Here is a 115,343-nt window from a genome sequence, read left to right as displayed (position 1 = left end):
CGTGCACTTTAGCATCTGCCCATGGAACCAGTTCGCCATTAAACCAAATATAATCAGATTTTGCTGTAGTACTCATTTTCTGTTTTCCTCTTAAATTTTACTTTTGTATAGCATGTATCTTGCTTTATGCTTTTATCAATTAAACATCAAACATTATACAATACTTTCTTGTTTGTTTAATATCTAAAATATTGATATATTTTAGTTTAAATTTTTGTTCTGCCGATAAATCATTGATTAAAATTTTTATTCAATTGAAATAACATCTTCTAATTTAGCTACTTGATTTTGTAACATTGAAAGATCTCTTTTAATAGTTAATTTGAGTGTCAAAATCAGTAAATTATTTTCAATGGTTTGCATTTGCATGGATTCAATGTGCCCACCTCGATGACGTACAACACGTAAAATACGTTCTAATGTACCTAACGTGTCATAAGCCTTTATGGTCAATTGATGTTGTGTTTGTTGATTCATCACTTACTCCTTGCGGCCTTTATCAAGCATGTTTTCGTTGGCTGCACCTGGTGGCACAAGTGGCCATACGTTTTCTAATTCATCGATGCGAACATGTAATAAATATGCACCAGATGAATTAAACATATTATCAAGAGCAGAATTGATTTCAGATTTTTTGGTGATAGTTTCACCTGGGATTTCAAATGCTTTTGCTAACATTAAAAAGTCAGGATTATCCGACAAGTTGGTTTCACTATATCTTTCGTTAAAAAAGAGCTCTTGCCATTGACGAACCATGCCCAAACGTTGATTATCAATTAATACTATTTTTATCGGTAATTTTTTACGTTTAATAGTGGTTAACTCCTGTACGTTCATCATAAATGAGCCATCACCAGATACACATATTACACAATCATTGGGACGAGCCATTTGTGCACCAATCGCTGCTGGTAAACCAAATCCCATAGTACCCAGTCCACTTGAGGTAATGAAGTTTTGTGGATGATTAAAGCGCATATGTTGGGCAGTCCACATTTGATGTTGACCTACATCGGTGGTGATTACAGTTTTGGCTGACTTACGTTCAGAAATGGTTTTTAATAATGCTGGTGCGTAAATGGCTTCACCAGGATGATCATAACGTGTTGGATGTTGTGCTTTTAATTCACCCACTTTTTTATGCCATTCTCCGATAGATATAGTTTTATTAAGCAGCGGTAAAACCTGCTTGATGTCACCTTGTAATCCTAAGTGTGTTTGGCGTAACTTGTTGATTTCGGCTTGATCAATATCAACATGGAGCACTTTTGCATGGCGGGCAAATTCATTAAGATTGCCTGTAACTCTGTCATCAAACCGTACGCCTAAGGCAATAAGTAAATCGCACTCTTGTACGGCTAAGTTGGCGGCTTTAGCGCCATGCATACCAATTAAACCTAAATAATAAGGATTATTAACATCTGCAACCCCTAATCCTTTTAATGTTGAAACACTTGGAATTTGAGTCAATGTCATAAAATCTTTTAATTCTGATATAGCGCCTGAAAGCCCAACGCCACCACCAATATAAAGCATCGGTTTTTGGGCTTGAGCGATCATTTGTTTGGCGAGATTTATTGCTTCAGGTGAGATGGTAAGTGGTTGTTTTTTATAAAGAGTGTTTTTTATTGAAGATGGCGTTAAATATTGTTGGTAATCTAAATTGGCAAGTTGTATATCTTTTGGAACATCGATTAGAATTGGTCCTGGTCTGCCTGAGTTAGCTAAATTAAATGCCTCTTCTAATGTATTGGGCAATTTTTTAGCATCATTTATTAAATAACTATGTTTGGTGCAAGCTAAGGATAATCCTAAAACATCAACTTCTTGAAAAGCGTCTGTGCCAATTAGATTAGTTGGAACTTGACCAGTTATGGCAATAATAGGTACAGAATCAATTAGTGCATCAGCAAGTCCTGTAATGATATTGGTTGCGCCTGGACCTGAAGTAGCAATGCAAACTCCCGTTTTACCTGTTGAGCGAGCATAGCCAATTGCCGCCATTGCTGCACCTTGTTCATGGCGACATAAAACATGTTCAATACCGCCATCATATAAGGCATCATAAAGAGGCATAATTTGACCACCAGGATATCCAAAAACGGTGGTAATGCCTTTTTCTTTTAAGGTTTTAACTATCCACTGTGTTCCTAACATTTATTCCTCACTTGTTCTTTTTTGCCCAATCATTGTTCATAAAAAAACCCCGCTATTTGGAGCGGGGTTTTTGAGTTTATGTATAAACATATTTTTTATTCAAAAACGCCCCCGCGTAGGAATAATGACCACGCTGACAATAATGTTGATAAGGACGTTTTTGAGTGAAAATTTCATAATCTGTGTTGATTAACTTTTTTGTCATTTTAAAAAATATTCTAAACAAAATACTCGTTTTAAAAAAAAGTGCAACTATTTTTTTGTTTTTATATAGTATTAAAAAGAGATTGTGAAAAAGTTTCAGATTAACTATACGTTTCAGTATAAAATGTTTCAATATAAAAGTAATTTTGATAAGTTAGTTGGGCATATTTAATGTGCATTAATATCTTATCAGTTTTAATTGTCATAATTAGAGATCAATATGATTGAGTAAAGAAAAACAAATATTAAATGTATTTTAAACGCTATAAGAATACTTATTCTTTTTAATATAAATTTATCAATAAATCGAATCATAAAGGTAAAATTTGTAATAACTAGCTTAGTTAAAATTAATTTGATAAACTGGAATAGGTGCAAGATTATGCAACATTCATGGTTTTGGTAATACTACTTTTAGTGACCCCGCCAAGCCAATCAAGGAACGCCACCTTTAATAATACTCTACCTCTTTTTTATTCATTTGTTTAAATAGATAGAGGTTGACATCAAGTAACACGATTTAACTTTAAGAAACAAATATTCAAATTTTATAATTATTAAATATAATTTATTGAATTAATTGGTTATTTTAAAGATATAAAATACGCTTAACAATAGGATTTTGTGATTACTGATTGATTTTATTTAAGTTATATTGAATTTGTGTACAAATACATAGTTAACTTAGGAGAATATAATGAGTAAACAAATTTGTAATCCACTTACTAAATACCATCATGGTAAATTTCCAAAACAAAAACAAGCAGCACCAGCTCTTCAGTGTGAAATGGATCCGATTCCTGATTGCGGAGAAAAAACCTATCAAGGTCATGGTCGTTTAGAAGGTCGCAAAATGTTAGTTACTGGTGGTGATTCTGGTATTGGACGAGCTGCAGCGATTGCTTATGCGAAAGAAGGCGCTGATGTGGCAATAAATTATCTTCCTTATGAACAGAAAGATGCTGAAGATGTCGCCAAAGTAATAGAAGCTGTTGGTCGTAAAGCAGTATTAATTCCTGGTGATTTAAGTGATGAGGCATTTTGTAAAAAACTAGTTGAACAAGCACATCAAAAATTGGGTGGATTAGATAATTTAACGTTAGTTGCTGGTAAGCAAACTGCTGTGGAAGATATAATGGAACTGACCACAGAACAAATTAAGAAAACATTCGAAATAAACGTATTTTCACTTTTCTGGGTCACTAAAGCTGCTTTAGGTTATTTAAAACCGGGTTCAACTATTATTACTACTTCCTCAGTTCAAGCTTATCAACCAAGTGGCAATTTATTAGATTACGCAGCAACTAAAACTGCAATTATTGCCTTCACTCGTGGCTTAGCTAACCAGTTAAGTAGCAAAGGCATCCGTGTCAACTGTGTGGCACCAGGACCTGTCTGGACTCCATTACAAATCTGTGGTGGTCAACCGAGTGAAGTTATTCCTGAATTTGGTAAACAAACACCATTACAACGTGCGGGACAACCCGTTGAACTAGCTGGAGTATATGTACATTTAGCTTCCGAAGAGTCAAGTTATACCACGGCAGAAACATATGGGGTAACTGGTGGTATGCATATTAATTAATCTTTCTTACAGTAAAAGGGCTTGTAAAAGCCTTTTTACTGCGTGTTTAAGTAATTAAATTCATTTTAAATTAAACGCTATTATACAAAATCATAATAGTTACTGTACGAAACTTATAACCAATAAGGGCAGAACAATGAGAACTTTTAAAGTAATTACTTTGGCAATGATGGGACTTTTTTTAGTAAATTGTGATAATTCAAAACCAACTGTCAATAATATCAAAGAACAAGTTCAACAAACGAGTTCAATGGTTAGTGATAAAGTGGCAGAATTATATGAACAAACTAAATCTGCCACTCAAGATGCACTCAATAATTTAAAAGATGGTAATTATAGTCTTGCTCAAGATGCAATAATCAAAGGTTTAAATTTAAGATTACCTTTGGATGTTGACCAAAATTTAACATTAGTTGATGTAACAAAAGGAAACGATATAATTAGTTATAAATATGATCTAAAAGGTATAACTAAAGAAGGGTTCCAAGTTGAAAGTAATCAAAAAAATATTTTAAATGGTTTACGTGCGCTTTATTGTAGTAAAGATGCTACAACTAATGCTATTAAATTAGTCTTTCCAAACGGTGCAAGTCATAATTATTATCTAAATGGAGAAAAAGTTTTAACGCTTGATTTAAAACCTGGTGATTGTGATTCTAAATAATTTTATAATTATTAGATTTTAATTTCTGTTAATAAAAGGGCTTTTAAAGCCCTTTTATTTTAGTTGGAAACAAAAAAATTACATCATATTATTTAAAACAGAATGATTAATTAGGCGAGTAATTTTGTGTTTGGTCAATGTGCTATACACCTAAGTTAGTTTAAATTTGAATTTAAAAAAAGTAGACAAGATTTTTTATTTTAAGTATATAGCTAATGATTATTGAGTTTTAGCTACTATTTTGTACAATAAGTCACACTTTTTTAAAAGTTAGGATGCTTTTTAATTGTAATACTTTTAATATAAAATATTTTTGGCTGTTTATGGTTTATTTATTAACGTTAACCTGTTTTACAATATGTTGTTATTAGATTGTAATTTTAAGTGAGATTAACAGAAAGTTATATTTTACATACATAAAAATGCTAAAAAAAGTGTCTGATAATATAAAAAATATGAATAATTGAGGAATAAATATGAAAGTTATAAAAATAACAGCATTAGTTTTAATAAGCCTAGGGTTGTTTGGTTGTGATAACGCTGAAAAAGCAAAGAAAGATGAAGCAGAAAAGCTTACTAAAATTCAAGATATAATTATTAGTGATGCGAAAAAAAATCTTCCTATTAAAGTTGATTCAGTAACAAGTTTAGTAGATATCTTTAAAGATGATAACTCTATTAATTATCGATATGTTATTAACGCATCTAAAGATGAATTAAATATTTCGGAAACAGAAAAAATGACATCCGAAAATTTGAAAGGAGTTTATTGTACCGATAATCAGCAAGTTAAAGAGTTTCGAGATTCTTTTCCAAATGGTGCTGTCCACAACTATTATATAGGTGACGAAAAATTATTTGGCGTAAAATTGACACCTGCTTCTTGTAATGCTAACTAAAGTTGTAATTTATAAATTTCAAATAATTTTCAATATTGTATTATATTAACAGGGCAATAGCCCTGTTTAGTTTTAAAGTTTTATTCTAAAGCTTTACCTTTGGTTTCTGGTATGAGAAATACAAAAGCTGCGGCAGATAATAGATACGTAGCGGATAATAGAGCTAATGCGTAACTAATTGAATACATCGTTGCAAAATAAGCAATAAGGACTTGTGATATACCTGCAATTCCTCGTCCTACATTAAAAATAATATTTTCAGCGCTAGAACGGGCATCGGTAGGATAATGTTCGGCAAGCAGAGCGCCGTATCCTCCCATCATTCCATTAACAAAAAAGCCTATTGCTGAACCAAATATAATTAATATTATCATATCAGTTTGTTGGAAATAGAACCAAATAGATACTGCTGAAATTAACAGAAATATAATATAAGAAGGGCGACGACCAAATTTATCGCAAAGCCAACCAAAAATTAAAATACCTAATGACATACCTATTGTGGTTGAGATTGTCCAATACAGAGTATCTTTAAATGGTAATTTTAGTTCAGAAGCAATCATACTTGGCATCCACACCATCAAACCATAAAACCCAAAATTTTGCACAGCACACGCAATCGTTAAACCAATAGTGGTTGCAGTGGTTTTTGGTGTTTTAAACAATTTACCAACCGCAATTTCATTTTTGTTTTGGTCTTTTAAATTTTGCCAAATTTCTGGCTCATCTAGACCTTTTCGAGTCCAAGCAACAAACAGTGCTGGTAATACTCCGACGGCAAAAGCCCATCGCCAACCATAAGATTGACCAACGAAATTGACTGTCAAAGTGGAAAGGATAATACCTGCTTGAAAACCTAACGCAACAATAGACGTTGCTCGTGAGCGTTTGTTCTTTGGCCAACTTTCTGATACGAGTGTCATACCAATGCCAAATTCACCACCAAGGCCTAAACCACTTAAAAAACGGAAAATTAAAAAGCTTTCATAATTGGGAGATATTGCACACAAACCAGTAAATAAAGAAAAAATTAATATAGTCCATGAAAACACGCGTACTCGACCATATTTATCTGCTAAAACACCAAATAAAATGCCACCTAATACTGCACCAAGTAAGGTTACAGAAGTTAAAGTCCCCAGATCGGTTTTGGATAAATTAAAAGAAACCGAAATCAGGCTAAAACAGACACCTAAAATCATCATATCCATGCCATCTAATGCATAACCGACAGTCGATGCAAAAAGCGTTTTTTTTTGGTATGGTGTTGTTTGTTCACTTTCAACTTGCTTGACTGAGTTTGATTCAGTTTTCATGTATACCTCTAGTAATTGAAAATAGATTTTTCTAAAAGTTAGTACTTTGTGATGTTTAATTTGCCATTAAACGGAGGGTAATCTAAAGCGCGGCAAGTATATACTTAAAACTTATAAAAAGCCAAGTCTAAAGCTTAAAAAGGTTATTTTATCCATCGATTTCTTATCGATGGATAAATAATATTATTGTTCATCAATAAAATACCAATAACCTTTATTAACAAAACTAAGCAATGCTTGTCGTGCTTCTTCATTTTGTAAATGTTCATAACTAAGTATTTCGTTTTGACAAAGTATGTCAATTACAGACATAGGTAAATCTATTTTTTCACCATGAATATAACCAAAATCACCAACTTTAAAAATTCGGATACTTGGCACCCGGAATAATTCTGCGCCTGTTTGTAAGATTGAGTTAAATTCATCATATTCGTATGGTGGTTCAACAGGTACAATATTAAGTTCGTGCATCGGTAAAGTAATATGTTTACCAAACCAATCATAAAATAGATCGGGAGTTTTGATTAAATCAACGATTTGATCTTGTAATTTGGTTAATTCATAATGTTGTATACGGTAAGGGTCTTGAGGTAATTTTAAATTTGGATCTTGGTAAAAAATACCATCAGGTAAATTATCAATAATATAATCAGCGAATCCACTTAGCATTTCTTGTGATGTTTGCGTTCTAAAACCAACTGAATAACTTAATGATTCACCTTTTGATACTCCATTATGCGGAAAACCAATTGGAATATATAAAATATCGCCTGAAGTAATCTCTTCATCAATAATCGCTTGATAGTCTTCAACATGTAATAATGCTTTATGAGCACTGAATTGTTTATAATTAGGATTACGATCACCAACTTGCCAACGTCGCACCCCCATACCTTGTATAATAAAAACATCGTAATTATCGATATGTGGACCTACGCCTGCGCCTTGTGTAGCATAAGAAATCATTAGATCTTCATATTGCCATTGTGGTATGCATTTGAACGGTTCAACTAACGTTGCAGCTTGTTCATGCCAATGATCAACTGCTTGAACTAATAAACTCCAGTGCTCTTCGCCTAAGTTACTAAAGTCATCAAAAGGACCAAATTTAGCATCCCAATTGCCGTTTTTGTTTGTAACAATACGGCTTTCAATTTCTTCTTCCATTGCCAATCCAGCAAGCTCATCTGGGGTGATTGGATCAATAAAATGACTGAAAGCCTTTCGTAATATCACGGGCTTTTTTTGCCAATAGTTTGTTAAAAAGTCGTCCCAATCTATATTTAATTTATTATTCATTTAACACCCCTTGTAGTTTGAATAATTGACAAAAGTTGTCGGTTGTTTGTTTCGCTATTACTTCTAAAGTAACTCCTTTTAACACCGATAGATAAGAGGCGACTTTTCGCACGTATGCGGGTTGGTTTTCTTTTCCTCGATATGGGACTGGAGCAAGATAAGGAGAATCCGTTTCGACTAAAATACGATCGAGCGGTACATATTTGGCTACTTCCCGTAACGCTTCGGCATTTTTAAAGGTAATGATACCCGAAAAAGATATGTAAAAACCTATATCCAACAGCTGTTTAGCCGTAGCAATATCTTCTGTGAAACAGTGTAATACACCAGAATGGGTATGTTCATCTTTTAATATTCTTAAAGTGTCTTCTTTTGCATTACGAGTATGAACGATCACAGGTTTACTTAGTTTACGGCCTAACCGAATATGTTCTTTAAAGTTTTCTTGTTGTTGTTCTAAATTATCTTGCTGATAATAGTAATCAAGACCTGTTTCACCTAAAGCGACAACATTATCTTCTTGAGCTAAACGTTGAAAGCGATTTGCATCATATTTTTCATCATCCAAATTAAGAGGATGAATTCCACATGAAAAGGAACATAGATTTTTAAAAGGCATAAGTAAATGTTTCATCGCTTCATAACCACCTAATGTTGTTGCTACGCTCAAGCAATGTTTAACATCATTATTTATAGCTTGTTGTAAAACATCTGCGATAGTTTTATTTTTTAAATCTAAACTATCTAAATGACAGTGAGAATCAATTAAAAACATAATAATCTCTTTTTATTTTCTAATGTTGTTCAAAATCTCGGACTGGTTTTATAGTTGACCAGGAACGGCAAGCAGGGCATAGCCAATAAATAGTATTAACAGTAAAACCACATTTTTGACATCGATAATTCGGGACAATCTTTATTTGTTCACCAACCATATTACGTAATAATAAAAGGCTTTCTTTGGCTTTCCCTTGCTCGGCATCGGCTACATGATAATCCATTAATCGGTAAAATCCTTTTAAATTAGGATGCTTTAACAATTCTCGGTACATATAGTTTTGGGCTGAATCAAGTCCATTTTGTTTTTCAATAAGGTCAGCTAACATCAATTCAGCAACATTACCCGTGTCTTTATCGACACATAATTGTAAAAATTGTTGAAATTCGTCTTGTTTATCTAATTTGTTATAGCATTCATTTAATATAGGTAAGGCCTCACCAATAAATGCTTTATCTTGCTGTAATATTTGTTTAAGTGATTCAATGGCTTCTTCTGTTCTGTTTTGCACTATCAATATTCGACCTAACATTAATGATGTGCGGGCGCAATTAGGATCTGCTGCTGAAGATTTTTGTAATAAATTATATGCTTTATCAAGATCATCATTGGCAATTGCAAGGGATGCTAACTCACAATAAAATTGAGCAATGTATATTTTGTATTTTTCGTTACCAAGTTTTACAAGTTTGGTTGCAATATTAATTGCGTTTATCCATTCACTTGTGGATTGATAAATAATGATAAGTTGCTGTAGGGCAGATTGTTGAAAGTCTTCTTCATCGATGAGTTGCAAAAACATTTCTTCAGCACGGTCATAGAGTCCGGCTCCCATATAATCACGACCTAATTGTTGGATGGCTAAAAGTCGTTGTTCAAATGTCAACGAGGAACTTTCCAATAATGCTTGGTGAATTCGTATAGCTCTATCTATTTCACCTCGAGAGCGAAATAAATTACCTAAAGTTAAATGAGCTTCAAGCGTACCTTCGTCTTCTTTTAGCATATCCAAGAAAAGATCAACGGCTTTGTCTTTTTGATTAGACAAAAGAAAATTAAGACCATCAACATATTCACGTGACAATCGATTAGATTGATCGATATATTTTTGTTTTGCATTTCTGTCGCCCATATACCAGCCATAGGCGGCAGCAATAGGTAACAACAGAAATAACAGTTCAAACATGATATTTATTCTTGATTATTTTTAGTTAAACTTAATTTTTGATGATCAGTTAGGTTGTCATCATACTTTTTTTGTAATTTATTCAATTTGCGCTTAGTAGATGAATGTTGTAACTTAGAAATTATGACTAGAATTCCTGTTAATATTGTTCCTACAATAAAGCCAGATCCAAAAAATATTGCTAAAAGAACCGACAATCGGAGTTCGGTTTTGGCAAACAAATAATTGAATGACACAACTTCACCATTAAATGCACCTAATGCGATAGCGATAGTGAAAATAACAGTTATCAATATGATTGAGATAACAAATTTCATAATAATGACCTTTATCTTTTTTTAATTTTACTTAAACGTCTATATAATCTTAAACATTTTTTACAAAATGTCAGTTGAAAAATTATTAATCTACTATATGCCATTTTTGTGAATAAAAATAGCATATTAAAGAAATGACCCAAGCGAGTAAGATGCCAAATAATAAATCAATCGGACTATGCATACCTAATGCTAATCGACTAATTTCAATTAACAATGCCCAAATAATAATTGCGTTAACAATAATATAGTGACGTCTAAATCCCAATAATGTTATTGCAAGAAATGCCCAAGTTGCCGAAAATAAAGTATGTCCAGAAGGTAGTGAATATCCTGTTTCACTTTGCCAATGCTTCCCTAACCATTTTGGAATGGTATCTGAGTTATTTAACTTTTCAGAAATAAATTGTTGTTTTTCTGATTTAGGTAACAAATAAAATTGTTTGTCATCAAGGTGAAATTCTTTTGACATCCATAACACGTAAGGCCTTGATTCTGCTGTTAGGGATTTTATAATGGTTTTGACTATTTGCCCACCTAAAATTGCACAAATAAGACAAAACCATAATGCAATAATTTTTGTTTTTGTTTTATTGGGCATTAAATAGCAAAATAATATAAAAAAAACGGTTGATGTAATAATTGCCCAAGGAAAACTTGCTGTTTCTGTTATAAAGAAAAAATATTTTGATGTATTATTTAATGATTCTGGTTGCCAATGCCAATTTATGGCTATAATAGCTAACGGTACTACTAACATAATGGCTAACGGTGCCATTGTTTTTTTTATTACAAACCCCATTTATAGACTCAATTTAACACTAATTGCTAAATAGTTTAGCATGGAAGATAGCTTTTTTTAAAAGTCTATTTATTTTTTATTTAAACGGAGATGATAATGCAATTAAAACATGTTGCACAAGCGAATTTACCAACAGCATGGGGATGTTTTACTATCGTTGGATTTGAAGAAATTGCAACAGGGAAAGATCATGCAGCTTTAGTATTTGGCGATATATCTGGCGATGCTCCAGTTCTCACTAGAATTCATTCAGAGTGCTTAACTGGGGATGCTTTGTTCAGTTTGCGTTGTGACTGTGGCTTTCAGTTAGAAGCAGCTTTAAAACAAATAGCTAAGGAAGGTCGAGGAATTTTAATTTATCATCGTCAAGAAGGTCGTAATATTGGTCTACTAAATAAAATTAGAGCTTATGCACTGCAAGATAAAGGATTTGATACTGTTGAAGCCAATGAACAATTGGGTTTCGCCGCTGATGAACGTGATTTTACTCTGTGTGCAGATATATTAACTTTACTTGGCGTATCGCAAATTCGTTTATTGACTAATAACCCTGAGAAAATAAAAGTGCTTGAACAGTCAGGTATTAAAATTTTACAAAGAGTGCCATTAGAAGTTGGAGAAAATCCAAATAATGAACACTATTTAGAAACAAAAGTGAATAAAATGGGACATTTATTGCATTTACATCATGGTAATTGCAATTGTAATCATTAGCCAATAACACTGAAAAGAATCGATTTAACTAAACCTCAAAAAATATTATTTTTCGAGGTTTTTTTACATCTTAGAAATAAAGATCTATTTTTATCTTTATGATTAGTCTTTATCACAGCGAAGTACGCCACCATTGGCGATCTGATCTTTTGATATTTCGTGCATAATGATTTGTACCGCCTCTGGTTTACAGTTAAGTGTTTCAGCGATTGCTGCTGTTACACGTTTTGCCATTTCCCTTTTTTGTTCTACTGTACGACCTTCTAAAAAGTCAATAACAACATTTGGCATAAAAATCTCCTAGTGATTAATTTTAGCAAGCTGCTCATCAGTTAATGCGATTTCTTGGTTATGGCAGATACCAATACCAGATTGTATAATTTCTTCTGCAATAGCTTTGGCTTCATCTAATGAATGCATTTTATAGGTACCACATTGGTACTCATTAAGCTCAGGAATTTGGTTTTGCGATTTAACCTTTAAAACATCTTGCATGGATTTTAACCAAGCATCGACAACTAATGATTCATCTGGTTTACCTATAAGACTCATGTAAAAACCAGTACGACATCCCATTGGCGAAATATCAATAATTTCAACTTGTTCACTATTGAGGTGATCACGCATAAATCCAGCAAATAAATGCTCTAAGGTATGAATTCCTTTTTCAGGTAATAGTTTTTTATTGGGAATGGTAAAACGCAGATCAAACACTGTTATTTTATCGCCTTTTGGTGTTTTCATAGTTTTAGCTACTCGAACAAAAGGGGCTTTCATTTTAGTGTGATCAACTTTAAAACTATCTAGTAATGGCATAACTTTCTCCTTAATCGGTTTTCGTAATTTTAATCAATTCAATCTCGATAACCAATATTTTTTGTGTTTACTCGGCAAGTAAATTTAACATCTCTTGCTCATCAATGACTTTAATTCCGAGTTCTTGGGCTTTATCTAACTTAGAACCTGCGGCTTCTCCAGCTATGACAAGATCGGTATTTTTAGATACACTGCCTGTCACTTTAGCACCAAGTTGTTTTAATTTATTTTTTGCTTCATCCCTTGTTAAAAGCGATAGTGTACCAGTTAATACTACTGTTTTACCTGAAAATGGGGAATCAACAATCGTTGTTTGTGTTTGAGGCGTAACATCTTGCCAATGAATATTTATTTCTTCACTGGTTAATTGCTCAATCACATTTCGGTTATGAGGTTCTTGAAAGAAATCTATGATGCTTTCTGCAATAACTACACCAATATCATTTACCGTTTGCAGTTGTTCAAGAGAGGCGTTTTCGATTGCCGATAAATTGCCAAGTTGGTTAACTAAGTTTTCCGCAGTGACTTCACCAACATTAGGAATACCAAGCGCAAATATAAATCGGCTTAATGTGGTATTTTTAGAAGCATTTAATGCATTTAATAAGTTATTGGCAGATTTTTCGCCAATTTTATCTAATGAACATAGGGTAGGCAGATTAAGTTTATATAGATCTGCTGGAGTTTTAACGTAATCTTTATCGACTAATTGTTCAATAATTTTATCACCCATCCCATCTACATTCATTGCCCGTCGAGAAACAAAATGTTTCAAAGCTTCTTTGCGTTGTGCTGGGCAAATTAATCCTCCTGCACAGCGTGATATTGCTTGTCCTTCGTCTCGAACAATTAGTGAACCACAAATAGGGCAATGAGTTGGAAAAACAATCTCTTTTGTATCTGCAGGTCTTCGATCTAATATGACAGCAACAATTTTAGGGATGACATCACCTGCTCGGCGTACGGTCACATAGTCACCTTCGCGTATACCTAATCGAGCTATTTCATCACTATTATGTAGTGTTGCATTACTGACAATAACCCCAGCAACAGAAACAGGTTCAAGTCTTGCGACAGGCGTAATTGCTCCTGTCCGTCCTACTTGAAAGTCTACCTTGTTTAATTGTGTTACTTCTTCCTGAGCTGGAAATTTAAATGCTGTAGCCCAGCGCGGAGCTCGTGCAACAAAGCCAAGTTCATTTTGTAATGCAATACTATTAACTTTAATGACTACACCATCAATATCAAAGTCTAAAGACATGCGCTGTTCACCAATTTTTTTAAAATAATCTAAAGCGGCTTGTGCTCCTTGTCGTTTTTCTACTTTATCACTAACAGGTAATCCCCATGCTTTGAATTGCATTAAACGATCATAATGAGTATTAGGTAGAGAACTACCTTCAATAATACCAACCCCATAGCAGTAAAATGATAACGGCCTTCTTGCAGTAATTTTAGGATCTAATTGTCTTAATGAACCTGCAGCTGCATTACGTGGATTGGCAAATACTTTTTCGTTTCGTTTTTCAGCATCAGCATTAAGTTTGGCAAAACCTTTATGAGTCATAAATACTTCACCTCGTACTTCTAAGCGCGCGGGAATATTTTCACCAATTAATACTAAAGGGATGGTTTTAATTGTCCGTACATTTGCGGTGATGTCTTCTCCAGTTGTGCCGTCGCCACGAGTAGCTGCTTTTGTGAACTTCCCGTTTTCATACAATATACTCACCGCCAAACCATCAAGTTTTAGTTCACAGCAATATTCAACTTGCTCGTTTTCATTATAATGAAGACGATCTTTAACTCTTTTATTAAAGGCTATAAAACTCGACTCATCAAAAACATTATCAAGTGAAAGCATCGGTATTTCATGTTTGATTGAGGCGAATTGAGCTAAAGGTGTACCACCAACTCGTTGAGTTGGTGAATCAATTGTTATCAGATTTGGATACTGTTGCTCTATTTTTTGAAGTTGTTTTATTAATTTATCATATTCAGAGTCAGGGATTTCTGGAGCATCAAGTACGTAATAGCAATACTCATGATGTCTAATTAAATTTCGCAGTGAAGTCAATTGTTCTGAGACAGCTTCAATCGAATCTGATTGAATAGCTGGATGTTCTGTTTTAGTTGATAATGGCATGATAATGGGCTCTTAAATTAAAACGTAGCTTTTTAGGAAAATCATCAAAATTGCTAATTAATAAAGCATACAGTTAATAAGTGAATTAATAACTGCATTATATAAATTTCTGTTTCTAGCCACCAAGTTGAATTGGTGGCATTTTATTAAAAAATTGTTGAAACTTTTTGCGATTAAATTTCGTTACAGGCTTTTTTAATACGATTTTTATAATTATCAATTTTTTGTGGTGTTAGCATGCGATGTTCATCATCTAGAACCACTCCATTAACATCATCGGCTATACGTTGGGCTGTTTGTAGCATTAATTTGAAATTTTGTTGGTTGTTGCCTTCGGTTGGTGCTACCATAAAAATAGATACACCAGGGGTTGTAAATTCATGCATTGTTTCAGGATCTAAGTATCCAGGTGTGACCATATTAGCTAAACTGAACAGCACAGGACCATTACCTGCTGGATCAACATGACGATGAAATATTCTCATATCACCAAATTGGAAGCCTGATTGCATAATACTAGCTAGAAGTACATCACCTTGTAATAAGTTACCATTAATTCCTTTTATATTTAATATAATAATTTCTGTATTGTCTTCGTCGAGTTTGTTTAAACTACTTTTCTGAGTTTTATTGTTTTTTGATGGTATCTGCTGATTATTATCGATTTTATCTTCGTTATTTTGGGTCGTTTGCTGTGGTTGTTTTTTAATTTGTATTTTTTTATCGTCGAAAGAATCGTTTTTTATTTTAAGAACTGGTTTTGTTTCACCGAAAGTTTCATTGATAGTTTGTTCTTCATCATTATTATTTACAAATAACTCTTCTTGCTGAGGAGGAACTTCATCAGTTAGTTCTTTGGGTGTATCATCTAGGGATTGATTATTTTTTTTATTTTTAGTGATTAAAATCACGTCATCTTCGATTACATCAATGAAATTATTTTCATGTTGTTCATCATTTGTCTGATTTTTCTTCTGTTTTTCAGAACCAAAAGAATAAAGTTCTCTTTTATTGATCCAAAACCCATGAATCAATAGAGCTATAATGACTAAGGACGCAACAACAATTAGAACAATACGTAAATTATCCATAATAACCATCTCAGAATTAAATTGAATATAGAGTCAAATTATTCAACATTAGAAAAATTGAATAAAATGATAACGGAGTACAACAAATGTAAATTGAAACCACTTGAACAATACTTCCTAAACATGATATTAGTATAGCATTTTATTTTAGCTTTTTTATAGCACAAAGAATCAATTAGTCTATAATATTTTATTTCAGAAAACGATCATATTTAACATTATAATTTATTTCTTATCATATCCCAGTTTTGTTGTTTTTAGAACTCTGTGCTATTAACCTGTAAAGATACTTACATTTTGTGTATTTTTTTTGTAAAATCGCTCGTTACTTTTGAATGTGATTAATTCATTGTTATCTAAATAATTATTAAGTTACCGAGGTCTATCTTATATGAGATTTAATAAGCTGTTACTTACTCTGCCAATGGCATTAACTAGTCTATTGTTATTAACAAGTTGTGATAATGATCAGTCACAAAATGGTAATGGCCAATTACCCAAGGTAACTGTGTTTAAAGTAGAACCTTTAAATTACACCATGAAAATAAATTTACCTGGGCGGGTTGTTGCATCACAAATAGCAGAAATAAGACCACAAGTTAGTGGGATTGTTTTGAATCGAGAATTTGAAGAAAGTTCAAATGTTAAAGCAGGGCAATCATTATATCAAATCGATCCAGCGATTTATCAAGCTAATTATGATAGTGCTGTTGCTAGTGTAGCAAGTGCAAAAGCTAATGCTAATATCGCACAACTTACTTTAAAACGCTATGCTGGTCTATTAAAGACAAAATCTATAAGCCAACAAGAGTATGATAAAGCTGCCGCGGATGCAAAACAAGCCGATGCCAGTGTATTGGTAGCTCAAGCGGCGGAACATGCTGCTAAAGTTAACTTAGATTATACCAAAGTCTACTCGCCAATTGATGGTTATATTGGTAAATCAAGTGTGACTGAAGGGGCCTTAGTGTCTGCTGGACAACCAACACCGCTTGCATTAGTGCAACAACTTGATCCTATTTATGTTGATATGACAGAAGCAGCGACACGCTATAATAAATATCTTCAAGATGAAAACATTATTTATGAACCGGCCAAAGGAAATAATGTGGAACTATTTTTTAATGATGGTTCAAAATATGCGCTTCCAGGAAATGTTAAATTTTCAGATATGACTGTTAATGAGACAACCGGAACAGTAACCCTACGATCTCAATTTTCAAACAGTGAAAGTAAAATTTTACCTGGTATGTTTGTTAAACCTCAATTGACATTAGGAACTATAAAAAATGCTGTATTGGTACCTCAGCAAGGTGTTACGAGTAATCAAAAAGGTCAATATACAGCTAAAATTTTAAAACCAGATAATACAGTTGAGTATCGTCAAGATATTAAAGTTTATACAGGAATCAGTGGTTATTGGGTAGTAACTAGTGGTATAGATATTGGTGAACAAATTATTATTACAGGTCTACTTAATTTAACTGCCGTTGAATCAGGTGCGGCTATGAAAGCACAAGTTGTTGGTGAGCCTACTACTCTTTCTCAAGAACAGTTAGATAATATCATCAAAAACAATGTGAAATAAAACAGGGGTAGATTTAATTATGGCTAAGTTTTTTATTGATAGACCTGTTTTTGCATGGGTAATCGCTATCATGATGATGCTAGGTGGTGCTTTATGTATTAAGCTACTAGCTGTTGAACAGTATCCTGATATAGCTCCTCCTTCTGTTACTGTTTCTGCTGTTTATCCAGGGGCTGATGCGCAAACTATTGAAAACACTGTTACACAATTAATTGAACAAAACTTAACTGGTTTAGATAATCTTATTTATATGAAATCAACCAGTAGTGCTCAAGGTGTAGTTCAAACTACTTTAACTTTTGCGCCTGGAACAAGTCCTGATTTTGCACAGGTACAGGTTTTAAATAAAGTAGAAAGTATTAAATCACGTTTACCAGAAAGCGTTCAAAAAAATGGAGTTTCGGTTGCTAAAAATAATACTAACTTTTTAAAAGTTATTGGTTTCTATTCTACCAATCCTCAAAAAACGCAAGCAGATATTGCTGACTTTATCTATTCTACAGTGCAAGATCCTATTCGCCGTGTGCAAGGGGTAGGGGATACTCAGTTATTTGGTTCTGAATATGCAATGCGTGTTTGGTTAGATCCAAACAAATTGAATTATTTTAACTTATCTATTGAAGAAATAATTGCTGCTATCCAAGCGCAAAATGCACAGGTTACAGCCGGGCAACTTGGTGCTTTACCAGTAACGGAAGGGCAAGAACTCAATGCGACAATTACTGCTCAATCACGTTTAAAAACACCTGAGCAATTCCAAAATATTTTAGTACGTGTTAATACTGATGGCTCAAATGTTTTATTAAAAGATGTGGCGAACGTTGAGATTGGTGCAGCTGACTACAACTTCCTTTCTCGTTATGACGGTAAACCTTCCGCTGGTTTAGGTATTTATTTGGCAACTGGTGCTAACCAATTAGATACATCAGCACAAGTTGATCAAAAGATTCAGGAATTATCTCAAATTTTTCCTGAAGACATTAAATTTGCGTATCCTTATGATACAACCCCTTTTGTTAAATTATCCATTAATAACGTAATTCATACATTGATCGAAGCAATCATATTGGTTGTTATTGTAATGTATGTATTCTTACAAAATCTTCGTTCTACACTTATACCAACTATTACAGTACCAGTCGTATTACTTGGTACTTTTGCAGTTTTATATATCTGCGGATTTACTATCAATACGTTATCTATGTTTGCTATGGTTCTTGCCATCGGTCTTCTGGTCGATGATGCCATCGTTGTTATTGAAAACGTTGAGCGTATTATGCATGATGAAGGTCTATCCCCTTATGATGCAACCGTTAAATCAATGGAACAAATTACTTCTGCATTAGTTGGGATAGCGGTGGTATTATCAGCTGTATTTGTACCAATGGCATTTTATGGTGGTGCTGCAGGGGGAATTTATCGTCAATTCTCAATTACAATTGTAACTTCAATGTCCTTATCAGTGTTGATGGCAATTGTATTAACTCCTGCACTTTGTGCACAAATTTTAAAAGCGCCATCAAAAAGTAAAGTTAAGAAAACAACTTTGGGTGAAAAACTAGTAACCATAGCTCCATTTTGTTGGTGCTCTGCTGGAACTAAATGGTTTTTTGATAAATTTAATAATTTGTATAACAAAAGTTTGCATCTCTATGAAAAAGGTGTAATTAAGTTTATTCGTTACCCAGTTATTTCATTTATTTGCTATGTCTTGATTGTTGTGGGCTTAGTATTTGGATTTAATCGTTTACCAACAGGCTTTTTACCAAATGAAGATCAGGGTGTATTGATTGTTATGGTTGAATTACCGCCAGGATCGACATTAGATCAAACGATGGGCGTGCTTAATAAAACTTCTAACTTCTATATGACGCAAAAAGCCGATTCAGTGAAAGAAATATTCACCGTTGCAGGTTTTAGTATGGTTGGTCGAGGACAGAACATGGGGCTTGGCTTTATCCGACTAAAAGATTGGGATGAGCGTAAACGCCCTGATCAAAAAGTGGATGCCTTAGTTGGTAGTGGTTGGGGATTTGCTTCAACGATTACAGAAGGTCGTGTAATTATCACCAATGTCCCAGCTGTGCCATCACTTGGTATGGCAAATGGTTTTTCTTATATGTTAAAAGATTCGGCTGGTCTTGGGCATAATGCTTTAATGGGGGCTTTTTTCCAACTATTGGGCCAAGCTGCGCGCGAACCTCAATTACAGCAAGTTCGTCCGGGAAGTATGTTAGATGTTCCACAATATAAAATTAATGTGGATTTTGAGACTGCTCAAGCTCTTGGTGTAGCTGTTAGTAGCGTTAATACCGTTCTTTCAACTGCATTAGGTTCTGCTTATATTGATGATTTTGTCTATAATAACCGTGTTAAAAAAGTTTATTTACAATCTGATGCGGCTTATCGAATGCTACCTGATGATTTCAGTTTTTGGCATGTAAAAAACCAAAAAGGTGAAATGGTACCTTATGATGCTTTTGCAACTACAACAAAAAGTTATGGTTCTCCATCGCTTGTTCGTTATGATGGTGTAGCTGCAATGGGGATCAGTGGTTCAGCAGCGCCAGGCATGAGTTCTGGTCAAGCTATGGCAATAATGGAAGAATTATCTAAACAGTTACCTAAAGGTTTCTCGTTTGATTGGACAGATATTTCATATCAAGAACGTCAAACAGGTTCTCAAACTACAACACTTTATATTATTTCACTTATTGTTGTATTCTTGTCATTAGCAGCTTTATATGAAAGTTGGACAGTACCAATTTCAATACTATTCGTTATTCCATTAGGTATTATTGGTACCGTATATGCCACTATGTTTAGAGGTCTTGATAATGATATTTACTTTATTGTTGGTCTATTAACTACGATGGGATTATCTGCCAAGAATGCTATTTTGATTGTAGAATTTGCAAAAGATGCACTCGAAAAAGAAGGTAAATCATTAATTGATGCAACATTAGAAGCTTGTCGTTTACGTTTACGTCCAATTTTAATGACATCATTTGCATTTATTTTAGGTGTTTTACCATTAGCATTAAATAGTGGTGCTGGATCTGCTAGCCAAAATGCGGTAGGTACAGGAGTTATCGGTGGTATGATAACGGCAACATTTTTAGCAATATTCTATGTTCCATTATTCTTCTTGTTTGTAACTAAACTGTTTACTAAACATAAGAATAAAGTTGTTTTACCATCTAACTATAATGGTAAAATCGAGAATAATTAATAAAAGTTAACTGATTATCAATATATTTTAAAAGCACCAATAGTTTTGGTGCTTTTTTTATGTAAACTAGAATTAATTATTCTACTGATTATTTAGTTTAATATTTTTAGTAGAAACTAAGCTTGATAATAGCTCTTTATTACTAGGACGAGAGTGATTTGTGTTGAAAGGATATAAGAACAGATTTATTTATATGATTTAATTAATTGTTGATTCATATGGGCATGCGTAATGGCTATAGCTAATGCGTCTGCTGCATCGGCTTGAGGGCTTATGGGCAATTTTAATAATAATTTAACCATATGTTGTACTTGTGTTTTTTCAGCAGCGCCAGTCCCAACTACACTTTGTTTGACTAAGCGTGCTGCATATTCAAAAACAGGTAGGTTATTATTTACTGCTGCGACAATTGCTGAACCTCTTGCTTGACCTAATTTTAATGCAGAATCGGCATTACGTGCCATAAATACTTGTTCAATAGCAAACATATCTGGTTGAAATTGTAAAATAATTTCACTCACACCTGCATATATGCGTTTTAAACGGGTAGGTAGATCATCAACTGCAGTACGAATACATCCGCTGCCAAGGTAAGTAAGTTGTCGTCCCGTTTGACGAATTACTCCGTAACCTGTCAAACGAGAGCCTGGATCGATGCCAAGAATAATGGCCATTAGAGCGTTGCTGCAACCTCGTCAGAAACTTCACCATTATGATAAACTTCTTGAACATCATCACAATCTTCAAGCATATCAATAAGACGAAGTAATTTAGGTGCAGATTCAATATCAAGATCAACTTTAGTTGCTGGGATCATCGATACTTCTGCTGCTTCTGACACTAAACCAGCTGCATCAAGAGCATCTTTAACTTCACCAAATGATTCTGGTGTAGTAAATACATCAATTGCACCATCGTCATAAGTTACGACATCATCAGCACCAGCTTCAAGCGCTGCATCCATTACTTGATCTTCATCAGTACCTGCTGGGTATGAGATAACACCTTTTTTCGTGAATAAATATGAGACTGAACCATCAGTACCTAAATTACCGCCAGTTTTTGTAAAAGCATGACGAACTTCAGAAACAGTACGATTACGATTGTCACTTAAGCATTCAACCATCACCGCAGTACCTGCTGGTCCATAACCTTCATAGATGATAGTTTCCATGTTTGTATCATCTTCACCACCAACACCACGAGCAATTGCTCTATTCATGGTATCTCGAGTCATGTTGTTCGATAATGCTTTGTCCATAGCAGCACGTAGACGAGGGTTAGACGCTGGATCGCCACCACCAAGTTTAGCTGCAGTTACAAGTTCGCGAATAATTTTGGTAAAGATTTTACCGCGTTTTGCATCTTGTGCTGCTTTGCGGTGTTTGGTATTGGCCCATTTACTATGACCTGCCATAAAATTCTCCAGATAAATAATTTAAAATCGGTGTATTTTAGCAAACTTTAACTGAAAATTCATTATCAATATGTTTATAAGTTATACTACTAACCGAGTCAAAATTTTGTAAAAAATTACAATACATTGTTTCATTAAGTTTGTCCTATAAAAATAATTTTATTTATCCAAAAATCAGATAATTAACTTAAACTATTCAATTTTTATTTAATTAAGTGAATTGTATATTGAGTATAAATATTGATCGAGATCACAAGTTTAAATTTTAAGCATTGAAATAAACTCTTTTTAGTTAGAAAATTACCTATCGAAACGTTTCGATGCTTCTGGTTTACTCTATTTTATAAGGATTTTGTTATGCGCAAAGGCCAACTATTTAATTCTGATATTTGCCAGATACTATCTAAAATGGGTCATACCGATCAAATCGCAATTGGAGATGCAGGCTTACCTATTCCTGATACAACATCACGAATTGATTTGGCATTAACTTATGGTATTCCATCATTTATGCAAGTTTTCGAATTAATTTCACACGATATGCAAATTGAAAGAATAATACTTGCGACAGAAATCAAAGAAAAAAATCCTCAAATTCTGGGGAGAATTTTAGAACGAATTAGTCAACTTGAACAAATTCAGAACAATGAAATTGAAATTACTTTCTTTCCTCATGAAATGCTAAAAAAACAAACATATAATTGCAAAGCAGTTATACGAACGGGAGAGTGTACGCCATTTGCAAATATTATTTTGCAATCAGGAGTCATTTTTTAAATATCGTTACATAAAAAGTTTGTATTGTTTTAATTAAGCGATGAGGAATTTATGCACGATAATTTATTACAACTTATTAATATTCATAAATCATTCCCCGGCGTAAAAGCATTAACAGGTGCAAATCTAAATGTCCGAGCAGGTCGAGTAATGGCTTTGATCGGTGAAAATGGTGCCGGAAAATCAACCCTAATGAAAGTGTTAACTGGAATATACTCAAAGGATGATGGTGAAATTATTTACTTAGGTAACAAAGTAAACTTTAAAGGACCAAAATCATCACAAGAAGCAGGTATCGGTATCATTCATCAAGAGTTAAATTTAATACCACAACTTACTATTGCCGAAAATATATTTTTAGGTCGAGAGTTTACTAATAAATTTGGCTGTATAGATTGGAAAAAAACCTATGACCAAGCTGACAAATTATTAGCCGAACTACATTTAACTTATGATAGTCGTAAGCTTATCAGTGAATTGTCGATAGGTGAGCAGCAGATGGTTGAAATAGCCAAAGTTCTTAGCTTTAATTCCAAAGTTATTATCATGGACGAACCTACTGATGCACTTACCGAAACTGAAACAGCATCATTATTTGAAGTTATTCGCAAATTAAAACAGCAAAATTGTGGAATTGTTTATATTTCTCATCGATTAAAAGAAATTTTTGAAATTTGTGATGATGTTACCGTTTTACGTGATGGACAATTTATTGGGGAAAAGACAGTTGCAGAACTAGATGAAAACTCTCTTATTGAAATGATGGTAGGACGAAAACTTGAAGAACAATATCCTCGCATCAGTAAAGAACGTGGAGGCATAACGCTGCAAGTTAAAAATCTTAGCGGGGCAGGTGTAAACAATATAAGTTTTAAACTTCATGAAGGCGAGATCCTTGGTGTTTCTGGTTTAATGGGTGCTGGGCGGACTGAATTAATGAAAATGATTTATGGTGCCAATCCTGCAAAATCTGGTTCTATTATACTTAAAGGTAAAACAATAAAAACGAATTCGCCATCAGATGGATTAAACCACGGCATTGTCTATATTTCTGAAGACCGAAAACGAGACGGACTTATTTTAGGGATGTCCGTTAAGGACAATATGTCACTAAATGCATTAAACTATTTTGTTAATCAGTTTGGCAAATTACAACTTAAAAATGAGCAAAAATCTGTTGACGATTTTGTTGGTCTATTTAATATCAAAACTCCCTCAATTAATCAAATTATTGGGCTCTTATCAGGTGGTAATCAACAAAAAGTTGCTATTGCTAAAGGGTTAATGATGCGACCAAGTATCTTAATATTAGATGAACCAACGCGAGGGGTCGATGTAGGCGCTAAAAAAGAGATATACCAACTAATAAATCAATTTAAACAGCAAGGTTTGAGCGTCATCTTGGTTTCATCTGATATGCCTGAAGTATTAGGTATGAGCGATAGAATTTTAGTTATTTACGAAGGCACCGTGACTGGTGAATTTTCAATTCGTGACGCAACACAAGAAAAACTTATGGCAGCAGCCGTTGGCAAAGCACAGGAGAAAGTCAATGTTGCAAAATAAAACGTTAAAGAATTTTCTAATTGAGCAAAAATCATTATTAACATTACTGGTTTTAATTGCAATTGTTTCATGCTTAAGTGATAACTTTTTTACTTTGAATAACTTTTTTAATATTTTACAGCAAACATCCATTAACGCGATCATTGCGGTAGGCATGACCTTGGTAATTTTAACATCCGGTATAGACCTAACTGTAGGCTCTACCTTCGCTTTAGCAGGTGCTATTGCGGCTTCTTTAGTTGGTTCGGATTTCTCCCCTTTTGTTGCGATAGGTATATCACTAGCACTAGGAGCTTTATTAGGTGCTTTTTCTGGTCTGATCATTGCAAAAGGTAAAATACAAGCATTTATTGCTACGCTAGTGATGATGCTCATTCTACGCGGTGTAACGCAGGTTTACACTAAAGGTAGTCCAATATCGACTGGTATGAATGATAATTCTGAACTTTTCGAGTGGTTTGCTTTCGGTCGGATTTTTGCTATTCCTGTGCCAATTATTATTATGACAATAGTATTTATTGGTGCATGGTACTTATTAAAATATACCCGTTTAGGTCGTTATATTTATGCTTTAGGAGGCAATGAAGCTGCCACAAAACTTTCAGGTATTAATGTTGATCGGGTCAAAATTACGGTTTATGCACTTAGCGGACTACTTTGTGCACTAGCTAGTACTATTGAAGTTGCAAGACTATCATCGGCACAACCTACTGCCGGTACTGGTTATGAAATGGATGCGATTGCCGCGGTTGTACTTGGTGGCACTAGCATGTCAGGTGGTAAAGGTAAAATTATAGGTACATTAATTGGTGCATTAATATTAGGTTTTTTAAATAACGGTCTCAATATGTTAGGTGTTGATGCATATTATCAAATGATCGTAAAAGGTGTGGTGATTTTATTGGCTGTGTTAGTTGATAAAAAAACCAATAAATAGGTTCTTATTTTGGGAGAGAATTATGAAATTTAAAAAATTTATTACCGCAATTTCAATGGCAACTTTAAGTTTAAGTGTTAGTTTTCAAGCTTCAGCGAAAGAAAATCTTGCCTTAGTTGTTTCAACACTTAATAATCCTTTTTTCGTAACGCTTAAAGATGGTGCGGTACAAAAGGCTAATGAACTAGGTTATGACTTAGTGGTACTTGATTCGCAAAATAACCCAGCAAAAGAGCTGGCGAATGTTGAAGATACTATCATAAAAGGAGCTAAAGTCATTTTAATTAATCCAACCGATTCAGATGCGGTAGGTAATGCAGTTTTGGCCGCTAATAAAGCCGGAATACCAGTAATTACTCTTGATAGAGCAGCAGGGAAAGGTGAGGTTATTAGCCATATTGCATCTGATAATGTTGCTGGCGGTAAAATGGCAGGAGACTTTATTTTTGAAAAGCTGGGTGCTGGTGCAAAAATAGTACAACTTCAAGGTATTGTGGGGACATCCGCATCTCGTGAACGTGGAGAAGGGTTTGTCCAATCAACGCAAACAAATAAATTAACTATTTTAACTGCTCAGCCAGCTGATTTTGATCGTGCCAAAGGTATGAATGTCATGCAGAACTTACTTACTGCTTACCCAACATTACAAGCTGTATTTGCAGAAAATGATGAAATGGCATTGGGTGCTGTACGTGCAATTCAAACCGCAGGGCGTAATGATATTTTAGTTGTTGGTTTTGATGGCACACAAGATGGAGTTAAATCTGTTGAACGAGGTAAAATGGCAGCAACTGTTGCACAACAACCAGAAAAAATAGGTTCAATGGGTATTGAAGTCGCTGATAAAGTGGTAAAAGGTGAAAAAGTTGAACAAAATATTCCTGTAGAATTAAAATTAATAACTAAATAAAAATTTTAGGACGCATTATTGCGTCCTTCCGCTGTAAGATTTGGAGTAAATTACATGAGTGGTAAAAAATTAATAGTACTGGGTAGTGTTAATGTCGATCATATATTAAATGTTAATGAATTTCCAAAACCAGGTGAAACATTAGCTGGTAAAAATTATCAAATTTCATTTGGAGGTAAAGGCGCCAACCAAGCTGTAGCTGCTGGTCGTTTAGGTGCTAGTATACAGTTCATTGCTGCAGTTGGTGATGATGAATTAGGGAAAAAAATACATCAACAATTGAAGAGAGATGGTATCGATACTCGTTCTGTTGCAACAATCAAAAATGAAAATACAGGTGTTGCACTCATTTTAGTTAATGCACAAGGCGAGAATCAAATTGCGATTTATGCTGGTGCCAATGCTATGGTTACGCCCGATTATTTACGTGAATTTGAAAATGATATTATACAGGCAGATGCAATTTTAATGCAGCTTGAAACACCTTTAGCTACCATAGAGCAATCAGCTAAAATAGCCAAACAACATAATACTCAAGTGATTTTAAATCCTGCACCTGCACAGAAGTTATCGGATGATTTGCTTAATAATATTGATATTATTACGCCAAATGAAACTGAAGCTGAACATTTGACAGGTATAAAAATTGTCACTGAACAAGATGCCCAAACTGCATCGGATATTTTACATAATAAAGGAATAAAAATCGTCATAATCACGTTAGGTAGTAAAGGTGCATGGGTAAGCGATTCAGGCAAAGGAGAGCTTATTGGAGGCTTTAAAGTAAAAGCTATTGATACTATTGGTGCTGGTGATACCTTTAATGGTATGTTAGTGACGGCATTATTAGAGGGCAAATCCTTGAGCCAAGCTATCAAGTATGCTCATGCAGCAGGGGCGCTATCGGTAACTAAAATTGGAGCACAAACATCTGTACCAACACGTACTGAAGTCGACAATTTTATTAAATTACATAATCAATAAAAAGAGAGCTTTACAATTGGCTACTATGAAAGATGTCGCAAATCTTGCGAAAGTTTCAACATCTACTGTTTCTCATGTAATTAATAATGATCGGTATGTAAGCCCTACTGTACGTGAAAAAGTTGAATTAGCGATAAATCAACTAAACTATACTCCTTGCGCAATTGCGCGTAGTTTAAAGAGTAATAAAACCTATACTATAGGCATGTTAGTTACAACCAGTAATAACCCTTTTTTTTCCGAAGTAGTTCAAGGTGTTGAACGAAGTTGTTATGAACTGGGATATAACTTGATTTTATGTAGTACCGAAGGTGATCCTAAACGCATGCTCAATAGCATTGAACATTTATTACAAAAACGCGTTGATGGTTTGTTAGTCATGTGCACTGAAAGCCATTCTAGTCTAAAACAGATATTTACACGTTATCCAAAACTGCCTATTGTTATGGTGGATTGGACACCATTAATGGATATGTGTGACATTATTCAGGATAACTCTTATTATGGTGCAATAATAGCGACTCAATATTTAATTGAAAAAAACTATAAGGATATTGCTTGTATTACTGGTCCTTTAAATAATACTCAAGCACAATTACGTCTGCAAGGTTATCGTAAAGCAATGCATGATGCTAATTTAATCATACATAATGGTTATGAAGTTCAAGGTGATTTTCAATTTGCATCAGGTATTGTTGCGATGCAATATTTATTAGCGTTGGCTAAACCTCCAAAAGCCGTATTTTGCTCTAATGATGCTATGGCGATAGGTGTTTATCAAGCTCTTTACCAACATGGGCTTGAAGCTGGAAAAGATATTGCAATTGTTGGTTATGATGATATTGAAATCGCACAATATATGACGCCACCTTTAACTACTATTCATCAACCCAAAAAAGAGCTAGGGAAATTAGCCATTGAGATGTTATTACATCGATTTCATAATCCTAAAGAGCCATTACATAAACTGTCTTTAAAACCAATATTGATTGAACGCTTATCCGCTTAGTAGAATAAAACAATATTTCGCTTAATTTTTTATTGTTTTATTATCGTTATAAAAAACGCCTAATATAGGCGTTTTCAAAATATCATAAATCGATCAAATTAATAATAATTAACTCATCCCATACTGTTTTAATTTTTTGCGAAGCGTGCCACGGTTAATGCCAAGCATGTTTGCTGCGCGAGTTTGATTACCGCGTGTATATTGCATAACCATATCAAGGAAGGGGTGTTCAACTTCAGCTAACACTAATTCATACAGATCATTAGGATCTTCACCATTTAATTGAGATAAATAGTTTTTCAAAGCTTGCTTTACTGAATCTCGCAAAGGCTTTTGTGTTATTTGGTCCTGCGAATTTACAGTTGTAAATTTAAGTGCTGCAGCTGTAACGCGTTGTTCTGACATAGTATTCTTAACTCTTTTGGTTGTTTCTAATTTGACTAAAAAATGCTATTAGTGTTTTAACTTGCTCACTTGTATTGCTAAGTACACTAAATAAGCGCCTGAATTGATCGCTATCAGCATAATCCTTGGTATACCAATTTACATGCTTTCTGGCAATCCTTAATCCTTTATATTCTCCGTAAAGTTGATAAAGCTCATCAAGGTGTGATAAAACAACTTGCTCCACTTCATCAACACTTTTACTTTTTTTTAACTGTCCATGTGATAAATAGAATGCAATTTCTTCAAATATCCAAGGCCGACCCTGTGCCGCTCGGCCGATCATTATAGCATCAGCTTGCGTATATTGAAAAACTTCTTTTGCTTGTTCAGGTGTACAAATGTCGCCATTAGCAATAACCGGAATCGTAATCTTTTCCTTTACAGCCTTTATTGACTCATATTCTGCAACGCCATTGAATAAGCAAGCACGGGTACGTCCATGAATAGTAATAGCCTTTATACCACAATCTTGAGCTATTTGTGCTATTTCAATGCAATTTCTATGATCTTTATTCCATCCAGTCCGCGTTTTTAATGTCACCGGTACGTCAACTGCACCGACAACTTTCTGCAAAATTTTTTTTATTAGTTCTGGATACTGCATTAATGCAGAACCAGCTAACTTTTTATTAATTTTCTTAGCTGGGCAACCCATATTGATATCAATCAATTGGGCGCCATGCCTGACATTAAATTCGGCAGCTTTTGCCATCTCGTCAGGATCTGACCCAACAATTTGTACTGCACGAATACCAACATCATCATTTGAGATCATTCTCAATGCAGATTTATCTGTATGCCAAACATCCGAATTTGCTAAAAACATTTCTGAAACAGTCATCCCTGCACCATATCGATAACATAATTTTCGAAATGGTTTATCGCTGATTCCAGCCATTGGTGCAGCAATCAAATTATTTTTTAATTTAATTTCACCAATTTTTAGCAAATTAAGGGCGGCTATATTACGCATTTTTTCTCAAACTTAAAAGGGGGTAATGTTAATTTTTTACTTTTTTTTACCAGTAATACGGCACCATTCTTCTTTTTCAACAACAGGATCTAAATCAAAGTGTATTCGATAAGCACTACAAACACTTGATGATTGGGTAGCCAAAATACCAGACAAACCTAGTTCACCATAGGATTTTACAAGTTTACTTATTTGTGGTTCAAGTTCTTTTAAAGGACCTGCAAGGATATTAGCAACAACTACATCTGCTTGTAAATTATCAGGAATATCTTTAGCTAAATAAAGTTCTAGTTTATCATCAACATTGTTACGTTGTGCATTGTCATGACTAGCTTGAATTGCCTGTGGATCGATATCAATACCTATAACGCGTTTTGCACCCAATTTTAAAGCTGCAATAGCTAAAATGCCAGAACCACAACCATAATCAATAACTAATTTATTTTTCAGATCTAAGCTTTCTAGCCAAGTTAAGCATAATGCAGTAGTTGGATGGGTGCCAGTACCAAACGCTAAGCCAGGGTCTAACATGACGTTAACTGCATTTGGATCAGGAACATCACGCCAACTTGGGCAAATCCAAAGTCGCTGACCAAACTGCATAGGATGAAAGTTATCCATCCATTCTCGCTCCCAATCTTTATCTTCTAATTGTTCAATTTTATAAGAATATTGATCAAGATTTAATATTGCTTTCAATTCATCCGTATTAATTTGAGCATCATAAAGACCCACAACATCCGTATTTCCCCAAAGTTTCGTTTCGCCAGGTAAGGGCTCAAAAACTGGAGTATCATAGGTATCTTGAAATGTAATTGATACTGCACCAGATTGTTCTAATTGTTCGCTAATTTCTTCTGCAAATTCGCTAGTCGTATTAATTCTGAGTTGAATCCAAGGCATAATTTTTTCCCGTGTTGCCAAACATGTTGGCAATTGTAAAAACTAATAATCCAATAATCAGTGAAGGAACAATTGGATGAAAAGAATAGATTTTAAGATTATAAGCAGCTAAAAGAATATAGCTAATAGCTCCAGCAAACATTGAACATAATGCACCAGTGGCATTGGCATTTTTCCAATATAAACCCAACACTAACGGCCATAAAAACACAGCTTCAAGCCCACCGAAAGCCAGCAAATTTAACCAGATAATCATATCAGGAGGATTCCAAGCCGCTAAAATAAGCAAACCGCCAAAAATAATTGTGATGATAACCGACACCCGGGTTAACATCTTATCACTATAATTAGTGTCAGGTTTTATACTTAAAAATAGGTCTTTTATTAATACAGATGAAACCTGTAATAATTGAGCATTAATGGTTGACATAATTGCAGCCAATGGCGCAGCTAAAAAGATACCTGCAGCTAATGGTGGCATAACATTAATAATTAAAGTTGGAACAATTTGATCTGGTATCGTTAAATCATCAATAATAGCTCGTCCTAGCGCGCCAGATAGGTGCATAGTTAACATAATAATCGTTACGACAATCGTACCGATAATGATGCCCTGGTGCACAGCTTTACTATCTTTATATGCCATACAACGCACAGCAGTATGTGGTAACCCAACTACCCCAAAACAGACTAATATCCAAAAAGAGGTCATAAAAGGAAAGTCCATAAAGTTATCTGGACCTTGTGGCGTTAACAATGCTGGATTAATTTCATTTAAACGATGGATAATTGTTGATATTCCACCACCTGCATAAATAATGGCGGTTAATAGTAAAATTGCACCAATAATCATTACTAATCCTTGGAAAGCATCGTTTAAAATACTTGCCCTAAAGCCTCCAAATGCGGTATAGATAACGGTGCCAACACCAAAAATCAGTAACCCGATGTCATATGGAATGTGAACTGACGATTCCAATAAACGAGCACCACCAACAAACTGGACTGTCATTGCGCCAACAAAGGCAACCACTAACGCGATACTAGCAAACCAAACGATGATTTTACTTTTATAGTGAGCATAAAGCATATCACTTAACGTTATCGCATTATATTTACGTGCCAAAATAGCAAATTTTTTACCCAAAATCCCCAAAGAAAGTAAGACCGTTGGTACTTGAATCATCGACAACAATACCCAACCGAGTCCATATTTATAAGCTGCGCCAGGACCACCTATAAACGAACTTGCACTAATATAAGTGGCAGCTAAGGTCATAGCGAGTAAAAAACCGCCCATAGTACGATTACCAATAAAATAATCGGTAAATTGATTAACTTTTTTACGTTTTGCATAAGCATAAATTGATAATGCAAACACAAAAATAAGATAAATAACTAGAGGTAAGATAATATCTAAATGCATTTTTTTATCACTTAGTTTGCTCTAACGGGATGTTTTTGAATTGAAATTTTACAATGATCCAACACAATAAAATAAAACCTAAAGGGACCATTATGCAAGATAACTCAAACCACAAAGGGAAGCCTAAAAGGCCAATACTATCACCGACAAAATAAGCACAAACAATCCACCCAATAAGGTAGATAAAAGTCAACAACAATGATAGTTTAGCTTCTTTATTTGCTTGCTTATAACGTGGATCCATAATGATTCATTAGTGAATTGAAAGTGGCTTAGAGTAAAAGAAAGTGTTTAACTTAGCAAGTATGTTGCAATTTATGCAATATAATATTGTAAATATATCAATTTTAGCAACAATAAAATTGTTATATAGTGCTTCATGATTCGAATATAAACAATTCAACTCATGGAGAGAATGATGTCAAATTATTTTAATACCCTAAATTTACGTGAAAAATTAGAACAATTAGGTCAATGCCGTTTTATGGCTCGTGATGAATTTGCTTCAGAAGCGAATTTTTTAAAAGGTAAAAAAATTGTGATTGTAGGTTGTGGTGCGCAAGGTCTTAATCAAGGTCTTAATATGCGTGATTCAGGATTGGATATCTCTTACGCATTACGTAAAGAAGCCATAGCTGAAAAACGTGCATCATGGAAAAAAGCCACTGAAAATGGTTTTAAAGTTGGTACGTATGAAGAACTTATTCCTACTGCGGATCTTGTCATTAACTTAACTCCAGACAAACAACACTCAGCGGTTGTTAAAGCTGTACAACCATTAATGAAACAAGGTGCGGCACTGGGTTATTCTCATGGATTTAACATTGTAGAAGTGGGCGAAAAGATCCGTTCTGATATTACTGTTGTGATGGTCGCACCTAAATGCCCAGGAACCGAAGTGCGTGAAGAATATAAACGTGGTTTTGGTGTACCGACACTTATTGCTGTTCACCCAGAAAATGATCCAAAAGGTGAAGGTCTAGCAATTGCTAAAGCATGGGCAGCTGCAACGGGTGGACATCGTGCGGGTGTTTTACAATCATCATTTGTTGCCGAAGTTAAATCCGATCTAATGGGCGAACAAACCATTCTTTGCGGTATGTTACAAACAGGTTCATTACTTTGTTTTGATAAACTTGTTGCTGATGGTGTAGATCCTGCATATGCCTGTAAATTATTACAATTTGGTTGGGAAACTATCACCGAAGCATTAAAACAAGGTGGTATAACTTTAATGATGGATCGTTTATCAAACCCAGCTAAATTACGCGCTAATGCTTTAGCGAAAGAGTTAAAAGTGATCATGACTGATCTTTATCGTAAACATATGGATGACATCATTTCAGGTGAATTTTCTTCAACGATGATGAAAGACTGGGCAAATGATGATGCTAACTTATTAAAATGGCGTAAAGAAACAGGTGAAACTGCATTTGAAAAAGCAGCAGAATATCAAGGCAAAATTGACGAACAAGCATACTTTGATCAAGGTGTGGTGATGGTAGCGATGGTTAAAGCGGGTGTTGAACTTGCTTTTGAAACCATGCTTGAATCAGGAATCTTACCTGAATCAGCTTACTATGAATCATTACATGAATTACCACTCATTGCTAATACTATTGCCCGTAAACGTTTATATGAAATGAATGTGGTAATTTCTGACACAGCTGAATATGGTAATTATCTATTTGCTAATGCAGCTGTACCATTATTAAAAGAAAAATTTATGCCAATGTTACAAGCTGGTGATCTTGGCAAAGCAATTCCTGAAGGTAGTGTTGATAATGCCCAATTACGTGATGTAAATGAAGAGATTCGTAATCATCCAATTGAAAAAGTGGGTCGTAAATTACGTAGTTACATGACAGATATGAAACGTATTAATGTAGCTAGTTAAACACTGAAATAGTTTAATTTTGATTAAAATAAAAGGTGCCAAATTGAAGTGACCCCATAAAGTTGGACACTTTTATTAAGCGGCTTGTAAGGCCTGATTTCGATATTCAACCGGAGTCAGGCCTTTTAATTTGGCTTTAATCCGTTTGGTGTTGTAGTATTCTATATATTCTTCTATTTTTTCAATCAATTCATCTGCATCTTGAAAGCATTGTCCATGATACATTTCTGATTTTAATAGACCAAAAAAGTTTTCAGCTACCGCATTATCTAAACAATTTCCTTTTCTGGACATACTTTGTTTGATGCCATTATTAGCTAGTAGCTTCTGATAATGGCAATTTCTATATTGCCAGCCTTGGTCACTATGTAGTAACGGTTTTTCATACTGTTTTAATCGTGATATCCCTTTTTGAAGCATATCTGTCACCAACGTTAAACGTGCATTTTTAGCCACTTTATAAGCGATTACTTCTTGATTATACAAATCGATAATGGGGGATAGGTAAATTTTCTGTTCATTTACCTTAAATTCTGTGACATCCGTTACCCATTTTTCATTCGGTCTCGATGATTTAAAATCTCTTTTAAGATAATTAGCTGCTGTTTTACCTGTCTCTCCACGATAAGAACGATATTTTTTAGGTCTTACTGTCGATTTGAGATTAAGCTGACCCATTAATCGTTGTACCGTTTTATGATTGAGCTTAATTCCTTCATTTATCAACGCTAAATGAATTCGCCGATAACCATAGCGCCCTTTATGTTCATGGTAAATCGATTCTATACGTTTTAACTCATTTTCATAAGCAGACGGAGTTTTCAACCTATTAACATGATAATAAAAAACACTTTTTGCCAGTTTTGTTGCTGATAGCAAATGTCTTAAGGAATACTGATATTTAAGAGCTAAAACAACTAACGTTTTTTCTTTGTTTGTTGACGTTTTGCTTGCTTCAGCTCTTCCAACTTTTTTAGAACAGCATTTTCTGCTCGTAGATAAGCAATTTCCTCTTTTAATGCTTCAATTGTTTTTTCATCATCACAGTGAGTGGGTTCAATACGGGGTTTCTTCATACATGGTCTTCCTCTGGAATGATATTCAAGCCCTCGGAAACCTTTTTTATGATATCTATCAAGCCAAACAAATAGAAGCCCGGAGGAACTTAAATTAAGCATAGCACTAGTGTGCCCGAGAGACCAATCATTTGTCCACATTAATTTTAGTGCTTGTAATCTTGCTTCGGCATGACGTAAATGAGGTGTTGGTTGAAAGGCGTTATCACCATGAATTGCAACCACTTGGGACCAATATCGAATCTGACTAGAAGATATCGCATATTTTTTTGAAAGAATTTCCGATGATTCTCCTGATAAGAATTCATTAGCTATGATAATTTTTAAATCTCGACTATATTTTGACATAAAAAGACCCCCTGTAATTGGTTGTCCAACTATTGGGGGTCACTTCAAAAATGGCACCTTTTTATATTTTAATTTTGTAAAGAAGTTTCAGATTATGCCTACGTTTCAGTAAAAAAATAGTCCTAAATTTTTGAATAGGAAATTGAAAGAAAAAAATCTGTAATAAATCTATCGAAAATTAAGTCGCAATATATATGCAGTATATAAAAGGTATGAAATGTATTAATGAAGCTAGTTAAATACTGAATGAGTTTAATTTTGTGAAAAAGTTTCAGATCCTGACTATGTTTCAGTAAAAAATAGCCATAAATTTTTGAGTAGAAAAATGTAAGAAAACAAATTTGTAACAAATCTATTAAAAAATTAAATCGCAATATATATGCAACATATAAAAGCTATGAAATGTATTAATGAAGCTAGTTAAATACTAAATGAGTTTAATTTTGTAAAGAAGTTTCAGATCCTGACTATGTTTCAGTAAAAAATAGTCCTGAATTATGAGTAGAAAAATGTAAGAAAACAGATCTGTAACAAATCTATTAAAAAATTAAATCGCAATATATAGGTAGCATATAAAAGTTATGAAATGTGTGAATGAATCTCGTTAAATACTGAATGAGTTTAATTTTGTAAAGAAGTTTCAGATCATGCCAACGTTTCAGTATAAAAATAGTGTTGAATTCAATTGGATCTAAAAATAGTAAAAGATCACAGTAAGATCATTTTAATTGATCAGATATGATCATAAAGTTTTTAAAAATTAGTTAATTAAATTTTTTTTATTTATTTAATATTCAAATTATGTTATCTTTTAACATTTACTTATATTGCGGAGGTAATATATCAATGAAGATGGCTTTTCGACCAACTGATGGTTGGCGTTGGTATTTTGATCGTGAATACGATAGTTTAATGCTGGAAGTTTCATCTGATATGTTATTCCGTTCTTGCTATCCAAGTAAAATGCTAATTCCTGATGTTTTTAGTGAGTTTTCATTTTCTGTCAGTGATGCCGCATCTTACTATCAGTTTCACAATTGTTGTCATTCATTAAATTTGACCGAATCACAGAAAATTCAATTATCAATTAACGGTATTGTCGCAGCTAATTTTTTAAAACCGCAAATGCCAAAAAGTTGGTATTTTTCTCAACAATCCACTGAATATACACCAAAAGTAGCTGATATTGTTAAAGTTTATATGCAAGAAGATGGATTGGAAGTTTGTATGATGGTTGTTGAAGTTGGTGAACATGCATCACTGTGTATTATTGCTCAACCAACTTTTTTCTCTATGAACAAAACTTTCTATTTTTCAGAGGCGATTAAGGTAATGAATGATAGACTTGCTTTAGCGCAGCAATTTGCACAACCAGATAATTCAATTGTTTTAGATGATGAAGAATTAGAATTAAAAGCAATTTCTTAATTTCTAAACTTAACGTGAGTAGTTATTCTCTACTCATTCCTATTTAATTCATTATTCTTTTGATTCAATACTGTAATTCAGATTTGATTTAATTTTGAATATTATATTCTGTATTTTTTAAGCGTATTCAGGTTATGGATTAGCGTTTCCCTAAGAAAGCAGAGTAGACGGGCTCCTCTTCTTTTTTTATAGTAGATACTATTTTATTATTCACTAAATCTTATTTGATCGGCATTTAAGCCACCTTTCATGATTGCTAACCGCATCAATGACAATCCTTTATCCATTAGTTTTCGTTTTATGAATTCATCTACTAAACCATCTTCTCGGTTTTTAAAGTTATAGGATTTGTAATTACTATATTCTTTATCTTCATCAAGATAATATGATTTTTCTAAGTAGACAATAACTCATAAATTTTATTTAATTTATTACAGTTTTTTAACTAAAGTTTTGAGCTAATTCAATATAACTCATACCTAATTTTAAAAGATAAGTAAGATTTGTAAAATTATCGTCATCTAGTTCTTTACGAATTTTTCATCTTTTGCTTTTTTATATCTTCAAATACAATTTGATAGTGATCTTAATAATAAACAGAAATAGAAAGATAACCAAGTAAAATAAATTTTTTAAATATCCAGTGTAACCTTATATTTATATTATAATTTTTTCACTTATACTTATTGTATCTTTTTAATTTATTAAAAATCTAATTGATTTTTAGATAGTTATTTCAATAATTTTATGATGATATCACTCATAGGTATGCAACTACATGCTAAAATTGAGTTATCGGGCTTAATTCCAGATTGCGTTAATGATTTAACTTGTCCTTTCTTTAATAACACGGAGCAACGACCGCATACACCAGCCCGACAAGAATAGGGAAGTGAAATATGATGCTGTTCAAGTTGCTCTAATAGTGTTTGTTGATTATTACCTTCAAATTTTGTATTTTCAAAAGAGATAATGCAAGATTGATAGTTGTTTGTTTCTTCTTTAGGAAAGTTTTTAACATAACTATTAGCGGGTTGTCGTTCAAGTATCTCAACTTTATCTCCAACCGATACAGTTCCATGATTTCGAGCAATCATATTCATGCCAAAATTGATATTTCCTTCCAAATCAGATCTAAAATAACTCAATGTTTTTAAAGGTTCATTATTAGGTAATGGTTCTGTTGTATTGACATTGAACGTTGTTAATACGCAACGAGTACAAGGTTTTACGATATCAAAAACAACTTCGCCAATTTTAATTGTTTTCCAACCATCTTCGGCAAAAGGTAATGCACCATCAACAATAATGTTACCTCGGAATTGTTGAATATCGAGCTTTGCAGGGCACTGCTGCTGCAAATAATTAAATGAAGCCTGATTTAATAACAAATAAGGGTAACCGTCAGCAAAACTCACTGGTATTTGTGGATAGCGTTTAGTTCGTCTTGTTAGATTATGACCAACCCAGCGTAACTGCACATCCTTTTGAAGAAAGTGACTAAAAAATTGATTAACTCTAATTGGTGCAATTTGCGCAGTGAAATGGTTACCCCAAACTTCAGTTGGTTCATTATTTTCTGAAAATTCATCCAAATTAAAACAAATTATTTCTGACGAAGGTAATGAAACAGAAACATCATTACCCATTATAGATGCTTGAAGCTTTAACAATTGCGGAAATTGTCTGGCGGTTATGAATGTACCATCAGGTTCACTAATCATCATGATTCGATCGTGCTTAAAACCACCATCGACGGTATTGGCTGTTTGGAGTGATATACCTGAAAGCGATTTAATTGGATATATATATAACTGATTGACAGAAATCATAATTTTAATATTACATAATAAAAATTATTTTAATTGTAACCTTTATAAGCCATAATTTATAGCTAACAACATACTTATAGTATATATTTTATTGATTATTGGATTAGGATCATTTAATTATTTCTGTAAAAAATTATCTTTACATTAGTCATTATTTCCTAGAGTTTTTAACTTTAAATCGATATTATTTAAAGGTGTTACTTTTTAAAAATAAATGATTTTTTAGTTTCTTCCTTTTTTATAATCCTATTTATTTAATATTAAGTTAATTCAGAATAACTGATCTCTAAAATATAAAAAAAGGTTTTTCCGTTTGGTGTAATGACCGATATTTCATCATCAGCTTTATGGCCAATTAATGCTCGGGCAACAGGGCTATTGATTGAGATCCAATTCTTTTTAGGATCAAATTCATCAGCACCGACGATACGATAAATATGTGATTCGCCCGTTTCATCTTCTAATTTGACCCAAGCGCCAAAAAACACTTTGCCTTCCTGTCTTGGATCAGGATCAACAATGGTTAATATCTCTAACCTTTTTGTTAAAAATCGAACACGCCTATCGATTTCTCGCAATCGGCGTTTACCATAAATGTATTCTGCATTTTCACTGCGATCACCTAGAGCTGCGGCATCTGATACTGCTTGAGTAACACGAGGTCTTTCTTCCCTCCATAAATATTTCAGTTCATGATCAAGTGCCAAATAGCCTTCTCTTGTTATATAATTAGCTTTTTGCATGATTAAATTAAATTCCGTTAATCGATAAGATATACTGAGATACCATGATAAATAATCAAATTAGCCATATTATAGCTGGTGAACTTACTGTAAAACCAGAACAAGTTTCAGCTGCCATACAATTATTAGATGAAGGCAGTACCGTTCCTTTCATTGCTCGTTATCGTAAAGAGGTAACAGGTGGGCTTGATGATACCCAGTTACGTACATTAGATAATCGTTTGAGTTATTTACGCGAGCTTGAAGATCGCAAACAGACCATTTTAAAGTCAATTGAAGAACAAGGAAAATTGACGCCAGAACTTAGCCAAAGTATTAAGCAAACCTTAAGCAAAACTGAACTTGAAGATCTCTATTTGCCTTATAAACCAAAACGACGCACTCGTGGTCAAATAGCGATCGAAGCTGGATTAGAGCCATTAGCTGATAACTTATGGCAAAATCCAATGTTAAACCCTGAGAATGAAGCTGAACAATATCTTAATGCAGATAAAGGCATTGCTGATACTAAATCCGCATTAGATGGTGCTCGATATATTTTAATGGAACGATTTGCAGAAGATGCGACTTTATTGGCTAAAGTGCGTCATTATCTTTGGAATAATGCGCACTTGGTTTCGCAAGTTGTTACTGGTAAAGAAGAAGAGGGGGCAAAATTCCGTGATTATTTTGCGCAAAGCGAACTTATTTCTAAAGTACCTTCTCACCGTGCATTAGCGATGTTTCGAGGACGCAATGAAGGTTTTTTACAATTATCTTTAAACGCAGATCCTCAATTCGAAGAAACACCAAAAGAGAGTTATTGCGAGCAGATCATAACTGAACATCTTGGTATTCGATTTAATGATCAGCCAGCTGATAAATGGCGTAAAGCCGTGATCAGTTGGACATGGCGTATTAAAATTTTGATGCACATGGAAACCGAACTTATGACTACTTTGCGCGAACGTGCAGAAGAGGAAGCAATTAATGTGTTTGCGGCAAATTTGCACGATATGTTAATGGCTGCACCTGCAGGCATGAAAGTCACTATGGGGATGGATCCTGGCTTACGAACAGGTGTAAAAATTGCCGTTGTGGATGCGACCGGTAAACTTGTTGCAACTGAAACGATTTACCCGCATACAGGACAAGCTGATAAAGCGGCAATGGTGGTGGCTGCACTTTGCATCAAATATCAAGTAGAATTAGTTGCTATTGGTAATGGAACAGCATCTCGTGAAACTGAACGTTTTTACCTGGATGTTCAGAAAAAGTATCCAGAGGTAAAAGGGCAAAAAGTCATTGTCAGCGAAGCTGGTGCATCTGTTTATTCTGCATCTGAACTTGCTGCTCAAGAGTTTCCAGACCTAGATGTATCAATTCGTGGTGCGGTATCTATTGCTCGCCGTTTACAAGATCCATTAGCTGAGCTGGTAAAAATCGATCCAAAATCAATTGGTGTAGGGCAATATCAACACGATGTGAGTCAAACTCAATTAGCTAAAAAACTGGATGCTGTTGTCGAAGATTGTGTAAATGCCGTTGGTGTTAATTTAAATACTGCATCAATGATGTTACTTGCGCGCATTGCTGGACTGAATAAAGTGATCGCCCAAAATATTGTTGATTGGCGTAATGAAAACGGTCAATTTATCGATCGCAAACAGTTATTAAAAGTTAGCCGTTTAGGTCCTAAAGCGTTCGAACAGTGTGCTGGTTTTTTACGTATTATGGATGGTAAAAATCCACTTGACGCCTCAGCGGTTCACCCTGAAGCCTATCCAGTAGTTGAGCGAATTTTGGATAAAAATCACAAAACATTAAAAGAGATTTTAGGTGATTCAAGCTATTTGAAATCACTTAAAGCTATCGATTATGTTGATGATCACTTTGGTGTTCCAACCGTGACAGACATTATCAAAGAATTGGATAAACCTGGTCGAGATCCAAGACCAGAATTCAAAACGGCGCAATTTGCCGATAATATCGAAACGATGGAAGATTTGAAAATTGGCATGATTATGGAAGGCGCGGTTACCAATGTAACCAACTTTGGCGCTTTCGTAGATATTGGAGTACACCAAGATGGTTTAGTCCATATATCGGCATTGTCGGATAAATTTGTTGAAGATCCAAGAACGGTAGTAAAAGCCGGTGATATTGTCAAAGTTAAAGTTGTTGAAGTTGATATTGCGCGTAAACGAATTGCTTTATCAATGCGACTAGATGATCCAACTACACCAAAACATGAAGGAAATAAATCAACTAATAGTAAACCTGCTAACCATTCAAAAAATAATAATAGCTCGACATTAAGCAATAGCGCTATGGGTAATGCCTTTGCCGCGGCCTTTAAAAAAGGGAAGTAGTTAACGATCTCCCATCATTAATATTATATATTTATGATGGGAACTTTATTCATATCGGATTGTTTTGTTCAAAATAAGAGCTTTAAATCAGATTAGAATGATTCTTTTAAAATGACGTAAAATCAATTATTAATTATTAATGTAATTTTTTATTGAATGATTCTATTGCTGAAATATTTGCTTTTATAAAATTAAATGATTAAAATTAGCTCTAGCAATTTTAGTTTTATTTTTCTTATTTTCACTTCTTAGTAGTTTTTTGGGTTTTAATATTTTTTTTAAAAGTTTTAATAAATATCTAATGATGAACATTGTTAGAAGCTAAAGTAAAAAGATATTCAATTCCAAAAATTTCATAGCGTATTTTTTTAAAGTTTTATTTGGTTTTATTCAGTAGGATTCTCTTGTAATGGAAATCTTAGGATAAAAAATTAAATTTAAATAAATAGTCAAAAAATTACAGTTAGTTAAAGTAACCAGTTCTATAAAATAAATTTTTATATTTTGTCACATACTCGATTTTAAAATATTAGGTATCAGCGATACATAAAGGAGCATGTTCTCCTTTTTGTCATATACCTTTTGTAAGCATGTTTGTTCGTTAACTTGATTCTATTGAAGATAATCTAATTCGGATAGGCGGAGTAGTTTATGAAAAGCGGAGTAGCAATGAATAAAAAATTTGTTTTTTATAAAAAATTTAGTTTAGCTCACTTAATACTAAATATTTTAATGTTTACCGTCTTACTCAGTTACGGGCATGCCTCTTTTGCCTATTTGACAGTTACTACTGCCAATTACATACAGGGTACTCCACCATCAATACTTGAAACAGCGGATACTAAAATTTTAAATGGTATTCAAGTGAAGTTAAATTTGAAAAATATTGATCCCATAATTATAGCACCGGATTCGAATAAAAAACTTTCGCTTGCTTTTAATACTTCACCAAGTAATTATTCATTTGATGTTGATCTATCGCAATTAACCAATGCCGATATTAGTGATCGGGATGGAGATTATCTAGAATCCTCAAATAGTTTTATTATTCAAAGTATTACTTCAGAATGGAAAGATCAGAATAATAATGTTATCGCTTCGAATTCAACCAACCCGTTAGGGGATAATTTATGTACAGGTAGTTCTTATAAAGGTGACTCGTCGGTTACTGTGACTGTTCAATTTTTTGCGAGAACTCAATACGGAATACCAACCGATTCCGAATCAAGACAAGTGTCTAAAACATTTCCGGTTACTACCAACGATGGTTTATGTTATATCCAGCCTGGTGTATTAGGACTTATTATGACAAATGGTTGGCCAGAAGGCGGTCAAAATGCTTCTTGGGGAGCTGACTGGATAAATCGACCTGATCCATATGATACAAATCAATTTGTTCCCCATAAAGGATTCAAAACGACTGCAACTAATAGCAACGGAAAATACTTCCCTACAACGGCATTTCCATCAGCTCGATTTAGAGTTGTACCTTTAAAATCGATATCACAATATACTTATAAACTTCTTAAAAATCCAAATTCATCACTAAAAAATGTACCACGCAGTTCAGTTCCAGACTCAAAAAGTGAATTTATTTTTACTAATAACGCTCCTAATAGTGGTGATGATTTTGTGATTCAAGTCACCAACACTCAAACAAATGCAATATTCTTCTATCAATTCTCGATCATTCATTGGTTTTATGTACATACTGGTAATCTTAGTTTCGTCTCTCTCTCTGATGCGCAAAGTTTATGCCGAAACAGTGGTGACCGCTTACCAACCCGAGCCGAATTGAGCAATTCTCCGCTTTCATATGATAATAATGTTAATGAAAATTGGTATTTGGCAGGAAATGGTTTTAAGCGAACTATTGGCGATAGCTTAATGGGAGAATGGGGTAAAATCTTCTATTACGCACCAATAAATGGTGACTTGCGCGATATGATGGCTGGCCTCTCCGATTACCAAAAATTATTTAATTATGATTTTTATTTCACCAAAGAGATGTCCCCTAAGGTTGATCCTAATGGATTTGTCCATGCTTACAGTGTCGGAGTGGCTGAGGGTAATGTTATTGTCGAACCAGACAGTGCCTATACTATGTGTATTAAATATTAGGAATTAATTAAAATGATGACTTGCTTGAAGCATCAATAAATATTGCAATCTTTCGGCAAGTTTATCTTGTCAATGCCAAAAAAACTGCGCGCATTCTGTATTGGGATAGAAATAAGTTTAACCTTTTGTTGGCAAAATATGACTAAAGTGACGATTGCTAATAAGCCAATTATTATAAAAACAAACTTGTATTTAAATACAGTTTCATTGGTTTGATAGGTAGGTGTGAAAATGACTTAATTGATCATTGACCTGCATGTTTTTTTAACCCAACCAAAATGTTGTTTTGGGTTGCTAACATACAGGGCATAACGACAATACCTTGTAGACAATCTGTTTTATTTTTGACGTTAGCATCAACCTAGATAACATCATAAAAACGGGTAGCATTATTTTCAGCATGATCTTAAATGAAAAAAACAACTAACATAAATGCTGAAATTTTAGTTAATAGTAAATCAGATGAAGATATTGGAAAGAAAACAATGAATATTAAAAGTAGGTTAATTTCATGAAAAATGATAATAATCATCAATTAATTAAGCAATGTTCATAAAAAATATTAAATTTAGTTATGCTTAAATTATAATAAGATTCAAGCGTTATAAATAAACACTTGGTAACATAATATCTTTCAGACCATAGTGTTTTAATTGATCTGCAAAAGTTTCCACTTGCTGTTTAGTGGCAGATTTCCAAGTTTTGGCAATACCATGAACACCATGATTATGAAAAGCATTAATTCTAACTTTGATATTGGGACTGATTTCTGTTAAAAATTGCGCAAGATGCTTGGCATTATCTTGAAGATCTGTATGTTCTGGTATAACTAAGAATCGAACTTCATATAATTTTTTAATTTTCGCAAGGTAGGTTATCGTATTTTTTACACGAATATTATCTCGACCTGTTAATTTTTTATGTACCTGATTATTCCAAGCTTTAAGGTCAATCATTGCACCATCCATCGTATCGGCTACTTTTTGCCAGCCCGTGTGCGCTAAATACCCATTACTATCGATAAAACAAGTTAGATGTTTTAGATCGTTCGTTTGTTTTATGGTTTTAAATAATTTTTCGATAAATGGTAACTGCATGGTTGCCTCGCCACCACTAACCGTTATCCCATTTAAAAAGGGAAGATATTTCCGAATCATAATTAAAATATCTTCAAGGCTATATTTATATGTCATAGGGGTAGAATGATAACCACAAGTATTAATACAAGTGTCACATTGCTGGCAAGCCGAAGTTTGCCAGATGACCTTATGATTAATAAAAGATAATGCTTGATGTGGGCAGGTATTTACACAATCACCACACTCCTTACATAATGATATGGTATAAGGATTGTGGCAATTTAAGCATTTAAAATTACAACCTTGTAAAAATATGACTAATCGGTTACCCGGTCCGTCAACACAAGAAAATGGTAACAGTTTATTAACGATTGCCCATGACTTGTTCATGACTGATGACTCGCGGGGTACGGCATAGATAACTATTATTTACGGTATCTTCGGCTGCTTCACTACCTAAGAATGTCGTGTTAATACGAGAGCCTTCTTGTTTATATTTGGCAATATCTGAAAGTCTAACCATATAACCTGTTACACGCACCAAATCATTACCACTGATGTTGGCGGTAAATTCTCTGAAACCAAATTGAAACGCAGCTTTACATATTTGCAGTAGGGCTGATGGATTACTTTTAATGGTCTCATCAATCGTTAAAATATCGCTGATACCCGATGTATAGTAATGATGATGTTTAAACAGTGCCATAATATGTGTAACGGGATCAGGTTCATGACCATACGGAATGCGTAATCCTGGTGTTGCTCCTCTATCTGTGCTGATACCTGATTGAGCATGTAACATAGCTTTGCCACGCCATGCGTATTTGATTTCATGACTATCGACAAACGCCGCAAGTTGTTGTGAAATTGTTGAAGCAAGATCATTGGCATCTTGATCCTTACCATAACGGCCAGCAAGGTTAGATTTTTCTTGCAAAATATTGACTGCTTCAGCCATTGCATAAATACCAAACATTGGAGCAAATCGACCTGCGTCTATAATACCTTCTTTGACTAAAAAACTATGAGTGAAAAAGTTAGATTTTTCGTAAAGAAATGCGGATCTAGCTTTAATCAAATTGAGTTGTAGCTGACAATAGTGAGGTAGAGTATTTTGTAGAAAATCGTCAATATTTTTACTGCGTAATGCAACCTCTTTTAAGTTAATTCGAGATAAAGTACTGCCACCACCTGCAACAGGTAATGAGTTGTAACAACTAACCACGCCATAACCTTTATCATCAAAATCTTTTTTGATCATCTCATTATTAGCGATGTGTGGCTTAGCTGTTTCACAAATATTTTCTATTGCAACTGATAGCAATGATTCTGGAGTAATTTTTTCATCATAGATAAACGTTAAGTTAGGAGCGACCTGTTTAAGTTCTCTATCGACGCGTAAAATAATACGGCAGATAACATTGTCAGTCGGACCAATATTCGCATGCATAAACGCATCAGGTAAATTGCGATCGAGCATTATCCAAAAATGTCTTAAACGTTGATAAAGATCTTCTTCGCTAAGATTACCAACATAAGGTAATAAGATTTGATCTAAACATCCTAAATAAACAGGCATACCTGTTACCGATGGAACATGGTGATAAGCAATAGTAAGCATATTTAATGCATCATCAAATGTTTTTGCTGGCTCAAGTTCTAAATACTCAGATCCTTGTTTAAGAAATTTTGCATAATCAGGTAAAACATAGCGAGGTTTGTAAGGTGCATGACCTTCATACATGTCACAAATCACACGCTCATCTAAAGCTTGCTTAGTATCACTATCCAAATCAACATAAGGTAAATTATTTTCTGCTGCTAAGGCAAGTAAATTAGATTTTTGTTTTGGTGACAAATTAGGATCGGTCACAATTTTATAACAGTTTTGTTGAAATTCGGTCATGTTCATAAATACCTCTATATTACCTATATGCTGAGAGCAAAAATTAAATCTTTATCATTAATTAATTAGTTATGAGCACTGAAAATCAATATTATCAGTGCTGTTGATTTTCTATAAATCGTGTTTAAAACTGCAAAATTATTTTTCTAAAATAAAATTCGATGGTTCAAAATCTGTCGCCTTGATTGGAGAATGTTCCTCAAAATACTGTTTTATTGCATCGGCATCTCGGTAACCCGTATCAACATAAGTTGGTAAAGTATTGGTAATTGGGTAGCCATCACCGCCTGCAGCTAAAAAGTCAAGGGTCGTAATGCGATAAGATTTTTGCAAATCAATGGGTTCATTCTTAATTTTAACATCGCTAATCGTATCGCCAGTTTTAGTTAACGTGATATTTTTTAAGTGAGTATAACCGCCTGAACCCTGTTTTTTACTTAATGCAACTTTAAGATATTCCATTAACTCACGGCCGGTTAAATCAAAATAGACAACAGTATTACCAAAAGGCTCAACTTTTAAAATATCGCGATAAGTTATATGACCTTCAATAAGTGAATCACGAATCATACCTCCAGCCATAATACCGATATCAGCATTCGTTTTTTCAATGAACGCACTGAGTAGTAGCTGTCCCATGTTACTTTGTTGATATCTCACTACACTACGATCACCTTCTAGACGGCCAATTAATTCACCCGTTTTAGTGAGTAATTGTTGTTTACCTTGCTCCTGATAAGGTCTTAAGGTTTCTAACAAATTTTGGTGTGGTTGTATCTCTTTCGTGTAATATTCAAGACGTTTAGTGCCATTACCATTATCCACTTCTTTTTTCAGATTGATTGGAATTAATTGATAATTTTGCAGCGTAATTTTACCGTTTAAAAAGACAAAATCAGCACGACCAACGTATTTACCCCATTCATGGGCTTGAACAATCCAAGTGCCATTTTGTTGATCTGGCGCACATGGTGTGCCCGGTACGTAATCGGTAATACGTTTGTTAGGGCTAGCCATACAAACAGGATTTTGTGAGTGTCCTCCCACAATCATATCTAATTCGCCATTTGGCAATCCTCGAGCTAATTCAACATCGCCTGGTGCCATCGAACCGTGCTCACCATTTTCATAATGTCCCATATGAGTGACAGCAATGATCATATCAGGGTGTTCGGTTTTTTTGATTTCAGTAATGATTTTTTGTGCTTCAGGTAAGGTTTTACGAAATTCTACACCATCGGTATTTTTAGGTGAAGCCAAAAAGATAGTATCGTCAGTAGTCAATCCAAATACCGCTACTTTAATGCCATTTAAGTTAAACATTTTATAGGCATCAAAAACCCGATTATCACTGTTTTTGAAGTAGGTATTGGCAGATAAAAATGGAAATTTAGCCCATTTTTGTTGTTCACGAATGATTCTTAGCGGATGATCAAACTCATGATTACCCACCGCCATGGCATCGTAACCAACTTCGTTCATGCCTATAAAATCGGGTTTGGCTTGCAGTACATCAGATTCAGGGACACCAGTATTAATATCACCACCCGATAACAACAATAATTTACCACCTTTTGCGGCAACTTCTTTACGGATCTCATCAACAACCGTCTTTTGGGCTGCAAGTCCATATTCGCCAATATCATTTTGCCAAAAACGGCCATGGTGATCGTTGGTATGTAAAATTGTAAATCGGTAAGATTTATCTTTTTGCCAAGTTGGATCGGTTGATTGTTTCTTAGTTACATCAGCTAAAGCATTAACCGAAAATAACCCCAAAACCGCAATGAGTGATAGTTTTTTATATAATTGTGGATGATGCATGGTGCCTCCTAAATCCTTAGGTGTAATAATTATTCCGTAATCACTTTATAAATTAATTGCGGTTCTATCGCATTATCACTAATAGTAATATTGTCGTATAGTTTTTGTTTAATCGCATCAATTTTATCAGTATTAGCATGAATAGTTAGTAAAGCTTCACCTTCGACAACTTTATCGCCTACTTTTTTGTGTAACATAATCCCAACAGATGGATCGATAACATCTTCTTTGGTTGCACGACCTGCGCCAAGTTGCATTGCTGCAATACCAATTTGGTCAGCAATAATTCTTGAAACATAACCTGATTTAAGTGCTGGTAAGGCAATTTGGTAAGGTGCGCTTGCTAATTTTTCTGGATTATCAACAACAGAACTATCTCCACCTTGAGCTTCAATTAATGTTTTGAATTTTTCTACAGCTTTGCCATTTTTGATGACTTCTTGTAGTTTTTCACGAGCTTCATCAAGTGTTTTGGCTTTATTGGCTAATACGACCATTTGGCTGCCAAGTGTTAATACCAATTCAGTTAAGTCAGCTGGACCATGACCTTTTAATGTGTCAATGGCTTCTTTAACTTCAAGCGCATTACCAATTGCAAAACCAAGTGGTTGTGACATGTCTGAAATAATAGCCATGGTTCTACGACCAATTTGATTACCAATATTCACCATTTCATGAGCTAATTTTTCTGAATCAGCCATGTTTTTCATTAGGGCGCCGTCTCCAGTTTTAACATCTAAGACAATCGCATCAGCACCTGCGGCTAATTTTTTACTCATAATTGAGCTTGCAATCAATGGGATAGAATTAACTGTAGCTGTTACATCTCGTAGGGAATACAGTTTTTTATCGGCTGGTGTTAAGTTGCCTGATTGTCCAATTACAGCAACGCCTTTTTCATTTACTTGATTGATAAAGTCTTGCTTGCCTAATTCAATTTTAAATCCAGGGATCGATTCGAATTTATCATTTGTCCCACCAGTATGTCCAAGACCGCGTCCTGACATTTTTGCAACGGGAATATCTAATGCTGCAACTAATGGTGCAAGTACTAAAGTTGTCGTATCACCTACGCCACCGGTTGAATGTTTATCAACTTTAATACCATTGATTGAGGATAGATCAACTGTATCACCAGAATACATCATAGCACTGGTTAAATCTGCACATTCTTTTGATGTCATACCTTGATAATAAATCGCCATTAATAACGCACTCACTTGATAATCAGGAATGGTGCCATTGGTGTAGTTAGTAATAAAAAATTGAATTTCCTCTGTGGTTAATGCATTACCATCACGTTTTTTTTCAATAATATCTACAAATCTCATTATATCTCTCACTTAAAACAGTTAATCAAATTAGTTTATCTATTTGATTATAAAAATTTACATAAACGCCATTTGCCGATTATGTTCGAAAATATAGTAAAAAAATTTTAACTATATTAAGGTGCTTTTTATCTATTTTTATCCATTTTACTTGCAATTGATTTTAACTAATCAAGATCACTCGGCGAAAATGACCAAGGTAGTAATTCACCTACGGTAGTTTCTTGAATTTTCCCTTGAAGATTGGTCAAAATTACTGGCATATCTTTAGCGCAAAATTCACTAATAACTTGCCTACAAGCGCCACAAGGTGAAATAGGGCCATCTGTATCACCAATTACTACTAGTTTTTTAAATTTGCGTTTGCCTTCTGATACAGCTTTAAAAATGGCCGTGCGTTCAGCACAGTTGGCTAATCCGTAAGAAGCATTTTCGACATTACAGCCTAAAATTGCTTCATCATCTTCAGTAATCAGCACTGCGCCAACTTGAAATTTAGAATAAGGCACATAGGCTCTTGAGCGAGCAGTTTTAGCAAGTTCGATTAACTTTTCAATTTTCATATCGATAATCCTTCGAGTCTTAATAGTACTATTTTTGATTTTTAGTTTTTGCGTTAATCGGTGACTGTAAATCAAGTCGATAAACACCAAAACCTAATTCATCTTTTTCAATAAAATTAATCGGATAAAGCGAATTTTTTTCTATATAAGCTTTTGCCTCATCCGTTGGTGAAGATTCAAAGCGGATATCCAGTTTTTTGTCGCTAATAATTGGTGCAATTCGCCAATTATTATCTACAGTGACATTAACCATACCTGCTTTTTTTGTGGTATTAGTGATATAAGCAGACAAAATAACCCTTAAATCATCAGGTGAATTGAATTTAACATTATTTTCACCTGTACCTGGGAATATACCTGTGTAGGCACGATAATTATTGGTGGCAATTAAAAATACTTGATTAGGATCAATTGGCTGTTGTTGATAAGTTAGATTTTTTATTCTTTCAGATGTAGGATTTATTAACTGGCAATTGCCATCATAACGTGGTGGTGCTGTCACGTCAATTTGATAACTTACGCCATCAATTGTATCAAAATTATAAGTTCTAAACTTATCCCAATTAATTAGATATTGTGGTTGAGTCGAATTAACATCGATTTGATTATATACACCAGCGGCACATTCTAGCCACTGTTTAACATCTTTACCAGTAATTTTAACCGCACTTAAAATATTTGGATAAAGGTAGATATCGGCAGCATTTCTAAATGATAAATCACCTTTTTTAACATCAACATATGCACTTGGATCGTTCTTTCGGCCACCAACTTTAAATGGTGCAATCGCTGATAAAATTGGCAATCCATCCAAATCTGGATCGCCTTGAATAAACTGTTTCACATAATCAATTTGTGCGTCACTAATAATTTGTAGTGCGGATGTATCTTCAACTAGCGCAAGATAACTGTTGATATCGCTAGAAACTTTACCAATCGGTTTGCCTACAAATTCACGCGTACCTTGATGATCTTGCTTTAAAATTTCGACAATCTGTTGATCGGCGTCCACTAATGCTTTTTTATTTTTTATATCATAAATAGGGCGGGCTTCTGATTTCCCTGATGTTACTTGCCAATTAGAGTTATCACCCTCAAGAACTAAGTCCACCACACCTAGGTGACTACCCCATTGACCTGGCATTACGGCAGGGACATGATTGATGTTACCTGTTTTGATATCGGTATTAGGTAAGGATTTAAAATCTTCACTTGGAAAAACACCATGTGAATGACCAAACATAATGGCATTAATACCCTCAACTTGACTTAAATAGTAGACTGAATTTTCCGCTAACGCTTTATATGGTTCAGAAGAAACCCCCGAGTGTGGAATGGCAATGATAAGATTAGCACCTTGTTTTTTCATTTCAGGAACTAATTTTTTTGCAGTTTCAGTAATATCTTTTACTACTACTTTTCCATTTAAATTAAGCTTATCCCATTGCATAATTTGCGGTGGCACAAATCCGATATAGCCAATTTTAATGATCTGCTGATTACCTTCTCTATCAACAACTGGGGTATCAATAATAATATATTGTTGAAAGTAGGGTTTGCCAGTTTTTGCATCATAAACGTTGGCATTAACATAAGGGAATTTCGCCCCTGAAATACTTTTTTGTAAATAATCTAAACCAAAATTAAATTCGTGATTACCAATATTACCTACAACATAATTAAGTGTGTTCATCGCTTTATAAACAGGATGAATCTCACCATCTTTTAATCCTTTATTTAAAGCATAATCTGCCATAGGGCTACCTTGAATCAAATCACCATTGTCAACAAGTACGCTATTTTTTACTTCACTTCTTGTTTGATGAATTAGATTTGCTGTTTTGACTAATCCAAAAGTATCAACAGGCTGATCTTTGAAGTAATCAAAGTTCATCATGTTGCCATGTAAGTCAGTGGTTTCAATTATTCTTAAATCAACGGTAGCGGCTTGAAGGGAGCCAGAAATGAATAGGGTTAAAAGGGATAAAGTTAATTTGTTTTTTTTCATATAAATCTCCTATACTTCTGACTTTGCTATCCACTAACTTGTTATTGGTAGTGATTTTTGGTATTTAATAAATCGTTCTGTTATTGCAGGATGATATATAGCATCATTGACTGCTTTTTGTAGTGTTTGTTTGTCATCTAAGGTAAAGAATGACAAAACATAATTTGTTAATTGTTTTTTTACTGAATCTTCAACAAAGGCGGCATCAATACCACATAATGTAATATCCAATAATTCTAATCTCGAAAAACCAAAAATTGATGAGGCTAGGTGGTACTCTTTTTCAATATCTGTACCAAAAATTCCAGCATCATCGGTATTTAAAGTGATGCGTACACCATAATCATAAAGTTGGCGTACAGGATGATTTCGAATATCACCATGAAGTTCATTAACAAGTATACGATTACTGGTCAATGCGATTTCTAAAGTAACTTTTTTATTAATCAATTCCTGAATCAGATTATTATTTTCAATGGCACGGATACCATGACCAATTCTTTGTGCACCGTGTTTAAGTGCTTGAATAATACTTTCAGCAGATTCAATTTCGCCAGCATGATAGGATTTTTTAAGTTTAAGTTGAGTTGCTAACTCATGTGCATCTTTAAAATCATCAAAATGACCAAAACGTTCGTTTCCAGCAATATTAAATCCAGTAATAAATCGATGAGGATTTTCTTTAATAAAACGTAACGTATCATAAACGATTTTAGCACCTAGATGCCTAACACCGATCACATGATACCTTACGGTAATATTATAATCTTTTTGTACATCAATAATGGCGTTATCCATTTGGTTGAGTGTTTGTTGGAATCTTTCTTTGTTCCAAATAATTTCACCATCAATTTCGGTAGTACAGATATGAAAAGGGGATAAGAAAAGCTCGCAATAGATTAATCCTTGCTTAGCGTTTCTAATAAGAAAATCGTAAGTAATTAGATAATAATCTTCGGGTGTTTTTACAAAATTGGAAACAGTGTCATAAGTTTGAATGAATTGAACAAAGTCAGTTTCATCATAACGATATCGACCATTTTTATACTCATTAGCATCGTATTGACCGGCTTTATAACATAATGATTCAGGAAAAACGATGTGATTTTTATTGGCTAACTGTTGAGCCATAAAAGGCGTAATACTACCTTCAATATGCTCATGTAAAATGACTTTTGGTAATGTATGTCTATTCATTTAATATTTAATCTAGTTTATTTTGCCAATTGAGTACAAATAATAATGATATGAAAAACACTTATTGGAGAGCTTAGTATAGTAACCTTAGCTTTACTCATCATAATCTTTACTATTTTACCTTGAACAGACATCTTATTACCATACATTTTGTGTGACTTAATCAGTTTTTATGCAGTAATATGTAATAAAAGCCATTCTAACTCATTAAATTTTTTTGAAAAAGGCAACAACCAAGGTTGCTGCCAGTATTTTGATTATGGAAAGTTTTATTTAAAACGCCATAAATGATTAACTATTATTGGCTGTAGTTGTTTTATTTAAGTCATCGTTTTTAAAAATAATCATAAACACGATAGCCAACAATAAAGAGTAACCAGCAAAAATTAGCCAAACTGTACGCCAATCTGTAAGATCACCTGTTGTGTAATGATCAACAACAAAGCCACTGATTGTCGAACCTAAATATGCCCCAAAACCATTAGTCATGATCATAAATAGACCTTGCGCACTATTACGGATGCTTGGTGAGACTGATTTTTCAACATACATTGAGCCAGAAATGTTATAAAAATCAAATGCACACCCATAAACTATCATAGATAAAAGCAGTAATATAAAGCCAGTTGGAGATGGATCACCATAAGCAAATAACCCAAAACGAGCCACCCAAGCAAGCATACTGATTAACATTACATATTTGATGCCAAGTCGTTTCATAAAAAATGGAACAAATAGAATAAATACCACTTCTGACATTTGCGAAATAGACAATAACACCGAAGGATATTGTACTACTAGGCTATCAGCATATTCTGGAATGTTTTTAAATGAAAGTAAGAACGGATTACCAAATGTATTGGTTATTTGCAAAATACCGCCAAGGAATACGGCAAAGACAAAAAAGATCGCAATTCTTGGTTCTTTAAATAATACGAATGCATCTAAACCTAAAGAGCTTGCTAAAGACTTCCTTTTTGAGCTGTCTTTAGTAATGTTAATTAATGGAAGTGTTAATGAATATAAGCTAAGTAAAACTGAACCAGCTGCCGCAATATAAAGTTGCATATTACTTAATCCAAATTTTAAGAAACTCACTAACCACATGGCAACGATAAAGCCGATAGTTCCAAAAATTCTTATTTTCGGAAATTGCGAAATAACATCAAGATTTTCTGCTTCTAAACAAGAATAGGAAATTGAGTTAGAAATTGCGATGGTTGGCATAAACGCTAGGCAATGAATCAAAATTATCACTACCATCAAAAAAGGTGATGTGACTGATGCTGCAATAAATAAAGTAATGGCGCCAATTAAATGACAAAGCATAAATAAACGATTAGCTGGAATCCATCTATCTGCGACAACTCCAAGTAAGCCAGGCATAAATAAAGATGCTATCCCCATTGTGCCATATACTGAACCTACGGTCACACCATTAAAATGTAATGTCTCCATCATGTAAGAACCTAAGGTGATCAGCCAACTCCCCCAGATGAAAAACTGTAAGAAAAATATAATTTTAAGTTTAAACTTAATATTCATTTTGATTCCTTATTAAATGACATATTTGATAATCTTCTGCCTAACAATTACTAATGAATAAATTTATATATAAACAAGCACTATTATCAATTTTATAGTGCTCAAGCTATCAATATTTAGTTAAAAAAAATGGCAGTTGATCTGCCATTTTCAATTATTGATTTAATAGTACAGATTCTAACGCAACAGTTATCATCTCTTTAAAACCAATCTGACGTTGTTCTGGTGACATAGCATCACCTTTGCGGATATGATCAGAAACCGTACAGATTGCTAATGCTTTAGCACCATATTCTGCCGCTACACCATAAATACCTGCAGCTTCCATCTCTACGCCTAGAATGTTGTATTTTTCCATGATATCGAACATTTCAGGATCGACACTATAGAAAAGATCAGCTGAAAACAGGTTACCAACTTTAACGTTTACACCTAAATTTTTAGCAGCATTAACGGCATTACAGGTTAAATCAAAATCGGCAATCGCAGCGAAATCACTATCTTTAAAACGTAAACGATTAACTTTTGAATCAGTGCAAGCCCCCATGCCCACTATCACATCACCAAGGTTTACATTAGGGCTAATGGCACCACAAGAACCAATGCGAATGATATTTTTAACACCGTAGAACTTAACCAATTCGGTTGCATAGATAGAACAAGATGGAATACCCATGCCATGCCCCATGATTGAAACTTTTTTCCCTTTGTAATAACCAGTAAATCCTAACATGGCTCTTACATTTGTTACTTCTTGTGCATCTTCTAAAAATGTTTCAGCAATAAATTTTGCGCGTAGCGGATCGCCTGGCATCAAAACTGTTTCTGCAAAAGCATTATCAACAGCGTTAATATGTGGGGTAGACATCTAATTCTCCTGATCTTTATTTCAAAAAAAGTATTACATTAACTTGATTTGTTTACTTGCTAATAAAAGATTTACCATATTCCATTGGTGATAAATCAAAATAATCAGCGACACTTTGTCCGATATCGGCAAACGTTTCACGATGACCTAATGAGCCTACTGGTACACTATCGCCATACACCAAAACAGGAATATGTTCGCGAGTATGATCAGTACCAGCCCATGTTGGATCGCAACCATGATCTGCACTGATAATTAACAGATCGCCTGGTTCAATTAGCGCTAACATTTCAGGTAAGCGACTATCGAAATATTCTAATGCAGTAGCATAACCAGTTACATCACGTCTGTGCCCATAAGAGGAATCAAAATCAACAAAATTGGTAAATACAATGGTGTTATCTTTGGCTTGTTTAATTTCTTCTAACGATGCATTAAATAGTGCTTCAATGCCAGTTGCTTTAATCTTTTTGGTGATTCCAACGTGGGCGTAAATATCGGCGATTTTACCAATCGAAACAACATTGCCTTGTTTTTCGTCAACCAGTTTTTTAATCACAGTTGGTGCAGGTGGTTCAACCGCTAGATCATGACGATTACCTGTTCGTACAAATTCACCTGCTTTTTTACCAATAAAAGGTCTGGCAATAACACGTCCAATGTTGTAATCACCTTTATTAAGTTCATCGCGTGCGATTTCGCACACTTCGTAAAGTTTGTCTAAACCAAAAGTTTCTTCATGACAAGCAATTTGGAAAACTGAATCAGCCGATGTATAGAAAATAGGTTTGCCTGTTGCCATGTGTTCAACACCAAGTTCATCAAGAATAACCGTTCCCGATGAGTGGCAATTGCCAAGGTAACCAGGAAGTTTTGCACGAGTAACAATTTTATCTAACAGATCTTGAGGAAAGCTATTAGTTGTATCGGTAAAGTAACCCCAATCAAACAGTACCGGTACACCAGCAATTTCCCAATGGCCAGATGGCGTATCTTTACCTGATGAAATTTCGCTAGCATAACCATAAGCACCAATAATCTCGCCTTCGGTTTGCATATCTTTAGGGTAGTGACCTGTTGATTCGTATGCGGCCTCAATTAATCCTAATCTACCCAAATTAGGTAATTTAAGTGTGCCACTGCGTCCTTGTTCTGCATTGCCTAATGCGCATTGTTCAGCAATATGACCTAATGTGTCGGAACCTTCATCTCCAAACTTTTCCGCATCTTTGGCACTACCAATCCCGAATGAATCTAGGATCATAATAAAAACTCTTTTCATAATTTCCTCGAACTTATCAAAAACAGATCTTGCTACAAGTTATCTTCGTACTCGCATTTTACTTTTGGTTTATATGGGTACGGTTTAAGGAAGAACAGCGTCTTGGACAATCTTTCGTACTTACTTTCATACTTAGCTGTCTATTTTATAATACTCATTTAAGTAATTACACCTTTGATATGATATCTTGATGATAACGTCTATTATTTGCACTAAATGTATCTATAAACAATAATCTGTTTAACTGTAATTTAAAAAAACATCGCTCATATATCTATAATACATGATCTAAAAAAACAAAAAAGATTTAAGCATTACTTTAACGGTTTATTTGATTAATTGATCTGCCAAATTCGATCATTATCACATTTTTAAAATTAAAATATTAATAAATGTACATATTTTGAGCGCTAAGAATCTTATAATAATTAGGGATTAAATAATTAATAATGTAAGGTTAACCAATGTGATAATATATGCTGCCGTGTGTGAAAGATATCCCTATAAAATCGAATAAAACACTAAAAGCAATTTAGAATTGGCAGTCTATTTCTATCTAGATAAGGTTGTAGTTGATGAAACAAAGAATCCCAAATACTTTTAATCTTGACGTTTATGCTCAAAAAGTTGTGACCGTAACAACGGTCGAACAATTAATGCAGGTTTGGCAAGATAATCCACAAAATCTGCCGATTATGATCCTTGGTGAGGGTAGTAATACGCTTTTTACTTGTGATTTTGAAGGAATTGTCATTTTAAATCGAATTAAAGGTATTATTATCACCGAAACCGAACAAGCATGGCATATAAAAGTGGGAGCAGGTGAAAATTGGCATCAACTTGTATCAAAAACTATTGAACACAATATCGCAGGACTTGAAAATTTAGCATTAATTCCAGGTTGTGTCGGTTCAGCGCCGATCCAAAACATTGGCGCTTATGGAGTCGAGTTTCAAAAAGTGGCGGATTATGTGGAATTATTGGAACTTGCTACTGGAAACATTATTAAGGTAACAGATGGTCAATATGGTTATCGTGAAAGTATTTTTAAAAAGCAATATGCTGATGGTTATGCGGTCATTTATGTTGGTATCAAATTACCTAAACAGTGGCAACCTGTATTAACCTATGGCGAATTGCGTAACTTTGATCCAAAAAGTATTACCCCTAAAATGATCTTCGATAAAGTTTGTGAAATTCGGCTTAGTAAGCTGCCTGATCCAAAGGTGCTTGGTAACGGTGGTAGTTTTTTTAAAAATCCAGTTGTTGATAAAAAAGTTGCCGATAAGCTACTTGAAATTTACCCAACTATGCCAATATATCCACAAGTAAATAATCAAGTCAAACTTGCTGCAGGTTGGCTTATCGATCAATGTGGTCTAAAAGGCTATCAATTGGGTGGCGCTGCAGTTCATCAAAATCAAGCACTTGTATTAATCAATAAAAATAACGCAACCGCGCAAGATGTGGTTGAATTAGCTCGATATGTTCGAAACGCAGTATTACGAAAATTTTCGGTTAATCTTTCACCTGAAATCCGTTTTATTGGCAAAATAGCTGAAATTGATGTAGACAACTTTCTATAAATAACAATAGTTATAAATTTAGGTTGTCAGTCATTTAGGTTGCAACCAACGATTTATAATCAAACAATGATATTGTAAAAGACGATGAAACATTCATATTCATTTCCTATTTTATTAACAAGCTTATTATTTGTGACAATTGCATTATCAGCACTTAATACCCAAGTACCTCTTTGGTTAGTGCGTAATGAATTTTCACTAGGGCAAATTGGTTTAGTTGGCTCAAGTTACTTCACTGGCAACTTGATTGGTACCATTTTTGCTAATTGGTTTATCAGTAAATTTAATGCTCGCTATACCTATACCTACAGTTGCATTATTTTTGCGATTGCTACTATAGGCTTAAGTTTTTCTATGGATTTTTATAGCTGGGTTATATGGCGGTTCTTTATTGGTATTGCCTGCGCTGTAACTTGGGTTGTTATTGAAAGTTGTATTTTAGTGACAGGAACAGCACGTACTCGTGGCAAAATGCTAGCGGTGTATTTAACTACTTATTATTTAGGCACGGTATTAGGGCAAGCGTTATTACAGTATTTTCCGCAAAATGTATTGTATTTTGGCTTAGTGACTGCTTTACTGATGGGGCTTGCGATATTATTTATTTTGCTAACTCATTATAAATTACCTAAACGCAAAAGAAGTAGTTTCAATATCATTCCTATGATTGTCAATAAACCGTCACGCATTGGTTTGATTGGTTGTGTGATTGCCGGTATGTTAATTGGTTCACTTTATTCGCTTTTACCTGCTTATTATTCTCATTTAGGTTATAACGACACTCAAGTTGCCAATTGGATGATTTTGCTTATATTATCTGGTGTAATAGCACAAATGCCGGCTAATTGGTGTGCTGATAAATTTGGTCGACAAGTTGTATTGTTGTTTGAATCAATATTAATGCTATTTGCTTGTGTAATGTTGATATTTAATTGGTTTGATACATTAGCAATTATCTTATTAGGTGCAACAATTTATACTATTTATCCAATCTCTATGGCATGGGCATGTTCGTGTGTTAGAAAACAAGATATTGTAGCTATGAATCAAGCCATGCTATTAACCAATACATTAGGTAGTCTTGTTGCTCCGGCAGTGATTGCTTTTGTTATGGATAAAACGAATAATACTTATTTATTTGTAAGTTTTGCTATAATCTCACTTTATTTTATTGCCTTATTAGTTAAAAAAAGAGGAATCGATGCGCAGCCACCAAAATCCACTCAAATTAATTGAAATCTTAGCGGACGGTGAATTTCATTCAGGTGAAGAACTTGCAGCGAGTTTTGGTATAACTCGTGCTGGAATCAATAAATATATGAAAGTACTGCGCGAATGGGGGCTAGATTTTACATCGGTTCAAGGTAAAGGTTATTGTTTAACTGCACCGATTGATTTAATAAAAAAGAGTAAAATTGATCACTATTATCAAGCGGATAGTCGTTGTGAAATTTTACCTATTATTGATTCAACCAACCAATACTTACTTGATAAAATCGGGCAACTCCGATCGGGTGATTGTTGTATAGCAGAATTTCAATCAAAAGCGCGCGGTCGTCGTGGACGTCGATGGTTTTCACCATTCGGCTCTAATCTCTATTTTTCTATGTATTGGCAGTTAGAGCAGGGCGTGGCTGCCGCAATGGGATTAAGCTTAGTTGTCGGAATTGTAATAGCAGATACTTTAAGGGAGTTATCGGGTCAAGATATTAAAGTAAAATGGCCCAATGATCTTTATCTTAACGATCAAAAACTAGCGGGCATATTGATTGAATTAGCGGGTAAAACGGGTGATTGTGCCCATGCAATTATTGGTATTGGTGTCAACTTAATGATGACTAATCCAGATCCTAATATTGTTAACCAAAAATGGGCAAATTTAGGTAAGGTAGATCGTAATTTGTTAGTCGCGCGTATTGTCAAAAATTTAAACATTAAATTATCTGAATTTGAAAAACAGGGCTTAGCGCCTTTTATTAGTGATTGGAATCGATTAGATAATTTTGCTAATCGTCCAGTAAAATTGCTTATTGGTGATAATATTATCCGAGGCATTGCTAAAGGCATTAATGAGCAAGGTGCTTTAATGTTAGAGCAAGACGGAAAAATCCATGCGCATATTGGCGGTGAAATATCATTACGTGGTGATGAATGACCAATAAAACTATTCCATTTTTAAATGGAATAGTTTTTAAATCAGTTGTTAAATTTTGTCTTTTTTACTTTTGAAACCAAGCACTCTTAAAGCATTGGCCGTTACGATAGCTGTTGTTCCTGAGTCAGCTAATACCGCTAACCACAATCCGGTATAACCAAATAAACTTGTTACTAAAAACACCAACTTGATCCCTAAGGCAATGGTGATATTTTGCTTAATGTTACGGTTAGCAAAGCGAGTTAAGCGAATTAAATTAGGCAAACTTAGCAAGCTATTTTTTGTTAATGCTGCATCGGCTGCCTCTAGCGCTACATCGGTACCGCTGCCCATAGCAATACCAACTGTCGCAGCTTTCATTGCTGGAGAATCGTTAATACCATCTCCAACCATTGCAATTGAAGTCGTGTTACGAATTTTTTCAATTTCGATTAGTTTATCTGCTGGTAATAACTCAGCACGATAATCAATTCCCAATTGGCTTGCAATGGCTTTTGCCGCACGTTGATTATCACCCGTAAGCATTAAGGTTTTAAGACCCAGCTCATCAAGCGCTTTTATTGCAGTAATAGAATCAGAACGTAATACATCTTGCAAAGCAATCATTCCGACTAATTTTTGTTGTGTCACTAGTACCACGACGGTTTTACCTGCGCTTTCTAGTTGATGTATTTTTTCTCTATCTTCATCATTTAAGGGTATCGATACCGTAGTAACTTTACTTGGCGCAACAATATAATAAGTTTGATTATCGATATCACCTTGAATACCCACGCCCGCATTAGCTTTACGATTACTTGCCTCGTGAACTACAATTTGCTGCTTAGTTGCATAATCAACAATTGCTTTTGCTAAAGGATGATGTGAACCGCTTTCAATAGCTGCTGCAAGAGTAAGAAGCTGTTGTTGAGTAATAGATTGAGCAATGACATCGGTAACTTGTGGTTTGCCTTCGGTTAACGTACCGGTCTTGTCAAATGCCACCATTTTAATTGAACCAATATGTTCTAAAGCCGCACCACCTTTTATTAATACACCTTGTTTAGCTGCGTTGGATAGGGCAGATGTTATGACGGCCGGTGTTGATATTACTAACGCACAAGGGCAACCAATTAATAATAAAGTTAATCCACGATAAACCCAAGTGTACCAATCTTCATTAAATAATAGCGGAGGAATAACAATAACCAATAATGCAAATAGGGCGATAACTGGAGTGTAGTAGCGACTAAATTTATCAATAAATCGCTCAATAGGTGCCTTACGTTCTTCAGCATCTTCAATTAATTGTAAAATGCGATCTACGGCATTTTGTCCTGATTGCGAGACGACTTTAAGTTGAATGGTATTATCCACAACCAAAGATCCGGCTAAAATTTTATCCCCAGATAGATAATTGACAGGAATTGATTCCCCAGTTAAAGCACTTTCATCGATGTTAGCTTGTTCACTTACCAAAATAACATCAGCAGGTAATCGCCCTCCGGATGAAATTTCGATTATATCGTCAGGTTTTAAACTATGACTGGCAACCGTTTTTCTTTTGCCGTCAATAATGATCACCGTTTCTTCAGGCATTAACTGTGCAAGAGATGAAATCCCTTTTTTAGCTTTACTGGTTGCAAATCCTTCAAGCATTTCACCAATCATAAATAAAAAGAGTACCATAGTGGCTTCTTCGGCCGCTCCGATGAATAGGGCACCTATAGCTGAGATACTCATCAATGATTCAATGGCAAATGGTGTACCACTTCGCGTTAATACTAAAGCTTCTTTTAAAATCGGTATTAATCCGACAATTGCAGTAATGATAAAAGCATATTCACCTATTGTGTGATTTATTAATAAAATAAGGTAACTTATCACAATTAATGAACCTAAAACCGCTAACGGTATGAATGCTTTTTTATCAAAACTATGTGAATGTTCGTGATGATGTGCGTGATTAGGGGTGCTTTCAAAAATCGGGGTATAGCCTAGTTCTACCACTTTGTCTTCAATCATTTTTATTACCGCATCGTCATGCTTAGGAACAAAAACGATTAATTTTTCTGTAGAAAAGATAATTTTGGTTTGATTAATATTTGGCAGTGTTTTAATACCATTTTCGATTTTGCTAGCGCAATGAGCACAATCCATTCCCTTGATTTTCCAAGTCAATTTAATGTTTTGGCTTTTCCGCTCAGGATCTTCTGGAGGATCTTCTATCTCATTTTTTTGCGTTGATCCATGATCATGACTTTCACAGCAATGGCTTGCTGATTGATTATGATTTTCATCATGGGAATGATGGTTGTCATGTGTATGATTATGAGCAATATTATGACAATCGTCATGACAATGAGTGTGATTTTCATGGGTGGATTGTGTGGATTTGTTATTATATAACATAACGTTACCTCGTTTTGTGGATGATTTTGATTGTACGCTCAAAAAAATAAAAAGATATCTTTTTTTAATTTATTTGATAATTAGATCAAAAATATTGAGAACAAGACAAGTAACAAAGCAAATATAAAAAATAACCATTTTTTATTTCTTTCTTCTACTGTATCACTTTCTTTTTTATGTTTATAATTGTATAAAATAAAATGATAGAGAAAGTTTATGTCCAAAGTTTCATCCTTTCGCCAAAAACAGAGTATTGTCTTTTTAGCTTTTCTTATTACGACCTTTATTGTCGGTATTGCAGGGGCGTTACAATCACCTACATTAAGCCGTTTCTTAACCTTTGAAGTTAATGTAAATTCCCATTTAGTCGGTCTTTTTTTCTCGATAAATGCTTTAGCCAGCATTGTGGGTAGTTTTCTATTAGCAAAATATTCAGATAAAAAAGGTGATAGACGTTATATCGTCATATTTTGCTGTTTAATGGGGGTTGCCAATAGTGTTACATTTGCGTTTACACGTCACTATTTTATATTGATTACGCTGGGTGTTTTATTTGCCGCATTATCATCAGCCGCCATGCCGCAAATCTTTGCTTTAGCGCGTGAATATGCTGTCAAATCAGGGCGTAATGTGGTTGCTTTTAACTCATTAATTCGTGCTCAGTTATCGTTGGCATGGGTATTTGGTCCTCCAATATCATTCGGTTTAGCTTTAAGCTTTGGCTTTACTGTAATGTATTTAACAGCAATGTCCATGTTTATTATAGCGATGTTTTTTGTTGCGATATTTTTACCATCTGTCGAAAAAAATCCTACTTCACAACTCAGCAGTGCAGCAGATTTACAAGCAGCTAATATTCCACTTTGGAAAAACCGGAATATCGTTTGTTTATTATTATCCACTGTATTTATGTGGACAGCTAACATGATGTATATTATCGACATGCCGCTTTACGTTGACTTGGTTTTACATCTTCCTGACTCTTTACCTGGTGTTTTGATGGGATTAGCTGCGGGTATTGAAATCCCTGTGATGCTTATTGCTGGTTTTTTAGTGCCTTCTTTGGGTAAGAGAAATCTATTTTTTATTGCCATTATTTGTGGCTTAATTTTTTATATTGGCATGATTTTCTTCACCAGCAAATTCGCTTTATTAGTACTACAGTTATTTAATGCGTTATTTATTGGGATTGTGGCTAATATTGGTATTATCTATTTTCAGGATTTATTACCAACTAGAATGGGCGTTGCATCAACACTATTTAATAACGGGATTGTTTTTAGTGTTATTCTTGCTGGTGTTTTGCAAGGGTTTGTATCTGATGCTTATGGGCATGAAGCTATCTACTGGATTGCGCTTGTGATGGTTGCCGTTTCATTGCTGTTTTGTGCATTGGTTAAAGATGGAAAAAAAGCCTCACAATAAGTGAACCATTACTTTTCATTTGTTCGTCTTCCAGACGTATTGGAAGACGAAGTCATAATCAGTGATTAACAATCAAATTCTTTTAATAACTTTTCATAAAAAGCATAGTTTGTTCTTTCATAACCAATAGGTGTAATGGCAATGAAATTACCATTAGCCGCATCCAGCTCTTTACTATCGTCACACACCTGCTGATTACGCTGGGCTCTAAACCAAAAGTAATCATGGCCTTCAGGATCTTTAATTGGGGCTACTACAAAACGACTTACATCACAATCACCTTGTTTAGTGATTTTTAATCCTTTAATCTGATGAGCATCACAAGAAGGGAAATTAACATTAAAACAGATATTTTTAGGTGCTGACAATGATAGTAGTTTTCTGATCACTGATTCAGCATGATAAGCTGAACAATCCCATATTGTTGGTTGATTATCTTCAGTAGAGCATTGGCTTAAGGCAATTGATGGTATTCCTAAAGCTGTTGCCATCATGGCTGCACCAACAGTACCAGATAAAACCGTTTCAAATCCTACATTTGAGCCATTATTAATGCCCGATAGCACTAGATCAGGCAACTTATCTGCCATTAGATGCTTTATAGCAAATAATGAGCAATCTGCGGGAGTTCCATAAACCGCGTATTCTTGCTCATTACGTTTTGCAACTCGAAAAGGTGCTTTTATACTGACCGAACATGACACACCACTTTGATCAATCGCTGGTGCTACCACCCACACTTCATGAGCAATTTTATGTGCTACATCCTTTAAAATTTTAATTCCATATGCATCAATACCATCATCATTGACTAACAATACACGATTTACTAATTTATCAAACATCATTTTATTTCCTTATTCAGTAAAAGTATTACATTGATTGATATCACCACTATCAAATCCTCGTTTAAACCAAGCATAACGTTGCTTAGAGCTACCATGTGTAAAACTATCTGGCACAACATAACCATTACTTTGACGTTGTAAGCGATCATCGCCAATAGCTTCAGCGGTCTTTAACGCTTGCTCAATATCGCCAACGTCTAAAAGATTTTTTTGTTGCATTGCATGTCCCCACATACCAGCAAAGCAGTCAGCTTGCAGCTCTAATTTAACCGATAATTGATTAACAAAAACTTCCGATTGGCCTTGTTTTAATTGTTCGATTTTATTGAACAGACCCAGCAAATTTTGCACATGATGACCAATTTCATGTGCTATGACATAACCTTGGGCAAAGTCACCGCCACCACCAAGTTGTTGTTTCATCTCTTGATAGAATGAAATATCCAAATAGACAGTTTTATCAACACTGCAATAAAATGGCCCCATAAAAGTCTGACCAACACCACATGATGTTCTTGTTGAACCTGTGTATAAGACTAATTTGGGAGGAGTATAAGTTCTACCTAAACGATTAAATTCTTGTTGCCAGTAATCTTCAGTGGTCGCTAAAATGACCGATGTAAACTTAGCAGCATCTTCATCATTAATAGAATATTGATTAGAGCTTAGTGATGAGCTATTGGTGTCAATTAGGTTAGGATTAAGTAAGCCGGTCAAATCAACACCATAATAACCAGCAACCAAAACCACGATAAATAAAACAACTCGACCTTTACCTCTTATTGGGATCCTAACTCCTGAATCGCTTCCATATTGTGAGCGGCGATCTTCAATATTATCACTCTCTCTTTGGTCTCTCCAGCGCATAGGGAATACCTCATTAGTTTTGATTGAATTATTTTAAAGGATAAAAGGGGAGGATACTAGATTAAGTTAATTTAACATCAAATAATGCATTGATTAATCTACTTTTATCTGTGTAATTATCTGTATCAAAATAATACTAAGTAGCTATATCACTTATCTTTTGAATTGTTTAAAGAAAAAACTAACTCCAGTTTATAACGGATAGATTTTTATAGTTATTACTATTACGTTCTTTTTATAGTTTGTATTTTATATTTAAAATAAGACTAAATTTTACAGAAGATGGATATTTTATAAAAATTACTTTTTATTTGAATGGCGTTTTTATATCTCAATGGAATATTACGCTAATTATAAATAAAAGAAAATTTAACCGTAGAGATTTTTAAATTCATTATACTTCAAAAACTACGAATCATTATGATATTTCAACTTTACTTTTCGATGGTGAACAGGATTTTGAACGATTGAATGTTTAATACTATCAATCTGATAATGTCTATATTTTTTAATGTGTAATGGGCGTAGTTTATTTCTTATTTTAGATATATCGGTATATTTAAAATTCTAAAGTAATTTCTTTAAAAAATATCTCACAATTTTACAAACCTGATAAATAACGATAACTGAGATTTTGGACTTGTTTATTCTTAAATATGGCATCAGGTAACGACTTCGGTAGAACTTCTATTTTTTGCATACAAAAACAACCAGTAAGAACAGTAGTCAGAAAAAATCCAATGATTAACATTAAATGATGTTGTAATTTTTTCATAAAATCTAGACCAATTCTTAAACTATTCTTCAACTTTAATGGTATAAACTTTATTATAGCGTTTTCCCGGACATGTATTTGTTCCGTAAGTAGATCCAGAAAGTTCTATTGTGATTGTTCCTGCAACTTTAGGTGTTCCCTTTACTTCAATATTATTATAGGAAACACGTTTTGTTCCTAAACCTCTAGGAGATAATTCAAGGCCTGATTTTTCTGGTTGGATATCATAGTAAAAGTAATGGCGATTAGCGTGGCCACCAAAAACTTGAATTTTAGCAAAATAGGGATTACCCAATGAGGCATTAGGTAATGTTTTTGGTCGAACTTCTGGTTTATAACACAAACAATCGGTAAGAACAGTAGTCAAAAAAAATCCAATGATTAACATTAAGTGATGTTGTAGTTTTTTCATAAAATCTAAACCAATCCTAATACTATTCTTCAACTTTAATGGTATAAACTCTATCATAGCGTTTTCCCGGACATGTATTTGTTCCGTAAGTGCCTCCAGAAAGTTCTATTGTGATTGTTCCTGCAACTTTAGGTGTTCCCTTTACTTCAAGATCATTATAGGAAACATATTCTGTTCCAAAATCAGTAGGAGATAATTCAAGACCTGATTTTTCTGGTTTAATATGATAGAAAAAGTGACGATCTATAGCCACGCCACCAAAAACTTCAATTTTAGCATAATAGGGATTACCCAATGAGGCATTAGGTAATGTTTTTGGTCGAACTTCTGGTTTATAACACAAACAACCGGTAAGAACAGTAGTCAAAAAAAATCCAATGATTAACATTAAGTGATATCGTATTTTTTTCATATAATTTATTTAGTTTAATTGAATTGGTTGTAAAAAGTGTTTTTTAAACACTTCCCTATTTGTTTCAATACCATTTACTTTTCCGTTTATGGTATTTTACTTATCACAAAAGCTGCATAAGAGTAACGCATAATATCAGCTAAAGTTGTATTTTTTAGTAAATGATCCTTTACTCTACCCCATGAAAAACACTCAAGCTCTACTAGCTCCGTGAGTAGAGTTTGTTCAGTTACCTCATGACCATTTATTTACTTTAAATTATCTGCCAAAACAATCCAATGGTTTTTAGTTTTTAAAGGCACATCTTTATTAAACATCCGTGATGTTATCAACATGACTACGTGCGTATCTTCACAAACATAAGAATTTAAGCGGCATAAATCTTTTAACGTGAATTTGGAGCCTGTCACTTGATTTATTATATTTGTATTGATTTCGTAAATAATTTCAGCGTCGGCTTTTTTAAACCACGTTTTAAGATCCCCCTGCTGTCGTAATACCAGGAATGTTATCATTAGGAGAATCATAATCAAAAAAACTATTTTCTGTATCTCTTAAACTTGCTAGAGTTATCCAATCAATAGCTGGAACTTTTGGTAAATATCCTGGTGGTTCATTTTTAAAAAAGTTTGTCGGATGACGACAATCATAACTAGGTTCTAGTTTTAATGTGCCAATTTTAGTTTTACCTGATTCCCAAAGTTCTTTCACCATCTGTTTGCCCTAGTTTAACTGAACCTTCTTCATAAAATTAAGCTGGGTTTTACCATATTCGGTCGCTAACTTGATGTGCTCTTGTCCACGTTTATCATCCATCCGTAACTTATTATTCGCCGGTGTGCAAATCACATTATGGCGTTTGTTTATGGTGGTCACATTGTCAGGGAGTTGACTATCATGCATCGCATGCGCAATATAAGGCCGGTCAGGATTACCGTTAGTAAACGCAACCGCAACTTCTGTGCCGTCAATCAGTGGAAAGTGAAAACATAGGTACTATCGGCATACGGTTTAGCCAGTCTTAACTATAAGCTCTCTTCACCGTTTCGCCACTCTTTTAAATCAAAGTTAAATTTAACCTGATAGCGCCCTTGTGTATCAATATAACCATAGATGTCATTATCTGGACTGGTTACCCAGCATAATATGATCCCATTTAAATACGACGGTACCGTCGCAATATTTAGGGCGCTGGATATAAACTTGTCTTGTTACCCGATTAAACCGTACTCGTATATACATTAACCCTTGTATCCTTTTTTAGTCGCTATTACCGTAATCAACGTATTTTCCGGTTTTTTCATCCAAAACGCACCACTCTAATCGGCTCTCTAAAATGCCTTTTTGCTCGGGAAAAAGGATAGTTATTCTTTGTGTTTATCATCAAGATTATCATCCAGTTCGGTATCAATCACCGTAATATAATCTGGTATTGGTGGCGCTTCACAGTAAAAGGTGACCCATTTAACGCCATCTGGAACTTCTTGTCGATATTCTTCGGTTGTCGTATCAACATAGAAATCCGGATCGGATTCGGATTTATTTATAAAAACTTCTAAAAATTCCTTTTCCATGTCGACCGTTTCCGGGTCGGGATACCCAAGTGTAGCAAATATTTTATCGGCCTCTTTTGAGCCACCTCCGAGTAATTTTTTATACCAAAAATAACCAATTAAAAACAATAAGATATATAATGGTGTTATAATCGAGACTCCAAAAACAAAATCATCTAAATTATTAGATGCAACAATAATTAAAACTAAATTACAAAGGTAAATTGATAATATAAAAAGTCCCACATTTTTTAATGCATCTTTATTATTAGCCTTTGAACCTTTCATTGCCCAAGGGTAAAGCCAAAGTCGATGATCAATTGGACGACGTAACGCATACGCGAAATAACCGTCTTCGTCACATGGTTCAACCACAACTTCTACCTGATCACCATTCCGAAAAAATGCTCGACAAAAAATGCCTCGAACTTCTAGGTTACCTATTTTACAAGTAAAGTACTGAACACTATTAAGAAAATCACTTTCATCTTCATAGCGGTTTGATGTTGCTACTTGACTGGCAGCGGCAAGATTATCGCCTATTAATGCTTGACTGATAGCGGGTAGACCATTTAAAGCTCCAGTACCAAAGACGGCTGAACTTGTATCAATCACTTTTAGATCTGATATTTTACCTTTGATAATTTGAAAATACTCACTCATAATTAAATCCTGTTATCTTCAAGATTATCATCCAGTTCGGTATCAATCACCGTAATATAGTCTGGTATAGGTGGCGATTCACGGTAAAAGCTGACCCATTTAACGCCATCCGGGTCTTCTCGCAGATATTCTTCGGTTGTCGTGTCAAAATAAAAATCTGGATCGGATGTGGATTTATTATTTATAAAAACTTCAAAAAATTCCTTTTCCATGTCTACCGTTTTCGGGTCGGGATACCCAAGTGTGGCAAATATTTTATCGGCCTCTTTTGAGCCACCTCCGAGTAATTTTTTATAGCAAAAATAACTGATTAAAAAGAACAAAATAAATACTGGAGTTGTAACAGAAAACCCAAAAGCAAAGTCACTTAAATCATTAGATACAATAATTAGTAAAACTAAATCGAAAAGATAAACTAATAATGTAAAAATTCCCGTATTTTTTAATGCAGCCCGACTATTAGCCTTTGAACCTTTCATTGCCCAAGGGTAAAGCCAAAGTCGATGATCAATTGGACGACGTAGCGCATACGCGAAATAACCGTCTTCGTCACATGGTTCAACCACAACTTCTACCTGATCACCATTACGAAAAAATGCTCGACAAAAAATGCCTCGAACTTCTAGGTTACCTATTTTACAAGTAAAGTACTGAACACTATTAAGAAAATCACTTTCATCTTCATAGCGGTTTGATGTTGCTACTTGACTGGCAGCGGCAAGATTATCGCCCATTACTGCGTGACTGATAGCGGGTAGACCATTTAAAGCACCACTTCCAAAGATGGCTAAACTTGTATCAATTACTTTTAGGTCAGATATTTTACCTTTGATAATTTGAAAATAGTCACTCACAATTAAATCCCGTTATCATCAAGATTATCATCCAGTTCGGTATCAATCACCGTAATATAATCTGGTATAGGTGGCGCTTCACGGTAAAAGCTGACCCATTTAACGCCATCCGGGTCTTCTCGCAGATATTCTTCGGTTGTCGTGTCAAAATAAAAATCTGGATCGGATGTGGATTTATTATTTATAAAAACTTCTAATATTTCCTTTTCCATGTCTACCGTTTTCGGGTCAGGATAGCCTAGTGTAGCAAATATTTTATCGGCCTCTTTTGAGCCTCCTCCGAGTAATTTTTTATACCAAAAATAAGTAATTAAAAAGAATAAGGTACATAATGCAGTTGAAATACAAAATCCAGTGATAAAAGTGCTTAACTGTTTAGATACAAAAATAACTTCAGCTAAAATACAAAAATAAACTGGTAGTATAAAAATTAACTCACTTTTTAATGCCACTCGACTATTAGCCTTTGAACCTTTCATCGCCCAAGGGTAAAGCCAAAGTCGATGATCAATTGGACGACGTAGCGCATACGCTAAATAACCATCTTCGTCACATGGTTCAACCACAGCTTCTACCTGATCACCATTACGAAAAAATGCTCGACAAAAAAAGCCTCGAACTTCTAGGTTACCTATTTTACAAGTAAAGTACTGAACACTATTAAGAAAATCACTTTCATCTTCATAGTGGTTTGATGTTGCTACTTGGCTAGCCGCGGCAAGATTATCGCCCATTAATGCTTGACTGATAGCGGGTAGACCATTTAAAGCTCCACTTCCAAAGACGGCTAAACTTGTATCAATCACTTTTAGATCTGATATTTTACCTTTGATAATTTGAAAATAGTCACTCACAATTAAATCCCGTTATCATCAAGATTATCATCCAGTTCGGTATCAATCACCGTAATATAATCTGGTATTGGTGGCGCTTCACAGTAAAAGGTGACCCATTTAACACCATCCGGAACTTCTTGTCGATATTCTTCGGTTGTCGTATCAACATAGAAATCCGGATCGGATTCGGATTTATTCATAAAAACTTCAAAAAATTCCTTTTCCATGTCGACCGTTTCCGGGTCGGGATACCCAAGTGTAGCAAATATTTTATCGGCCTCTTTTGAGCCACCTCCGAGTAATTTTTTATAGCAACAATAAATGATTAAAAATAATAAAGTACATATTGTAGTTGCAATACAAAACGTAGCGATAAAAGCACCTAAATCTCTAGTTAGAGCAATAATTAAAATTAAATTACAAAGATAAATGGGTAATATAAAAATTCTCGCACTTTTTAATGCATATTTACTATTAGCCTTTGAACCTTTCATTGCCCAAGGGTAAAGCCAAAGTCGATGATCAATCGGACGACGTAGCGCATATGCTAAATAACCATCTTCTTCACATGGTTCAACCACAACTTCTACCTGATCACCATTCCGAAAAAACGCTCGACAAAAAATGCCTCGAACTTCTAGGTTACCTATTTTACAAGTAAAGTACTGAACACTATTAAGAAAATCACTTTCATCTTCATAGCGGTTTGATGTTGCTACTTGACTGGCAGCGGCAAGATTATCGCCCATTAATGCTTGACTGATAGCGGGTAGACCATTTAAAGTTCCACTTCCAAAAACGGCTAAACTTGTATCAATCACTTTTAGGTCTGATATTTTACCTTTGATAATTTGAAAATACTCACTCACAATTAAATCCTGTTATCTTCAAGATTATCATCCAGTTCGGTATCAATCACCGTAATATAGTCTGGTATTGGTGGCGCTTCACAGTAAAAGGTGACCCATTTAACACCATCCGGAACTTCTTGTCGATATTCTTCGGTTGTCGTATCAACATAGAAATCCGGATCGGATTCGGGTTTATTCATAAAAACTTCTAAAAACTCCTTTTCCATGTCTACCGTTTTCGGGTCGGGATACCCAAGTGTGGCAAATATTTTATCGGCCTCTTTTGAGCCACCTCCGAGTAATTTTTTATAGCAAAAATAAATGATTAAAAATAATAAAATATATACTGTAGTTGTAATAAAAAACGCAGCGATAAAAGCACCTAAATCTCTAGTTAGAGCAATAATAAAAATTAAATTACAAAGATAAATGGATAATATAAAAAGTCCCACACTTTTTAATGCAGCCCGACTATTAGCCTTTGAACCTTTCATTGCCCTAGGGTAAAGCCAAAGTCGATGATCGATCGGGCGACGTAGCGCATACGCTAAATAACCATCTTCTTCACATGGTTCAACCACAACTTCTACCTGATCACCATTACGAAAAAACGCTCGACAAAAAATGCCTTGAACTTCTAGGTTACCTATTTTACAAGTAAAGTACTGAACACTATTAAGAAAATCACTTTCTTCTTCATAGCTGTTTGATGTTGCTACTTGGCTGGCAGCGGCAAGATTATCGCCCATTAACGCGTGACTGATAGCGGGTAGACCATTTAAAGCTCCATTACCAAAGACGGCTAAACTTGTATCAATTACTTTTAGGTCAGATATTTTACCTTTGATAATTTGAAAATACTCACTCACAATTAAATCCTGTTATCTTCAATATTATCATCCAGTTCGGTATCAATCACCTTAATATAGTCTGGTATAGGTGGTGCTTCACGGTAAAAGGTGACCCATTTAACGCCATCCGGGTCTTTTCGTAGATATTCTTCGGTTGTCGTGTCAAAATAGAAATCCGGATCGGATGTGGATTTATTATTTATAAAAACTTCTAATATTTCCTTTTCCATGTCTACCGTTTTCGGGTCGGGATAGCCTAGTGTAGCAAATATTTTATCGGCCTCTTTTGAGCCTCCTCCGAGTAATTTTTTATACCAAAAATAACCAATTAAAAACAATAAGATATATAATGGTGTTATAATCGAGACTCCAAAAACAAAATCATCTAAATTATTAGATGCAACAATAATTAAAACTAAATTACAAAGGTAAATTGATAATATAAAAAGTCCCACATTTTTTAATGCATCTTTATTATTAGCCTTTGAACCTTTCATTGCCCAAGGGTAAAGCCAAAGTCGATGATCAATTGGACGACGTAACGCATACGCGAAATAACCGTCTTCGTCACATGGTTCAACCACAACTTCTACCTGATCACCATTCCGAAAAAATGCTCGACAAAAAATGCCTCGAACTTCTAGGTTACCTATTTTACAAGTAAAGTACTGAACACTATTAAGAAAATCACTTTCATCTTCATAGCGATTTGATGTTGCGACTTGACTGGCAGCGGCAAGATTATCGCCCATTACTGCGTGACTGATAGCGGGTAGACCATTTAAAGCACCACTTCCAAAGACGGCTAAACTTGTATCAATCACTTTTAGGTCAGATATTTTACCTTTGATAATTTGAAAATACTCACTCATAATTAAATCCCGTTATCATCAAGATTATCATCCAGTTCGGTATCAATCACCGTAATATAGTCTGGTATTGGTGGCGCTTCACGGTAAAAGCTGACCCATTTAACGCCATCCGGGTCTTTTCGTAGATATTCTTCGGTTGTCGTGTCAAAATAAAAATCTGGATCGGATGTGGATTTATTATTTATAAAAACTTCAAAAAATTCCTTTTCCATGTCTACCGTTTTCGGGTCGGGATAGCCTAGTGTAGCAAATATTTTATCGGCCTCTTTTGAGCCACCTCCGAGTAATTTTTTATAGCAAAAATAAATGATTAAAAATAATAAAATATATACTGTAGTTGTAATAAAAAACGCAGCGATAAAAGCACCTAAATCTCTAGTTAGAGCAATAATAAAAATTAAATTACAAAGATAAATGGATAATATAAAAAGTCCCACACTTTTTAATGCAGCCCGACTATTAGCCTTTGAACCTTTCATTGCCCTAGGGTAAAGCCAAAGTCGATGATCAATTGGACGACGTAACGCATACGCGAAATAACCGTCTTTTTCACATGGTTCAACTACAACTTCTACCTGATCACCATTCCGAAAAAATGCTCGACAAAAAATGCCTCGAACTTCTAGGTTTCCTATTTTACAAGTAAAGTACTGAACACTATTAAGAAAATCACTTTCATCTTCATAGCGGTTTGATGTTGCTACTTGACTGGCAGCGGCAAGATTATCGCCCATTAATGCTTGACTGATAGCGGGTAGACCATTTAAAGCTCCAGTTCCAAAGACGGCTAAACTTGTATCAATCACTTTTAGATCAGATATTTTACCTTTGATAATTTGAAAATACTCACTCATAATTAAATCCCGTTATCTTCAAGATTATCATCCAGTTCGGTATCAATCACCGTAATATAATCTGGTATTGGTGGCGCTTCGCGGTAAAAGGTGACCCATTTAACGCCATCCGGGTCTTCTCGCAGAAATTCTTCGGTTGTCGTGTCAAAATAAAAATCTGGATCGGATGTGGATTTATTATTTATAAAAACTTCTAATATTTCCTTTTCCATATCTACCGTTTCCGGATCGGGATAGCCTAGTGTAGCAAATATTTTATCGGCCTCTTTTGAGCCACCTCCGAGTAATTTTTTATTCCAAAAAAAACTAATTAAAAAGCAAAAGGTACATAATGCCGTTGAAACAGTAAACGCAGCGATAAAAGCACTCAATTGTTTAGCTAGTATAGTTATTGTAACTAAAATACAAAGATAAACGGGTAATATAAAAATTCCTGCACTTTTTAATGCCGCTCGACTATTAGCCTTTGAACCTTTCATCGCCCAAGGGTAAAGCCAAAGTCGATGATCAATTGGACGACGTAGCGCATACGCTAAATAACCATCTTCGTCACATGGTTCAACCACAGCTTCTACCTGATCACCATTACGAAAAAATGCTCGACAAAAAAAGCCTCGAACTTCTAGGTTACCTATTTTACAAGTAAAGTACTGAACACTATTAAGAAAATCACTTTCATCTTCATAGTGGTTTGATGTTGCTACTTGGCTAGCCGCGGCAAGATTATCGCCCATTAATGCTTGACTGATAGCGGGTAGACCATTTAAAGCTCCACTTCCAAAGACGGCTAAACTTGTATCAATCACTTTTAGGTCAGATATTTTACCTTTGATAATTTGAAAATACTCACTCATAATTAAATCCCGTTTTAGTTCATTTTTCCAGAAAAAATATCCCCAATTGAATAACCATTCACATTGTTATATTTATATTGCTGTTTAAACAGTTCAGCTAATGCTTTTTGCTTAGCAATATCGGTTAATAACCCTTCTCGGTAGGCTTTTTGCCTTTTAAAATCGTTCTTGATGAGTAACAGTGCATCTTCTTCGGTAAATTTTTTGTTGTTTGGTTGTTCTTTTTGCTGATTATTATTTTGATTATTATTTTGATTGTTATTTTGATTATTACTTTGTAACATTGACTCAGTAATACCAAACGTGTCTTTTAATACTTTTTTAAATGCAGTTTGTTGAGCTTCAATAGTTGCATAGCTCTTTGAGTCTTGGTTTTCCGTTCCTAATGCACTATATTTCAGATACTTTTCAAGATCATTATCTGTTAAATACTCAATCAATACATCAAGTAACATAATAATGATACCTATCCATAAGGTTGTTCCAAGTAATGCTACACGCTTAGCTAAATATTGGACAGCATAAACTGAAAGAACACGATTAACGACTTCTTTAACGAACTGTTTGCGAATAGCCCTTTTCAGCAATATTCGTTCCATCCAAGGGACGTGATAAGTCACAGCAGCAATGAGTGTTAATCTGGCATTAACAAAATACAATCCACCATTCATAAAATTTAGTAATGCTATGCCATAATTTTCTTGTGACCATTCTTCTACACCTTTTGAAAATCTCGTAACACCAACAAACAATCCAGTTGTTGCCCCTAAAAATCCAGATAAAACTTTCATTCGACCAGCTATAACTGTTTCAGATCCCATAGACACTTTGGTAAATTGAAAAAGAAGCTCGCTTGCTATTGCGCTCAAGGCTAAAGTTGAACCGATCATTTCGCCATTCCAGAAATCATCATTTTTTAATTCTTGACGTTTATTAAAAAGAACGCCCCAGTTATATACTTCAAAAATGGCAATAAACAAGGCTAAACGTACGTCTTTAAATCCTTTACTTGCATTTGGTTCTTTAATATTAACAGTTTCAATGTCTTCTAAATTTGATTTTTTTAATTTTGTTAGAGTATCGGCATATTTTTCATTAAATTTAAGTTCATTAAGTCGATTATGTTCTGCACGAGCTTGTTTATATTGTTTTTTGTAATTGAGTATGTTGTCTTTTTCTTCACTAGTTAATTGTCTGACCGAGTTGCCAGGTTCACCCATTTGTAATGCTGTATTAAGTATAATATCATTCATTTTTTCAACTGATTTACAGTAGATTTTAGTTCCATACTTTGGGATTCCAAAGAGTGATCCATGGAACATAAAACACAGTGAAGCGTTAATTCTACGCGTTGCAATATTTAAGGGATGAAACATTTCATTTGCAAAACGCAATGCGAGATTATTCATTTTTAGCATTGGATTGCTGGTCATAATTTTAAGCAAGCGATCATTATTTGGTATTTTGATCCCTAATTTTTTAGCATCTTTTAAAATACTTTTATTTTTAGAAATAGCTTCTTTAGCTTTTTTTAATTCGTCTTCATATTTTTTAATAGCATTGGTAAATCCCTGTATTTTTTTATAATATGCAGCTAATTTGCCAAGTTTTGTTGTGCCATAGACTTCGTCAACCTTAACGTCTTCTTTTGTATTTTCAATTTTTTCAAGTATGGTTTGTATATCTTTTAGGATCATATCATTATTGTTCGCTAATCCTCGTAACATAATACTTTCACTAGTATCTTTCTTAGCATTGGAAGGATTAAACCACAATTTAATTTGTTTTTTACCAATTTTGGTTAGCTCCAATCCTGCGGTACATCTATCAACCACTTCTCTATAAATTACCCCATAGGGATTGACTTTGGCAGAAATTTTCTGTGCTTCTTCATCAGTGATGTCATTATCAGATTTTGCTAAATCAATTTCAGCTTGATTATCAAGCTCATCTTTAGTTTGATCATTAGTTGCAACAACTTCATACCAGATATTCCCATCTAAATCTTTCATATGCTGGTAAAAGCTACTTTGTAGAATCCATTCTATGTTTTGTATTGCTCTTTCTGTCGCTATTTCAGATATTTTATCTTGCAAAGATTTATATTGTTTATTGAAATTTTCAGGATTCAAACATTTTGAATATTTTTGATAGATACTATCTATATAGCTTTTACTTTCATTAATATAATCTTGTTTGTGAACATCGAAATCATTAAGAAGCATATCAGCGTATTGTTCAATACTAGATTGTGCTTTGTTAGTAACAAGTACTTTTTGCTCTGGTGTTAAATCAATATATTGAGGATAAATCGCATTTGCGGTTCTTCCTTCTCGATCAAAGCGGTTCTTATTCTTTCCGTATAAAAAATAATTTTTATCTAATTGATAATAACTTTTTCCATAACCAATAGGCGGTAACAAAGTATCAAACTCTTTACCAATCAACATTTGAATACGTTGCCTAAACGCATATGTTTTTCCATAAAGTTCATGATTTATTAGAATTGAAAGCTGATTATATATAGAAAAAACTGGCATTGAACTAGAATCAGGTAATTGTTTATTCTGCATAATCCATTCAAAATAAGGATTTTGGCTATAATGGTTTTCTAAATCACGCTTAATATCTTGCTGAATTAGAATTTGAGTAGCAAATTCATATGAAGAAAGAGAATCAAATTCTAATTCTCGCTCTTGTCTGTACTGAGAATCTTTAGCATATATTTCAGTAAAATAGCCATTTAACTCATATGCAATTCCTACAGGGTCATCAATGGCAATTAAGACAGGTGAATATCCTTGACAATACCTTTTCATTGTATATGCAACTGATTTTGCCTGTCCTTGCTGTTTCGTCCAAGGTATACAAGTGGTATTCTTATTTAATACAGCGTTATCAAAACCATAAGCAACAAATCCACCAACCCCCGTTTTTTGATTAATTCCTTTTTTATCATAACTGAGATTATCATTGTAAATATGCTTTTGAAGTTTTGTTTTATCACTATATTCTTTTATAGAATTTTTAACGTTGACTTTTTCATTATCATCATACGGTAATTTTGTTTGCTCAAAAGTAGGATTAAAATCTAAAATTTGCTCTATATTTTTTTGAGTTGCATTAGTAGCACTAATTGAAATTTTTTCTTGATTACCTTTCCAATCTTTAGTATCAATACTTTGCATACGTTGTTCAGGATTATTCTCACAGATTTCAATTAACTCATCTGTCCATATAAATTCACTAAATGCAATGTATATTTTTTTTTGTTCTTCAGGATTTGGTATAGTTATAAACTTATTATGTGTGGGATTATTAGCTAGATTAGGACATCTAAATCCACCTTCATTTTCAATTTCTTTTGCTGTCTTAGCCGTATTAATGGAGTGCTGTTTAAATAAATTACCATTATCATCAATAGTATAAATTTGCCATTTTTCATCACCAATTTCATTGGGAAGATATATATACAAAAAACCACTACGTAAGGATCTGACGTGATACTTATAATCAATTGCTAATCTTACTTTAGTTACTGCATCTAAATTTGCCCAAAGTGGAGTATCAACATTAAGATAATTTGGTATTACAGTATATCTTACAGGTAAGATCGCAATTCCTTGTGTCTGGCATCCACATTGTTTATCTGTCATAATAAAATTCCTTTATTTCATTATTTAGTTACTGATTCAATTTTATTTGCCAATCAGAGTTAATCATTTCGTTTAATAGATCAGTAAAATCAAAACGTGTTTTCATGTTCTGGATTTTATTTTGTACATAAGGGTGTAAGTCAAAATCTTCTCCCCACTTATATGCAAGTTTTGCCCACTCGACTAATAATGCTTTATCAGTAAAACCACGAGACATTAGGCGTAATAAACATGGTTTTATTTTATTTAACGATTCACATTCATTTATTTTTTCCAATGGGTGATTTTTTCGATATTTTTTTAAGAATTGGTTATTAATGCCAATGCAATTAAGTTCTTGTTCTAATTGTTGTTATACCCAATTGTCCTGTATATACCATACCTGGTTCATGATTATGTCGATAAAACAGATCACCATTACCATCTAGTAGCGTCCATATTTCAATATGCCCTAATAGTTTTATTTGTAATTTGGGATTTAATATGGTTAATAATTGAGGTAAAACTGCTGGATCATAAAACCGTAATAATTGCTTACTTTGATACATATTTTGCAATGACAGACATGAAAAATCTTCGGATATTTTTTCAACTTTCGTATGCGTAAATATCCAACCACTATAATGTCTTGTGCTATTTTTATATAAATTTTCTGGGTTTAACTCTGTCAATGCTTGATTAATGGTATAACGCAAAACATCTCGTTCATAATTATTCTTTAAATTTAAAGTTAAAAGTAATGGTCTTTGCCACGCTAACACGGAAGGATGTTTAATTTTTACTTGAGTAATTTTAAACTCCTTATAAAGAGATCCAATTATGTCGTCTTCCAATGCTGATATGAAAGGGTCTAAAATAACAATACAACGTGATTGATAAGGTTTAGCAAATTCACATAACTGTTCGGCTATCTCATCAATTTTTTCTATATCACCCGACAATTCGATTTTAGGTTTTGTAAGTAGCATTATTATCCATCTTAACTTAGTTTTATTAGGGCGTCTTGATTTTGCGCACCGCTTTTTGTTATCCGTTGACAATTTACTTCACCCGGTAAATCTAAAGTAAATTCCTGTTTTGCTGGCCCCATTTTCTGCAATGCATTACTTTTTATATAAACATTATCAGCCGTGCCCAGTTCAATCCCTGTACTGCTAAGTTTGATGTATGAACCACCACACATTAACGTTAGTTCTTCACTTGCGCTTACTCTTAGTTCACCATCTACACTGTCTATTTTAATATCTTGCTTAGCGGCCATATTTAGGTTGGCATTTTGTGCCTGCACCTCAACATCCCCTTGGTTAGCAAATACCTTCATTCCCGATTTATGGGCAAATAGACCGATGGATTCACCGGATGAGACGGTAATGTTTTTTAATGCATTGATGTCAGTTTGGTTTTCACTGGTGACTGAAACACTGTTTGACGTTGACAGTTGGATATTTTCAGGACTGGTTAAAGCAATGCCCTCTTGTGCATAAGCAAGAATGCCACTTTGGGCTAACTGGGTTAATGTTGTTTTAAGTTGTTCTTGACTGTCGGTATCTGCACCATGAGCTTCAGAGGCGGTTGCTGCATTTTGCAGTGCTTTGGCAATTGATAGTGCATTTTCAAGCTGGGTAATGGCAGCTTGCATATCAAGTTGTTTACCCTGTGCCTTAGGCTCGGTCTGACTGGTTAGGTATAAGCCTTTATTGGCAGCAATTGCACCCCACTCATCGGTGCGCAGTTCAAACCCTTCACCTCGCTGGGTTTTGTTTTGGTCAACTAAATGCCCAATGTTAAGCTGGGTTTTACCATATTCAGTCGCTAACTTGATGTGCTCTTGTCCGCGTTTATCATCCATCCGTAACTTATTATTCGCCGGTGTGCGAATCACATTTCTATGTTTGTTTATGGTGGTCACATGGTCAGGGTGTTGACTGTCATGCATCGCATGCGCGATATAAGGTCGGTCCGGATTACCGTTAGTAAACGCTACCGCAACTTCTGTGCCGTCAATCAGTGGAAAGTGAAAACCATAGGTACTGCCGGCATACGGTTTAGCCAGTCTTAGCCATAAACTCTCTTCACCGTTTCGCCACTCTTTTAAGTCAAAGTTAAATTTAACCCGATAGCGCCCTTGTGTATCAATATAACCATAGGTGTCATTATCCGGACTGGTTACCCGTGCCGGTAAGGTGCCATCAATGGTTGGAAAAGGGATAGGCTCTGGGCGGTAAGGTTTTAATGGCTGGTAAGGAATAGCGGTAAAACTCAGTTCATAAGCATCACTGCGGTTTCCCTGACCCTGCACCGTTAATATCATTATCCCTTCATCGATTCCGGCAATCGCACTGCCTTTGATGCGAATATGTTGACCTGGGGCTAAATTGGCCTGATTACTTTTACCGCGGATAACAATTTGACGGCTAATCGCTCGCTCATGACGAATGCGGGCATACCATTCACCACTTTCAACACCATTACCCGTATTACCAGAGTTAGTGCTAATATCATTGTTGTTATCGCGACTATTATCGTTATTATTGCCGTTACTGTCGCCGGTATCGATATCACCACTGTTTTCATCATCATCGTCATCATTATTATTGTTGGTGTCACTATCAATTCCATTATTGCTGTTACTATTACTATTTAACCCTTTATAGTGCTCATCATAACGGTAATCAGTACCATAAGTGGTGTTATCTTTCTGTTGGCTGTTAACCTCACCCAGTAAATTCGCCTGCGCATCTCGGTAGTTATAATCTTGTACTTGTACCGAAGCTTCCACCATTTGACTGTGCAAGGTCATATCCCAGACACTTTCAACGCCGTTATCCAGTGTGCCACTTGGTTGTTTGTAGACAATATCAGCCACCTGCTGGTAACCTTGTTCATAATCACTGATGACCATTACATCACAATTGTGTTCACCATGGGTTTCAAATCGGAAATAGACACCTACATCAGCAAGCAGTCTTTGAATAAACTCAAGGTCACTCTCTTGCCACTGGGTGATAAATTCACGCTCTGGGTATTGCTCTTTAAGTGCTAAACGATAATCAATCCCTGTATAACCATGACCGCGCAAGACCTCTTCAACCACACTGATAACGCTTTGATTTTGAAAAATAGCACAGTTATGACTTAATGACAGTTTGGCTAATTGCGATGACAAAACCACCTGATAACGGGCTTCGTCATTACTTACTGATAATTGACTGAACTGAGTAACCACACCATAAAGGGCGCGAGAGCCACCTTGAGATAATAATGAGTTTAAGGAATTAAGTGGATTGAGTTGCGTTAAAGAGTTAAGTGAATCAAGTGGATTGGATTGTGTAAACTTATCTAACTGTTTTAATGGCTCGGACTGTTTTAATGCTTGTAAAGGATTGGCAGAGGTTAAAGAATTGAGCGCATCAAGTCCTTTATTTGCAATATCACTTAAATTGTTAGAATTTGCCGGGTTAAAACTCAAACGGGCATTTTGATTAAGAAATGACTCAACAAGAAGATGTTTATTCGAGCTGGTAAAAGTAATAGTGTAATGCCAAGGCTGGTTAAGTTGTTCATTACCTTCAACCTGTAAGATTGAAATCTCAGCAGGCAACCCATCCATATTTAATGTATAGCGATTGTGACCCGCGCCATTAACCAAACCATTCTTTAAACCACGACTTAAACCATTCCCCAATTGACTAATCAGATTGGTTAATCCTTTATCCATGTTATCCTCGATATATTTCATGTACATAGCAAATACAACTTTGCTTTATTGAACTGTGTTTATTGTTATTAATAATTATTTAGTGTTATTTTTTACTAATGATTTGATTATTTTAGAATTTATTATTATAAGAAAAACGATTTAATGAATTCACGTTAAAAAACAACCTAAAAAAGAGTATAAAAATACCTTAATCTGCATATTTTGCAACCTTTTTTTGAAATTTTCTTTAACTTAAATTAGATAGATAACTTACTGATATCATTAATTAATTAACAAAATATAATTAAAATATATTACTTAAGAATTATCAAAAAAGGATTAACAAAATTTTGCTTTATTAGGTTTTATATTGAATGTTTTGCACAGAATTTTTATTAAAAGTTATATCTAAAAAATTCTTTTGACTGAAACATAGCCATAACCTCAAACTTTTTGACAAAATGACTGACTGTACAACGATAAAAATTATTTTTTAAACTATCGATAAGATAGTGAATAGAATTTTAGGGTGATTAAATAATATAATTAACTTAAGTCAAAAAAATTAATTATATTAATAAGTTATAATTTATTTTGTAAAAAATATTCAGGAGTGTATATCATTTCATTTTTTATTAATATCTAAATTTAATGCTAATAATAGGTTGATTGGCACCAGCTTTGCGCTCGAGTAGAATTTATATATGACTATCACCCTCATCTAACTCTCTACCAAAACCTGCCATACGACAAGTCAAGGTATTATCACCAACCATTTCCTAATTTACATAGTAAAACTCAACTGCCGTATTGGCATACGCGCAATGAACCAATGTGAATAAAAAAATAATCCTACTAAAACACGATTAAACATAAACATCACTCAAAGAATATTGGACAATAGTAACGCTAACTAATTAAAATTTAGAGCATAATTTATAGATTGAATTGATTTTTTTATATTTGGCAGTTAATTAAAAAAGATTACTCTATATTTGCAAACTTGTGCGTTTGAATACTGAGTAGCCACTTGTTGTCGTTGCGGTTTTGGTTAATCTTGCCAAGTAATTCAATTGTTTCAAACATATTAAATTCACCATTTTTTTCGCAAGGGGAAAGATAATAACGTTTTGCTTGAATATTTTGTTCAATATATTGGCAAAAAGGAAGAAAGTCCGCATGATTTTCGGCAACAATTCGCACTTCGCTTGCAGTCGGCTGTGCGATTTTTTGATATCGTGCTTGATAGCAAAATTTAGGGCTAAGGGCGATATAGTCAATTAGAGGATCGACTTTACCTAGCCCATTACTTTCAATAGCAATATAGTAACCAGCCTGTTTTAGTGGTAAAAGTAATTCTGGTAGCGCTTTAACCATAGTCGGTTCGCCACCGGTAATAATGATGTTTTTGCTCGTATATTGTTTAACTTTTGTCAATAACTGTTCTAATGTAAAACGGGTGTATTGGCGAAAGTTAGTATCGCACCAAACGCAATTTAAATTACAACCAGCAAAGCGGATAAAAATAGCAGGCATGCCTGTATTGTAACCTTCGCCCTGTAATGATTCGAAGATTTCAACAATGCGAAATTCTGTCATTTTTCGCTCCGATGATACTCGCAGTAAGACGTTGGTGTTTCCCAGAGTTTGATCATTGAGATGGGTAAATATTGTGACAGGCAATCAAAAATAAATTTACTCATACCTTCGGCAGTAGTGCGACAAGGAAAGGCGAAGATTTTGCGATTCATCTCTTTTAATAATGAAGCAATACGGCACTCATTAGGATTATTTTGATTGTATAGATAAGCATGATCAAGAGGATCAACAATATGTTGTTTCACTATAGCTTTTAAATCAGCATAATCCATCACCATATCAGCGCTAGAACCGTTATCTATCAGTTCTCCTTCAATTTCAACTAATAAGCGATAAGTATGACCGTGCAGGTTGTGACATTTTTTGTTGTGCCCGTCTAACATATGACAAGCATCGAATTGAAATTCTTTAGCAATTTTGAACATGTATAATTCCTAGTTTTTTTTCGTGGGATGGATTACGAACCACGGTTAGACCACCTAACAAAATAGAGCGGCTAATATAATGGATTAATGCTTAATTGTCATCTTACAATTGTTATTCCGAGCAATATTTATTACACTAATGGTGTAAAATTGAACGTTTATATTTTGCTTATTTCAACAACAGAATATAAATTAATTTTATTGTCGATTTTTTGTAAAAAATTTTCATAAAAAACTCTTGAAATTTATCTTTCCACACTCATTTAGTAACCATGCAAATGGTTTATCTGCTTAAAGCATTTAAGCCAAATCTATTGCTCAGGAGATAGTTAATATGAGGTTAGATAAACTCACTAATAAATTCCAACAAGCTTTAGCTGATGCGCAATCATTAGCATTAGGTAAAGATAATCAATACATAGAACCAGTCCATGTTTTATCCGCTATGCTTAACCAAGAAGGTAGCAGTGTCAAGCCTTTACTGGCAGCGGCTGGTGCTAATGTAGCAATGTTACAGCAAGAATTAAATCAAGCTATTGATCGATTGCCACAAGTTCAAGGCGTGGGTGGTGAAGTTATTCCATCACAAGAATTTGTCCGCGTTTTAAATCTTTGTGACAAATTAGCACAAAAAAATGGCGATAGTTATATCTCGTCTGAACTCTTTATCTTAGCGGCTTTAGACGAAAAGGGTAGTCTTAGTGATATTCTTAAAAAATCAGGGATCACAAAAGACAGATTAAATCAGGCCGTAAGTCAAGTAAGAGGAAGTGATAACGTGAACGATGCCAATGCCGAAGATCAACGTGGTGCGTTGAAAAAATATACCATTGATTTAACCGAGCGTGCTGAACAAGGTAAGCTCGATCCAGTGATTGGGCGTGATGAAGAAATTCGTCGTACAATTCAAGTATTACAACGTCGTACTAAAAATAATCCAGTGTTAATCGGTGAGCCTGGTGTGGGTAAAACCGCAATTGTTGAAGGACTTGCACAACGTATTGTAAACCGTGAAGTACCAGAAGGATTACGTAATAAGCGCGTATTGTCTTTAGATATGGGTGCTTTAATTGCTGGCGCTAAATATCGAGGTGAATTTGAAGAACGCTTAAAAGCCGTTTTAAAAGATTTAGCCAAAGAAGAAGGGCGCATTATTTTATTTATTGATGAAATCCATACCATGGTCGGTGCAGGTAAAAGCGATGGTGCAATGGATGCAGGTAATATGTTAAAACCTGCATTGGCCCGCGGTGAATTACATTGTGTTGGCGCAACAACGTTAGATGAATACCGTCAATATATTGAAAAAGATCCCGCTTTAGAGCGTCGATTCCAAAAAGTGTATGTGGCTGAACCAACTGTTGAAGACACCATTGCTATCTTGCGTGGTTTAAAAGAACGTTATGAATTACATCACCATGTACAAATTACCGATCCGGCAATTGTGGCGGCAGCAACGTTATCGCATCGTTATATTTCCGATCGTATGCTTCCTGATAAAGCCATTGACTTAATTGATGAAGCTGCATCGAGTATTCGTATGCAAATGGATTCAAAACCTGAATCATTAGATCGACTTGAACGCCGTATTATTCAGCTTAAACTTGAGCAACAAGCGCTTAAAAAAGAGTCTGATGATGCGAGTAAAAAACGACTAGAGATGCTAAACGATGAACTTGCTGAGAAAGAAAAAGAGTATGCGTCACTTGAAGAAGAGTGGAAGTCAGAGAAGGCTGCTGTTTCTGGTACTCAGACAATCAAAGCTGAGTTGGAAAAAGCACGTACTGAAATAGAACAAGCTCGCCGTGCTGGTGATCTTAATAAAATGTCAGAGCTGCAATATGGCAAAATACCAGAACTTGAGAAAAAACTAGCATCAGCAACACAGCTTGAAGGCAAGACTATGAAGTTATTGCGTAATAAAGTCACCGATAACGAAATTGCCGAAGTATTATCTAAAGCAACCGGTATTCCTGTTTCAAGAATGCTGGAAAGTGAAAAAGATAAATTATTACATATGGAAGATGCGTTACATAAACGTGTGATTGGTCAAGACGAAGCCGTTGTTGCGGTAGCCAATGCAATTCGTCGTAGTCGAGCAGGATTGTCTGATCCAAATAAACCAATTGGCTCTTTCTTGTTCTTGGGTCCAACGGGTGTTGGTAAAACTGAACTTTGTAAAGCTTTGGCTAACTTTATGTTTGATAGCGAAGATGCAATGGTCAGAATCGATATGTCCGAGTTTATGGAAAAACACTCTGTAGCACGTTTAATTGGTGCGCCTCCAGGATATGTAGGATATGAAGAGGGCGGTTATTTGACTGAAGCAGTAAGACGTCGTCCTTATTCAGTCATTTTGTTGGATGAAGTCGAAAAAGCACATCCAGATGTCTTTAATATCTTATTACAAGTATTAGATGATGGGCGCTTAACCGATGGACAAGGGCGTACGGTTGATTTTCGTAATACCGTTATTATCATGACATCTAACTTAGGCTCTGATTTGATTCAAGGTCAAGTTGAGTTAAGCTATGATGAAATGAAAGCATTAGTAATGACAGTTGTAACTAAACACTTTAGACCAGAATTCATTAATCGTATTGATGAAACGGTGGTATTCCATCCTCTTGGTCAAGAAAATATCAAAGCGATTGCGAAAATCCAATTAGCGCATGTTGAAAAACGCTTAGATGAACGTGGTTACCAATTGGATATTTCTGATGCTGCGTTAGAACAACTTGCTAAAGTTGGCTTCGATCCAATTTATGGTGCAAGACCGTTAAAACGTGCAATACAACAAGAGATTGAAAATCCATTAGCGCAACAAATATTATCTGGTAAGTTAGTTCCAGGTAAAACTATTCATCTAGATTTACAAGGTGATGAAATTGTAGCTAAGCAATAACATCCTTAACACTTGAAAAAGTCGACTATGAAGTGACCCCATAAAGTTGGACACTTTTATTAAGCGGCTTGTAAGGCCTGATTTCGATATTCAACCGGAGTCAGGCTTTTTAATTTGGCTTTAATCCGTTTGGTGTTGTAGTATTCTATATAGGTTTGATCAAAAACCATATTATGTATTTGATTTACAGTCTCAGATCCCATAGTACTGCCAGTTTGCGGGTTTATTTTACCGCCAAGTAATATCAATTCGCCATTGGTGCGACTACTAAGTAATGATGCTATTTGCGGTGAATTGGTAACAATAGTTAATTCTAGGTCATTAGGGATATATTCTGCCATGGCTAAATAAGTGGAGCCTGCATCAATAAAGATACACGTGTTCGCTTTGATTAACTCAGCACAACGCTTGGCGACGGATGACTTTTCGGCAACACTTTGTGTCATTCTTGTTTCAAAGCTTGCTGATTGTTTTAAATGACTGACTGCACCACCATATACTGTTTTGCAGATCCCATCTCGCGCAAGTTTTTGTAAATCTCGACGAATGGTATGCTCTGAAACACCAAGTAATTTAATCAAATCAGCGCTTACGACTCGACCATTTTCGTTTAACCACTGTTGAATATAAGATTGTCGTTGTTCAGGAAATGCATCGTAATTAATCATCATATATAACTCCATCAACTAATTTACCTCTATCCCAAGCCATATTCTTGTGATATATATTGTCTTCGCCTATATAGTGTGGATTTTCAAAAATGATATTATTTCGTTTTAATAAGCAGGCATTGTATTCATTTTCGGTACATTGACGGATTACGTTAGTACTAAAATAATGTGTCTGGCATTGATTTTTTTTATGAATATAGTGTTTATTCCTATAGTGATAAACACTATTAATTTGGATCATAATTTTTTGCTCATTTTCGTCATTATCATAACATCTTTTTGTGCCAGTTGCTGATTTGTCTTTATTGTTGAAATAGATGTTACTTCCCCACAAGTTTGTCGCTTTAAACTTACCGTTGTCATTGAGATAATAGTCATAGTTATCGCCCAATCTGGCATTAAAATGATACTTTTTAATGGCTAAATCAGGTTCACCGTCAAAGTTAATATCTTGCATGATAATACTGTTAAATTTGTTGTAACTGTAATTTAAATTTTGTATAAGTTGCAGTAGTTTATGATTTTTTTTATTGTAAACATTAATACCAACTAACTTAATTTTATCGTTTTTCTGCTTCGACAAAACGGCCGTAAAATAGAGCTTGTCTAGAGATTCTAATTGTAATAACTCAATCTGATTAAATTCAGTATTGGGTTGGTCATTGATTACAAATTGTTTTTGCAATACTACGGAGTATTGTTGATTATTTTTTCCATCGAACCAATAACCATTTAATGTTTCAGGCAAAAATTTTTGGTCGTCAGCTTGTTCAATGTGTATGTTAATAAATTTAAAATAGTGACTTGAATTTTTAACTTTTATTTTATGCAAAATATTATCAAGATAGATATCTTGATTATCATACAAAACTAAACTGGTAGGATGATCGTCCTCAGTACATGAGCGAATAAATTCACATTCAGCAGATAAAACATTAAGTTGTTGTTCAGGATCATTTTGATAGACCCAAAAACCTTTATTAACCTGATTTTTATTAATCTCATTTAATGAGGATTCTAAATATAACATAATTGGGTTGTCGGCAATGTAACCTTTATAAGCATAAATAGAACTTAATGCAGGGAAAGATATTATTAATAATAAGCTAATTAGCAAATTTCTCATTTTATTGGTTTATTTATTGATTATTCTATTTTTTAACTATGTCACAGTATAATGTCTTAAGTGGTTTTGTACAGTTAAATTCAAACGTTAAATGCTGATGGTGATAGCCTAAGCTATAATCATCTCTTTTATTCTACTGATTACTATGTTTTATATCATTTATTGATGGATGTTAATTGTTGACAATACCAACTTAAGTCGAATCTTAAGCAATTGTAAATATCTAATAATTTATTTATATCTTTAAATATTTAATCAGCAATAATGCATGTTTGCAGCAATTTTAGTTAATCTGATTGATTATCTTATGTTAGTAAAATAGTTCAGACTAATCTTTTTAATTAGTTAAAGTGCGGTTCCTCTTGTTGGAATAAAAAATTGAGAAGTATCTATATTTTCCAATTTAAGTAAGGCAATTTTTTTATCAATTCCGCCTGCATACCCAGTCAAATTACCTTTAGCCCCAATTACCCGATGACACGGAATGATGATTGATATTGGATTATGACCTACTGCTCCACCAACAGCTTGGCTAGACATGCTTGCGGTATTGGTTTTTTGCATGATCTGTTTTGCGATGTCGCCATAGGTAATCACTTGACCATAAGGAATTTGGCATAAAATATCCCAAACTAAATGTCGAAAAGGAGTACCCTGTGGCGCTAAGGGTAGTGTTTCAATAGTCGGTTTTTTACCATTAAAGTAGTCATCAAGCCACCGTTTAGTCATATTAAATATGGGTAAATTAGGCTGATACTGTTTTTGATCATGTACGATTTGTCCAAAATATTTTTGACCTTCGATCCACACTCCAACCAATTTATTTTGCTGACAAGCTAGTGTGATTAGTCCCATTGGCGAACAATAGGTGTCTAAATAAAACATAGATATCCTTATTGGGTAAAGATGCACAAATTCTATTATAGCGACTTCTTATATTATGCATATGGTTATTACTTTTTTTATTGAATATGTAAAAAGTATTAACTCTGACTATAATGTCTTTAACGACTTTTAGAATAACAATAATGTTGAAAGGATGGATTATGGATGCAAACACTAAACCTGCTAACTCGATGTCTCGTGTTGCTTTAGCCAGTTTTATCGGCACAGCGATTGAGTTTTATGACTTTTATATTTATGCAACAGCCGCTGCCTTAGTTATTGGACCGGTATTTTTCCCTGACAGTTCGCCATCTGCTCAGGCGTTACAATCTTTTGCCACTTTTGGTATAGCCTTTGTTGCCCGTCCAATTGGCGCTATTATATTTGGGCACTTTGGTGACAAGATAGGGCGTAAGTCAACCTTGGTGTTTTCCCTTATATTAATGGGTGTGGCAACGGCTGGGATTGGATTATTACCGAGTTATAGTGCTATTGGTTTTTGGGCGCCGTTTTTGCTGTGTATTTTAAGACTTGCACAAGGATTAGGGCTGGGTGGTGAGTGGGGAGGGGCAGCATTGCTGGCAACTGAAAATGCTCCACAAAATAAGCGAGCATTGTTTGGCATGTTTCCTCAGTTAGGACCATCGATTGGTTTTTTATTATCTAATGGTGTGTTTTTGTTGGTCACTTTATCACTCTCCAATGAACAATTTTTACAATGGGGATGGCGAATTCCGTTTTTATTAAGTGCAGTATTGGTGATTATTGGTTTATATGTGCGTTTAAAATTGGTTGAAAGTCCCATTTTTGCCAACGCATTGCGCAGCAAACAGCAAGTCAAAGTCCCTGCGTTTAACATCTTTGTTCATCATTGGAAAGCTTTGGCGTTAGGTTCATTTTCAATGGTAGGTTGTTATACTTTATTTTATATAACTACTGCATTTTTATTGCAATATGGCACTAAACATCTAGGTATTGCTAAAGGTCATTTTTTAGGTTTTTTATGTGTTGCCATTGTCTTTATGGCGATAGCGACTCCAATTTCTGCTCGCTTAAGTGATAAATATGGGCGTAAACCTGTGCTTGTTATTGGCTTGTTATTCGTCGCATTATCAGGCACCGTTATGACGCAGTTTATGACAAGTGGTTCAGAACTATTGGTCTTGATCTATTTATCTCTTGATCTGTTTTTAATGGGCGTGGTGTTTGCCCCTATGGGCGCTTTTTTGCCCGAAATCTTTCCAACAAATGTACGTTATACGGGGTCTTCGGCCGCTTACAGTATTGGCGGTATTTTAGGGGCGTCTATTGCACCTATTATAGCCAATTATTTGGTAGCAAATGGTGATTTATCTTGGGTGGGGTATTATGTTGCCGTTGCTTCAATCATCAGTATTTGTGCAACATTACTCATAAAAGAGACTTTAAACAGTGACTTTACTCAATAGTGATTAAAAATAAAAAGACTCACTTTGGTGAGTCTTTGTTATGGTATTTACTACTTGTTAAACTTATTTATCAAGCGCTTTACCTTTTTCGACATAGCTCATATCACCTAAACTTTCGACAATAAATTTACCGTCGTCAGTATAACGAATTTTAGTAACACTTGCGTTACCTAATCCGCCTTTGACTGGAGTATCAAGCCATTCTTCAACCATGGCTGTGATAGCCATACCATGTGATACCACTAGTACATCACCACCACCATTAGCTTTGGCTGATTCAGCAATTACTTTTAACGCAGTTTGCATACGGGTTTTTACTTTTTTGTAGTCTTCTGCTTCACCTGATTTTTCAACAGCAGCAATTGCATCCATAATTTTGTTTAATCTGATTTTGCCTTTTCCAAAATCTTCCATTAATTCTTTATGGCTTGGATAACCTAAATGTTTACCCGCAGGTCCCCACATATTTGGATCAAGGTCACCTTCATATTCACCAAAGCATGTTTCGCGAAGCGCTTCCATTTCATTAACTGGTAATGATTGACCTTTTGAATCTAAAACAATGCGAGCTGTTTGGCGTGCACGACCTAAATCGCTTGAGTAAGCGGCAATAAAGTTCACATCTTTTAGACCACGTCCTAGTTGTTCGGCAACTTCGATTCCTGGTTTGGTTAATGGAGTATCTGACCAACCTTGTGCGCGGTGAACGTTATTGAACATGGTTTTACCATGGCGAGTTACATATAAATTCACATCCGCAGCAAACGTTTGAGCAATTGAAGCGGAAAGAATTACGGATAAGCTGACAAGCTTAATAAATTTTTTAATTTTCATAGTTTCGTCCTTTTGTTATAACAAATTAAATCGATAATCAATAACGGTTTCTGCAGATAATGTTGGTGAACGTTGAGCACGACCATCTCTTAATTTTGGAGTAATATCTTTACTGCTCAAAGTTTTATAAGACCAACCATAACCAAATTTTGCCAGAATCGATAGATTTTTAAATGTTCCACTGGAAGGTTTCCAGAGGTTGAACACATTGATTTCTCCATTTTTTAGGGTTTCATGTTTATAGTTAAATTCACCATAGTTTAGGTATAGACCTGTGGTGTTATCTTTAAAGAAATCATAACTTAATATGCTTGATAATACTAGTTCCCCATCACGCATATAGTCGGCACCAGTAGCCGCCATACCGTTATAACGTCCACGATTGTTTTTACCTATATGGCGTCCATAATAACCAATAGCACCTTTACGATTAGCATCGGTATAAGCAATACCGAATTTAGCGCTCCATTTCGATTCTTTCCATTCAATATCAGCTCCATAATGCCAAGCTGAATCATCAAAATCGCGAACGTTTTCTTTCATTTTGTCATGATTTTTAAGGGCTGTACTGCCGTAAATTTGTGAACCTAAGATAAGTTTATCCATTGGTTTGTAAGACAATTCAATCGCATGACGTTTAATATAATCTTTTGCTTCACCATATGAGTAATCAAGAGTGATGATTTTGTCTTTATAGGCAATGCCAGCTGTTTTGATGTTATCAATAACGTGCTTTCTGTCTAAACTATAAAAATGCACTTTTTGGGATGATTCACGAGGAAAGGCGCTGTCAATATAGGCTAATGATAATGCTAAATTAGAATATTTAAGTACACCACTGTAACCTAAATAACTATAACGAGTTAAATGCTGTGATGAACTCATGACACCCATATCTTTTAAACTATGCCAACCAGCTTTACCATTAAAATTCACTTGTTCATTGCCTAATTTGATTTTAGCATAGCGTTGGGTGAATTTATTAAAGCCGTGGGCATTATGTTTATTCGGCTGTTTACCAACGTTATAGAGTAAATTACGAGTAGCAAAGTAGTCACTCGCACCAAGTTTTATTACATTGTCGTAGGTGAAGTCAAAACCAAGTGTATCGAACAAATAACCAGATTTATAATCCAACGTAAATGCTTGCCCCCATGCACTATGGACCTCTTTAGGTTGGGATGCGTTTTCTTTTAAATATTTCCAGTGGTTACGGGTTAAAAAATCAAATTTGCTATCTTTAAAAAATGATTCATCGGATAGGGCTTTGGGCTCATAATGATGGGATGATTCACTAGCAAATACGGCATAACTGTTTATGCTCAATAACGCCAATGTTAGATATTTTATTTTCATTGTTGTTTTCCTAACTGTTTATCCTAATTTAAAAAATGTTTGGTATTTATGGGCTTTTACTAAACATTTAGGCTTCGTCTGCACAAGCAGTATCGGTTCCATATTTCCACTTTTATTATTTTGTTTGTGATTGTTTCCTCCATCCTTATTTCTTATTTATTCAATGACAATTTACCTAAATTCACATAATCCATATTGCCAATTTCAACTACACTGTATTTACCATTTTGATAAACGATTTTAACGACAGTTGCATTGGATAATGGTTTGTTTTTAATTGGATCATCGGTGAGATCTGAAATCATGGCTTGCATTGACATGCCTGATGAAATCGCTAGAATATTTTTTTGGTGTTTTTCTTGCGCTGTTTTTATAATGGTATTGAGTGCATTTTGTGTACGCTCTTTAACTTGTTCAAAGTTTTCTGCTTCGTGTTTAGGATCACTTTTCGCAATAGCATCCGTAAGTGCAGCCACTGGAATTTGACCTTCTACATAGCTTTTATAGAAGTTATCAACTGATTTATAACCAAGTGACTTCATTGAAGCAGAGACCATTTTTGCATTGGTGCCACCTTCAAACCCACCATAAAAGACTTCACGTAGCCCTTTTAGTTCTTGAATTTGGTAATCTTGGACGCCTTTTTGTTGTAATAGTACTTGCATCGTTTCACGTTGACGACCAGCATCACTGGTGTAGTAGGCATCAAATTGGATTTGCTTATCTTTGAATCCTTCCCCTAAATAACGCGCAAATTCAATACCTTTATCGGTTAATGGCGAATCAGCCCAACCTTGTACTAAATCATAGGTATTAAATAGAGTTTTACCGTGTCGAGCAAAATAGATGGTAATTTCTTCACTATTAGTGTTTTCGTTATTCACAGACGCTTTAGTTGATTGGTTGCTGCACCCAGTTGTAAAAGCTGTTAGAACTAGTAGTCCTGTGGTTAATGCTATTTTTATTGTTTTATTTTTCATAATTAGGCTCGTATGGCATTAAATTATTGGTCTCTTAAATCAATTAGCAGGTAAGGATAAATAATTCCTTACCTGCATTATCATTATTTTAAGGTCGCCCCTTGGGATGAAATCACTGATTTATACCAATAAAAACTTTTCTTTTTATAACGTGTTAAAGTACCGGTTCCATCTTGATTTAAATCGACATAGATAAATCCATAACGTTTAGTTACTTCCGCTTTTGAAGCACTGATTAAGTCAATTGGTCCCCAACTGGTATAACCCATTACTTCAACACCGTCGTTGATTGCTTCGCGTACTTGTACTAGGTGATCATTCATATAATTAATACGGTAATCATCATTGATGGTGCCATCTGCCTCTAATTTGTCTTTAGCACCAAGGCCATTTTCAACAATAAATAACGGTTTTTGGAAACGTTCATAGAGCATATTAAGTAGATAACGGATGCCGATAGGATCGATTTGCCAACCCCATTCCGATGCTTTTAGATATGGATTTGGTACCATATCTAAGATATTACCTTTTTGGCGTAAAGAATCATCAGCGGTACCACAGCAGCTCATATAGTAACTAAATGAGATAAAATCGATGGTTTCTTTTAAATCTTCACGATCTTGATCCGTAATTTCTAACTCAATATTATTTTCTTTAAAATAACGAGTCATATAAGTTGGATAATAACCGCGTGCTTGTACATCACCAAAGAATAGCCAGCCATGGTTTTCTTGTAAGGTTGCCCAGACATCTTCAGGTTTTGGCGTGAGTGGATAGGCTAGTGCACCTAGTAGCATATTGCCAATTTTGGCATCAGGAATAATTTGGTGACATAACTTAACAGCTTGGCTACTAGCAACAAGTTGATGATGAATTGCTTGATAAATTTGTGCTTTGGTACTGTTTCTATCAAGACCAACACCCGTAAATGGCTCATGTAGAGACATATTAATTTCATTGAATGTTAACCAATGTTTAATTTTATTTTTATAGCGTTCAAAGACTGTTTTAGCATAACGGGTGAAGAATTCAATTACTTTGCGATCACCCCAACCACCATATTGAGTGACTAAATAATAGGGCATCTCATAATGAGATAATGTGACTAATGGCGTGATGTTATGTTTGAGCATTTCATCAAATAATTTGTCATAAAAAGCAAGACCTGCTTCATTTGGCTCTAATTCATCACCGTTAGGGAAAATACGTGTCCATGCAATGGATGTGCGTAGGCAGGTAAAGCCCATTTCGGCAAATAAAGAGATGTCCTCAGGATAGCGATGATAAAAATCGATTGCTCGATCTTTAATACTAGTAATATCGTTTTTATTACGGTCTACAATGTCGCCAAATAAGCCATTTGGCGTACAGTCCGATGTAGATAAGCCTTTACCGTCTTCTCGGTAAGCCCCTTCAACTTGGTTGGCAGCAATTGCGCCGCCCCATAAAAAATCACTAGGAAATAGTTTAGACATGTATTTACTCCTTATCTTCGGATTTATTTAATGCTAGTAATGCATCGCCAGCTTGAATATCATCTTGCATAAAAATAGTTTGTATATCTTTATAGTTATCAGTGTTTGTTATAATTATTGGAGTTGTGACTTCAAATCCAGCCTGTTTTATAGCATCAATATCAAAGCTGACTAATAGATCGCCTTTTTTAACTTTACTACCTGCTTCGATATGTGCTTTAAAATGTTGTCCATCTAATTTAACGGTGTCGATACCAATATGAATCAGTATTTCTGCACCTGAATTAGTTACAAGTCCAATAGCATGTTTGGTTCTAAATAGGGATACCACTTCTCCGTCTTCTGGCGCTAATGCTTGACCAATTGTTGGGATGATTGCCGAACCTTTACCCATTAGTTCTCCTGCAAAAGTAGGATCATTAACTTGACTTAATGGAATCACTTTACCTGTCATCGGGCTTGAAATAGTGATTGTATCGACTTGTTTAACTTCATCGGTTTGTTTTTTATCTTCATTGTTTTGCGGTTGATTTTCATCGGCTGCTTTTTTATCTTTTGGTATACCAAACAGGTAAGTTACAGTTGTAGAAACACCGAATGAAATGAGAGAACCAAATACCACCGCATAGAATTTTTCATCAATTCCTGTTGGCGGAATTAATTGTAAGAATGAGAAAATACTAATAAAGCTGAATGAATAGATAACCGAATGGTAATAACCAACAATACCACCGCCAATCATTGCTGATATACAGCCGATAACAAATGGGCGTTTTAATGGTAAGTTAATTCCATAGATGGCAGGTTCTGTTACCCCAAAAATACCTGATAAAACCGACGAACTGGCTAACGTTTTCATTTGTGGATCTTTACTGCGTAACATGACCGCTAAAACAGCACCGACCTGTGCAAATACTGCTGGGAACAAGATAGGCATCATAAAGTCTTGGCTGTAAAGGGCAAAATTGTTCATCGCAAATGGCACCATTCCCCAATGAATACCAAAAATAACCATCACTTGCCAAAGTCCTGCTAAAATCATCGATGCAATTACCGAGTTAAGTTCATAAACATTGATAATGCCAGCCGCAACAATATCACTTAAAAATGCTACAACTGGGCCAATGACGGCAAACGTTAATGGTACGGTAATGATAATACCAAGTAATGGGGCAATGAATTTTTTAAACGAATCATGCATAATCTTATTAAAATTGCTTTCTAATAACGAATAGAACCAGCTAGCGATGATTATAGGAAACACCGATGATGCATAAGGAATTAACTTGATGGGTATCATAAATAATGAAGTTTGTAGTTCAAATGCACCACCCAACATACCAACGATATTGGGATGAACTAATGCTCCACCTAATGCCATACCAACGTAAGGATTTCCGCCGAATTTTTTAACGGCTGAAAAACCTAAAATGATTGGTAAATAATAAAATGGCGCATCGGCAATTGCGAACAAGAAGTTATAAGTTTCAGAATCCGCATTGACAATCTCTAACACTTGCAATAAAGCGATTATTCCCTTAAAAATACCTCCAGCGACAATTACAACTAACGCTGGAATAAAAATACCGGAAACTAAATCAATTAATTTTGAAAAAACACCCATTTTTTTATCAGGGTTAGCATTTGTCGTGCTATTTTCATTAAGATTGGTAAGCTGCATTATGTCACTAAATACATCGGCAACATGATTGCCAATTACCACTTGAAATTGTCCACCGCTTTTTACTACCGTAATCACACCTTTCTGTTTTTTCAGTGATTCTGCATCAGCTTTACTTTCATCATTTAATACAAAACGTAAACGAGTAGCACAATGAACTAGACTGGTAATATTATCTTTTCCACCAACTTTATCAATGATTGATTCGGCAAGTTCTTTGTTTTTCATTCCTTATCCTTATTTGTTTAACGCTTAAATTGCGCAAAAAAAAACCTAGTTCCCTTATTATTAAGAGAGCTAGGTTTTGCTTGCATAGCAATAATATGCTATGCAATGACAATCCAGTAAATGAGATATTTAGGTTAGCATAATTTTTTATGACATGGTATGACTTCTCAATCTGTGATTAATAAATTGTGATATAACTCACATTTATGTTTTTTTTAGTTCAGTTCTTAACCTTTCTATATGAATGGTTAAGTACAAACTTTCATCATCAGTAAGTGGATGCTGATACTGTTGGATCAGATGTAAGTCAATTTGCTTAGTGCATAAGTAAGCTTGATGATATTTTTGGCGAACAATTTCGTAGAGTGAAGAATCTTGCTGCGTTTGTGTTCCTTTACTTAATATTCGTTGCGCAAAAAATTTTAAATGTGTTACAAACCGTTGGTAAGATAGGCAATCTTCATCATATTCAATGTTGAAATGATATTTAACTATATTAAGTATCTCACGCATGATTTTAGTCATATTGACTATATTGGGCATGGTACCATTAAGTTGTGAATTGATAATATGAAAGGTTATAAAACCAGCTTCATCTTCGGGTAGTTCTATACCAAGGCGTTTTTTAATAACCGATAATGCATAAAGACCAACTTGGAACTCTTTGGGATAGAATTTTTTAATTTCCCATAAAAAGCCATTAGGAATATCAAATCCTTGCTTGTGGCGCTCAATAGCAAAATGGATGTGATCTGTGAGTGAAATATAAATACTGTCTTGCAATTTACTTTCCATACATGCTTTAGCATGATTAATTATAATTTGAGAAGTGGTTAACACCTCTAATGGAATTTCAGAAAGTAATTCATTAAATTTAGGTAATATATCTTTATTATCTAACGAAAACTGTTTTTCAATTAGATTGATATCGATTAAATCTCCTTCACGTTTTTTAAAACCAATACCTCGACCTGTAAGGATTAACTCTTTTCCTTTATCATCCAGTGTAACAATTACATTATTATTTAATATTTTATGAACTTTCATTGAATTGAGGTTAATTTTTAAATTTTTTTATTATGAATTGCAAAATAAAAATGAAAAGCAGAAAAATAAAAAAGTGTGATTAACATCAAATTTTTATCAGAATCTAGTTGCTAATAAATTATTTTATTATCAATACTTGAACAGAAAAAATAGAAAATCACCTATAAAAAGGCCCCGATTAAATTAATTCTATCGGGGCTGTATTTTAGATATTATCTATTCTTGTGCTAATAATTTATTCATAGTTTGAATAAATTTACTTGGATCACTTAGTGAACCTTTTTCAGCAAGTAATGCTTGATCAAGTAATAACTCAACCCAATCAGTGAACGCACTTTCATCTTGGGTGTCCGCTATACGTTTCACAAGTTTATGATCTGGATTGATTTCAAACGTATATTTGATTTCAGGTGCTTTTTGTCCAGCAGCAGCAAACAATTTGGCCATCTGTGTGCTCATTTCGTCAGCAGCAGTTGTGACAACGGCAGGTGTGTTAGTTAAACGATGGGTTATTTTAACTTCTTTAACTTTATCACCTAATACTGTTTTTACTCTTTCAATAAATGGCTCAAGTTCTTTTTCAACTTGTTTTTGTTCTTCACTATCTTGATCAGCCAGTTTTTCAATAGATTCGTCAGATTTACTTACTGATTGGAATTGTTTGCCATCAAATTCAGTTAAGTTACTCATCATCCATTCATCAATACGATCGGATAATAACAATACCTCGATACCTTTTTTACGGAATAACTCTAGGTGAGGACTGTAATTTGCCGCTCCATAGCTGTCCGCTGTAATGTAGTAAATCTTTTCTTGACCGTCTTGCATACGACTGATGTAATCTTCTAACGATACTGTTTGAGCATCACTATCAGTGTGGGTTGAAGCAAAACGTAATAATTTAGCTATCGCATCACGGTTAGCAAAGTCTTCACCTGTACCTTCTTTTAATACTAAACCAAATTCGCCCCAGAACTGTTGATATTGTTCTTTGTCGTCTTTAGCTAATTTTTCAAGCATTTGCAGTACGCGTTTTGTACATGCATTACGTAAACTTTGGGTGATTTTATTATCTTGTAGAATTTCACGCGATACATTTAATGGAAGATCATTTGAATCAATTAAACCTTTCACAAAACGTAAATAGTTTGGCATGAATTGTTCCGCATCATCCATAATAAATACACGTTGAACATATAATTTTAATCCGTGTTTATTATCGCGATTCCACATATCCCATGGTGCTTTGGCTGGGATATACAGTAAACTTGTGTACTCTTGTTTACCCTCAACTCGGTTATGACTCCAACTTAATGGATCAGCATAATCATGTGATAGGTGTTTATAAAATTCTTTATACTCTTCATCAGTTATATCTGATTTGCTACGTGTCCAAAGTGCTTGAGCTTTATTAACTTTTTCCCATTTGACTTCTTTACTTTCTTCGTCAGTGGTTTGCACTTCAACAGGTAATGAAATGTGGTCAGAGTATTTGCTGATAATTGAGCGTAGACGCCAATCGTCTAAAAACTCTTTTTCATCTTCTTTTAAATGTAAGGTGATTTCTGTACCGCGAGTTTCTTTATTATCATCAGAAATAGTATATTCACCTTCACCAGCTGATTCCCACATGACGGCTTGGTCGGCTTTAGCAGTCGCTGCACGTGTTCTAACTGTAACTTTGTCGGCAACAATAAAGGCAGAGTAAAAACCAACCCCGAATTGACCAATTAATTGGCTATCTTTAGCTTGATCGCTTCCAATTGACTCTAAAAATGCTTTGGTGCCTGATTTTGCAATGGTTCCTAAATTTTCTATAACTTCATCACGCGTCATACCAATACCATTATCAGAAATCGATAGGGTACCTGCTTCTTTGTTTACCCAAATGCGCACACCAAGTTCACCATCACCGGCATATAAATCTGGGTTTTCTAATGCTTTGAAACGAAGTTTATCGGCTGCATCAGATGCATTGGAAATTAGCTCTCTTAAAAAGATCTCTTTATTGGAATATAAAGAATGGATCATTAAATGTAGAATTTGTTTAACTTCAGATTGAAATCCACGAGTTTCAGTGCCTTGCTTACTCATTGACTAGTTCCTCTACTATATTTAGTTATTTCAATTAACGTTATCAACTACATGACTTTATTATCGACAAACTTGTATGAATTTTGTCAATATATTATGTAGCTTTAGTCGTTAATATTTACTGAATAATATTAATATAATGGTTTGATTTATTGTTGTATTGCTATATGGGAATAAAAAATAGGATTTCAATACAAGTTTGTAAAATTTATTATTTGTTTGCCTGTTTTTTGTTAAAGAAGGTACAAAAAAAGCCTTGATGGATATCAAGGCTTAGAATATGGGTATTATATGTTTTTGATATTATTTAGATAAATCCATAAATCAAAATTAAGATAACTGCAATTGGAACAATAAATCGAGATAATACAGTCCAAATACTGAACCAAAATTCATTTAAGTTTAACTCTTCACGAATACGTTTTTGATTCATCATCCATGCCCCAAACACTACCGTGCCTAAGCCAGTAACAGGTAACATGATTTTGCTTGTTAAATAATCCAGTAAATCAAAAATATTTTTATCAAATAATTTTACGTCTGACCATTCATTAAATGACAAAATACAAGCAATACCTAATGCCCAGATGAGAATACTACTTACCACTGTTGCAGTTTTACGTCCCATATGGGTTTTTTCTTCTAAGAGTTCAACTGTAGGTTCAAGTAATGAAATTGAAGAAGTTAATGCTGCAAAAGTTAAGAAAATAAAGAATAAGCAACCTAAAATAGTTCCTCCAGCCATATTACCAAAGGCAATTGGAAGTGTAACAAAAATAAGCCCAGGACCCGAACCTGCTTCTAAACCGTTGGCAAATACAAGTGGGAATATCGCCATACCAGATAACATTGCTACTATTACATCTAAAATCACCACAGTACGTGCAGTTGATAGTAAATTTACATCTTTACCAAGGTAGGAACCATACGCCATCATTATACCCATACCTAATGATAAGCTAAAAAAGGCATGACCTAGAGCTGCTAAAATTGCGGTGCCATTTAGTGCTGATAAATTTGGAGTAAACAAGAAGTTAAATGCTTCGCCAAAAGATGGACCACTCACATAAGCGGCATAACCAACTAATACCAATAGCAATATGCCTAAGCCTGGCATCATGACCTTACATGAACGCTCTAAACCAGCGCCAACGCCCAAAGCAACAATAAGGGTATTAGCCGCCATAAAAACGGTATGCCATATTAATAAGCTGTTAACGTTGCCAAGAAAATTACTAAAGATTTGACCAGTGCCCGCACCATCAACACCATTAAAAGTCCCTTTAATTGCTAAAAAGATATAGTCTGTTGCCCAGCCACCAATAACACTATAAAATGAGAGAATTAAAAATGAGCCGAGTACACCAATAATACCCACCCATTTCCATAATTTAGATCGACCTTCTGAAACTGCAACATCTTCCATTGTGTGAATTGGGTTTTTTTGGCCACGACGACCAATTAACCATTCTAAAACCAAAATTGGTAAGCCAATTAAAAACATAAACAGTAAATAGGTCAATACAAAGGCTGAACCGCCCATTTCACCCGCCATATATGGAAACTTCCAGATGTTTCCTAACCCAACAGCAGAACCAGCCGCAGCAAGCATGAATCCCATGCGTGAACTCCACTGAGAGTGACTTTTTTTCATAGTACCTGTACTCATGAATTTTTACCTTGCCCTCAAAATAATTATTTAATTGTAGCTTTAATTAATGTCTAACCATTACTTTATTAGAAGCATAAAACTGCAAATCATGCCATGAAATACAAGGGGAAACAAGAATTCATTATAAATTTTAATATAACTATTTATTTTAAAATTAGAATTATTTGCTTTAATAAATAATTATAGTATTGACTATTTATAAGTTTTACTTTAGCCATACTGATTATTCACTAATATTTTATTGAGAATGCAGTCTATTTTATTCTTTAATTCATACTGATCATGACATAAAATAGAGTCTATTTAATTGAATTTTTGGTATACGAGATCCCATGACACAAAATATTGATTACAATGAAATAAGTAAATTTTCTCAGTTAGCAGCTCAATGGTGGGATCCAAATGGTAAATGCAGACCTCTCCATATTATCAATCCTCTACGTGTGGATTATATTAAACAACAAATTGGGTGTTTAGAAAATAAACGAGTGTTAGATGTCGGCTGTGGGGGAGGCATTCTATCAGAAAGTCTTGCAAAATTTGGTGCAGATGTTACAGCGATTGATCTGGCTGATGAATCACTGGCAGTTGCCCTGCTTCATGCAAAAGAAAGTAACTTAATTATTAATTACCAAAAGCAAACCGTTGAAGATCATGCTAAAGAACATCCGGCTTGCTATGATGTAATTACCTGTATGGAATTATTAGAACACGTACCCGATCCATTTTCGATTATTCAAGCTTGTGCAACGCTACTTAAACCGAATGGTAAACTCTTTTTATCTACTATAAATCGGAATCATAAAGCTAAATTATTGCTGATTTATGGCGCAGAATATATTGCTCGATTAGTACCAAAAGGGACTCATGATTTTAATCGATTCATTCGTCCATCAGAATTAATGAATTGGGTAGAACAAGCAAAATTGGATGTTGAAGATATCATAGGCATGGAATACCACATACTTAAAAATGAATTTAAGTTGGGATCAAACATTGATGTTAATTACATTTTGACAGCCCAAAAAACCTCAAATTTGTAAAATGTGATCAAATTCTCATTTTAGACATTTTTTCCATTATTTTTTTTATTTTCCTCTATAATTCCAAATGTTACCGATAACATGTTAAATTATTCTAGAGGGAATATTCATGCCATTACTCATTATAGTTATAGGCGTAGCTTTATTACTTGTCTTAATGTTGCCGTTACGCGTCAATGGTTTTATTGCCTTGATTCTTGTTGCTTTAAGTGTTGGCATAATGGAAGGTATGCCCGTAATGGTAGTGGTTCAATCCATAAAAAATGGAGTAGGAGGAACACTAGGTAGCTTAGCATTAATTATGGGTTTTGGTGCCATGCTAGGCAAACTATTAGCAGATTGTGGTGGCGCACAGCGCATTGCAACAACGTTAATTAATACTTTTGGCGATAAAAAAATACAATGGGCAGTGACCCTTACAGGTTTTATTGTTGGTTTTGCCTTATTTTATGAGGTAGGTTTTGTTTTATTGTTACCGCTCGTATTAACCATAGCAGCAACGCTTCGTATATCTCCATTATATATTGGTATTCCTATGGCGGCCGCTTTATCTGTTACTCATGGTTTTTTACCTCCTCACCCAGGACCAACCGCTATCGCTGAAATATTTAAAGCCGATATGGGACGCACTTTACTTTACGGTACCATCATAGGTATTCCGACTGTGATCTTAGCTGGTCCAGTACTTGCCAAAATGCCTTTTATACGAGCCATTAATCATCCTATTGAAGACGGATTGTACAATTCAAAACAATTTTCTGATGAACAGATGCCAAGCTTTGTTGTCAGCGTATTTACTGCTTTAATTCCTGTTGTACTCATGTCAATTCGAGCGGTATGTGAAATGACATTACCAAAAGGGCATTTGATTCTGCCTTATGTTGAATTTTTTGGTGATCCAATAATCGCGACATTGATTTCAGTTATTGTTGCGGTGTTCACTTTTGGGATTTTCCGTGGTCGTTCAATGGCTCAAATTAATACGACTTTAGCGGATTCAATTAAAATCATCGCCATGATGTTATTAATTATTGGTGGTGGCGGCGCCTTTAAACAAGTTTTAGTTGATAGTGGCGTTAAAGTCTATATTGAAGAGATGATGCATGCCTCCAATATATCGCCTCTTATTATGGCTTGGTTAATTGCTGGATTATTGCGATTAGCTCTCGGTTCGGCAACGGTTGCGGCATTAACAGCTGGTGGCATTGTATTTCCATTAATCGCTTCTACAGGAGTAAGTCCGGAATTAATGGTAATTGCGACTGGAGCAGGTAGCGTGGTGTTTTCTCATGTTAATGATCCTGGATTTTGGTTATTCAAAGAATATTTTAACCTTAGCATTACCGAAACCATGAAGTCGTGGTCATTGTTAGAAACTGTCATTTCGGTGTGTGGATTGGTGGGTTGTTTAGCGATCAATATATTTATCTAATTTACCGCATTTTTATTTTTTCCTTAGTGGATAATTCTGCTAAGGAATTTTTCTTAAATACCGCTGGTCTTTTTGCGCAAAAGTGAGTAGAATGCATCGGCAATATTTTATCAACAACTCAACTCAATGGTGAATATTGTCATGTCTCGTATAGTAAAAGAAGCCCTCACGTTTGATGACGTGTTATTAGTCCCAGCCCATTCCACTGTTTTACCCAATACCGCTGATATCAGTACGCAACTTACCCAAACCATTAAATTAAATATTCCAATGCTTTCAGCAGCAATGGATACTGTTACTGAATCTGATTTAGCCATTGCACTCGCGCAAGAAGGCGGCATAGGTTTTATCCATAAAAATATGTCGATTGAAAATCAAGCTAATCATGTAAGACGAGTTAAAAAACATGAAAGCGGGATTGTACAAGATCCGGTAACTGTTTTACCGACAGCTACTATCAAAGAAGTGACCGATTTAGCGAAAGAATATGGATTTGCTGGTTTTCCAGTTGTGACTGAGTCACAAGAATTAGTGGGTATTATAACTGCACGAGATGTTCGATTTGCAACTGATTTATCACTGCCCGTTACTGCGGTAATGACGCCGAAAGAACGTTTAGTTACGGTAAAAGAAGGCGAACAGCGTGAAATTGTTTTAAAAAAAATGCATGAACATCGCGTCGAAAAAGTGTTAGTTGTTGATGCGAAATTTCATCTTAAAGGTATGATCACCGTCAAAGATTATAATAAAGCTGAACAAAAACCTAATGCATGTAAAGATGAAAAAGGGCGCTTGCGTGTGGGTGCCGCAGTCGGTGCGGGGGAAGGAAATGAAGAACGTATTGCTGCATTAGTTGAAGCTGGCGTTGATGTGTTATTAATTGATTCATCGCATGGACACTCTGAGGGTGTGTTAGAGCGTATTCGCCAAGCGCGAAAAGCTTATCCTGATTTACAAATTATCGGAGGTAATGTCGCAACAGCAGAAGGGGCTAAAGCACTCATTGATGCTGGCGTTAATGCCGTTAAAGTGGGAATAGGTCCTGGTTCAATTTGTACCACTCGTATCGTTACTGGTGTGGGTGTACCGCAAATTAGCGCGATTATGGATGCAGTTGAGATGGCTCAAAAATATAATATTCCAGTTATTGCCGATGGTGGCATTCGTTTTTCTGGTGATATTGCCAAAGCTATTGCCGCTGGCGCTGCCTGTGTTATGGTTGGATCTATGTTTGCTGGTACAGAAGAAGCTCCTGGCGAAATTGAATTGTTCCAGGGTCGAGCTTATAAATCTTATCGTGGTATGGGCTCACTTGGTGCAATGGCGAAAGGATCGTCCGATCGTTATTTCCAAACAGATAACGCCGCTGATAAACTCGTACCAGAAGGTATTGAGGGGCGTATTGCTTATAAAGGTTTATTAAAAGAAATCATCCACCAACAAATGGGCGGATTGCGTTCTTGCATGGGATTAACCGGTTGTGCAACTATTGATGAATTACGCACTAAATCGAAATTCTATCGCATCACTGGCGCAGGTATGAAAGAAAGCCATGTACATGATGTTTTAATTACTAAAGAGCCGCCTAATTATCGAGCTGGGGTGTAATTTTATTACATTTTTTCTAGTGTAGTTTGATTTGAGATATTTTAAAATAAATATCACTTATTATTACTAATAATCTATCGGAACTAAAGGGGCTAATCAAGTCCCTTTAATAAATGATATTCCACATCCAAATCCATATTCTTTATCTTTCGTGATGTTAATAATGATTCATATTTTTACATTAAATCAGGATTAAAAATAAACGAAATGATATAGACTCCTGAATATTTTTTACAAAAATCTTTTTTATTTATCAAATTTACTATATTAAAATTCTTTTTGCTGTTGACTTTGTGCATTTATTTAATTGGTTGCCAATGCAACATAAGCTATTTCTACGTTATCATTTTAATGGATAACACTGCCCAATAGTTAATTACAAAATTTGATAAATATTGTGATTTGATAATTTTGCAAATTCTGTTTTAAAAATTTAATAAAATTAATGAGTTTTGAAGTTATTTTTTTGAGTAAATAATTTGATCTGTAATCAAATTACCTATAAGATTAAGTTATGTTCAATGTTTTTCAAGGATGAATGGAAAAGGATAAAGGAAAATGAGATATGAAAAGAATATTAATTGCCTTAATTTCGCTAGTATTATTAACAGGTTGTGGTGACAAAACCATTGATGCCTCCTCCCCAGAAAATCTACAAAAATCGATTTCTGAAATGGCAAATGAACTTCAAGGTGATAAGTTACAATCATTTAATATTTCAATCGGTAAGATTATGATTAATTCTGTTATTGAAGCCGCTGGTGACGATAAAAAAAAACAGGAGATCATCAAAAACAAAATTAATGGTAAAACTGCTGCAGAAATTATTAAAATTGGTGAAAACGAAAAAATACCAGGAGAAGCAGAATAAATGTATTTTTAAAATTTTGAGATTGCAATATTTTAACAAAGTTTAATGAGATATTTGAAGAATAACTGGTTATTTTATTAAGAATAATTTCTTACAATTGGTGTAATAAATAGTTCCTTAAAGTAATATTAAATCTTTATTATTAACAATAAATAGGGTAGTTTATATCACTCAATAGAAGTTGCAATCTTTCCAAAATTATCCAAATTTTTGTCAGATTCTTTCATATCAATAAGTACTTTATCGTTCAAATTCAAAAAGAAACAATTCAAAGTGTTCAGATTTATCTTCCTAAAAGTAACTTTTATTTCGAGAATTTAGTAATTTTACTACAAAAAAATTATTAGAAATTCTGTTAGAAAAACAAAATAGCAGCCATAACGACTGCCATTTTTTCTGTTTTAATAAGTTATAAATGCGCCTTTTGCTACGGTTATTTTATTGCCTTAGCAACGATTTCTTGTGCTTCTTTCTGTAAAGTCGTTAAATGCTCATTACTAATAAAGCTTTCAGCATAAATCTTATACGCTTCTTCTGTTCCTGAAGGGCGAGCTGCAAACCAACCATTTTCTGTGATAACTTTTAGTCCACCGATTGGTGCATTGTTAGCGGGAGCTGTGGTTAGACACTGGGTGATCTTTTCGCCTCCAAGTTTGTCAGTAGTTAGTTGACTTGCATCAAGTTTAGATAATTTTTGTTTTTCATTAAACGTTGCTGGTGCTTGAATCCGTCCATAATAAGATACACCAAATATGGCTTCAAGTTCTTGATATTGCTCTTGAGGATTTTTGCCAATTTTAGCTGTCATTTCAGCGGCAAGTAAACAAAGAATAATACCATCTTTATCAGTTGTCCAAACTTTGCCATTCGTTCTTAAAAAAGATGCACCGGCACTCTCTTCACCAGCAAATCCTAATTTACCGTTATAAAGCCCATCTGCATACCATTTAAAACCTACAGGATATTCTAAGTAGGTTTTATTAAGGCTATTTGCTAGGCGATCTATCATTGAACTGGTGACTAATGTTTTACCAATAGCAATATCTTGATGCCATTGTGGGCGATTTTGGAAAAGGTAGTTAACACAAACAGAAAGATAAGCGTTGGGGTTCATTAATCCTTTAGGTGTTACAATACCATGACGGTCAGAATCTGTATCGTTGCTAAATGCTAAATCAAATTTATCTTTTAAATCTAATAAACCCGTCATAGCCCATCTACTAGAGCAGTCCATTCTAATAACTTCATCATGATCTAAATGCATAAAACTAAAAGTAGGGTCAATTTTATTATTAACAATATTGAGGTTAATACCATATTTTTCAGCAATACGCGGCCAATAAGTGATTCCCGCACCACCCAATGGGTCCACACCTATATTTAAATTTGAGGATTTAATTAATGCTAAATCTAAAATATTTTCCAGATCATTAACATAATCTGTTTCATATTCTTTAGTATGAATATAAGATGAGTTAAGTGCTTTATCTAACGTGACACGTTTTACACCGTTAAGGTGATTTTTGAGTAATTCATTAGCGCGATTTTCAATCTGTTTAGTAATATCCGTATCAGCAGGTCCACCATTAGTTGGATTATATTTTATTCCTCCATCTTCAGGTGGATTATGTGAAGGAGTAATGACAATACCATCGGCAAGTTGTGATTGTTTATCTTGATTGAAAGTCAGAATAGCATGTGAGATAACAGGTGTAGGTGTATATCCCCAATCGCGCGCGATAACCACTGTTTGTTCGTTTGCAACAAAAACTTCAAGCACAGATTTTAGAGCTAATTCAGACAGAGCATGTGTATCTTGGCCAATAAAACAAGGGCCAGTGACATTATTTGCTTTACGGTATTCGGCTATTGCTTGGGCAACTGCTAAAATATGCGCCTCGTTGAATGTGCCTTTATTCGCGCTACCTCGATGACCTGATGTACCAAAAATCACTAATTGACTGGCATTTTCAGGGTCAGGACTAATTTGATAGTAATTATTTTTCAAAGTTTCAACATTTATTAAATCGGCTGGCTCAGCTAATAATCCTGCTCGGCTGTGATTTGCCATTTTATACTCCTTTTTTCAAAATTTTATATTTACATCTAAATCTAAATTTAGAGTAACAATTATTGCTTATTTAAAATACATATAGTTATGTGTTTTATTTTATTTGTGATGAAAAAATATTGATGACTTGGTTTATCATATTTTCCGAAATCCCCATATCACTCATTATTGATTCAAGTATATAAATTTTTCTAGCCGTATTGGTATTACTAATAACCCAATAAGGTGTTCCTATCACTTCGCGTGGTTTGGTATTTTTACCAGATGTTTCTAAAGATTTTTTATCTTTAGCTAAATATTGTCGCTTACTACCATGTAACGAGGTGGCTGCTATGGAAAATAAGGCTGGATTATAGTTATAAAGTGCACCAAGTAATAATATAAAACGGCTAATAATTGATTTTTCGTTAATAAACAGATCACTATCTAATAAATCATTAAATAATGTATATTGGGTTTCAGGTTGAGAAACAACGTTAGTTTTAGTTTTAACTGGCTGATTGATTTTTAATAAACGTCGCAAAATACTGGATGCATCTTCACCAATATGTTTTGTTTGTGATGCGATAAAATGGTATAATTCTTCGTCAATTTCGATAGTTTTCATTATGTTAGTTATGCCTATTAAATAAATTTACTGGACTTGTTTGCATTGCAATGTTGTCCGGTTAATGAAAATTGTGGTTTATTTCATCAGACAAGCAATTATCATTTATTGATTTTGCTGTTGCTTTTTCAGTTGTCTGTTGATGTTAGTTTATATTATGACAGGCGGATATCATAACTGATAATATTAAATGAAAAAATAACCGTTTCATATACTAATTGTATGGTAGATAAACTATTAGAATGAGTATAACCCAACTTGATAATAAATAGTATTATCATTTGATAAAATAATGAAAAGCATATTGTCGTTTTTGCAAAAGAATATTATGCTTAAAATAGTATGAGCTTGCTCATGCTCAATAATATGAGGAATAAATTATGAAAAAAATTGCCACAGCAGCTATATTAGTTTCACTTCTCTCTGGTTGTAGCAACAGTGATATATACTCCGGTGATGTCTATACAACTGATCAAGCAAAACAAGTTCAACAAGTTAGTTACGGTACTATTGTATCTGTACGTCCAGTAAAAATTCAAACCAACGCTTCAAATGGTAAAAATGAAAATGTTGTAGGCTCACTAGGTGGGGCTGTGATTGGCGGGGTGTTAGGTAATACTATAGGCAATGGTACTGGTAGAGCTTTAGCAATTGCTACTGGCGCTATTGGTGGTGCAGTAATTGGCAGCGCAATTGAAGATAAAGCTAGTCAAACAAATGCTGTTGAGTTAGAAATTAAGCGAGAAAATGGCGGTAATATTGTTATTGTGCAAAAAGGCTCTCCTAACGAATTTTATGCAGGGCAACATGTCCGTTTAGTAAGTAATGGTAAACAAATAAGCGCATCTCCTCGCTATGGTAGTGCCTATAATAAATAATAGTTTAGTAACACCATTGGTATTAACTTTCGCTTGCTTGAAGCGAGCGAAAGTTGAAGTTTAAATTTGAGTTATACAACTTGCATAATAATTACTTCAAGTTAACAATTAATTGCTTCTCTAAAACTTTTTCATTTCAATCCGATTTATAATTCAAACTCTAATCCATATATAAAATATTTGCCTGTATAACTGCTAACAGATAAAATCAGTTAGTGTAGTTAACTATTAAAAGGAACAATAAAGCAATGCGTATTTTACATACTATGATTCGAGTTGGAGATTTACAACGTGCAATTGATTTTTATACTCGTGTAATGAGAATGAAACTATTAAGAACCAGTGAAAATACAGAATATAAATATTCACTCGCATTTGTTGGTTATGGTGATGAAACCTCCAGTTCAGTTATAGAACTTACCTACAATTGGGGCACAGAACAATATAATCATGGTGATGCTTTTGGTCACATTGCCATTGGTGTGGATGATGTAGCTCAAATGTGTAATGATGTAAAACAAGCAGGTGGCAAAGTTACGCGTGAAGCAGGGCCCGTTAAAGGCGGTAAAACGATCATCGCTTTTATTGAAGATCCAGATGGTTATAAAATTGAACTCATCCAAAATGATCAGGCGGATAAAGCATTAGGTAACTAATTTTATTTACTCATAAAATCGCCGATTCATATCGGCGATCGACTAATTTTTTACATCAATTTTTTTACATCAACTAAGGTTTATAGTTTTGTAAAATTACTGTTGTGAATCCTCTGCAACACTCTAATAATTAATGCAAATAATTATCTAACTTAATTTAGTGATTTAGTGCAGATCGATAACTAATTATTCACAAGCAATTCCTTGAGTAATTGTTGATTGGCTAAGGCTTGTTTGGGTTGCTCTAAACTGGCTGCATTGATAATAGAATTTAATGCATTTAAAGAACATTCAAAATCATCATTAATGATAATGTAATCATATTCATTATAATGTGAAATTTCTGCTTGGGCTTTTTGCATTCTTTTATTAATAACAGTTGCATCATCTTGACCACGTTTAATTAGGCGATTTTCAAGCTCTTTGAATGATGGCGGTAAAATGAAAATGCTTTTTGCTTGTGGCATTTTTTCCCTTACTTGTTGTGCTCCTTGCCAATCAATATCCAAAAATACATTAATACTTTGTGACAAACTTTGTTCAATCTCAGCTTTAGATGTTCCATAATAGTTTTCAAACACATGAGCGTACTCTACAAAAGCTTGTTCATCAATTAATGACTCAAAATGTTTATGATCGACAAAATAGTAATGTGTGCCATGTAATTCACCTGGTCTTGGATTACGCGTGGTATGCGAAATAGAAACTTTAGCAGGATGATGATCCTTTTGCTCTAGGTAAGCTCGTATTAAACTTGATTTACCTGCACCACTTGGTGCTGAGATAATAAATAGCGTTCCAGTATACATATATTTGATTGCCACTTTAATTTATATTAAGTTATTTTATTGTCATAAAGACGGGTTTGGCGATATTATAACAAACTTTAACGATAGTTTGTCTCATATTATTAAGCAGGCTATTTAGTTGGTATAAGTTTATGCTAAGTTAAAATTAATTAAAAAAATATACTGAAACGTATGCTTAACCTCAAACTTTTTTACAAAAAATTATAATTATTCATTAGTGGTAAAGTTATTATATTAAGGAAAGAACATGTCATTAACATTTAAAGATGGTGTTTACGCTTGTATCCCAACTTTATTAGGTTATATTGGTATCGGTATTGCTGCTGGTGTTGTTGGCAAATCTGCACATCTATCTGTATTAGAAATCACTTTATTGGCCGTTATTATTTATGCTGGAGCTTCACAATTTATTGTTTCAGGATTAATGTTAGTTGCCACACCTATTTCAGCTATTATTTTTACCGTTTTTTTAGTCAATTCTCGCCATTTTTTAATGAGTATGGCAACCGCACCGACTTTTCGAAAATACTCATTACTTAACAATATTGGGATTGGTAGCTTATTAACAGATGAGAGTTTTGCTGTGGCAATGAATGCTATCGCTAATAAACAGCCTATTAATGCTGCATGGATGCATGGACTAAATTTAACCGCTTACATTACTTGGATTTTTTCCTGTTTCATTGGCGCTTTAATTGGTGAGTGGTTACCCGATCCAACAAAATTTGGGTTAGATTACGCTTTAGTTGCTATGTTTATCGGACTTTTGTATTTACAGTTAATTGGTGATAAAACCAAAAGGTTAACAAACAGACTTATTGCGATGTTAACGGTTAGTGCTTTATTGGTACTGCTATTACGATTTATTTCTTCTGAAATGGCAATACTTATCAGCACATTCGCAGGTTGTTTTATGGGCGTTGCAATGGAGCGTAAAGCATGACCACATACAGTTTATTGATTATTTTAGGGTGTGGACTTGTTA

General features: G+C 34.5%; 100 protein-coding genes, 2 pseudogenes and 1 riboswitch (2 of these 103 running past the window's edge). Of the genes and pseudogenes, 30 read left to right on the top strand and 72 right to left on the bottom strand.

What is annotated here, in order from left to right; all coding sequences use genetic code 11:
* From GAPWK_RS09610 to ilvG, 3 genes are all read right to left on the bottom strand, one after another.
* Positions 1-76, bottom strand: the 5' portion of a protein-coding gene (locus GAPWK_RS09610) for a branched-chain amino acid transaminase (protein WP_025316023.1). It extends 854 nt beyond the left edge of the window; only the first 76 of its 930 coding nucleotides appear in the window; its start codon is at positions 74-76; its stop codon lies beyond the left edge, outside the window.
* A gap of 170 nt (positions 77-246) precedes the next feature.
* Positions 247-477: an acetolactate synthase 2 small subunit gene (ilvM, locus tag GAPWK_RS09605; RefSeq protein ID WP_025316022.1), complete on the bottom strand. Its 231-nt coding sequence runs from the start codon at positions 475-477 to the stop codon at positions 247-249.
* Positions 478-480: 3 nt separating this feature from the next.
* The gene (gene ilvG / locus GAPWK_RS09600; protein ID WP_025316021.1) at positions 481-2,157 is read right to left on the bottom strand and encodes an acetolactate synthase 2 catalytic subunit; all 1,677 of its coding nucleotides are present in this window, start codon (positions 2,155-2,157) and stop codon (positions 481-483) included.
* A gap of 901 nt (positions 2,158-3,058) precedes the next feature.
* Here ilvG and GAPWK_RS09595 point away from each other — a divergent pair.
* The 3 genes from GAPWK_RS09595 to GAPWK_RS09585 all read left to right on the top strand — a co-directional run bounded on the left by GAPWK_RS09595 (position 3,059) and on the right by GAPWK_RS09585 (position 5,509).
* Entirely contained in the window at positions 3,059-3,946 is an 888-nt protein-coding gene (locus GAPWK_RS09595; protein WP_025316020.1) for an SDR family oxidoreductase, read from the top strand.
* 136 nt (positions 3,947-4,082) lie between these two features.
* On the top strand, positions 4,083-4,610 hold the full coding sequence (locus GAPWK_RS09590) for a hypothetical protein (RefSeq protein ID WP_025316019.1): 528 nt from the start codon (positions 4,083-4,085) through the stop codon (positions 4,608-4,610).
* A 476-nt stretch (positions 4,611-5,086) separates the two neighbouring features.
* Positions 5,087-5,509 carry a hypothetical protein gene (locus tag GAPWK_RS09585; protein ID WP_025316018.1) on the top strand — a complete coding sequence of 141 codons (423 nt, stop codon included), beginning with the start codon at positions 5,087-5,089 and terminating at the stop codon, positions 5,507-5,509.
* An 80-nt stretch (positions 5,510-5,589) separates the two neighbouring features.
* Here GAPWK_RS09585 and GAPWK_RS09580 read toward each other — a convergent pair whose 3' ends face one another.
* The 6 genes from GAPWK_RS09580 to GAPWK_RS09555 form a co-directional block, all read right to left on the bottom strand.
* The gene (locus GAPWK_RS09580) at positions 5,590-6,825 is read right to left on the bottom strand and encodes an MFS transporter (RefSeq protein WP_025316017.1); all 1,236 of its coding nucleotides are present in this window, start codon (positions 6,823-6,825) and stop codon (positions 5,590-5,592) included.
* A 183-nt stretch (positions 6,826-7,008) separates the two neighbouring features.
* A complete protein-coding gene (locus GAPWK_RS09575) occupies positions 7,009-8,124 on the bottom strand; it encodes a ribosomal protein uL16 3-hydroxylase (protein WP_025316016.1) in 1,116 nt (371 codons plus the stop codon).
* The gene (locus GAPWK_RS09570; RefSeq protein WP_025316015.1) at positions 8,117-8,899 is read right to left on the bottom strand and encodes a YchF/TatD family DNA exonuclease; all 783 of its coding nucleotides are present in this window, start codon (positions 8,897-8,899) and stop codon (positions 8,117-8,119) included. Before GAPWK_RS09570 ends, GAPWK_RS09575 begins: the two co-directional genes overlap by 8 nt.
* A gap of 19 nt (positions 8,900-8,918) precedes the next feature.
* Complete coding sequence (gene lapB / locus GAPWK_RS09565) at positions 8,919-10,088, bottom strand: lipopolysaccharide assembly protein LapB (protein WP_025316014.1); 1,170 nt, start codon at positions 10,086-10,088, stop codon at positions 8,919-8,921.
* A 5-nt stretch (positions 10,089-10,093) separates the two neighbouring features.
* Entirely contained in the window at positions 10,094-10,405 is a 312-nt protein-coding gene (locus GAPWK_RS09560) for a LapA family protein (RefSeq protein ID WP_025316013.1), read from the bottom strand.
* A gap of 85 nt (positions 10,406-10,490) precedes the next feature.
* Positions 10,491-11,207 carry a phosphatase PAP2 family protein gene (locus GAPWK_RS09555; RefSeq protein ID WP_025316012.1) on the bottom strand — a complete coding sequence of 239 codons (717 nt, stop codon included), beginning with the start codon at positions 11,205-11,207 and terminating at the stop codon, positions 10,491-10,493.
* Positions 11,208-11,303: 96 nt separating this feature from the next.
* On the opposite strand from GAPWK_RS09555, the gene ribA reads away from it, so the two are divergent.
* Complete coding sequence (gene ribA / locus GAPWK_RS09550; RefSeq protein ID WP_025316011.1) at positions 11,304-11,921, top strand: GTP cyclohydrolase II; 618 nt, start codon at positions 11,304-11,306, stop codon at positions 11,919-11,921.
* 102 nt (positions 11,922-12,023) lie between these two features.
* On the opposite strand, the gene GAPWK_RS09545 is transcribed toward ribA, so the two are convergent.
* The 4 genes from GAPWK_RS09545 to zipA all read right to left on the bottom strand — a co-directional run bounded on the left by GAPWK_RS09545 (position 12,024) and on the right by zipA (position 15,974).
* A complete protein-coding gene (locus GAPWK_RS09545) occupies positions 12,024-12,212 on the bottom strand; it encodes a 2-hydroxymuconate tautomerase (RefSeq protein ID WP_025316010.1) in 189 nt (62 codons plus the stop codon).
* A 9-nt stretch (positions 12,213-12,221) separates the two neighbouring features.
* The gene (luxS, locus tag GAPWK_RS09540; RefSeq protein ID WP_025316009.1) at positions 12,222-12,737 is read right to left on the bottom strand and encodes an S-ribosylhomocysteine lyase; all 516 of its coding nucleotides are present in this window, start codon (positions 12,735-12,737) and stop codon (positions 12,222-12,224) included.
* 67 nt (positions 12,738-12,804) lie between these two features.
* Positions 12,805-14,835, bottom strand: a complete 2,031-nt coding sequence (gene ligA / locus GAPWK_RS09535) for an NAD-dependent DNA ligase LigA (RefSeq protein WP_025316008.1) — start codon at positions 14,833-14,835, stop codon at positions 12,805-12,807.
* A 221-nt stretch (positions 14,836-15,056) separates the two neighbouring features.
* The gene (gene zipA, locus GAPWK_RS09530) at positions 15,057-15,974 is read right to left on the bottom strand and encodes a cell division protein ZipA (RefSeq protein ID WP_051516269.1); all 918 of its coding nucleotides are present in this window, start codon (positions 15,972-15,974) and stop codon (positions 15,057-15,059) included.
* 391 nt (positions 15,975-16,365) lie between these two features.
* Between zipA and GAPWK_RS09525 the strand changes: the two genes are divergently transcribed.
* Both GAPWK_RS09525 and GAPWK_RS09520 read left to right on the top strand, forming a co-directional pair.
* Positions 16,366-17,562: an efflux RND transporter periplasmic adaptor subunit gene (locus GAPWK_RS09525; RefSeq protein WP_025316006.1), complete on the top strand. Its 1,197-nt coding sequence runs from the start codon at positions 16,366-16,368 to the stop codon at positions 17,560-17,562.
* Positions 17,563-17,581: 19 nt separating this feature from the next.
* A complete protein-coding gene (locus GAPWK_RS09520) occupies positions 17,582-20,794 on the top strand; it encodes an efflux RND transporter permease subunit (protein WP_025316005.1) in 3,213 nt (1,070 codons plus the stop codon).
* Between the two features lie 185 nt (positions 20,795-20,979).
* Here GAPWK_RS09520 and ruvC read toward each other — a convergent pair whose 3' ends face one another.
* Together ruvC and GAPWK_RS09510 are read right to left on the bottom strand one after the other, a co-directional pair.
* The gene (gene ruvC, locus GAPWK_RS09515; RefSeq protein ID WP_025316004.1) at positions 20,980-21,468 is read right to left on the bottom strand and encodes a crossover junction endodeoxyribonuclease RuvC; all 489 of its coding nucleotides are present in this window, start codon (positions 21,466-21,468) and stop codon (positions 20,980-20,982) included.
* Positions 21,468-22,211, bottom strand: a complete 744-nt coding sequence (locus tag GAPWK_RS09510; RefSeq protein ID WP_025316003.1) for a YebC/PmpR family DNA-binding transcriptional regulator — start codon at positions 22,209-22,211, stop codon at positions 21,468-21,470. Before GAPWK_RS09510 ends, ruvC begins: the two co-directional genes overlap by 1 nt.
* 357 nt (positions 22,212-22,568) lie before the next feature.
* On the opposite strand from GAPWK_RS09510, the gene rbsD reads away from it, so the two are divergent.
* From rbsD to rbsR, 6 genes are read left to right on the top strand one after another with little or no spacing between them, the layout of a single operon-like run.
* A complete protein-coding gene (rbsD, locus tag GAPWK_RS09505) occupies positions 22,569-22,988 on the top strand; it encodes a D-ribose pyranase (RefSeq protein WP_025316002.1) in 420 nt (139 codons plus the stop codon).
* A gap of 51 nt (positions 22,989-23,039) precedes the next feature.
* Positions 23,040-24,554, top strand: coding sequence for a ribose ABC transporter ATP-binding protein RbsA (rbsA, locus tag GAPWK_RS09500; protein ID WP_025316001.1), 1,515 nt, complete (start codon positions 23,040-23,042; stop codon positions 24,552-24,554).
* Positions 24,541-25,491 carry a ribose ABC transporter permease gene (gene rbsC / locus GAPWK_RS09495; protein WP_025316000.1) on the top strand — a complete coding sequence of 317 codons (951 nt, stop codon included), beginning with the start codon at positions 24,541-24,543 and terminating at the stop codon, positions 25,489-25,491. Before rbsA ends, rbsC begins: the two co-directional genes overlap by 14 nt.
* 22 nt (positions 25,492-25,513) lie before the next feature.
* Positions 25,514-26,401, top strand: a complete 888-nt coding sequence (rbsB, locus tag GAPWK_RS09490; protein WP_025315999.1) for a ribose ABC transporter substrate-binding protein RbsB — start codon at positions 25,514-25,516, stop codon at positions 26,399-26,401.
* A 54-nt stretch (positions 26,402-26,455) separates the two neighbouring features.
* A complete protein-coding gene (rbsK, locus tag GAPWK_RS09485; protein ID WP_025315998.1) occupies positions 26,456-27,385 on the top strand; it encodes a ribokinase in 930 nt (309 codons plus the stop codon).
* Positions 27,386-27,401: 16 nt separating this feature from the next.
* Complete coding sequence (gene rbsR, locus GAPWK_RS09480) at positions 27,402-28,394, top strand: ribose operon transcriptional repressor RbsR (RefSeq protein WP_080692484.1); 993 nt, start codon at positions 27,402-27,404, stop codon at positions 28,392-28,394.
* A gap of 108 nt (positions 28,395-28,502) precedes the next feature.
* On the opposite strand, the gene fis is transcribed toward rbsR, so the two are convergent.
* Genes fis through GAPWK_RS09455 form a run of 5 tightly spaced genes read right to left on the bottom strand, consistent with a single transcriptional unit; the run spans position 28,503 to position 32,387 of the window.
* Complete coding sequence (fis, locus tag GAPWK_RS09475) at positions 28,503-28,799, bottom strand: DNA-binding transcriptional regulator Fis (protein ID WP_025315996.1); 297 nt, start codon at positions 28,797-28,799, stop codon at positions 28,503-28,505.
* 7 nt (positions 28,800-28,806) lie between these two features.
* Positions 28,807-29,814, bottom strand: a complete 1,008-nt coding sequence (gene dusB, locus GAPWK_RS09470; protein WP_025315995.1) for a tRNA dihydrouridine synthase DusB — start codon at positions 29,812-29,814, stop codon at positions 28,807-28,809.
* Between the two features lie 36 nt (positions 29,815-29,850).
* Positions 29,851-30,717 (bottom strand): 50S ribosomal protein L11 methyltransferase, encoded by an 867-nt coding sequence (prmA, locus tag GAPWK_RS09465; protein WP_025315994.1) that lies wholly within the window; start codon positions 30,715-30,717, stop codon positions 29,851-29,853.
* Positions 30,692-32,143 (bottom strand): sodium/pantothenate symporter, encoded by a 1,452-nt coding sequence (panF, locus tag GAPWK_RS09460; protein ID WP_025315993.1) that lies wholly within the window; start codon positions 32,141-32,143, stop codon positions 30,692-30,694. The genes prmA and panF overlap by 26 nt, the downstream gene beginning before the upstream one ends.
* 7 nt (positions 32,144-32,150) lie before the next feature.
* Positions 32,151-32,387, bottom strand: a complete 237-nt coding sequence (locus GAPWK_RS09455) for a YhdT family protein (RefSeq protein WP_025315992.1) — start codon at positions 32,385-32,387, stop codon at positions 32,151-32,153.
* Between the two features lie 174 nt (positions 32,388-32,561).
* On the opposite strand from GAPWK_RS09455, the gene ilvC reads away from it, so the two are divergent.
* Complete coding sequence (ilvC, locus tag GAPWK_RS09450) at positions 32,562-34,040, top strand: ketol-acid reductoisomerase (RefSeq protein ID WP_025315991.1); 1,479 nt, start codon at positions 32,562-32,564, stop codon at positions 34,038-34,040.
* 75 nt (positions 34,041-34,115) lie between these two features.
* On the opposite strand, the gene GAPWK_RS09445 is transcribed toward ilvC, so the two are convergent.
* Positions 34,116-35,060, bottom strand: coding sequence for an IS3 family transposase (locus tag GAPWK_RS09445; protein ID WP_143423247.1), 945 nt, complete (start codon positions 35,058-35,060; stop codon positions 34,116-34,118).
* Complete coding sequence (locus GAPWK_RS09440; protein ID WP_025315990.1) at positions 34,958-35,464, bottom strand: helix-turn-helix domain-containing protein; 507 nt, start codon at positions 35,462-35,464, stop codon at positions 34,958-34,960. The genes GAPWK_RS09445 and GAPWK_RS09440 overlap by 103 nt, the downstream gene beginning before the upstream one ends.
* A gap of 846 nt (positions 35,465-36,310) precedes the next feature.
* On the opposite strand from GAPWK_RS09440, the gene GAPWK_RS09435 reads away from it, so the two are divergent.
* Positions 36,311-36,892: a cell division protein ZapC gene (locus GAPWK_RS09435; RefSeq protein WP_051516268.1), complete on the top strand. Its 582-nt coding sequence runs from the start codon at positions 36,311-36,313 to the stop codon at positions 36,890-36,892.
* A gap of 731 nt (positions 36,893-37,623) precedes the next feature.
* Here the strand turns inward: GAPWK_RS09435 and GAPWK_RS09430 are convergent.
* Both GAPWK_RS09430 and greB read right to left on the bottom strand, forming a co-directional pair.
* Positions 37,624-38,724 (bottom strand): YcbX family protein, encoded by a 1,101-nt coding sequence (locus tag GAPWK_RS09430; RefSeq protein ID WP_038517441.1) that lies wholly within the window; start codon positions 38,722-38,724, stop codon positions 37,624-37,626.
* Positions 38,725-38,984: 260 nt separating this feature from the next.
* Positions 38,985-39,467 (bottom strand): transcription elongation factor GreB, encoded by a 483-nt coding sequence (gene greB / locus GAPWK_RS09425; RefSeq protein WP_025315987.1) that lies wholly within the window; start codon positions 39,465-39,467, stop codon positions 38,985-38,987.
* Positions 39,468-39,511: 44 nt separating this feature from the next.
* Here greB and GAPWK_RS09420 point away from each other — a divergent pair, with 44 nt between their 5' ends.
* Together GAPWK_RS09420 and GAPWK_RS09415 are read left to right on the top strand one after the other, a co-directional pair.
* Positions 39,512-41,818, top strand: coding sequence for a Tex family protein (locus GAPWK_RS09420; protein WP_025315986.1), 2,307 nt, complete (start codon positions 39,512-39,514; stop codon positions 41,816-41,818).
* 651 nt (positions 41,819-42,469) lie between these two features.
* The gene (locus GAPWK_RS09415) at positions 42,470-43,939 is read left to right on the top strand and encodes a hypothetical protein (protein ID WP_025315985.1); all 1,470 of its coding nucleotides are present in this window, start codon (positions 42,470-42,472) and stop codon (positions 43,937-43,939) included.
* Between the two features lie 602 nt (positions 43,940-44,541).
* Here the strand turns inward: GAPWK_RS09415 and GAPWK_RS09410 are convergent.
* The 10 genes from GAPWK_RS09410 to GAPWK_RS09365 all read right to left on the bottom strand — a co-directional run bounded on the left by GAPWK_RS09410 (position 44,542) and on the right by GAPWK_RS09365 (position 57,542).
* Entirely contained in the window at positions 44,542-45,408 is an 867-nt protein-coding gene (locus GAPWK_RS09410) for a YjjW family glycine radical enzyme activase (protein WP_025315984.1), read from the bottom strand.
* Positions 45,383-46,930: a YjjI family glycine radical enzyme gene (locus tag GAPWK_RS09405; protein ID WP_211306586.1), complete on the bottom strand. Its 1,548-nt coding sequence runs from the start codon at positions 46,928-46,930 to the stop codon at positions 45,383-45,385. Before GAPWK_RS09405 ends, GAPWK_RS09410 begins: the two co-directional genes overlap by 26 nt.
* Before the next feature lie 132 nt (positions 46,931-47,062).
* Positions 47,063-48,748, bottom strand: coding sequence for a bifunctional UDP-sugar hydrolase/5'-nucleotidase UshA (gene ushA, locus GAPWK_RS09400; RefSeq protein ID WP_025315982.1), 1,686 nt, complete (start codon positions 48,746-48,748; stop codon positions 47,063-47,065).
* 29 nt (positions 48,749-48,777) lie between these two features.
* Entirely contained in the window at positions 48,778-50,079 is a 1,302-nt protein-coding gene (locus tag GAPWK_RS09395) for a pyrimidine-nucleoside phosphorylase (protein ID WP_025315981.1), read from the bottom strand.
* Positions 50,080-50,246: 167 nt separating this feature from the next.
* On the bottom strand, positions 50,247-50,651 hold the full coding sequence (locus tag GAPWK_RS09390; protein WP_407919858.1) for a cytidine deaminase: 405 nt from the start codon (positions 50,649-50,651) through the stop codon (positions 50,247-50,249).
* A gap of 19 nt (positions 50,652-50,670) precedes the next feature.
* Positions 50,671-52,650 carry a bifunctional 2',3'-cyclic-nucleotide 2'-phosphodiesterase/3'-nucleotidase gene (locus tag GAPWK_RS09385; RefSeq protein ID WP_025315979.1) on the bottom strand — a complete coding sequence of 660 codons (1,980 nt, stop codon included), beginning with the start codon at positions 52,648-52,650 and terminating at the stop codon, positions 50,671-50,673.
* Positions 52,651-52,683: 33 nt separating this feature from the next.
* Positions 52,684-53,847 carry an adenosine deaminase gene (add, locus tag GAPWK_RS14305; protein WP_025315978.1) on the bottom strand — a complete coding sequence of 388 codons (1,164 nt, stop codon included), beginning with the start codon at positions 53,845-53,847 and terminating at the stop codon, positions 52,684-52,686.
* Positions 53,848-54,138: 291 nt separating this feature from the next.
* The gene (locus GAPWK_RS09375; protein WP_025315977.1) at positions 54,139-55,392 is read right to left on the bottom strand and encodes a nucleoside permease; all 1,254 of its coding nucleotides are present in this window, start codon (positions 55,390-55,392) and stop codon (positions 54,139-54,141) included.
* A gap of 154 nt (positions 55,393-55,546) precedes the next feature.
* Positions 55,547-56,260 carry a purine-nucleoside phosphorylase gene (gene deoD, locus GAPWK_RS09370; RefSeq protein ID WP_025315976.1) on the bottom strand — a complete coding sequence of 238 codons (714 nt, stop codon included), beginning with the start codon at positions 56,258-56,260 and terminating at the stop codon, positions 55,547-55,549.
* Between the two features lie 52 nt (positions 56,261-56,312).
* A complete protein-coding gene (locus GAPWK_RS09365) occupies positions 56,313-57,542 on the bottom strand; it encodes a phosphopentomutase (protein ID WP_025315975.1) in 1,230 nt (409 codons plus the stop codon).
* Between the two features lie 575 nt (positions 57,543-58,117).
* On the opposite strand from GAPWK_RS09365, the gene murB reads away from it, so the two are divergent.
* The 3 genes from murB (at position 58,118) to birA (ending at position 61,283) form a co-directional block, all read left to right on the top strand.
* Positions 58,118-59,128, top strand: a complete 1,011-nt coding sequence (gene murB, locus GAPWK_RS09360; protein ID WP_025315974.1) for a UDP-N-acetylmuramate dehydrogenase — start codon at positions 58,118-58,120, stop codon at positions 59,126-59,128.
* An 84-nt stretch (positions 59,129-59,212) separates the two neighbouring features.
* Positions 59,213-60,364, top strand: a complete 1,152-nt coding sequence (locus GAPWK_RS09355; RefSeq protein WP_025315973.1) for an MFS transporter — start codon at positions 59,213-59,215, stop codon at positions 60,362-60,364.
* Positions 60,330-61,283: a bifunctional biotin--[acetyl-CoA-carboxylase] ligase/biotin operon repressor BirA gene (birA, locus tag GAPWK_RS09350; RefSeq protein WP_025315972.1), complete on the top strand. Its 954-nt coding sequence runs from the start codon at positions 60,330-60,332 to the stop codon at positions 61,281-61,283. The genes GAPWK_RS09355 and birA overlap by 35 nt, the downstream gene beginning before the upstream one ends.
* Before the next feature lie 48 nt (positions 61,284-61,331).
* On the opposite strand, the gene GAPWK_RS09345 is transcribed toward birA, so the two are convergent.
* A complete protein-coding gene (locus tag GAPWK_RS09345; RefSeq protein ID WP_025315971.1) occupies positions 61,332-63,674 on the bottom strand; it encodes a zinc/cadmium/mercury/lead-transporting ATPase in 2,343 nt (780 codons plus the stop codon).
* Positions 63,675-63,890: 216 nt separating this feature from the next.
* On the opposite strand from GAPWK_RS09345, the gene GAPWK_RS09340 reads away from it, so the two are divergent.
* Positions 63,891-65,099 (top strand): MFS transporter, encoded by a 1,209-nt coding sequence (locus GAPWK_RS09340; protein ID WP_025315970.1) that lies wholly within the window; start codon positions 63,891-63,893, stop codon positions 65,097-65,099.
* Positions 65,100-65,164: 65 nt separating this feature from the next.
* On the opposite strand, the gene surE is transcribed toward GAPWK_RS09340, so the two are convergent.
* The 22 genes and pseudogenes from surE to queD form a co-directional block, all read right to left on the bottom strand.
* The gene (gene surE, locus GAPWK_RS09335; RefSeq protein WP_158413599.1) at positions 65,165-65,944 is read right to left on the bottom strand and encodes a 5'/3'-nucleotidase SurE; all 780 of its coding nucleotides are present in this window, start codon (positions 65,942-65,944) and stop codon (positions 65,165-65,167) included.
* Between the two features lie 12 nt (positions 65,945-65,956).
* On the bottom strand, positions 65,957-66,814 hold the full coding sequence (gene ypfJ / locus GAPWK_RS09330) for a KPN_02809 family neutral zinc metallopeptidase (RefSeq protein WP_025315968.1): 858 nt from the start codon (positions 66,812-66,814) through the stop codon (positions 65,957-65,959).
* A 601-nt stretch (positions 66,815-67,415) separates the two neighbouring features.
* Complete coding sequence (locus GAPWK_RS14925) at positions 67,416-67,589, bottom strand: hypothetical protein (protein ID WP_158413598.1); 174 nt, start codon at positions 67,587-67,589, stop codon at positions 67,416-67,418.
* A 22-nt stretch (positions 67,590-67,611) separates the two neighbouring features.
* Positions 67,612-68,001, bottom strand: a complete 390-nt coding sequence (locus tag GAPWK_RS14300) for a hypothetical protein (protein ID WP_051516267.1) — start codon at positions 67,999-68,001, stop codon at positions 67,612-67,614.
* Positions 68,002-68,023: 22 nt separating this feature from the next.
* Positions 68,024-68,413, bottom strand: a complete 390-nt coding sequence (locus tag GAPWK_RS09320; protein WP_238551116.1) for a hypothetical protein — start codon at positions 68,411-68,413, stop codon at positions 68,024-68,026.
* A gap of 474 nt (positions 68,414-68,887) precedes the next feature.
* Positions 68,888-69,127, bottom strand: a complete 240-nt coding sequence (locus GAPWK_RS14295) for a hypothetical protein (RefSeq protein WP_025315964.1) — start codon at positions 69,125-69,127, stop codon at positions 68,888-68,890.
* A gap of 36 nt (positions 69,128-69,163) precedes the next feature.
* Positions 69,164-69,567 (bottom strand): annotated as a pseudogene (locus GAPWK_RS15605) (type VI secretion system Vgr family protein); the annotation flags it as partial.
* Complete coding sequence (locus GAPWK_RS15345; RefSeq protein ID WP_269147111.1) at positions 69,533-69,655, bottom strand: hypothetical protein; 123 nt, start codon at positions 69,653-69,655, stop codon at positions 69,533-69,535. The gene GAPWK_RS15345 and the pseudogene GAPWK_RS15605, both read right to left, overlap by 35 nt.
* Positions 69,656-69,777: 122 nt before the next feature.
* Positions 69,778-70,629, bottom strand: a complete 852-nt coding sequence (locus GAPWK_RS09305; protein ID WP_025315963.1) for a putative type VI secretion system effector — start codon at positions 70,627-70,629, stop codon at positions 69,778-69,780.
* Between the two features lie 2 nt (positions 70,630-70,631).
* Complete coding sequence (locus tag GAPWK_RS09300) at positions 70,632-71,483, bottom strand: putative type VI secretion system effector (RefSeq protein WP_025315962.1); 852 nt, start codon at positions 71,481-71,483, stop codon at positions 70,632-70,634.
* A gap of 2 nt (positions 71,484-71,485) precedes the next feature.
* The gene (locus tag GAPWK_RS09295; protein ID WP_025315961.1) at positions 71,486-72,337 is read right to left on the bottom strand and encodes a putative type VI secretion system effector; all 852 of its coding nucleotides are present in this window, start codon (positions 72,335-72,337) and stop codon (positions 71,486-71,488) included.
* A 2-nt stretch (positions 72,338-72,339) separates the two neighbouring features.
* The gene (locus GAPWK_RS09290; protein ID WP_025315960.1) at positions 72,340-73,188 is read right to left on the bottom strand and encodes a putative type VI secretion system effector; all 849 of its coding nucleotides are present in this window, start codon (positions 73,186-73,188) and stop codon (positions 72,340-72,342) included.
* 2 nt (positions 73,189-73,190) lie between these two features.
* On the bottom strand, positions 73,191-74,039 hold the full coding sequence (locus GAPWK_RS09285; RefSeq protein ID WP_025315959.1) for a putative type VI secretion system effector: 849 nt from the start codon (positions 74,037-74,039) through the stop codon (positions 73,191-73,193).
* Positions 74,040-74,041: 2 nt separating this feature from the next.
* On the bottom strand, positions 74,042-74,893 hold the full coding sequence (locus GAPWK_RS09280; protein WP_025315958.1) for a putative type VI secretion system effector: 852 nt from the start codon (positions 74,891-74,893) through the stop codon (positions 74,042-74,044).
* Positions 74,894-74,895: 2 nt separating this feature from the next.
* Positions 74,896-75,747, bottom strand: coding sequence for a putative type VI secretion system effector (locus tag GAPWK_RS09275; RefSeq protein ID WP_025315957.1), 852 nt, complete (start codon positions 75,745-75,747; stop codon positions 74,896-74,898).
* A 2-nt stretch (positions 75,748-75,749) separates the two neighbouring features.
* Positions 75,750-76,601: a putative type VI secretion system effector gene (locus tag GAPWK_RS09270; protein WP_025315956.1), complete on the bottom strand. Its 852-nt coding sequence runs from the start codon at positions 76,599-76,601 to the stop codon at positions 75,750-75,752.
* A gap of 14 nt (positions 76,602-76,615) precedes the next feature.
* Positions 76,616-80,257 (bottom strand): T6SS effector BTH_I2691 family protein, encoded by a 3,642-nt coding sequence (locus GAPWK_RS09265; protein ID WP_025315955.1) that lies wholly within the window; start codon positions 80,255-80,257, stop codon positions 76,616-76,618.
* Positions 80,258-80,285: 28 nt separating this feature from the next.
* Positions 80,286-80,534 (bottom strand): hypothetical protein, encoded by a 249-nt coding sequence (locus GAPWK_RS09260; protein WP_038517436.1) that lies wholly within the window; start codon positions 80,532-80,534, stop codon positions 80,286-80,288.
* A 52-nt stretch (positions 80,535-80,586) separates the two neighbouring features.
* Entirely contained in the window at positions 80,587-81,225 is a 639-nt protein-coding gene (locus GAPWK_RS09255; RefSeq protein WP_025315953.1) for a DUF4123 domain-containing protein, read from the bottom strand.
* A gap of 11 nt (positions 81,226-81,236) precedes the next feature.
* Positions 81,237-83,996 carry a type VI secretion system Vgr family protein gene (locus GAPWK_RS09250; protein ID WP_158413597.1) on the bottom strand — a complete coding sequence of 920 codons (2,760 nt, stop codon included), beginning with the start codon at positions 83,994-83,996 and terminating at the stop codon, positions 81,237-81,239.
* A gap of 945 nt (positions 83,997-84,941) precedes the next feature.
* Positions 84,942-85,556 carry a 7-carboxy-7-deazaguanine synthase QueE gene (locus tag GAPWK_RS09245; RefSeq protein WP_025315951.1) on the bottom strand — a complete coding sequence of 205 codons (615 nt, stop codon included), beginning with the start codon at positions 85,554-85,556 and terminating at the stop codon, positions 84,942-84,944.
* The gene (gene queD / locus GAPWK_RS09240) at positions 85,553-85,981 is read right to left on the bottom strand and encodes a 6-carboxytetrahydropterin synthase QueD (RefSeq protein WP_025315950.1); all 429 of its coding nucleotides are present in this window, start codon (positions 85,979-85,981) and stop codon (positions 85,553-85,555) included. The genes GAPWK_RS09245 and queD overlap by 4 nt, the downstream gene beginning before the upstream one ends.
* A gap of 3 nt (positions 85,982-85,984) precedes the next feature.
* Positions 85,985-86,030, bottom strand: a riboswitch (PreQ1 riboswitch).
* A gap of 285 nt (positions 86,031-86,315) precedes the next feature.
* On the opposite strand from queD, the gene clpB reads away from it, so the two are divergent.
* The gene (gene clpB, locus GAPWK_RS09235) at positions 86,316-88,886 is read left to right on the top strand and encodes an ATP-dependent chaperone ClpB (RefSeq protein WP_025315949.1); all 2,571 of its coding nucleotides are present in this window, start codon (positions 86,316-86,318) and stop codon (positions 88,884-88,886) included.
* Between the two features lie 59 nt (positions 88,887-88,945).
* Here the strand turns inward: clpB and GAPWK_RS15340 are convergent, their stop codons facing one another.
* The 4 genes and pseudogenes from GAPWK_RS15340 to GAPWK_RS09220 all read right to left on the bottom strand — a co-directional run bounded on the left by GAPWK_RS15340 (position 88,946) and on the right by GAPWK_RS09220 (position 91,568).
* Positions 88,946-89,332: an IS3 family transposase gene (locus tag GAPWK_RS15340; protein WP_269147136.1), complete on the bottom strand. Its 387-nt coding sequence runs from the start codon at positions 89,330-89,332 to the stop codon at positions 88,946-88,948.
* A 42-nt stretch (positions 89,333-89,374) separates the two neighbouring features.
* Positions 89,375-89,554 (bottom strand): annotated as a pseudogene (locus GAPWK_RS15335) (DeoR family transcriptional regulator); the annotation flags it as partial.
* A complete protein-coding gene (locus tag GAPWK_RS09225; protein ID WP_146206957.1) occupies positions 89,547-90,683 on the bottom strand; it encodes a hypothetical protein in 1,137 nt (378 codons plus the stop codon). The pseudogene GAPWK_RS15335 and the gene GAPWK_RS09225, both read right to left, overlap by 8 nt.
* A gap of 345 nt (positions 90,684-91,028) precedes the next feature.
* Positions 91,029-91,568 carry a methylated-DNA--[protein]-cysteine S-methyltransferase gene (locus GAPWK_RS09220; RefSeq protein WP_025315946.1) on the bottom strand — a complete coding sequence of 180 codons (540 nt, stop codon included), beginning with the start codon at positions 91,566-91,568 and terminating at the stop codon, positions 91,029-91,031.
* Between the two features lie 161 nt (positions 91,569-91,729).
* Here GAPWK_RS09220 and GAPWK_RS09215 point away from each other — a divergent pair, with 161 nt between their 5' ends.
* A complete protein-coding gene (locus GAPWK_RS09215) occupies positions 91,730-93,016 on the top strand; it encodes an MFS transporter (RefSeq protein ID WP_025315945.1) in 1,287 nt (428 codons plus the stop codon).
* 63 nt (positions 93,017-93,079) lie between these two features.
* Here GAPWK_RS09215 and GAPWK_RS09210 read toward each other — a convergent pair whose 3' ends face one another.
* The 8 genes from GAPWK_RS09210 to GAPWK_RS09175 form a co-directional block, all read right to left on the bottom strand.
* The gene (locus GAPWK_RS09210) at positions 93,080-93,850 is read right to left on the bottom strand and encodes a histidine phosphatase family protein (RefSeq protein WP_051516265.1); all 771 of its coding nucleotides are present in this window, start codon (positions 93,848-93,850) and stop codon (positions 93,080-93,082) included.
* A 15-nt stretch (positions 93,851-93,865) separates the two neighbouring features.
* Positions 93,866-95,206 (bottom strand): OprD family outer membrane porin, encoded by a 1,341-nt coding sequence (locus GAPWK_RS09205; protein ID WP_025315943.1) that lies wholly within the window; start codon positions 95,204-95,206, stop codon positions 93,866-93,868.
* 152 nt (positions 95,207-95,358) lie between these two features.
* Entirely contained in the window at positions 95,359-96,186 is an 828-nt protein-coding gene (locus GAPWK_RS09200) for a histidine phosphatase family protein (protein WP_025315942.1), read from the bottom strand.
* An 83-nt stretch (positions 96,187-96,269) separates the two neighbouring features.
* Positions 96,270-97,661, bottom strand: coding sequence for a glycoside hydrolase family 1 protein (locus tag GAPWK_RS09195; protein ID WP_025315941.1), 1,392 nt, complete (start codon positions 97,659-97,661; stop codon positions 96,270-96,272).
* Between the two features lie 4 nt (positions 97,662-97,665).
* Positions 97,666-99,570: a beta-glucoside-specific PTS transporter subunit IIABC gene (locus tag GAPWK_RS09190; RefSeq protein ID WP_025315940.1), complete on the bottom strand. Its 1,905-nt coding sequence runs from the start codon at positions 99,568-99,570 to the stop codon at positions 97,666-97,668.
* A 204-nt stretch (positions 99,571-99,774) separates the two neighbouring features.
* Positions 99,775-100,617, bottom strand: coding sequence for a BglG family transcription antiterminator LicT (gene licT / locus GAPWK_RS09185; protein ID WP_025315939.1), 843 nt, complete (start codon positions 100,615-100,617; stop codon positions 99,775-99,777).
* A 216-nt stretch (positions 100,618-100,833) separates the two neighbouring features.
* Positions 100,834-102,711 (bottom strand): molecular chaperone HtpG, encoded by a 1,878-nt coding sequence (gene htpG / locus GAPWK_RS09180; RefSeq protein ID WP_025315938.1) that lies wholly within the window; start codon positions 102,709-102,711, stop codon positions 100,834-100,836.
* A 307-nt stretch (positions 102,712-103,018) separates the two neighbouring features.
* Positions 103,019-104,380 (bottom strand): sodium-dependent transporter, encoded by a 1,362-nt coding sequence (locus GAPWK_RS09175; RefSeq protein ID WP_202961640.1) that lies wholly within the window; start codon positions 104,378-104,380, stop codon positions 103,019-103,021.
* Positions 104,381-104,715: 335 nt separating this feature from the next.
* Here GAPWK_RS09175 and ubiG point away from each other — a divergent pair, with 335 nt between their 5' ends.
* The 4 genes from ubiG (at position 104,716) to GAPWK_RS09155 (ending at position 109,337) form a co-directional block, all read left to right on the top strand.
* The gene (ubiG, locus tag GAPWK_RS09170; RefSeq protein WP_025315936.1) at positions 104,716-105,426 is read left to right on the top strand and encodes a bifunctional 2-polyprenyl-6-hydroxyphenol methylase/3-demethylubiquinol 3-O-methyltransferase UbiG; all 711 of its coding nucleotides are present in this window, start codon (positions 104,716-104,718) and stop codon (positions 105,424-105,426) included.
* 109 nt (positions 105,427-105,535) lie between these two features.
* On the top strand, positions 105,536-106,858 hold the full coding sequence (gene gntT, locus GAPWK_RS09165; protein WP_025315935.1) for a gluconate transporter: 1,323 nt from the start codon (positions 105,536-105,538) through the stop codon (positions 106,856-106,858).
* Between the two features lie 141 nt (positions 106,859-106,999).
* Complete coding sequence (gene guaB / locus GAPWK_RS09160; RefSeq protein WP_025315934.1) at positions 107,000-108,466, top strand: IMP dehydrogenase; 1,467 nt, start codon at positions 107,000-107,002, stop codon at positions 108,464-108,466.
* Positions 108,467-109,031: 565 nt separating this feature from the next.
* Positions 109,032-109,337 carry a DUF6694 family lipoprotein gene (locus GAPWK_RS09155; protein WP_025315933.1) on the top strand — a complete coding sequence of 102 codons (306 nt, stop codon included), beginning with the start codon at positions 109,032-109,034 and terminating at the stop codon, positions 109,335-109,337.
* Between the two features lie 433 nt (positions 109,338-109,770).
* On the opposite strand, the gene pgm is transcribed toward GAPWK_RS09155, so the two are convergent.
* On the bottom strand, positions 109,771-111,408 hold the full coding sequence (gene pgm / locus GAPWK_RS09150) for a phosphoglucomutase (alpha-D-glucose-1,6-bisphosphate-dependent) (RefSeq protein WP_025315932.1): 1,638 nt from the start codon (positions 111,406-111,408) through the stop codon (positions 109,771-109,773).
* Between the two features lie 94 nt (positions 111,409-111,502).
* Positions 111,503-112,015 (bottom strand): hypothetical protein, encoded by a 513-nt coding sequence (locus GAPWK_RS09145; protein ID WP_025315931.1) that lies wholly within the window; start codon positions 112,013-112,015, stop codon positions 111,503-111,505.
* A 377-nt stretch (positions 112,016-112,392) separates the two neighbouring features.
* Here GAPWK_RS09145 and GAPWK_RS09140 point away from each other — a divergent pair, with 377 nt between their 5' ends.
* Together GAPWK_RS09140 and gloA are read left to right on the top strand one after the other, a co-directional pair.
* Entirely contained in the window at positions 112,393-112,893 is a 501-nt protein-coding gene (locus tag GAPWK_RS09140; RefSeq protein ID WP_025315930.1) for an outer membrane lipoprotein, read from the top strand.
* A 248-nt stretch (positions 112,894-113,141) separates the two neighbouring features.
* Entirely contained in the window at positions 113,142-113,549 is a 408-nt protein-coding gene (gloA, locus tag GAPWK_RS09135; RefSeq protein ID WP_025315929.1) for a lactoylglutathione lyase, read from the top strand.
* Between the two features lie 182 nt (positions 113,550-113,731).
* On the opposite strand, the gene gmk is transcribed toward gloA, so the two are convergent.
* Positions 113,732-114,358, bottom strand: a complete 627-nt coding sequence (gene gmk / locus GAPWK_RS09130; RefSeq protein WP_025315928.1) for a guanylate kinase — start codon at positions 114,356-114,358, stop codon at positions 113,732-113,734.
* A 247-nt stretch (positions 114,359-114,605) separates the two neighbouring features.
* On the opposite strand from gmk, the gene GAPWK_RS09125 reads away from it, so the two are divergent.
* Positions 114,606-115,301 (top strand): AzlC family ABC transporter permease, encoded by a 696-nt coding sequence (locus GAPWK_RS09125; RefSeq protein ID WP_025315927.1) that lies wholly within the window; start codon positions 114,606-114,608, stop codon positions 115,299-115,301.
* Positions 115,298-115,343, top strand: the start of a protein-coding gene (locus tag GAPWK_RS09120; protein ID WP_025315926.1) for an AzlD domain-containing protein. 278 nt of this gene lie beyond the right edge of the window; the window shows 46 of its 324 coding nt (coding positions 1-46); it begins with the start codon at positions 115,298-115,300; its stop codon lies off the right edge, out of view. Before GAPWK_RS09125 ends, GAPWK_RS09120 begins: the two co-directional genes overlap by 4 nt.

Source organism: Gilliamella apicola (assembly GCF_000599985.1).
GTDB lineage: Bacteria > Pseudomonadota > Gammaproteobacteria > Enterobacterales > Orbaceae > Gilliamella > Gilliamella apicola.
Note: the sequence above shows the minus strand (reverse complement) of the source record. Positions and strands in the feature narration are given on the sequence as shown.

Excerpts from the sequence above, each read along its gene's own strand:
- ilvM (WP_025316022.1), bottom strand. The coding sequence starts at position 477 with ATGAATCAACAAACACAACATCAATTGACCATAAAGGCTTATGACACG.
- ilvG (WP_025316021.1), bottom strand. The coding sequence starts at position 2,157 with ATGTTAGGAACACAGTGGATAGTTAAAACCTTAAAAGAAAAAGGCATT.
- GAPWK_RS09595 (WP_025316020.1), top strand. The coding sequence starts at position 3,059 with ATGAGTAAACAAATTTGTAATCCACTTACTAAATACCATCATGGTAAA.
- GAPWK_RS09590 (WP_025316019.1), top strand. The coding sequence starts at position 4,083 with ATGAGAACTTTTAAAGTAATTACTTTGGCAATGATGGGACTTTTTTTA.
- GAPWK_RS09585 (WP_025316018.1), top strand. The coding sequence starts at position 5,087 with ATGAAAGTTATAAAAATAACAGCATTAGTTTTAATAAGCCTAGGGTTG.
- GAPWK_RS09580 (WP_025316017.1), bottom strand. The coding sequence starts at position 6,825 with ATGAAAACTGAATCAAACTCAGTCAAGCAAGTTGAAAGTGAACAAACA.
- GAPWK_RS09575 (WP_025316016.1), bottom strand. The coding sequence starts at position 8,124 with ATGAATAATAAATTAAATATAGATTGGGACGACTTTTTAACAAACTAT.
- GAPWK_RS09570 (WP_025316015.1), bottom strand. The coding sequence starts at position 8,899 with ATGTTTTTAATTGATTCTCACTGTCATTTAGATAGTTTAGATTTAAAA.
- lapB (WP_025316014.1), bottom strand. The coding sequence starts at position 10,088 with ATGTTTGAACTGTTATTTCTGTTGTTACCTATTGCTGCCGCCTATGGC.
- GAPWK_RS09560 (WP_025316013.1), bottom strand. The coding sequence starts at position 10,405 with ATGAAATTTGTTATCTCAATCATATTGATAACTGTTATTTTCACTATC.
- GAPWK_RS09555 (WP_025316012.1), bottom strand. The coding sequence starts at position 11,207 with ATGGGGTTTGTAATAAAAAAAACAATGGCACCGTTAGCCATTATGTTA.
- ribA (WP_025316011.1), top strand. The coding sequence starts at position 11,304 with ATGCAATTAAAACATGTTGCACAAGCGAATTTACCAACAGCATGGGGA.
- GAPWK_RS09545 (WP_025316010.1), bottom strand. The coding sequence starts at position 12,212 with ATGCCAAATGTTGTTATTGACTTTTTAGAAGGTCGTACAGTAGAACAA.
- luxS (WP_025316009.1), bottom strand. The coding sequence starts at position 12,737 with ATGCCATTACTAGATAGTTTTAAAGTTGATCACACTAAAATGAAAGCC.
- zipA (WP_051516269.1), bottom strand. The coding sequence starts at position 15,974 with ATGGATAATTTACGTATTGTTCTAATTGTTGTTGCGTCCTTAGTCATT.
- GAPWK_RS09525 (WP_025316006.1), top strand. The coding sequence starts at position 16,366 with ATGAGATTTAATAAGCTGTTACTTACTCTGCCAATGGCATTAACTAGT.
- GAPWK_RS09520 (WP_025316005.1), top strand. The coding sequence starts at position 17,582 with ATGGCTAAGTTTTTTATTGATAGACCTGTTTTTGCATGGGTAATCGCT.
- ruvC (WP_025316004.1), bottom strand. The coding sequence starts at position 21,468 with ATGGCCATTATTCTTGGCATCGATCCAGGCTCTCGTTTGACAGGTTAC.
- GAPWK_RS09510 (WP_025316003.1), bottom strand. The coding sequence starts at position 22,211 with ATGGCAGGTCATAGTAAATGGGCCAATACCAAACACCGCAAAGCAGCA.
- rbsD (WP_025316002.1), top strand. The coding sequence starts at position 22,569 with ATGCGCAAAGGCCAACTATTTAATTCTGATATTTGCCAGATACTATCT.
- rbsA (WP_025316001.1), top strand. The coding sequence starts at position 23,040 with ATGCACGATAATTTATTACAACTTATTAATATTCATAAATCATTCCCC.
- rbsC (WP_025316000.1), top strand. The coding sequence starts at position 24,541 with ATGTTGCAAAATAAAACGTTAAAGAATTTTCTAATTGAGCAAAAATCA.
- rbsB (WP_025315999.1), top strand. The coding sequence starts at position 25,514 with ATGAAATTTAAAAAATTTATTACCGCAATTTCAATGGCAACTTTAAGT.
- rbsK (WP_025315998.1), top strand. The coding sequence starts at position 26,456 with ATGAGTGGTAAAAAATTAATAGTACTGGGTAGTGTTAATGTCGATCAT.
- fis (WP_025315996.1), bottom strand. The coding sequence starts at position 28,799 with ATGTCAGAACAACGCGTTACAGCTGCAGCACTTAAATTTACAACTGTA.
- dusB (WP_025315995.1), bottom strand. The coding sequence starts at position 29,814 with ATGCGTAATATAGCCGCCCTTAATTTGCTAAAAATTGGTGAAATTAAA.
- prmA (WP_025315994.1), bottom strand. The coding sequence starts at position 30,717 with ATGCCTTGGATTCAACTCAGAATTAATACGACTAGCGAATTTGCAGAA.
- panF (WP_025315993.1), bottom strand. The coding sequence starts at position 32,143 with ATGCATTTAGATATTATCTTACCTCTAGTTATTTATCTTATTTTTGTG.
- GAPWK_RS09455 (WP_025315992.1), bottom strand. The coding sequence starts at position 32,387 with ATGGATCCACGTTATAAGCAAGCAAATAAAGAAGCTAAACTATCATTG.
- ilvC (WP_025315991.1), top strand. The coding sequence starts at position 32,562 with ATGTCAAATTATTTTAATACCCTAAATTTACGTGAAAAATTAGAACAA.
- GAPWK_RS09440 (WP_025315990.1), bottom strand. The coding sequence starts at position 35,464 with ATGTCAAAATATAGTCGAGATTTAAAAATTATCATAGCTAATGAATTC.
- GAPWK_RS09435 (WP_051516268.1), top strand. The coding sequence starts at position 36,311 with ATGAAGATGGCTTTTCGACCAACTGATGGTTGGCGTTGGTATTTTGAT.
- GAPWK_RS09430 (WP_038517441.1), bottom strand. The coding sequence starts at position 38,724 with ATGATTTCTGTCAATCAGTTATATATATATCCAATTAAATCGCTTTCA.
- greB (WP_025315987.1), bottom strand. The coding sequence starts at position 39,467 with ATGCAAAAAGCTAATTATATAACAAGAGAAGGCTATTTGGCACTTGAT.
- GAPWK_RS09420 (WP_025315986.1), top strand. The coding sequence starts at position 39,512 with ATGATAAATAATCAAATTAGCCATATTATAGCTGGTGAACTTACTGTA.
- GAPWK_RS09415 (WP_025315985.1), top strand. The coding sequence starts at position 42,470 with ATGAAAAGCGGAGTAGCAATGAATAAAAAATTTGTTTTTTATAAAAAA.
- GAPWK_RS09410 (WP_025315984.1), bottom strand. The coding sequence starts at position 45,408 with ATGAACAAGTCATGGGCAATCGTTAATAAACTGTTACCATTTTCTTGT.
- GAPWK_RS09405 (WP_211306586.1), bottom strand. The coding sequence starts at position 46,930 with ATGAACATGACCGAATTTCAACAAAACTGTTATAAAATTGTGACCGAT.
- ushA (WP_025315982.1), bottom strand. The coding sequence starts at position 48,748 with ATGCATCATCCACAATTATATAAAAAACTATCACTCATTGCGGTTTTG.
- GAPWK_RS09395 (WP_025315981.1), bottom strand. The coding sequence starts at position 50,079 with ATGAGATTTGTAGATATTATTGAAAAAAAACGTGATGGTAATGCATTA.
- GAPWK_RS09385 (WP_025315979.1), bottom strand. The coding sequence starts at position 52,650 with ATGAAAAAAAACAAATTAACTTTATCCCTTTTAACCCTATTCATTTCT.
- add (WP_025315978.1), bottom strand. The coding sequence starts at position 53,847 with ATGAATAGACATACATTACCAAAAGTCATTTTACATGAGCATATTGAA.
- GAPWK_RS09375 (WP_025315977.1), bottom strand. The coding sequence starts at position 55,392 with ATGAATATTAAGTTTAAACTTAAAATTATATTTTTCTTACAGTTTTTC.
- deoD (WP_025315976.1), bottom strand. The coding sequence starts at position 56,260 with ATGTCTACCCCACATATTAACGCTGTTGATAATGCTTTTGCAGAAACA.
- GAPWK_RS09365 (WP_025315975.1), bottom strand. The coding sequence starts at position 57,542 with ATGAAAAGAGTTTTTATTATGATCCTAGATTCATTCGGGATTGGTAGT.
- murB (WP_025315974.1), top strand. The coding sequence starts at position 58,118 with ATGAAACAAAGAATCCCAAATACTTTTAATCTTGACGTTTATGCTCAA.
- GAPWK_RS09355 (WP_025315973.1), top strand. The coding sequence starts at position 59,213 with ATGAAACATTCATATTCATTTCCTATTTTATTAACAAGCTTATTATTT.
- birA (WP_025315972.1), top strand. The coding sequence starts at position 60,330 with ATGCGCAGCCACCAAAATCCACTCAAATTAATTGAAATCTTAGCGGAC.
- GAPWK_RS09345 (WP_025315971.1), bottom strand. The coding sequence starts at position 63,674 with ATGTTATATAATAACAAATCCACACAATCCACCCATGAAAATCACACT.
- GAPWK_RS09340 (WP_025315970.1), top strand. The coding sequence starts at position 63,891 with ATGTCCAAAGTTTCATCCTTTCGCCAAAAACAGAGTATTGTCTTTTTA.
- surE (WP_158413599.1), bottom strand. The coding sequence starts at position 65,944 with ATGTTTGATAAATTAGTAAATCGTGTATTGTTAGTCAATGATGATGGT.
- ypfJ (WP_025315968.1), bottom strand. The coding sequence starts at position 66,814 with ATGCGCTGGAGAGACCAAAGAGAGAGTGATAATATTGAAGATCGCCGC.
- GAPWK_RS14925 (WP_158413598.1), bottom strand. The coding sequence starts at position 67,589 with ATGAAAAAATTACAACATCATTTAATGTTAATCATTGGATTTTTTCTG.
- GAPWK_RS14300 (WP_051516267.1), bottom strand. The coding sequence starts at position 68,001 with ATGAAAAAACTACAACATCACTTAATGTTAATCATTGGATTTTTTTTG.
- GAPWK_RS09320 (WP_238551116.1), bottom strand. The coding sequence starts at position 68,413 with ATGAAAAAAATACGATATCACTTAATGTTAATCATTGGATTTTTTTTG.
- GAPWK_RS14295 (WP_025315964.1), bottom strand. The coding sequence starts at position 69,127 with ATGGTGAAAGAACTTTGGGAATCAGGTAAAACTAAAATTGGCACATTA.
- GAPWK_RS15345 (WP_269147111.1), bottom strand. The coding sequence starts at position 69,655 with ATGTATATACGAGTACGGTTTAATCGGGTAACAAGACAAGTTTATATC.
- GAPWK_RS09305 (WP_025315963.1), bottom strand. The coding sequence starts at position 70,629 with ATGAGTGAGTATTTTCAAATTATCAAAGGTAAAATATCAGATCTAAAA.
- GAPWK_RS09280 (WP_025315958.1), bottom strand. The coding sequence starts at position 74,893 with ATGAGTGAGTATTTTCAAATTATCAAAGGTAAAATATCTGACCTAAAA.
- GAPWK_RS09275 (WP_025315957.1), bottom strand. The coding sequence starts at position 75,747 with ATGAGTGAGTATTTTCAAATTATCAAAGGTAAAATATCTGATCTAAAA.
- GAPWK_RS09270 (WP_025315956.1), bottom strand. The coding sequence starts at position 76,601 with ATGAGTGAGTATTTTCAAATTATCAAAGGTAAAATATCTGACCTAAAA.
- GAPWK_RS09265 (WP_025315955.1), bottom strand. The coding sequence starts at position 80,257 with ATGACAGATAAACAATGTGGATGCCAGACACAAGGAATTGCGATCTTA.
- GAPWK_RS09255 (WP_025315953.1), bottom strand. The coding sequence starts at position 81,225 with ATGCTACTTACAAAACCTAAAATCGAATTGTCGGGTGATATAGAAAAA.
- GAPWK_RS09250 (WP_158413597.1), bottom strand. The coding sequence starts at position 83,996 with ATGAAATATATCGAGGATAACATGGATAAAGGATTAACCAATCTGATT.
- GAPWK_RS09245 (WP_025315951.1), bottom strand. The coding sequence starts at position 85,556 with ATGACAGAATTTCGCATTGTTGAAATCTTCGAATCATTACAGGGCGAA.
- queD (WP_025315950.1), bottom strand. The coding sequence starts at position 85,981 with ATGTTCAAAATTGCTAAAGAATTTCAATTCGATGCTTGTCATATGTTA.
- clpB (WP_025315949.1), top strand. The coding sequence starts at position 86,316 with ATGAGGTTAGATAAACTCACTAATAAATTCCAACAAGCTTTAGCTGAT.
- GAPWK_RS15340 (WP_269147136.1), bottom strand. The coding sequence starts at position 89,332 with ATGACACAAAGTGTTGCCGAAAAGTCATCCGTCGCCAAGCGTTGTGCT.
- GAPWK_RS09225 (WP_146206957.1), bottom strand. The coding sequence starts at position 90,683 with ATGAGAAATTTGCTAATTAGCTTATTATTAATAATATCTTTCCCTGCA.
- GAPWK_RS09220 (WP_025315946.1), bottom strand. The coding sequence starts at position 91,568 with ATGTTTTATTTAGACACCTATTGTTCGCCAATGGGACTAATCACACTA.
- GAPWK_RS09215 (WP_025315945.1), top strand. The coding sequence starts at position 91,730 with ATGGATGCAAACACTAAACCTGCTAACTCGATGTCTCGTGTTGCTTTA.
- GAPWK_RS09210 (WP_051516265.1), bottom strand. The coding sequence starts at position 93,850 with ATGAAAATTAAAAAATTTATTAAGCTTGTCAGCTTATCCGTAATTCTT.
- GAPWK_RS09205 (WP_025315943.1), bottom strand. The coding sequence starts at position 95,206 with ATGAAAATAAAATATCTAACATTGGCGTTATTGAGCATAAACAGTTAT.
- GAPWK_RS09200 (WP_025315942.1), bottom strand. The coding sequence starts at position 96,186 with ATGAAAAATAAAACAATAAAAATAGCATTAACCACAGGACTACTAGTT.
- GAPWK_RS09195 (WP_025315941.1), bottom strand. The coding sequence starts at position 97,661 with ATGTCTAAACTATTTCCTAGTGATTTTTTATGGGGCGGCGCAATTGCT.
- GAPWK_RS09190 (WP_025315940.1), bottom strand. The coding sequence starts at position 99,570 with ATGAAAAACAAAGAACTTGCCGAATCAATCATTGATAAAGTTGGTGGA.
- licT (WP_025315939.1), bottom strand. The coding sequence starts at position 100,617 with ATGAAAGTTCATAAAATATTAAATAATAATGTAATTGTTACACTGGAT.
- htpG (WP_025315938.1), bottom strand. The coding sequence starts at position 102,711 with ATGAGTAAGCAAGGCACTGAAACTCGTGGATTTCAATCTGAAGTTAAA.
- GAPWK_RS09175 (WP_202961640.1), bottom strand. The coding sequence starts at position 104,380 with ATGAGTACAGGTACTATGAAAAAAAGTCACTCTCAGTGGAGTTCACGC.
- ubiG (WP_025315936.1), top strand. The coding sequence starts at position 104,716 with ATGACACAAAATATTGATTACAATGAAATAAGTAAATTTTCTCAGTTA.
- gntT (WP_025315935.1), top strand. The coding sequence starts at position 105,536 with ATGCCATTACTCATTATAGTTATAGGCGTAGCTTTATTACTTGTCTTA.
- guaB (WP_025315934.1), top strand. The coding sequence starts at position 107,000 with ATGTCTCGTATAGTAAAAGAAGCCCTCACGTTTGATGACGTGTTATTA.
- GAPWK_RS09155 (WP_025315933.1), top strand. The coding sequence starts at position 109,032 with ATGAAAAGAATATTAATTGCCTTAATTTCGCTAGTATTATTAACAGGT.
- pgm (WP_025315932.1), bottom strand. The coding sequence starts at position 111,408 with ATGGCAAATCACAGCCGAGCAGGATTATTAGCTGAGCCAGCCGATTTA.
- GAPWK_RS09145 (WP_025315931.1), bottom strand. The coding sequence starts at position 112,015 with ATGAAAACTATCGAAATTGACGAAGAATTATACCATTTTATCGCATCA.
- gloA (WP_025315929.1), top strand. The coding sequence starts at position 113,142 with ATGCGTATTTTACATACTATGATTCGAGTTGGAGATTTACAACGTGCA.
- gmk (WP_025315928.1), bottom strand. The coding sequence starts at position 114,358 with ATGTATACTGGAACGCTATTTATTATCTCAGCACCAAGTGGTGCAGGT.
- GAPWK_RS09125 (WP_025315927.1), top strand. The coding sequence starts at position 114,606 with ATGTCATTAACATTTAAAGATGGTGTTTACGCTTGTATCCCAACTTTA.